This window comes from Streptomyces violascens, from assembly GCF_014649955.1.
Taxonomy (GTDB): Bacteria; Actinomycetota; Actinomycetes; order Streptomycetales; family Streptomycetaceae; genus Streptomyces; species Streptomyces violascens.
The window spans coordinates 171,396-278,250 of record NZ_BMUA01000009.1 but is presented as its reverse complement, the minus strand read 5'-3'; the positions used below and the strand labels follow the sequence as shown (position 1 = coordinate 278,250).

Below are 106,855 nucleotides of genomic sequence, written 5' to 3'. Positions count from 1 at the left end.
CGATCCGCTCACGCGCAGTCAGCTTGCCCTTCGCATGCTGCGCCTCGGTCGCACGCTCGCTCGGCCCACGACGGGCCTCCTCACGCAGGGCGTGAAGTTCTGCCACGCGTCCACGCGTGTCGCTCGGCTCGCCCGGGGTCTCGTCCACAACGGTCATGTATCGACCCTACGAAAGCGACCAAGGATTTCCTCCGTCGACTCCACACAGTCTCCGGACCGCTTTCCTAGTGGAGGCTGACAGTAGACCTGCACCAAACGCCCGACTCGACAGCTCAGGGGCCCCGTCCTCTGTAGGGTCCCGACAACGAACGCCGACCCGGGGACCGCGTCGCGTCAGCGTGCCGTCAGCCCGGTGTCAGCGGTGTCAGCGCCGTGTCAGCCAAGGACGACGTCCGTACGGACCGTGCCACAGGCGGTGTCCGGGGTGATGCGGAGCCGCAGCGACCGGCCGGTGGCGAGCACCTCCACCCTCGGGTCGCGCGAGGCCACCGAGCGTACCGGCCGGTCCCAGATCAGCTCGACCGGAGCTCCGGTGCGCTCGGGCGCGGCGAGCGACAGCGTCGCCGTGCGGCGGGCGGTGCGGACCAGGGCGCTCGCCGGGCCGTTCACGGCCAGCTCGCCGGCCGCGCCCGCCGTCCAGAAGTTCGCGGCGAGCAGGCCGAGCCGATGGGACGAAATGGCTTGTACGGAGGGCGAGTTGGCCAGGACGCGCACCTTGTCGTGGTCGGCGGCGCGGACCGCGGTCTCCAGTTGGCGGGCGCCGGGCAGCAGGACGTAGGCGTAGGTGGCGTCGGCGGGGTCGGTGCCGTGGGCGAACCAGAGGGTGAGGTAGCGGCGGGTGACCGGGTCGGCGGTGCCGCCGGTGTTGATGGCCCTCCAGGTGCCGGTGCGCTCCTCGCGCAGGGACTGGACGGCGGCCCCGCCGGGGAAGACGTAGCCGCCGTGGCCGGCGAGGTGCGCCCAGCGGGCCCAGGGGAAGGTGTCGTGCCGGCCGAGGGTGGTGGGCAGCCGGCGGCCGTCGACGGTGAGGGCGTTGGTGCCGGTGGCTCCGAGGTTGCGGTGGTCGACGACCGACTCGACGGGCATCCCGTCGGCGGCGGTGATCCCGGCGCCGAGGCAGACGATCTCGTCGCCCACGAAGAACCACGACTTGCGGGCGGTCAGGGTGGAGGAGAGCCCCTTGAGGTGCTGGCCGACGGCCGCGTACGTACCGTCGCCGGCGCCGCCGACCCAGGTCACGGCGGGTCTTGCCGCGCCCCACGCGCCGCCCTCGCCGTCGGCGAGCGGCTTGCGCGAGACGGTGGTGCCGGGCATGCGGTAGGGGTCGGCGGTGGGCCAGAAGCCGTCGCTGTACTGGTCGCCCGCGAAGCCGTCGCCCCACCAGGCGAGCATGCCGGAGCCGGTGTGCCAGCCGCGCAGGTTCTCGCCGTTGCCGTTCTCGTAGTACGCGATCCGGCTGGAGGACATGCTCAGCGAGGCGGCGAAGCGGGAGCCGCGATGGACCGCGCGGTCCATCGCGGGAAAGAGATGCGGGCCGACCGGGGCGGGGGCCGCGGTGGGGGCGGCGTCGACGGCGGCGCGCAGCAGGGCGAGGTTGGCGACGGAGAGGCGCTGGTCGGCGAGGACGGGGGTGGTCTGGGCGCGGTCGGTCCAGCCCTTGATCAGTGCGCGCCAGCGGTCGCGTTCGGCGGGTGACGCGCCGAGGGCCAGCATGGCGATGTGGGCCATGATCGTGCGGCCCATGAGCTGGTCGTCGGTGGTCTGGCGGGAGATGGCGCGGCCGTTGACGCAGTCCATCATCAGGCCGTCGTGGATGAGCGGTGCATAGCTGCGCTCGACGGAGTCGAGGATGATCTGCCGGTTCGGGTCGGTGACCGCCCAGGTGGAGCCGGCGAGCAGTGCGAAGAGTCTGGACAGGCCGTCGATCTGGACCTCGCCGTACGAGCCGGTGTAGGCGATCCAGGTGTGCTGGATGAACGACCCGTCGGCGTACAGGCCGTCTCCCGCGGTGACGTACGGGAAGACGGGCGAGAGGGCGTCGCGGGCCAGGGCGATCTTCGCGGCGTTTTTGCCGAGCACTCCGCGGGTGGCGAGCACGCGGCACAGGTCGGTGCGGTTGGCGCCGGTGGAGGTGCCGCTGTAGACGGCGACCGCGCTGTCCGGAACGAAGTGGTCGATGGCGGCGGTGTAGTGGCCGAGCCGGTCGGCGGTGAGGGTGTCGTAGACGATGACGGCGGTGTCCATGAGCAGCCGGGAGCTGCCGATCTGCCAGTCCCACCAGTTGCCGAACGGCTTGGTGTTCTCGTTGTAGATCTGGGTGTAGAGGTGGTCGAGGCCCTTGCCGACGGCGGCGATCAGCGTGGCGTCGCCGGTGGATCCGGTGCCGGGCTGGGCCCAGGCCTGCGCCATGGTGTTGAGCCGTCCGTAGCTGGTGCTCATGCCGGCGGAGCCGGTGGCGGCGTCGGTCAGCGGCAGGTCGGGCCAGAGCGAGCCGGACGCGGGAGCCATGGTCGCGAGTGCGGTACGGGCCGAAGTGCCCAGCGCGGCGAGCTTGGTGGCGTACGGCTCGGCGGTCGCGTCGAACCCGGAGCCGAGCATGAGCTCGCGCCACCTCAGTCGCAGGGTGTCGAACTCATCGGCAGCCGGGGCGAGTTGGGACGCTGCGGCCTGCTGGGCGGGCAGCGTCAGGCCGAGCGCGACGGCGGCGGCGCCGGTGCCGGAAGCGGCGAGGAAGGTACGGCGTGAACTGCCCTGAGCGGATGGCATGGTGGCGGGACCTCCGGAGCGTGGGCGAACGAGGAGGGGCACGGGGTGGGCGCGGGGGCCCGGGACGAGCGAGGTGGTAGGCGGGCCGGGGGCCCGGGGTGAACGAGGCTCGATTGAGCGGTTTCTCTCATAACGTCGAAAGAACGCGCAAGACTTCGCACATTCATCAAGGAAATTGATCGTTCGCGCAGAATCGTGCACGAACGATCTAACGAGGGTTACGCTCCTGGTCAGCGGTTGACGACGGTCGGCGGGAGCCGGCGGGGAGGGGCGGAACCACGTGCACGCCGAGGACAGGCACCGGGCGATACTGCGGCGGCTGCGCGAGCGCGGCTCGCTCCGGGTGACCGACTTCGCCGAGGAGTTGAAGGTCTCCGCGGTGACCGTGCGGCGGGACGTGGAGGCGCTCGCCGAGCGCGGTCTGGTGGCCCGGGTGCACGGCGGGGCGCTGCTTCCCGAGACGGCGACGGCCCCCTCGCCTCCGCCGCCCGCCGCACCCGGCCCGGGTCTGGTCTTCGGCCTCGTCGTGCCCGCCGCCGACTACTACTACCCCGAGGTCATCAAGGGGGCCAGGGAGGCGGCCGCCGCCCGGGGCATCCGGCTCGTGCTCGGCATCTCGCAGTACCGGCCCGCCGAAGAGCGGGCGCAGGTACGGCAGTTGATCGGGCACGGGATCGACGGGCTGCTCATCGCCCCGTGCGGCCCGGCCGGCGACCAGGACTGGCTGGCGGCGCTCGGCGTGCCGTTCGCGCTGGTCGAGCGGCGTTCCGGGGACGACGTGCCGGGCGCGGAGCGGGTGGTGACCGACCACGCGTACGGGGCGCGGCTCGCCGTACGCCATCTCGCCCGGTCCGGCCGCGAGCGGATCGGGCTGCTCCTGCGGGCGGACAGCCCGCACAGCGCGCTGGTGGAGGAGGGCTACGAGGCCGGCCTCGCGTCGCAGGGCCTCCCGGCGCCGGATGCGCTGCGCTTCACCATCACGGCCCCGGAGACCGACCCGGTACGCCGCGACACCCAACTGGACGACTTCGTGGCGGCAGTCGGTGCCGGGCTGCTCGACGCGGTCCTGGTCCACAACGACCACGACGCGATCGTGCTGCTCCCCCGGCTGCGGGCCCGCGGGCTTTCCGTGCCGGGCGACCTCGCGATCGTGGCGTACGACGACGAGGTCGCTGCGCTGGCTGACATCCCGCTTACGGCGGTGGCTCCGCCGAAGCGGGCGGTGGGGGTGGCGGCGGTGGATCTTCTGACCCTGCGTGTCGGTGACCCCGGGCGGGCGAGGCACCATGTGTCGATCCTGCCGGAGCTGAAGATCCGGGCATCGAGCAGCTGACCGGGCCCCTCGGGGGCTCCGCCCCCGAACCCCGGCTGCCAAACGCCGCAGGGGCTGTCCGGGTTGTCGATCGTCCGCGGACCGTGGACGGCCGGTCGCGCAGTTCCCCGCGCCCCTGTAGGGCACCCGGCACACCTTGGTGGCGCCCCCATCAGGGTCGGTCCTGGCAGGGGCATCCCCGGCCGTCAGGTGAACTCGGGCATGTGTCAGCCCACTTCAGCCTGTCATGGGGGTCCCCCCTGGCCCTTGAGGCCTTGGGGGAGTTTGAGGACGAGCGCCCTCAAGGCGCGAACGGGGTCCGGGGCGGAGCCCCGGACACACCCCCCGCCACCGGGGTCAGCGGCGGACCGCCCACGTCACCGCGCCCCGCAGCCCCGCCGCGATGCCGGGGTCACGGACCGAGGGGGTCCGGTCCACCACCCGTACCGTCAGGGCGTGGGTGCCCCGCCCGAGGTCGAGCCCCCGTACCGGCACAGCCGTACGGCCCTCGTACCGCCGCAGCTCCCGCCCGTCCAGGTACCAGCGAACCGTCAGCTGCCGGGCGCCCGCGAGGCGCGGCACGACCACCCGCGCCGTGTCGGACGGCCGCAACGTGCTCGCCGTCGAAGTCGCCGGCGTCGCGATCGACGCGTGGCGGTAGAAGCCCGCGATCATCGCCTCCACCCCCGGCAGATTGAACGGCTTGCCCAGGATGCGCATGATCGAGCCGTCGGTGGGCCGGTTGAGGCCGGTGACGTAGTAGCCGCCGCCCTCGTACGCACCGACCGTCCCCCCGTCCGGCGACGTCTCGCCGAGCCAGCGGTACCACTTGGTACGGTCGGCGGCCATCTGATCGGCCGTCAGGACGGAGATGTTGGACTGGCCGGCCTCGGGTCCCGAGTAGTGCTCGTAGCCCGGGGTGCCCGGGTAGAAGTACTCGTCGGCCAGCTTGCCGAGCGAGTGCCCGGTCTCGTGGATGGCGACCTGTCCGGACTTGGCGTTCCCGGCGGACGCGGTGGATATGCCCTCGTATCCGAGCGTCTTGGACGGCTCGTTGTAACCGGCCCCGCCGTACTTGGCGCTGTTGGCCAGGACGATGACCAGGTCGGCCTGGGGTGCCTTCGCCACGTACGAGTCGACCTTGTTCTGGTCGATGCAGAGCAGCCGCTCGATGCCGTCGCACCAGAAGTACGAGCCGAGCGCGGTGTCCTTCACGTCGCCCTGCGCCGGGTCGCCGGAGACGCCGCTCTGGGCGGAGACGGCGTCCACCGTCCAGACGTTGAAGAGGTTCTGGTACGTGGCGTACGGCTCGACGCCGGTGATCTCGCCCCACTTCTCCTTGGCGTCGGCGTGGAACTGGTCCAGCTGGTCGGCCGTGTAGCCGTCGCCCACCATGACGATGTCGAGGCGGTCCGCGGTCGAGCCGTTGTCGATCATCTTGCCGACCTCGCCGTCGGCGGCGGCCGAGGGTGCCGAGAGGTGCGGCGCGGGTCTGCCCTGCCCGTTGGCGGGTACGAGGGTGTGGCCGGAGCCCGCGAGGGTCTGCCCCGAGGCGGCTTCGGGGCCGGGTATCTCGACCTGGACCTTCGGATGCGGCGGCGGTGGGTCGGCGGCGGCCGCGGTGCCGGGTCCGGCGGCGAGCGCGGCCATGACGGCGGTGGCGGCGAGCGCGGCCGTCACGATGCCTCTGCGCAGGGGTGGGCGCATGAAGTACTCCCTCTGTAACGGAAGTTAAGCAGTCGGGTAAATGCGTTGAACGGCCTGCTTAAATTAGGGGGCGCACGGGGCGTGCGCAATGCCCTGGGGCCAAGGGGATGCCATGGATGAACCTGCAGTGATCGGCCGCCGAGTTCAGCGACTGCGCGCCCAACTGGGCCTGACCCAGCGCCAGTTGGCGGAGCCCGCCTATACGCCCGCCTATGTCTCGACCCTGGAGTCCGGCAAGGTCCGCCCCTCCGAGGCGGCCCTGCGCCATCTCGCCGGGCGGCTCGGCACGACGTACGAGGAACTCGCCACGGGCCGCCCGGCCCGCCTCGTCACGGAGCTGCGGCTCGGCCTCACCGATGCGCAGCGGGCACTGGCGACCGGCGAGGCCGACGAGGCGGCGGTCCACTACCGCCAACTGCTCACCGAGGCCGAGCTGCACGGTCTCGACGAGGAGCGCGCCGAGGCGCTGCTCGGGCTAGGCGACTGCGCGCTCGAAACCGGCGAACTCGAGGACGCCGTACGCCACTTCGAGGCGTGCGAGCGGATCCTGGCCGCCGAGCCTCTGCCGCGCCGGGCACGGGCGGTCCGGGGCCGGGCGGTCGCCCACATCCTGGCGGGCGAGCTGCGCTACGCCTGCTACCTCCTGGAGTCGGCCATCGACGAGCTCGGCACCAGCGGGCTCGCCGACCCCGAGGCGCTGGTCCTCCTGTACGCGGCGGTCATCGGCCCGTATCTGGACATGGGCGCCCAGGCCCGCGCGGCGCGCGCCGCCGAGCTGGCCCTCGCGCTCGCACCGCAGGTCTCGGACCCGGCGCTGGTCGCCGGCATGCACCGCCAGGTCGCGCGGACGTTCCTCGCGGAAGGCCGCCTGGCCGACGCGGACGCCTCGCTCGCCAAGGCCCAGTCGATCTACCGCCAGTTGCGATTGCGTACGGATCTGGCGCACTGCCACTGGATGCGCGGCTATGTGTACGCCCAGGAGGGCGAACTCGATGCCGCGGAGCAGGAGTTGCGTACCGCGCGGGACATGCTCGCGGCCAAGCGGGCCGCGCTGTTCACCGCGCAGGTCGAGGTGGAGCTGGCGGACGTACTGCGGCGCCTCGGGCGGCACGCGGAGGCGATGGAGCTCCTCACCCCGCTCACCGAGCTCGGCGACCAGCACGGCGCGGTGCACGCGGGCGGCGCGCACCGGCTGCTCGGCCTGATCTGCGAGGAGCGGGGCGAGACGGAGTCGGCGGAGGAGCACTACGTCACCGCGCTCGGGCTCCTCGAGCGCAGCGGCGCGAGCGGCGACATGGCCGACCTGTGCCGGCTGCTGGGCGACCTGCTGCGCCGCACCGGCCGCGTCGAAGCGGCCCTGGACGCCTATCGCACCGGCCTCGGCCACCGCGCCGCCCCGGGCACGACCACCCTGGGCCCGGCCCCGCTGCCGCCCCGCATTTAGCGCCGCCCCCAGCCCCCAGCCCCCAGCCCTCCGCTGCCGCCCCGCGTCCGAGGCCGACCGGCCCCCTACGTCCGGCCCCGCCGAAGCGCCGCGCGCCCGAACGAGTGAAGTAGTTGAAAACCGAACGGAATCGTCCTACAGTGAATCTCGTTGAAACTTAAACCGCTTCGGCGCAAGGCCGCGGCGCGTCCCCAAGGAGCAGGTCATGGGTCTCTTCGGCCGTAAGAACAGCAGCACCGCCACCCTCGACACCGCGGCCCCCGTCGAGGTCGACCCGGCGCTCGCCGCGCTGAGCGGTACGTACACGATCGACCCGGCGCACAGCAGCATCGGCTTCACCGTGCGGCACGCCATGGTCACCAACGTCCGCGGATCCTTCACCGACCACGAGGGCACCCTGACCCTCGACGGCTCGAACCCGGGTGCCTCCTCCGCCTCCATCGACGTCAAGATCGCCAGCATCGACACCGGCATCGCCGACCGCGACGGCCACCTGCGCAGTGGCGACTTCTTCGACGCCGAGCAGTTCCCGCTGATGAGCTTCCGCTCGACCGGGGCCAAGGAACTCGGCGGCGACAAGTACCGGATCATCGGCGACCTGACGATCAAGGACGTCACCCGGCCGCTCTCCATCGACCTGGAGTTCAACGGCTCGGCCACCGACCCCTACGGCAACCAGCGCATCGGCTTCGAGGGCAGCGCCGAGATCCTGCGCTCCGACTGGGGCCTGACCTGGAACGCGGCCCTGGAGACCGGTGGCGTCATGGTCAGCGACAAGGTGAAGCTGACCTTCGACATCTCCGCGATCAAGTCCGCCTGACACCCGCCGGGGCCCTCGCCGCAAAATACGTTGCCCGCGAAAGCCCTGGTGAGCGAGGCTGCCCGGCATGTCCGAGAACGCGGCCACCGGCCCCCGAGCAGTCACCGCCCTCTTCCCGGGGGGCCGCCTGACCGCGATCCCCCGCAAGACCGCCCGCCGCGAGCAGGTGCTCGTCCACCTCTCCGAGACGCTCTTCGAGCGCGACCGGGACTACAGCGAGCGCGAGGTGAACGACGCGCTGCTCACCGTGCACGACGACTTCTCGGCGCTGCGGCGCCACCTGGTGATCGGCGGCCACCTCAGCCGCACCCGGGACGGCAGCAGCTACCGGCGCGGCAAGTAGGACACGAATGACACGAGCGCGAGGGCGACCAGGCCGAGGACCACGGCCGCGGTCGCCTTTTCGCGGGTCGTGTACGGCGGGACCTGCGGCAGCGTGGGAAACGCGTCGTAGGGGGACGGCACCGCGAGCGCGGCCGGAGTACGGCCGAGCGCCCGGCGGCGGGCCCCGCGCAGCACCCCGTACAGCAGCGGGAACAGCACGGGACCGAGCAGAGCGGCCACCGCCACCCCCACGGGCAGGTGCAGGGCGGCCACGGCGAGCAGCCAGCCCGCGAACCACACCCAGCACGCGGACCCGGCCGTCAGCGGCGCCCGCACCAGGAGCCTCAGCGGGGCCCGGCCGGGCCGGGCGAGCGCGGTGAGGGTCTCGGCGAGGACGGCGACCCGGTCGTCGGCGGGGTGCGCCTGGGTCTGGGCCCACGCCTGCTGGGCGGCGCCGGCCGGGTGCCCCACGACGGCGAGCACGAGGCGCGCGTCGTGCCGCTGCACCCTCGCCGACGGCTCCGACCCGCCCTGATTCGAGGCGGGTCGAGGGCTGAACGAGGCAGCGTACGCCGCGAGCAGAACCGGGTCGTCGGGGAAGGTGTCGAGGCCCTCGCGGAAGACGGCTTCGGCGCGGTCGGCGTGTTCGGGACCGCCCTCGGCGGCGTGCGCGCGGCCGAGCACCGCGTACAGGCAGGGGTCGGGCCCGTCCGTGTACAGCGCGGCCCGCGCGGCCTTGCGGGCCTCGCTGGTGCGGCCTGCCCGCAGCAGCGCCTCCGCGTCGGCGCAGGCCGCCATGACGTCTTTGTGCCCGGCTTGCAATGTGTCCCCAACCCTGGATGTGCGGCTCGCAACTATCACCCGCTGGAACGGGGCGGGTCAACAGCTGAGCGGCAGGTCAGGCGGGGTTACCAGTCCCCGCCGCCGAAGCCTCCGCCGTCGCTGCCGCCCCCGTCGCCCCAGCCGCCGCTGAAGTCCGAGGAGTTGAAGTCGGCGCCCGACACGTCGCCGCCGTCGAAGCCGGAGCCCGCGTCGTAGGACCCGGCGCCGTAGTCGGCCGCGTACGCCGGGCTCGACAGCATCGAGCCGAGCATGGTGCCCATCAGGAGGCCCGGCAGCATGCCGCCGCCGAAGTAGCCGCCCGCCCAGGGTCCGTAGGCCGGGCCCGCGTCGTAGTACGGGCGGCGGCCCTGGTCGGTGTCGACCTCGCGGACCATCGGGTCCTGGCCGTCGCGCAGCCGGGTCGCGTCGGCCTGGCACACCGGGACCTGGCGCGGGGCGCCGCCGGCCGGGGTCCAGGCGGCGTCCTCGACGGAGGGGCCGTGGCGCGGGTCGAAGAAGCAGGGGGCGCGGCGCTCGGGCAGCGGCTTGTGCTCGCGGCGGGCGGCGAGGGTGGCGAGCGAGAACCGGCCGTCCTCCAGGGCCTGTGTCACGCCCGTCACGTCTGCGGGCCGCTCGGCCTTCGCCATCAGCGTCTTGGAGGTCTCGTACGAGTCGAGAGCGCGCTCGTAGTCGGCGCGCATCGCGTCGTCGGCGCCGGCCTCCGCGGGGTGGAAGTCGAGCCGGTCGAGTTCCTCGCCGAACGCGGTGATGTCCTCGTCGACGACGACCTGGAGGCGCTGGAGGGCGGCCCGCTCCTCCTCGGCCTTCTTCCTGCGGCTGCGGCGGACCAGCGCGTACGCGCCCGCGCCGCCCGCGACGATCACCGCGCCGACGCCGACGAGCGCGCCGGTGTCCACCCCGCCGCCGGAGCTTGAACCACCGCCCCACGAAGCGGGGGCGTGGCCCTTCATCTGCGGGAGCGCCTTGTCGACGAAGGCGTTGAGCTGGGTGGCGGCGTCGGTGTTGGTGCCGGGAGCGCGGACGGCGTCGTTCAGGTTCTTGACGGACTGACTGGACAGGACCTTGCGGTCGGCGCCGGAGGTGAAGGCGTCGCCGAGCCGGATCGCGTACAGACCGGTGACTCCGGTGTCCGTGCGCAGGTTCTTCAGGATCGTGCCCTTGGGGAACGCGGCGCTGTTCGGCAGGACCGCCACGAACAGCGGCTTGTCCGCGTCCTTGATCTTCTTGGCCAGTGCGTCGGCCTGGGCCGGACTGAGCTGGCCGGCGGCTCCGGGATCCACGTAGACCGGGCTCTTCTTGAGCTGGTCGGCCACGTCGGACGCGCCGGTGGCGGCCATGGCGGGGCCCGCCATGGCCAGTGCGGCGAGCGCTACGCCGGAGAGTGCGGTCAAAACCCTGAGCCTCATGGCCCCGACGCTACCCGAGGCCGCACGAAAACGGACATACGGGGTGGAGCGGTCGTGAGTCGGCGTGCTCCACAGTGGACACATCCCGGGGGCACGGGCCCCGTCCCCCGGGTCGCGCGTGTCTACTGCGGCGGCCGGGTCCCGGCCCGCAGCAGGCCGTAGGTGTACGCGTCCTGGAGGGCCTCCCAGGACGCCTCGATGACGTTGGGACCGGCGCCGACCGTCGTCCACTCGCCCGTACCGTCCGTGGTGGTGATCAGGACGCGGGTGGTGGAGGCGGTGCCGTGCTTGCCCTCCAGGGTGCGGACCTTGTAGTCGACCAGCTCGAACTTGGCGACCTGCGGGTAGAACCGCTCCAGGCCCTGGAGCAGCGCCGAGTCCATCGCGTTGACCGGGCCGTTGCCCTCGGCGGTGACGATGATGCGCTCGTCGCCGACCCAGAACTTCACCGTGGCGCCGTTGGCGTGCGTGCCGTCCTTGAGGGTCTCGATGATCGCCCGGTACGACTCGATGCGGAAGTAGTCGCGCGGGCCACCCTCGACCTCGTCCCGGAGGAGCAGCTCGAAGGAGGCGTCGGCGGCCTCGTAGGTGTAGCCCTGGAGCTCGCGCGCCTTGACCCGCTCGACGACGCGGGCGACGACCGCGCGGTCGTCGCCGAGGTCGACGCCGAGCTCCTTGCCCTTGAGCTCGATGGAGGCGCGGCCCGCCATGTCGGAGACCAGCATCCGGATGTGGTTGCCGACGAGCGAGGGGTCGATGTGCTGGTACAGGTCGGGGTCGACCTTGATCGCGGAGGCGTGCAGGCCCGCCTTGTGGGCGAAGGCGGAGACACCGACGTACGGCTGGTGTGTGGAGGGCGCGAGGTTGACCACCTCGGCGATGGCGTGCGAGATCCGGGTCATCTCGGCGAGCGCGCCCTTGGGCAGCACGGTCTTGCCGTACTTGAGCTCCAGGGCGGCGACGACCGGGAACAGGTTGGCGTTGCCGACGCGCTCGCCGTAGCCGTTGGCGGTGCACTGGACGTGGGTGGCGCCCGCGTCGACGGCGGCCAGGGTGTTCGCGACCGCGCATCCCGTGTCGTCCTGGGCGTGGATGCCGAGCCGGGCGCCGGTGTCGGCGAGCACGGTGGCGACGACGGCCTGGATCTGGGCGGGGAGCATGCCGCCGTTGGTGTCGCACAGGATGACGACGTCGGCGCCGGACTCACTGGCGGCCCGTACGACGGCCTTGGCGTACTCCGGGTTCGCCTTGTACCCGTCGAAGAAGTGCTCGCAGTCCACGAAGACCCGGCGGCCCTGCTCGCGCAGGTAGGCCACCGTGTCGCGGACCATCTCCAGGTTCTCGTCCAACGTGGTGCGAAGCGCCAGCTCGACGTGCCGGTCGTGCGACTTGGCGACCAGCGTGATCACCGGGGCGCCGGACTCCAACAGGGCCCGCACCTGCGGGTCCTCGGCGGCCCTGCCGCCCGCGCGGCGGGTCGCGCCGAAGGCCACGAGCTGCGCGTTCCGGAAGCTGATCTCCTGCTGAGCGCGGGCGAAGAACTCCGTGTCGCGGGGGTTGGCGCCGGGCCAGCCGCCCTCGATGAAGCCCACGCCGAACTCGTCCAGGTGCCGGGCGATCGTCAGCTTGTCCGCGACGGTGAGGTTGATGCCCTCGCGCTGGGCGCCGTCGCGCAGCGTCGTGTCGAAGACATGGAAACTGTCGTCGACCCGAAGGCCGGCGAGCAGACTCTCCTCGGCGGCTTCGTTCGCCTCGTTGGTCGTCATGCTGATCTGACTCCTGTCGGGTGAGTGGCTCCGAACTCATGGCTCCACTTGCCCCCGTCGCCGCGCTCCTCGCCCCGGCCGTGGTGGGGCCGGTAAACGAAAAGACCCCTCGCGGGTGCGAGAGGTCTGCGCGCGGGTCTGGGGCACGATGGCCGCTGCCGCGGGTTGTGCCACGGTTCAGCGATCACTGCGGACCGGCGCGCTGCTGTCCATAATCATGCGGGAAGCGAGCACGCTCGCAGTCTGCCATACGGGTCCGGCACCCGGAGGGGGGGTCTCACCATCCGGGCGCCCCCGACCTGCACTAATTCGAAGGAACCGGTTCCGCTTGCGTTCGCCCGGGTTCGTCTTTGACCCGGTTGAGATCGATATCGCGGGTCTCCCGCATGGTCAGGTAGACGACCAGGGACACCGCCGCACATCCCGCCACGTACCAGTAGAAGCCGGACTCGATGCCCGCCTGCTTGAACCAGAGCGCCACGTATTCGGCCGTCCCGCCGAACAGCGCGTTCGCAATCGCGTACGGCAGGGCGACGCCGAGCGCGCGGATGCCGGTCGGGAAGAGCTCGGCCTTCACGCAGGCGTTGATCGAGGTGTAGCCGGTGACGACGACCAGAGCGAGCAGCGCGAGGCCGAAGGCCGGCCAGAAGGTGCCCGCGTGCCTGAGCATGGTCATGATCGGCACGGTCAGGAAGGTGGAGCCGCCGGCGAAGGTGATCAGGAGCGGGCGGCGCCCGATCCGGTCGGAGAGCGCGCCCGCCAGCGGCTGGATGCACATGAACACGAACAGCGCGCAGAAGCTGACGAGTGAGGCGGTCGACTTGTCCATGCCCGCGCTCTTGGACAGGAACTTCGTCAGATACGTCGTGTACGTGTAGTACGCGACGGTGCCGCCCATGGTGAGCGCCATGACGAGCAGCGCCTCGCGCTTGTGCGCCCACAGCGCCTTCAGTGTGCCCCGGTCCGCGTCGTGGGCGGCGCCCGAGTCCTCGTACACCTCGGTCTCCAGCATGGAGCGGCGCAGGTAGAAGACGACGGCCGCGCCGAGCGCGCCGACGATGAAGGGGACGCGCCAGCCCCAGCTGTGCAGGGCCGCGTCCGAGAGGTTGCGCTGCATGACGATCTGGAGGCCGAGGCCGAGGAGCTGGCCCGCGGTCATCGACACGTACTGGAAGCTGGAGGCGAAGCCGCGCTTCTTCGGGTCGGAGGCCTCGGTGAGGTAGGTCGCGCTGGCGGCGTACTCGCCGCCGACCGAAAGGCCCTGGAGGAGCCGGGCGACCAGGAGGACGGCCACTCCCCCGTATCCGGCGACCGCGTACGTCGGCGCGACCGCGATCAGGATCGCGGAGGCCGACATGAGGGTGACGGTCAGGGTGAGCGCCGCCTTGCGGCCCTTGCGGTCGCCGATCCGGCCGAGCAGCCAGCCGCCGACCGGCCGCATGAAGAAGCCGACCGCGAAGATCCCCATGGTGTTCATGAGGTTGGCGGTCTCGTTGCCCTTCGGGAAGAACGCGTCCGCGAAGTACACGGCGAACGTGGCGTACACGAACCAGTCGAACCACTCGACCATGTTGCCGGCCGAACCGACCCAGATCTTCTTCCAGTGCTCTCGTCCCATGGACGCTGACCTTGGCGCAGGCCCGCACGGCCGACAAGGCGTGCGGGCGCAACGATCGGGCCTACTTACGTGCGTTGTGTTCCCCGCATCAGCGACTCGTCCACGAACTCCCTCACGTGGTCGAGGACTTGGGACCGTCCGGTGCCGGGCAGGCCGACCGCGACGTGCACGCTGAACCCGTCGAGCAGGGCGCGCAGGCGGGCCGCGAAGCGGTCGGCGTCCACCCGGCGGAACTCGCCGCGCGAGACGCCCTCGGCGACTATCGCGACCAGGTCGCGGTGCCAGGCGCCCTCGATGGCGGCCTGGCGGGCGCGGGCGGCGTGGTCGGCGTTCTGCGAGCGGTTCCAGACCTCGAGCCACAGGATCCAGTGCGGATCGCGCGGCCCGTCGGGGACGTACAGGTCGATGTAGGCGTCCAGGCGCTCGCGGGCCGTGCCGGGCCGCGCGAGCAGGCCGCGGCGCTCCTCGCCGAGCCGGCCCTCGCTCCACTCCAGGGTCTGGAGCAGCAGCTCGTCCTTGCTGCGGAAGTAGTAGAGGAGGTGCCCGCTGGACATGCCGACCTCGCGGCCGAGCCCGGCCATGGTGAGCCCGTCGAGTCCGCGTTCGGCGATCGTGGCCATGGCGGCGACGAGCACCTCCTCGCGGGGCGGAGCGGTGTTGCGGCGGCGGGGTGCGTTCACCCGTATGTTCTACCCGATCGGCCGGGGCGCCTTGGCCATGCGGGGCGCGCTGGGGGCCGGTTCCGCCCGGCTTTCCGGGGCCGCGGGGGCGGGGCGGGGCGGAGGCCTCCGCACTACGAGCGGGGTCCGGCCCCCGCCTCAACCGCATCCAGCGCGATCCGCCACGGATAGCCCCCGGGGCTTCGCTCGCCCGGCTGATTCGGTACGAAACCGCCGTCGCCGTACAGCACCGTCACCCCGGCCGAGCGCAGCACCTCCAGGGACTGCTCGAACTGCGGATGCCGGACATAGGCAGCGTTCACGCACGGCATGTCTCCTTCGCCTGATGATTGAGCGCATTCCAGAAGGGGCCCGAGTAGAGCATGTGGCGAGTGGCGAGAATGCCGGAGGCGGCGCAGTGGGGCCTGCCATCTGAGGGTGTACTCGGGATACCGGGAGCCGCCGGAAGCAGTGGCCCGGATCGACCTGAAGCCAGGTGATCCTGTCTACCTGAGACCGGACGGCATGATCGACACGAGTCTGCCGGATCTCGCACGGTCCAGAGAATTCCGGAATCCGGAACGGGAATCGGAGCGTAATTAAATCAGGGACATCCGAATGCTTCTTGAGTCTTTGTCGTCGCGTGGGTGCTGTGGCGGGAGGCAACTGAGCAGGATTTGGCAGACTTCCGTGACCGGCGGTGCCGAGCCCTGGAGAACCCGCAGCGGATCAGCGGGACGAAGTGGAACTATGACGCGGCGGCGTTCACGAAGCTGTTCAAACAGGGGAAGGTCTACCCGCTGCCGGTAGATATTTCCCGGTGAGATTACCGGGCCCCGGACTCCGTCAATTCGTGGGGACATGCCCGGGCGGGCACAGCAGCACCGGGGTGGGAGGCACGCACGGAGATCCACGGTTCCAAGGTCTTTTGGCGCCAGCTCGAATCTGCGGTCGGGGACCCACCTGGGCTCCCGACGTCCTATTCCCCGCCGCTGAGCCGCTTGAAGCAGGTCACCGTCGACTCCGATCGAACGACTGTCGGAGCCAAGAGAACTTGATACGGCGATACCAACGAACCTGCGCACGGACAAGGTGCGTGCCGCGTCGACGTGAAGGGCAGCTGAGCTACCATTGGAAAGCCGATGGAGCCTCCACCTTGAGAGGCGGAGGCTCCATGATGGCAGTTGTTCAACGACGCGAACTCGCGAACGGACCAGCGCCCATTCGACGTTTCGGTACGGAAAGAACCGGCGAAGAGCTACCCCTCAGATTCCTGGTGAATCCCCATGAAGGGCCTTCAGGTCCCGCACATCCGCAGTATCGCCCCAACCTCTACGTAGGCACGAGGTAAGAATTGCAGCGGAATACGACCTTATAGCCGCTACCACATCACCGGAAGGCAGTACGACGTTCCGGGGGCTGCCCCCTCCGACAGATACCTCAACCTTTCCCTCACCCACCCTCTCGAATTCCACCCAAAACGGACCATCGAAAAAGTGGACTCGATGGGACTTGAATTCGGCGCGCCGGATCCTGTCACTCACTCGCAAAAATTCGCAAGCCAGCGCCACCGGCAGGTCGTTCCAGTCAGCTTCGGGAAACCCGCACCCGTCCAGGTTTACCCAAACCCCGCCCCACACTGTTGCGGCTGCTGAAATTTCCATGGACTCTTCGGTGTGGCAGATTTCGAATCTCACGGTCACCGCCAAATCGGATATGCCGTCTCGATCAAATTTGTGGCCCTGTCGAACCACATTTCGATCATCAGACCGTCGGTCATGCCTTGAAGTTGGATTCGCGACCCTTGGGTCTTTACGCTGCGGCCGAACCGGTAGGCGTTGAGGACTGCCTTTTCGATCTTTGCCGGAGACCACGAATCGGGGAACTTCGTCTTTATCCCGCTCTGCTTGTATATCTTCCCGTTCGCGGTGTGCCTCTCCAAGACATGCACCATATCAACAGCGACTGCCTTCCATGAGGGTAGGTTGACCCTTGCGGCTGCCCACAGTCCACCTTCCGTCGCCGCCCTGGGCCCGCCGCTCAAAGGGAAGGGCACCATGGAGCCGTACAGACCATAGTTGTAGCCATCAGTTTGGCTGAGGCATGCCGCATACGGATCCATGTAGCTGAATGCCCCGAAGGACATTCCGTCCACTATTCCGGTTCCTGCGCCGCCGAACTGCTGGATGAGATCCTTACTCAGGGCGTCGGCGGATCCCTTTGCTACGGCGCCTGTGCCGCCCTGCTGGGCGTTCTTGTGGTCTTCCTTGCTGCAGTCGCTTTTGGTTCCGACTCTTCCGTTGAAGAAGTCCTTGACGTCTGCCCAGACGCTGCACATGCCGCTGGGGTCGGTCCGGTTGGTCGGGGCGTTTTCAACGTATCCGTAGGGCGTGCCGTAGGGAGTTTCCTGGCTCGGGTTGTAGGGGTCCTGGCTGGTGAAGCGGCCAGTGTCGGGGCTGTAGTTGCGGGCGCGGAGGTAGTAGCCGGCGGCGCTGGTGGTCGGTTCGCGGTATTCGCCGGTGTAGGTGAAGGGGTTTGCCGGCGGGGCAACGGCTGTATTGGCCTGGGTGACTTCACCGAAGGCGGTGTAGCTGTAGCTGGTCTGGAGAGCGCCGTTCGTGTCGGTGAGGTCGGTGACCGAGCCGATCAGGTCGCGGTGGTGGTAGTAGGTCCCGGCGTCGGTGGTCTGAGCCTGGATCTGGCCGAGCGGGTTGTACTGGTATTGGGCGCTCAGGGCGCCGCTGCTGTTGTAGTCGGCGGCCGCGAGGGGCAGGGAGTGGTTGATGTCCCAGACCGTGCTGCGCTGGAGACCGCTGCCGTCCTTGGAGGCTGTGGCCCGGTTGCCGTCCGCGTCGTACGTGTACGAGTAGCTGGCGCCGTTTGAAGCGGCGGCGGTGAGGCGGTTGTTGGCGTCGTAGGCGAACGTGTCGCCCCCGGCGCCGGTCTGGTTGCCGTCGGCGTCGTAGGTGAATGCGCGGGTGGTGGAGCCGGTGACCGTCTGCGTCAGCTGGTCGGCGTTGTCGTAGGTGTAGGTGGTGGTGGCGCCGGCCTTGTTCTGGGTCTTGCGGTTGCCGACGGGGTCATAGCTGAACGTCATGGCCGAACCGGCGTCCGGGCACGTGTCCGCCTTCGTGACGGACGAGCAGTCGGTGAGGAGCCGGCCTGCCGGGTCATAGGTGTAGTACTGGTAGCTGGCGGGCTTCCCGGCGCGGGTGACGTCGATCCGGGCTGGCTGCCCCGCACCATCGAATACCTGCGACCAGCTGGCCAGCGTCGACATTCCCTTGACACTGCTGATGGCGGCAAGGCGGCCGGCATTGTCGTAGGAGCGCTGCTCCGTATAGCCATTGGTGGCGGGGAGCTGGGTCGTGGTCAGGTTGCCGGCCGGGTCGTAGCTGTAGTTGATGGTGCCCGTAGCGGTTGTCTCGGAGATGCGCTGGCCGTCGTCGTTATAGGCATAGCTGGTCTTCGAGCCGCCAGCGGGAGTGGTGGCGACGGCGGCACCGGTCAGGTGGCCCTGGCCGTCGCCCTTCCAGATGCGGAGCTTGCCGCTGGTGTCGGCGGCGGCGATGTCGAGGTTCTTGTCGCCGTCGAATTTGCCGGGCGCCGGGTCGCCGTAGGGGGTCCAGTCGTCGGTCTGCTGGATGGGGTCCTTGAAGCCGCCGTTGCCGGCTCCCGGGTAGACGTACAGGCGGTGTGAGCTGGTGTTGAGGGCGAGGAGGTCGGGCTGGCTGTCGTTGTTGAACTCGCCGGACACCAGGCGCATGGCGCCCCAGCCGCCGCCGAGGTCCTTGCGGTCACCGAATCCGCCGGCGCCGGTACCGGGGTACAGGTAGAAGTGGCCGGTGGAGGGGTCGATGGCCAGGACGTCGGGCTTGTTGTCGGCATTGACATCGATCAGGGTGAGCCGGAAGGAGCCCCAGCCGTTACCGAGGTCCTTGCGGTCGCCGAATCCGCCGGCGCCGTTGCCAGGGTAGAAGAACAGGTGGTTGCCGACGGTGTCGACGGCCATGAGGTCCGGCTTGCCGTCGTTGTTGAAGTCTCCCGGGCTCAGGGAGAAGGAGCCCCACCCGGCACCCAGGTTCGAGGGGGCGGCAAAGCCTCCCTTGCCGTCACCGCTGAAGCGCAGTAGGCGCCCCGCCTTGTCGAGAGCCAGAAGGTCGGGCTTGCCGTCCGAGGTGTACTCACCGACGAACAGTTGCTGGAACCCGGTTCCGGATCCAGCCAGGGTCGAGCCTTCAGTGAAGGTGCCGTCGGGGCGCCCCAGGAAGGTCCGCAACCCCCCCTTCGCGTCGGTGCGGATCACGTCGGTGATGCCGTCACCGTTGAGATCCCCAGAAGCCGTCTGGGCAGCCCCGCTCCAGTCCAGCGCTGCCGGCGTGACGGGATCCATGGTGGTGGAAGTCAAGCGCCCGGCGTCGTCATAGGTGTAGCCGAAGGAGCCCTTGCCCTTGGCCGGCGTAACGGCGGTCAGCCGGCCTGCCTTGTCGTAGTCCAGGGTGCGGCTGCCAGTGGCATCAGTGATCGAACGCCGCTGCCCGATCGCGTCGTAAGCCTCCGACACGGACGGGGTGTTGTCGCTGTACTTCGTGCCCGCCGGAAGATTCCGGGCGTCGAACGTGGTGGTGACGGTGATCCCGCGCGCGTTGGTGCGGGTGATGGGGTTGCCGTCCGGGTCGTAGCCGATGGTCTGCTTACGGCCGAGCGGGTCGGTGACAGCGGCTTGTCGGCCGGCGTCGTCGTAGTCGTAGGTGGTGGTGTGTCCGTTGGGGTCCTTGCGGGTGGCGACTTCGCCTGTGGCGTTGTAGCTGTAGCTGGTCACTCCGCCATCCGGCGCGGTGACCTTCGCGATGCGCCCGAGTTCGTCGTAGCCGGTCGCGGTGACCTGGCCGAGCGGATTGGTGACGGATACAGCCTGGTTCAGTGCGTTGTACGCGGTGGTGGTGCGCTCGCCGAGCGGGTTAGTGACAGTGGTCTGGTTACCAGCCGCGTCAAAGCCGTAGGTAGTGGTGAACTTGGCCGGATCGGCACCGGTGGCGTTGCCACGTGCCTCGGTCTGCGACTTCAAACGTCCGTTGGCATCGAACGACCAGGTGCTCTTGGCTCCACTGGGGCTGGTGACGCTGGTGCGGTGGCCGTCACCGTCGTAGCCGTACCGCGTGGTCTTTCCCAGCGGATTGGTCACCGTCTCCTGCAGGTTGGACGTGGTGTACGTGTAGGCCGTGGTCTTGCCGAGCGGGTCGGTGGACCGGAGGAGGTTGCCGGCGGCGTCGTACTCGCTTTTCGTGGCCTGCCCGAGAGCGTCCGTGACCAGGGTGGGCCGGTTGAACGCGTCGTAGGCAGTCGAGGTGACGGCACCCGTCGGGTCCACCGTCTGGGTCAGGTTGCCATTCTTGTCGTAGCCGTACGTGGTAGTGAACTTGCCGGCATCGGTCCCCGGCACATTGCCGCGCGGCGAGGTCTGGGAAGCGAGCCGATTGGCTGCGTCATAGACGTACGTCGTCTTCGCACCGGCCGGATCAGTGGTCGAAGCCACGTTGCCGCGGTCGTCGTACGTGGTGACCGTGGTCCGTCCACCAGGAGCCGTCACCTTGGTGACGCGGTTGAAAGCGTCGTACTCGTAGGCCACGACTTGCTTCAGGGCGTCAGTGACCGTCTTCGTGTTGCCGTTGGCGTCATACGTGTACGCCGTGACATAACCAAGCGGATCGGTGACCGTCTTCAGCTGGCCCGAGGGCCAGTAGTCGTACGTCGTGGTGTACTGGGCCGGAGTGGCACCGCTGACGTTGCCCCGCGGGTCCGTCTGAGTCTTCAGTCGGCTCTGCGCGTCATAGGTGTACGTGGTCTTGTCACCCGTGGCATTGGTTGCCGAGGTCAAATGCCCCGCTGCGTCGTACGCGTAGGTGACGATACGGCCATCGGGGGACGTCACCTTCTCTGGCTGGCCGCTGGAGGTGTAGGCCGCCCGGGTCTCTCCGGCAGGCGACTTGGCTGAGGTGACACGGCTGGAGGCGCCGTCGTACTCGTACGACGTGGTGCCGCCCCTGCCATCAGTATGCGACGTCAGCCGATCATTGCCGTCAAACGACCACTTCTCGGTGACTCCGTCCAAAACGGAGGAAGCTACGTTGCCCCGAGCGTCATATGCACTGGTCGTCTTCTTGCCGTTGCCATCTGTCATGGTCACCGGGTTGAGTTGCTGGTCGTAGCCACGGCTTGGCCGGTTACCCACCGGGTCGTAGTGCCCTGTGAGCACCCCGGCCTCATAGACGTCGGTCCAGACGCCGCCTGAGGGGTCGGTCATGTCGGACTGACCGGAGCCAGCCGGTGCGCTCTCCTCGGGAGTCCAGGCGAAGGTGTACTTCTTACCCGCTGCATCGAGCTGCTGGGTGATGCGCCCGGACGCGGCATCATAGGTGTTTCGGGCGACCGTGTTTCCGTTCGGATCCACGATCGTGGCCAGTCGGCCACCTGCGTCGTAGGTGTACTTGGTGACACCCCCGTCCACACCGGTCGCGGTCTCCAACTGGCCGTTCGCATAGGTGTAGACGACCTTGCGGCCATCGTCCAAGGTCACTTGCGACAGCCGTCCGGTCACACCGTCGATTGTGAACTTCGCGGGGTGCCCCGCCGCGTCCACAACGGTGCCCAGGCGAGAGCCGTCGTAAGTGAGCGCGAGGCCACGACCATCGCTGTCGCGCACAGAGGTGAGGCGCCCTGAACCGTCGAAGCCGCGGCTACTGCCGTCCAGTGCCGTCACGGTGTAACCGCCGGATGACGACGCCAGGGTGAATCGAACCGGCTTCGGCGCTGTGAACGACCCATCAGCGTTCTTGGCGAAGACGATCTGCGCACCGTCACTGTCGACCAGTGTCGCCTTGCTGCTCTCCACGCTGAGCCGGGATTCAAATGACAGCGCCCAGCCCTTACCTAGCAGACCGCCCGCCCCACTGGAATTCGACCGGTATGAACGCAAGAGTGTGAACGGCAGACCCAGGCCCGGCACGCTGGCATCCGTGGCCGACTCGGTCACAGCACCTGATGCTGTATTGACGGGATCAGCTGCATAGTTCTGGTACGAGCACGTACAAGAACCGCCCATGTCATCCGGGACGCCGGGGGTGTACAGGGCTTCGGTCGCGGCGGTGGTAGCCGAAGCGCTCCACGCTGTCGGCAGCCAGTACTCCCGGTAGGTGCGCTCCGTTCCCGGCACCTTGTACCAGTGGTTCGTCATCTGCGTGGCGTAGGACACTTTGGCGTAGTAACGCGTGCCGGCCTGCAGCCCGCCGTCGTGCATCGCCCAGTAACACAGGTGCGGGAACTCCGGGAGTCCCGGCAGCTTCGGTAGCCATTGCAGGCACATCCCACCGGTCCCACCTGGTCCCACCGAGTCCTTGCTGCTAAGCCTGGTGATGGCCAATTGATTGTCCGAGGCCCGATACAACTCGATCCGCGTCATCATCGGATCGGACTGATTGGGCCCAGCCCAACCCGCCGAAACCGCAAATGTCGTCCGCCCGGGACGCACGTACGGCATCGTCAACTGCGGGTCCGTCGGCGGATTGGCTGTAATCGCCTGGGCCACCCCATCCGGCCGCAGATTCGTACCTGGATCAGGGGTGATGTCGATGGTGCTCCAGACTGCCCCTTCGAACTGGGGCCCTGTCGCGCCAACGGGTGGAGCAGCCATCGCCGAGGGCGCAGCACCACGAGATGGCAGCGACTGAAATCCGGGTTGTGTGAGCTGCTGTGATTTGAGTAGGTCCTTGGCATCCGCTCCCGGGGCCGAAGGATGCCCACTGGCTTTCGCAGCTTTCGCAGCCGCTTCTCGTGCTGCTTGTGACTGCCGCACGCTGGTTGGCGACCCTGCCAGCAATCGGTCTCCCGCCACCTGTTCTTGCCGCTCAGCGCGCGTCGCGGGCTTGGCCGGCACCAGCGGCTTAGACGTCCGGGACTTTCCAGACCATGTAGCTGGAGCCCCGAGCGAGGCCTCACCATCACGCCCCGGAACCGCCCCTACGGCGACACCACCGCCCAGCAGGGACAGCGTTACCGCCCCCACCACAGCCGTCGAGTTGATCTGCGCATAGACCAGCGCATGACAAAACCCTCCCCAAGAAGTGGGGCGCCTCCCCGACGCCCCATCCAACGATCATGTCAGCCGAGATAAAGTCCATGTCAAGCCGAGTATTCCGGCCTGTCAGGCTCGGTTTAGCAGGCCATCCGATGAGGCTTCGGCAGGACCGGGGCATTGTTTGCCGCCGGGCGCCCCGTGAATTCCCCAACAGCTGCCGTACACAGCCCTGTTCACAATGCGGCCTCCTGCCGCGTGGCCCATCGGCCTGTTGGGTTACGAGCCCACGCCAATCAACCCGTCGCCCAAGCTTCGAAGCCGGTGCCGGAGCCACTGAGTCGAGGTGAGCCGGGCTGACGGCTGGAGTGATCTGGCCCTGCAGGCATGCGCGGAACAGCCTTCGATCACGATCCGCACGTCGCGCGGAATGACCTGCCGACAGTCGCAGCAGACCCCCTCACCTTGAGACCGCGGCACGCCCGGCAGATGTCTCCCCGACACGCTCCGCCAGCGACCACCCGTTCTTCCACTCGACCGGCGAAATCAACCTCGCCACATGAGTCGACACCCACCCGCGCGGATCCGCCCCAGCGAAACGTGATGCGAAGCTCGCATGCAGCCCGGCCAGCACGTCCTGCCATGCCGCGACCTGCTCCAATCTAAGATCCACAAACACGGCAAAACCCAGCTACATCTACTCACGCGCCCCACGGCGGTCAGTACGTTAATGGGCAGCTGAGCACCCGGACACTCCTTGCCAGCGACACACCGCTCTCCCCTCCCCACGACCGAGCCGTCGCCTTCACCCCATGGCCACGGCATGGCGACGGACACGGCGGGCCGTCAGGCGAGGGAATCGAAGTGGAAGTGGAGCCAAAGCTCCCGTGGGGGCGGGCACGGGAGCGGCCCTGCTACGAGTCGACACCCATGACCAACTTCCACCAGCCGCTCCGTGTCGCGCAGATCGGACAGGACCGCGAACGGCCCGGCAGCGTGCAGTTCGGCCTCGCTGCTCCGGCCCGAGGCGACAGCAACGACCCGGACCCCGTTCGCAAGCCCCGCCTCGACATCTTCAGCTGCTCTTGGGCCTACGAGCGGGAGCCTGCCGCCGCCTCGACCGCGGTCAGGGCGAGATGCCAGGGAAACGCGGTGGGGTTCCCCTGCTTGGGCGGGTGCGACGCGTACCCGTCGGCCTCGCCGTCGAGGTAGACCACGCCCTGCGCCCGCAGGTCCGCGATGCTACGGGCCACCGCCGGTTGCGCGGCTTGCGCCTGGTTGAAGTACGGCATCGCCACCACCGGCACGCCGAGGTGGACGCCCTCGGAGACCAGGCCGAGCGCGAGCGTATCGGCGATCCCTGCGCCCCATTCGTTGAGGCTCGTGCAGCTCAGCGGGGCCACCAGCATGGCGTCGGCTTTGGGCAACGCGTCTGCCTCGCCGGGGAGTTTGTACTGCGAGCGCACGCGGTCGCCCGTCAGCTGCTCCAGTTCGCCGAGACGCGGCTCCCACCATCTCGCCGCCGACGGAGTGAGCACGAGGCACGTGTCCCAACCCCTCCCTTGGGCTTGCCGCACGGCCTCGTCGACGCATTCGGCGGGTCCGGCGGCGCAGGCGATCAGATAGAGGACTCGTGTCATGTCCGGAGTCCACAGCGTTCGGCCGTCGTCACGGCTGCCATCAGGGCCCGACAGCCGCCTCGACCGCGTCCAGCGCGATCTGCCACGGATACCCCCCGGGCCTTCGCTCGCCCGGCCGATTCGGTACGAAACCGCCGTCGCCGTACAGCACCGTCACCCCGGCCGAGCGCAGGACCTCCAGGGACTGCTCGAACTGCGGATGCCGGACATAGGCGGCGTTCACGCACGGCATGACCACGGTGGGAATCTGCTTGCCGATCGCCTCTGCGGCCACACCGATCACGAGGGCCGAAGTCAGCCCCAACGCCCATGAGTTGACCGAGTTGAAAGTGGCCGGCGCGAACAGGATGGCGGCTGCGGGCGGCCACACGTCCGGATCGCCCGGCCTCTTGTACTGCGAGCGCACCGGATGCCCGGTCAAGGTGGCCAGCCCCGGCAGAGACTCCTCCAGCCAGGAAGCCGCGGCCGGCGTCAGCCCCAGACACACGTCCCAGCCCCGCGCCTGCAGCGACTCGATCACGGCGGCGACCTCGAAGACGGGCGGGGCCGCCGAGCAGAACACGTACACGGTCCTTGAAGTCATGCCGCCAGTCGATCACATGACGTCCAACCGCCCTCGAACCGGCGGAAATCGGGGGGGCGATCGTCCGTACGCTGGTGCTCGGAAACCGTCAAGCCCCGAGGACATCCATCAAGTGGTCGTCAAGGTCGGCCACCCAGTGCTCCTGGCGCCACGGCCGCAGCTCCTGCCGAGCACGCCGCAACCTGATCGCCGGGACTCTGCCGCCCGTTGTCGCGGCGGCTCGCACACACTCGTGCAGCAGACCGGCCGCCGACTGCGGATCGCCCATGCGGATCCGGGCCAGCGCCTGGTCCGTCGTCACGATCGCACGCTGCACCTGTTCCCGTGGCGCCACCAGCACGCTCGCGGACGCGGCAAACCGGTCATGAGCCAACTGCGCGTCACCGACGTACAGTTCACACACACCCTCGAAGCCACGCAGATGCCCCGCCGTGAAGGAGCTGCTCGACGGGTCGCCGCCATGGCTGCGCTCCATGTCGAACCAGGCCAGGTCAAGGGCCGCCTGTGCCTGTCGGCCCGCACCGGCGCGGGCGGCGATCTCCGCCTGCAGCGCGTGGGCTCGCGCACGCACCACGATGCTGTCACCGGTCTGGGCGTCCCGCACCGCCGCGTCCCCCAACGCCCGCGCCCCGGTCAGACCGTGCGTCGAGTACAGGGTCACCAGAGCGTGGCTCATGTGGACGGTTGCGCGACGCCATGGATCCGGCAGCAGACCGGCCTCTCGCGTCGCTGTGGCATACAGGGCCTGGGAGGCGACATCGTCACGGGTCTCGAACGCCAGGCGGCCCGCCAGGGTATGGGCTGCCACGGACACTCCGCGCAGCCGGGCGAGGAGCGGTTCCGGCACGGGGCCGGCGATCAGCTGACGGCAGGCCTCCACCGCCGGAGTCAGCATCAACTGCAGGCGCACGAACGGCAACGAGCCCACCCGGGCATTCACGTCGGACACAACCGCCGCGAGCCCAGCCACGAGGTTCTCGTCAGTGTGTGACGGGTCCGCCAAGGCTGCGGCCAGCCCCGCACGCGTGCTCGGCGACAACAGCGTGAGCATGCCGCCGCCCTGATCCGTGGCGGTCCGGGCCAGTTGGGCACCCAGCTCCGCCAATTGCGCGGCGCTTTCGCCGAGATGAGCGAGAGCATCGATGAGCGCCGCGAAGTCCGAGCCCATCCCGAGAGCGACGGCTCCCCCTGGCGTCCGGCCGTAGAGGTGCGCGAGGAGCAGTTGATGGCGGGCGTCCGGGCGAGTCGGGCTGGCCGCTTCCCAACGGGCCACGGACCGCTGCAGCCCGGTGGCGGTGGGCAGGGAATTGCAGGGCTGCCCAAGTTCCCTCGCAATCGCGATCAGGGCACGGGCGGCGTCAGCCAGCGACAGGCCGCGGCGCTTCCGCAGGGCCTTGAGCATCGCCGCACCGATCGTCCTGTCGTCCATGACGCCATCGTGACGCAACCCGCGTCTACACGGGCACGATTAGGCGCGGTTTCCCCTTCTCCGCCGTGTAGTTGAGGGTCTGCCACGTGCCGGTCGAGGGTTCGGTGGCGTGCGGGAATCCGATGGTCATCGAGGCGTGATCGACCATCCACCGGTTCCTCGCGTGGTAGGCCGGGGTGCCCAGTTCTGCCGCACCTAGCTCGACGATGTCCTTGATGCGGCCCCTCGTGCGGGTGATGGCCTGGCGCGCCTCGGCCGGCTGCTGATCGACGGTGCCGGGCGCCACGACGGTGATGTGCGCATCGGTGTTCCTGGCCAGCCAGACCAGGGCCAGGCTGTCGATGCCCTTGGCGCCGCCGAGGTAAAAGTGCCCGTCGGCGAAGGGGGCGAGGTACGCCGCGAAGAGTGCGGCGTAGTCGTCCAGCGGGCGATGTCCGGTCGCGCGGGTCCCCGTAATCGCCACCGCCCGCATGATCAACTCCGTGTCATAGGTTGTCATATCCCGCCCAGCCCCCCGCGTTGAGATCGTCTCTGCATGGACACCGAGCTACGGAAACTCGCCGACCACCTGCGGAAGCGCGGACTCCACGTCGATCTCGACGACACGGGATCCCTGAGGGCGACCAACTCCGTCAACGACCTCGCCGAGCACATTGCCATGAACGGCAACCACTACGTCACCCCCTTCGGCTACGAGATCGGCGAACGCGGCCACGAAGCAAGCTGCGCCGAACGCATCGCCCACATGCTCGCCGCCCCCGTACAGACCGGTCTCAGGGAGGACGCCCCATGACACCCACAAGCCCCATCAAGTTCTGCCTCCACTGCGACCGCCCCATCGAGGGCGCGGCCATCAAAGTCACCGGCGCGGATCAGCTGGCCGCACCCAGCGGTGCCCGGGGGGGACGACTACCGGCACGTCAAGGGCGATCCCGCATGCCGGTCGCGGCGATGACGGGCGGGGCCGTGGCCGGTAGGCGGCGGGTGGCGCACGGCCTCGCCGGAAATCGCGGGCCCGCGGAGTCGACCGGGGTCACACCCTCGGCTGCTGCTGCGTGATGCAGTGGATGCCGCCGCCGCCCGCGAAGATCGTCCGGGCGTCGACGAGGGTCACCGTGCGCTCGGGGAAGAGCCGGCGGAAGATGCCGGCCGCGTTCTCGTCGCGCGGGTCGTCGAAGGCGCACAGGACCACGCCGCCGTTGCAGAGGTAGTGGTTGATGTACGAGTAGTCGACCCAGCCGTGGTCGTCCTTGAGGACGGTCGGCGCGGGGATCTCGACGACTTCGAGCGAGCGGCCGCGGGCGTCGGTCTGCGAGCGGAGCAGCGCCACGTTCTCCTTGCAGAGCTCGTGGTCGGGGTGGGCCGGGTCGGGCTGGGTGTGGGCGACCACGACGCCGGGCCGGGCGAACGCGGCGACGATGTCGACATGGCCGAGGGTGCCGTAGCCGTGCGGCGGGTAGTCGCCGGTGAGGCCGCGGCGCAGCCAGATGGCCTTGCGGGTGCCGAGCATGGCGTGGATCTCCGTCTCGACCTCCTCGCGGGTCCAGTCCGGGTTGCGCTCGGGGCCGAGCTGGACGGTCTCGGTGAGCAGCACCGTGCCCTCGCCGTCGACGTGGATCGCGCCGCCCTCGTTGACGAGGCGCGAGGTGTACGTACGCGCCCCGGCGAGGTCCGAGACATGGGCGCCGATCTTCGCGTCGTGCTCCCAGGTCGCCCAGTCCTGGGCACCCCAGCCGTTGAACGTCCAGTCCACGGCGGCCAGTTGTCCCTTGCCGTCGGTGAGGAAGGTGGGGCCGATGTCCCGCATCCAGGCGTCGTCGAGTTCGCGCTCGACGAGCTCGATGTCGGGGCCGAGCAGGGCGCGGGCGCTGTCGGCCTGGCCCGGGCCGACGACCATGGTGACCGGCTCGAAGCGGCGTACCGCGCGGGCGACCGAGGCCCAGGCGGCGCGGGACTCGGCGAGCTCGGCGTCGTTCGGGAACGTCACGTTGGGGCCCGGCCATGCCATCCAGGTCCGCTCGTGCGGGGTCCACTCGGCAGGCATGCGGAAGCCGTCGGCGGCAGCAGACATCAGGGTGGTCCTTACAGGAAGTAGAGGCGGTTGAGGGAGACGGAGTCGGCCGGTTCGGAGCGCAGCGGGTCGCCGTCGAGGGTGACGAGCCCGGTGCGGCCGTCCACGCCGACGGCTCCGGTACGGGAGTTGAGCAGCAGGTCGGCGGGGCCGATGCCGCGCGTGCCGCGCACCGCGACCCGGCGGCGTCGGGTGGGCAGCTGGTCGCCGCCCTGGTCGAGGGCGGCCTTCGCCACGAAGGCGACGGACAGCTCGGCCGCAGTGCCGCCGTGGGCGCCGAACAGCGGGCCGAGCACGAGCGGTTCGCAGGTGTCGGTGGCCGCGTTGGGATCGCCGGTGACGCCCCAGGCGGGGAAGCCGGACTTGAGGACCATCTGCGGCTTGGCGCCGAAGTAGGCCGGGCGCCACAGCACGATGTCGGCCATCTTGCCGGCCTCGATGGACCCGATCTCGTGCGAGAGGCCGTGCGCGATGGCCGGGTTGATGGTCAGCTTCGCCATGTAGCGCAGGACGCGCGCGTTGTCGTCACCGGGCCCGTCGCCCTCCAGGGGGCCGAGCTCGGCCTTCATCTTCCCGGCCATGGCGAAGGTGCGGCGTACGGTCTCGCCCGCGCGGCCCATGCCCTGCGCGTCGGAGGAGGTGATGCCGATCGCGCCCAGGTCGTGGAGCACGTCCTCGGCGCCCATCGTCCCGGCACGGATGCGGTCGCGGGCCATCGCCGCGTCGCCCGGCAGGTCGGTCTTGAGGTCGTGGACCGAGACGATCATGCCGTAGTGCTCGGCGACCGCGTCCCGCCCGAAGGGCAGGGTCGGATTGGTGGACGAGCCGATGACGTTCGGGACGCCCGCCATCTTCAGCACATTGGGTACGTGTCCGCCGCCGCAGCCCTCGATGTGGAAGGCGTGGATGGTGCGGCCTTCGAGCACCTTGAGGGTGTCCTCGACGGTGAGGCACTCGTTCAACCCGTCGCTGTGCAGGGCGACTTGGACGTCATGGTCCTCGGCGACGCGCAGCGCGGTGTCGAGCGCGCGGGTGTGCGCGCCCATGTCCTCGTGGACCTTGAACCCGCAGGCGCCGCCCTCGGCGAGCGCCTCCACCAGCGGGGCCCCGTTCGAGGACGATCCCCGCCCCAGGAAGCCGATGTTGACGGGCCAGGCGTCGAAGGCCGCGAAGGCGTTGCGCAGCGCCCAGGGCGAGTTGACGCCGACGCCCCAGACCGGGCCGAACTCCTGGCCGATGATCGTGGTGACACCGGAGGCGAGCGAGGCCTCCATGATGCGCGGCGACAGCAGATGGACGTGGGGGTCGACGGCTCCGGCGGTGGCGATGAGCCCCTCGCCGGAGACGATCGAGGTGCCGGTGCCGACGACCACATCGACGCCGTCGAGGGTGTTGGGATTTCCGGCCCGCCCGATGGAGCAGATCCGTCCCTCGCGGATGCCGATGGACACCTTGCGGATGCCCTGCACCGCGTCGATCACGACGACGTTGCTGATCACGACGTCGCAGGTCTCGCGGACAGCGGCGGCCTTCAGATGCAGCCCGTCGCGGGCGGTCTTGCCGAACCCCGCCAGGAACTCGTCGCCGGGAGCCTGCGCGTCGGATTCGACTCGGACGGTCAGGCCCGAGTCGCCGAGCCGGATCCGGTCGCCGGTGCGGGGGCCGTGCACGGAGGCGTACTCGTACGGGTCCATCACTTGTCTCCCTCGCGCGCGGCGGTTCCCAGGTAGCCGCAGGCAGAGGCCCTGCGCAGGGCCTCTGCCTTCGCGCCGGGTGCGTCGAGCGGTCCGTCGACCAGGCCCGCGAAACCGATCGCGACGCGGTCGCCACCGATCGGGACGAGGCCGACCTCCTCGCTCTCGCCGGGCCCGAACCGCACCGAGGACCCGGCGGGCACGCAGAGCCGCATGCCGTAGGCGGCCGCGCGGTCGAAGTCGAGCCGCGGGTTGGCCTCGAAGAAGTGGAAGTGCGAGGTGACGCTGATCGGCACCGAAGCGGTGTTGGTCACGGCGAGCCGGACCTCGGGAGCCGCCTCCGGGTAGCCGTCGCCGGGCAGCAGGGCGCCGGGGGCGGCCTCGCCGGCCGTGCCGCCGATGGGGTCGGACACCACGGCGAGCCGGGAGCCGTCGTCGAAGACGGCCTCGACGTGGACCTCGGTGACCACGTCGGACACGCCGGGCAGCACGTCGTCGGGCCCGAGCACCGCGCGGGCCGCCTCGATGGCCTCGGCGAGCCGCCGGCCGTCGCGGGCCGCCTCGCAGACGGTGTCCGCGATCAGGGCGGTCGCCTCGGGCACGTTCAAGCGGAGCCCGCGGGCCCTGCGGGCCCGGGCCAGTTCCGCGGCGCCGAACAGCAGCAGCCGGTCACGCTCCGTCGGGGTCAGTCGCACGCCACCACACCTCCTGTTTGAACGTCACTCTAACCAGAGATTTCATGGAGTGGAAGCATTGACGGCACTGCTTGGCATGAGTCACATTGAGCGCCACTCAAACCCCCCGAGAGTGAGAGGCGTCGGCATGCCCATAGAACAGCGCGGAGTCGATACGGTCCCGGAAGCGGAACGCACCAGTGGGCCGCGCGATCTCGTGTCGATCCTGCTCGGCTCGAACCTGTGCCTCGGGGTGATCGTCTTCGGCTGGCTGCCGGTCTCCTTCGGCCTCGGCTGGTGGGCCTCCGTCAGCGCGGTGATCGCCGGCACGGTGGTCGGCACCCTCCTGACGGCCCCGCTCGCGCTCGTCTCACTGCGTACGGCCACGAACCTCTCCACATCCTCCGGCGCCCAATTCGGCGTACGGGGACGGCTGGTGGGCTCAGTGGTGGGCCTGCTGCTCTCGCTCGGCTACACAGCGCTGACCGTGTGGATCGGCGGGGACGCGATGACGGGCGTCCTGCACCGCCTGCTCGGCCTGCCGACCGGCGGGATCTCGTACGGCATCGTGTACGCGCTGCTCGCCGCGGCCACCGTCATCGGCGCGGTGTACGGCTACCGGGTGCTGCTTCGCCTGTCGCGCATCCTGGCGGTGGGCATGACGGCGCTGCTGATCCTCGGAGTCGTCGCCTACGCACCCCACTTCACCACCTCGGCGCTGCCGGACGCGGGCGGCTATCTGCTGGGCTCGTTCTGGCCGACCTGGCTGCTCGCGCTCGTCGCGGCGGGGCTGAGCGGCCCGATCGCGTTCATCACGCTGCTCGGCGACTACACGCGCTACATCTCGCCGGCCCGGCACCGCCCGCGCCGCGTCCTGCACGCGACCTGGCTCGGCCTGACGGCGGGCCTCCTGGTGCCTCAGCTCTTCGGTACGTTCACGGCGTACGCGGCCCGTGCGGCCACCGACTACGCGGGCCCGCTGGTCGCCGCCTCCCCCGGCTGGTACCTGGTACCACTGCTGCTCGCGGCATCGGCCGGCTCGGTGGGCAACGCGGGTCTGATGCTCTACTCGATGGGCCTCGACCTGGACGCGATTCTGCCGCGCGCCTCGCGCACCCAGGCGACGTTCGCGGTGGCAGGCGTGGCCACGGTGTGCGTATTCGCCGGTCACTTCGCTTGGGACGCGCAGGCCGCGATGACCTCGTTCGTCCTGCTGCTCACGGCGATCGGCACACCCTGGGCGGTGATCACCCTGATCGGCTTCGTCCGCTGCCGGGGCGCATACGACGCGGACGCCCTCCAGGTCTTCAACCGCCGCTCGCGGGGCGGCATTTACTGGTACCGCGCCGGCTGGAACCTCCGCGCGGTGACCTCCTGGGCTCTGGGCGCGGCCACGGGCCTCCTCTCGGTCTCCCTCCCCAACTACCAGGGCCCCCTGCTGAGTTGGACGGGCGGAGTGGACTGCAGCTTCCTGCTGTCGGGGTTGGTGGGCGGCGTGACGTACGCGGCCTTGACAGCCCGCTCCCGGGCAACGGAAAGGGCCGCCGCGGACACGAGGTCCGAGACGGCCCTGGCCGAGAACTAGCCGAAGCCGTACCGCATGCCACCCCCCTGCCGCCAAGGGGCACGGGGAACTGCGCGACCGGCCCGAGCCGGCCCGCGGCCGAAGAACAACCAGCCCGTCACTCAGCCCAGCTGGTGCATCCAGCCATGGGGATCCGGGGCCTGCCCGGTCTGCAGCTCGAGCAGAGCCTTACGAAGCTTCATCGTGACCTCGCCGGGCTCACCGTCACCCTGCGTCCAGTTGGCCCGGGCGGACTTCACCGAGCCCACGGGGGTAATGACGGCCGCCGTGCCGCAGGCGAAGACCTCGGTGAGCGAGCCGTTCTCGTTGTCCCGCTTCCAGTCCTCCGTGGAGATCCGCCCCTCGACAGCCTCGTACCCCAGATCGCGGGCGATCTTCAGGAGGGAGTCCCGGGTGATGCCCGGAAGCAGCGACCCCGTCAGCTCAGGAGTGACGATCCGCTGCGTTCCATCTTTCTGGCCGTACACGAAGTACAGGTTCATGCCGCCCATTTCCTCGATCCAGCGGTGCTCGACCGCGTCGAGCCAGACGACCTGGTCGCAGCCGTGCTGGGCGGCCTCGGCCTGGGCGACCAGGGAGGCCGCGTAGTTGCCGCCGGTCTTGGCCGCGCCGGTGCCGCCCTTGACGGCACGGACGTACTCCTCGGACAGCCACACCGAGACGGGCTTCACGCCGCCCGGGAAGTAGGCGCCGGCCGGGGAGGCGATCACGATGAACAGGTACTCGTTGGCCGGCTTCACACCGAGGCCGACCTCGGTCGCGATCATGAAGGGGCGCAGGTAGAGGGAGGCCTCACCGGTGGCCGGGACCCACGCCTTGTCCTGCTGGATCAGCGCGTCGCAGGCCGCGATGAAGAGGTCGACGGGCACCTCGGGCATCGCGATGCGGCGGGCCGAGGCCTGGAAGCGCTCGGCGTTGGCCTCGGGCCGGAACGTGGCGACCGTGCCGTCGGGCTGGCGGTACGCCTTGAGGCCCTCGAAGATCGTCTGCGCGTAGTGCAGCGTCATGTTCGCCGGGTCCATGGACAGCGGGGCGTAGGGCACGAGCTGGGCGTCGTGCCAGCCGCGGCCCTCGGTCCAGCGGACCGTCACCATGTTGTCGGTGAAGTGGCGGCCGAAACCGGGGCTGGCCAGAATCGCCTCGCGCTCCGCGTCGGACAGCGGATGCGAGGTGGGCTTGAGCTCGATCGTGGGCGTCGTCATGAGTGCTGTGTCCTTCACCGGTGGATAGTGACGGACCGCGCTCACGCCGCTGCTGCTGCCTGGACGTCCGAGCTGCTCCGCATGTCGCGGCCCACGTCCGATTATCGCTCTTGGTGGGGCCTTGGACACAACGGTGTGATGTGCGGTCCGGGGTTGATGGTGTCACCCGGTGGCCGCATGCGAAAAGCCGCCGGGTGCGAAAGGCGACCCGGCGGCTGTTGCGTAGCTGTGCCGCGGGGTCAGCCGGCTACCCGTACGGCGAGCGCGTCGCCGATCTCGTCCGTGGTGCGGACCGAGTCGCCGCGGGCCGCGAGGTCTTCGGAGACGGCGGCCTCGATGCGGGCCGCCTCTGCGTCGTAACCGAGGTGGCGCAGCAGCAGGGCGACCGAGAGGATCGTGGCCGAGGGGTCGGCCTTGCCCTGGCCCGCGATGTCCGGGGCGGAGCCGTGCACCGGCTCGAACATCGACGGGAACGCGCCGCTCGGGTTGATGTTGCCCGAGGCCGCGACGCCGATGCCGCCCGAGACGGCCGCGGCGAGGTCGGTGATGATGTCGCCGAAGAGGTTGTCGGTGACGATCACGTCGAACCGCGCCGGGTCGGTGACGAGGAAGATCGTCGCCGCGTCCACGTGCAGGTAGTCGGTGGTGACGTCGGGGAACTCCTTGGCCACCTTGTTGAAGATGTTGGTCCACAGGTGCCCGGCGTAAGCCAGGACGTTGTTCTTGTGGACCAGGGTCAGCTTCTTGCGCGGGCGGGCCTGGGCGCGGGCGAAGGCGTCCCGGACCACTCGCTCGACACCGAAGGCGGTGTTGACCGAGACCTCGGTGGCGACCTCGTGCGGCGTGCCGGTACGGATCGAGCCGCCGTTGCCGGTGTACGGGCCCTCGGTGCCCTCGCGCACGACGATGAAGTCGATCTCGGGCTGGCCGGCGAGCGGGGTGGCGACGCCGGGGAGCAGCCTGCTGGGGCGGAGGTTGACGTAGTGGTCGAAGAGGAAGCGGAGCTTCAGCAGGAAGCCGCGCTCCAGGACGCCGGACGGGACCGAGGGGTCGCCGATCGCGCCGAGCAGGATCGCGTCGTGCTGCTTGAGGGCCTCGACGTCGGCGTCGGTGAGGGTCTCACCGGTGGCGTGGTAACGCCGGGCGCCGAAGTCGAACTCCCTGGTCTCCAGCTTCACATCCTGCGGAAGGACGGCACGGAGAACCTTCAGGCCCTGGGCCACGACCTCCTGGCCGATGCCGTCACCGGGAATCACTGCGAGATTGATGCTGCGAGAACTTGCCGACATGGGGGAACCCTACTCGCCGTCCCAGCCATTGACACCCGATGTCCAGAGTGTGGACTGATGGAGATCTTCCGCGAAAACGCGTGTCCGGGCGTATGCCCGGGGTTCATCTCCCGGTGAGAATCGCGTCGACTCGAAGGAGGACGTTTCTGCCATGGACATCCCGAGATTCGGCATCCCCGACCGGCTCGCCGCGCGCATGAGCATGGCCGAGCAGCACGAGTACCTGCGCAGCAAGCTGACCCGTCGTGGGGTGCTGCGCACCACGGTGGCGACCGCCGCGGTCGCCGGGGCCGGCGTCGCGACGGCCGGAGCGGCCTCGCCCGCGTACGCGGCTCCCACCGCACTCGCCTCCAACTCCCGCACCAGGGTTGACGGTTCACTGGCCGCGCCGTTCGGCCGCCACCTCGCGTACGGCGCCGACCCCAAGACGCAGATGCGGGTCTCCTGGCAGGTCCCGTTCGCGGTGAAGAAGCCGTACATCCGCATCGGTACGAGCCCGTGGTCGCTGAGCCGGAAGATCGACGCCGAGGTGCGCCACCTGACGACGCCGGCCCTGAACGGCGGGAAGATCGCCGCGGCCGAGCAGTTCTACGTGCACGCGGGCCTGGACCGGCTGCGGCCGGGCCAGACGTACTACTACGGGGTCGGTCACGACGGCTTCGACCCGGCGGACCGCCGCAACCTCGGCACGCTCGGCACCTTCACCACCGCTCCGGCGCACTGCGAGAACTTCACGTTCACGGCCTTCGGCGACCAGGGCGTCAGCTACCACGCACTGGGCAACGACCAGGTGATCCTGGGCCAGAACCCGGCCTTCCACCTGCACGCGGGCGACATCTGCTACGCCGACCCGTCGGGCTCGGGCCAGTCCTCTGACCAGTACGACGCGCGCACCTGGGACCAGTTCCTGGCGCAGACCGAGTCGGTCGCCAAGACGGTGCCGTGGATGGTGACGACCGGCAACCACGACATGGAGGCCTGGTACTCGCCGCAGGGCTACGGCGGCCAGAACGCCCGCTGGTCGCTGCCGGCCAACGGCCCGGACCCGGTGAACCAGCCCGGCGTCTACTCCTTCGTGCACGGCAACGTGGGCGTGGTGGCGCTGGACGCGAACGACGTCTCGTACGAGATCCCCGCCAACTTCGGGATCAGCGGCGGCAGGCAGACCCAGTGGCTGGACAAGCGGCTCGGTGAGCTGCGCGCCGACCACGCGGTCGACTTCATCGTGGTCTTCTTCCACCACTGCGCGTTCTCGACGACCAGCTCGCACGCCTCGGAGGGGGGCGTGCGGGACGCGTGGGTGCCGCTGTTCGAGAAGCACCAGGTGGACCTGGTGATCAACGGGCACAACCACGTGTACGAGCGCACGGACGCCATCAAGGGCAACAAGGTGGGCCGCAAGGTCGCGATCGGCGAGCGCACCGACCCGACCCGCGACGGCATCGTGTACGTCACGGCCGGTGCGGCGGGCCGCTCCCTGTACAGCTTCCCGGTGCCCGACTCGTACGAGGGCCATGTCGCGGACCGCGACAGCGTGGACACCTACCACTGGGCCAAGGGCGGCGCGAAGGTCACCGAGACCGTGGAGTGGTCCCGGGTCCGCTACACCAACTACTCGTTCCTCGCGGTGGAGGTCGAGACCGGCCGCCACCCGAGGATGAAGGTCAGCGCGCTCGCCGAGACGGGCGAGCGCATCGACCACTTCGAGATCCAGCGCGGGCGTTAGCCAGCAAGGGGCTCAGTGCCCCGTGGCGCCGCCGTTGTCCCTGCGGTCCAGCGCACGCTGGAGGGCGGCGGCGGCGTTCTTGCGGTCGGACTCGCTGCTGCGCGAAGAGTGACGGACGCGACGGGTGGGCTGCTTGACCATGGGGATTCGACTCCTCTGCTGGGAGGTCCGGGGCAGGCCCCGGCGGATGCAGTGAGGTGCCGGAAGGGGCGGGGAGCGCGGCCGCAGGGGTTGCCTGCCAAGGGGCACTGCGCTCACGACCGCCATTCGCTGGATCAGCGAGACGTTCGGCTTCTACAAAGCTAAGCCTTGCGCTGGAGTCTGTCTCCACAATTACTCGGACTTCCTACTATCTGAGACGGGCCCCTCTCTACGAGGTCCGGCCGGACGGGTGCGCGAGCTTCGTACGCACCGCGTCCTCCGGGCGAGCACCTTGGGGCCGTTGGGACGGCTGCGGGGCGCAGGGCCCGCAGTTCTCTGATCAGGCCCCGTACGGCGACCGATCCGGCGAGTTCGGGGGTGGTCACATAGCCGACAGAACGCGTCGGGCGCTCCGGACCGAGATCAGTGATCTCGATGGTGGGCGGTGCTCCGACCAGCGACAGCTCCGGCATGATCGCCATTCCGAAACCACTGCTCACCATCGAGAGCACTGCTCCGTCGTCCTCGGCGCGGACCGTAGCGGCCGGGATCCACTTCTGCTCGGACCACCAACGCCGGGTGTACGACGTGCAGTTCTCGGTCCAGTCGACCAGCGGAAGCGAGCGCGGCGCGGCATGCCCGGCCGGGTGCACCAGCGCATACCCCTCCTCCAGGAGTACGTCGCCGACGAGCCCGGGCGGGATCGGCGAGGTGGTGCCGATCGTCGCGATGCCGAGGTCCGCGCGCCCCGCCGCCACCTCCCCGGCCGTCCCCGCCCCCACCTCCCGCACCAGGCTGACCTCCGGCACGATCCCGGGATGCCGGGCCGTGAGCCGTTCCAGCGCGGCGGGCAGCAGCTGGAGTGCGGCGCTGCGGAACGCGGCGATCCGCAGCGGCCCCGCCACGGTGTCGTCGGCCGGGTCGGGCGCGGCCCCGCGCGCCTCGGCCGCCAAGGTGTCGAGAAGCCGCAGCACCCGGCGGGCGTGGGCGGCAGCCCGGCTCCCGGCGGGCGTCGGGGTCGCACCCCGCCTGCCCCGCTCGAAGAGAACGGCACCTATCTTGGCCTCGCTGGAGCGCACCGAGTGCGAGACGGCGGACTGGCTCATGCCGAGCTTCTCGGCAGCGGCGGAGAAGCCGCGCTCGCGCTCCACGGCCACCAGGACGCGTAGTTCGTGCGGGGCGAGGTCGCTGGGCATCGGGGCTCCCACCTGTACGTATGAGGAGAGTTGATGGATCACTCGGTTCCATCGACGCAACCCCCTGCCGGGCCCGCGCATTCCTTTCTAACGTCCTGGGCCATGACGACTTCGATCACCGTTCAGCAGACCGCCCGCCCCGACGGGCTCCCCACCCCGGCCGACTTCGAGCTGGTCCGGGCCGACGCCCCCGACCCCGCCCCCGGCACCGCGCTCGTCGAGAACCTCTACCTGTCCGTGGATCCGTACCACCGCGAGGTGATGGACGAGGGCCCGCTGCACACCCCGCTGGAGGGCCGCGCGCTCGGCCGGGTGCTCGCCTCGCGCGATCCCGGCCTCGCGGAGGGCGACCTCGTCTTCCACCGGCAGGGCTGGCGCACCCACGCCCTGGTCACCCTGGGCGTCGACGGGGTGCGCAGGATCAAGGCGTACGACGGTGTCCCGCTCTCCGCCCACCTCGGAATCCTCGGCGGCACCGGGCTCACCGCGTATGTGGCGCTCACCCGGACCCTGCGCCTCAAGCCCGGTGAGGACCTGTTCGTCACGGCGGCCGCCGGAGGCGTCGGCACGGCGGCCGGACGCATCGCGCGGCTGCTCGGCGCGGGCCGGATCACCGGCAGCGCGGGGTCGGCGGAGAAGGTCGACTACCTGACGGGGACGGTCGGTTACGACGCCGCCTTCGACTACCACGACGGCCCGGTCGGCGAACTGCTCGCCAAGGCCGCCCCCGCCGGGGTGGACGCGGTCGTCGAGAACGTGGGCGGCACCCACCTGGAGGGCGCGATCGCGGGCCTGCGCGAGGGCGGCCGGATCGCCTGGGTGGGCGCGGTGGCCCAGTACAACTCCCTCGCCGAGCCGCCCGCCGCGCCCCGCAACCTCTACGACGTGGTCAGCAAGAGCCTCCGCCTGGAGGGTGTCCTGGTCCGCAACTACCGTGATGTACAAGGCGAGTTGGAGGATTTCCTCGTCCCGCACCTGCGGTCCGGCCGGGTGGCGTCGGACGAGACGGTGGTGGACGGGTTCGAGGGGATCCTGGACGGGTTCATCGGGATGCTGGGCGGTTCCAACACGGGGAAGCTCCTCATCCACGTAACCGACTGAACACGCACCCCCTGGGCGCGACATGCCCCAAGCACGGCACCCCCCTGCACACGACATCGCGATCTAGATTGCATTCCTACCTAGGTGGTGGTGGAATACACGCATGGCCGCAGACCGCAGATCCAGCTGGCTCAAGGGAGTCCTCGACCTCCTCGTCCTGTCCTGTCTCACCGGGGGTGAGAGCTACGGGTACGAGATCTCCAAGGCGCTCACCGCCGCCGGGCTCGGCGAGATCAAGGGCGGGACGCTCTATCCCGTGCTCAACCGCCTGGAGGAAGCCGGCCTCGCCGTCGGCGAGTTCCGGGCCGCCGAGCGCGGGCCGGGCCGTCGCTACTACCGGCTGACCGACGAAGGCCGCCGGGCGCTCGCCGAACAGGGCGCTTCCTGGCGGGAGTTCCACTCGGCCGTCACCACCATGCTCACCAGCACCGCTCCAGGGGGACCAGCGTGAACACCGAATACTTCGCCGAGCTCGGCCGGCTGCTCGCGGCACGCGGCATGCCGGAGCAGGAGGTGTCGGCGACCGTCGCCGACCTGACCGGCTACCTCGCGGAGTCCGGATCGGCCGACGCCCGCGAGGAGTTCGGCGCACCGGACGTCTTCGCGGACCGGCTCACCCAGGGGCGTACCGCCGAGCCGCCCGAGGCCGGGGCCGAGACCTGGAAGTGGACCGCCGACATCTACACCGACCGGCTGCTCCTCAACCAGTACGGGGCCGAGGGCTGGGAGGTCGAGGGGATCGACTTCGTCGGCCGCTTCGTGTGCCGCCGGCCGGACGCCGCGATGCGCTGGGAGTACCGCCGCGAGACCGCGCAGGGCGCGAAGGGCCGCGAGGCGCTGCTCGCCGAGCTCGAACCGGACGGCTGGGAGCCGTGCGGCCGCTGGCTGCACATGACGTACTTCAAGCGCCCGGCCGCCGCCACCGCGGGCCCGGCCGCCGAACTGACCGCGACCCCGGCGCCGCCGGCGCGGCATGTGTTCTTCAGCGCCAAGTTCTGGGGGCTGATGGCGGTGTTCGGCGTCTCGATGACGCTGCTGGTGCTCGGCAACGGCTTCGGCCTGTTCGACCTCAACCGGCCCGCCGTCTACTTCGGCATGCTGGTCGCGGCCCCCGTGGGCGTGCTGCTCGGGTGGTTCGGGGTGAAGCGGGACATCGCCAGGGGCGTCGAGAGCCGTTGACGGTGGGGCCGGTGGGGGTGCGGCCCGCCCCGGCCGACGGGGGGGAAAGGCACCTCCGCCATCGGCCCTGCGATGCCTCACCGGACCTTAAGAAACCCCGCCGTTGACCGAGTGTTCATAAATCCCTCCCTGTAGAGGTCTAGCTTCAGACCATTGGCTGACGCCACTCTTGCGCTCGATGTGCCGCTGGGGCACATGCGACCGAAGAGGCGGGCGGATGACACCGATCAGTCGTAGAGGATTCGTGGCACTCGGCGCGGGCGTGGCGGCCGGTGCCGTGCTGCCCTCGGGGGTGGCCGAGGCCGTCGGTACGGCGGTCACGAGCACGGCGGCCGCCTCGGCGACCGGCACCATCCAGGACGTGAAGCACGTGGTGATCCTGATGCAGGAGAACCGCAGCTTCGACCACTACTTCGGCCGCCTCAAGGGCGTCCGGGGCTTCGGCGACAGGAGCGGCATCCTGCTCTCGGGCGGGCAGCCCGTCTTCAACCAGCCGAGCGGCCTCGGCCGCCAGTACCCGTGGAAGCTCAGCTCGACCCCGGCCTCGGGCGGCGCCGACGGCGAGACCCTCGCCCAGTGCAACGGCGACCTGCCGCACAGCTGGACCTCGCAGCACGCCGCGTGGAACAAGGGCCGGATGGACAGCTGGGTCTCGGGCGTCGGCAACGTGCGTTCGCTCGGCTACCTCGACCGGGACGACATCCCGTTCCACTACGCGCTGGCCGACAACTACACGATCTGTGACGCGTACTTCAGCGCGACGCTCAGCGCCACCGGGCCGAACCGCACCTTCCTGTGGAGCGGCAAGGTCGACGGCTCCAGCTACGACGGCGGCGACGAGTCGGGCCTGACCTGGGAGACGTACGCCGAGGCCCTCCAGCGCGCCGGGGTCAGCTGGAAGGTGTACCAGAACGCCAACGACAACTACGGCGACAACGGGCTCGCGTACTTCTCCAAGTTCACCTCCGCGCCCGCCGGCGACCCGCTGCACGACCGCGGCATGGGCTCGGTGCCGGCGGCCACCGGCTCCACCCCCGACGACATCGCCGCCGCGATCAAGGCGGACGCGCTCGCCGGGACGCTCCCCCAGGTGTCCTGGGTGGTCGCCAACCAGGCCTTCTCCGAGCACCCGTACGCCCCGCCCGGCGACGGAGCGCACTTCGTCGACCTGGTCTACCGCGCGCTCGCCGCGGCCCCCGACGTCTTCGACTCGACCGTCCTGTTCCTCAACTACGACGAGAACGACGGCTTCTTCGACCACGTGCCCCCGCCGTCGCCGCCCGCCGGCACCGCGGGCGAATTCCTCAACGGTGTCCCGTACGGCCTCGGCTTCCGGGTACCCATGCTCGTCATGTCCCCCTGGACCCGCGGGGGTTGGGTCTCCTCCGAGGTCTTCGACCACACGTCGGTGCTGCGCTTCATGGAGAAGTGGACAGCCGCCCTCGGCACCCCGGCCGCCTGTCCGAACATCAGCGCCTGGCGCCGCAAGGTCACCGGTGACCTGACGGGCGTCTTCGACTTCTCCGCGCCGGTGTACGGCATGCCGTCCGGGCTCCCGGCCACCAAGGTGATCGGCATCAGCACGTGCGCCCCGCTGCCCAACCCCGCGCCGCAGAACAACGCGCTCCCCACGCAGGAGTCCGGCACCCGCCCGGCCCGCGCGCTGCCGTACCAGCCGAACGGCAACCTCGACCGGTTCGAGTTCAAGGCCGCCGGGCAGATCGTGGCCTGGTTCTCCATGGCCAACCAGGGCTCCCCCGCCACCAGCGCCGCGCACTTCTCCCTGCACCCGGGCGCCTACCGCGACACCACGCCGTGGCAGTACACGGTCGACCCGGGTGGCACGGCCACCGACTTCTTCCAGATCGGTACGGGCGCGGGCGCGGGCAAGTACGACTTCACCATGGTCGGCCCGAACCGCTTCCAGCGCCGGTTCGTCGGCGACGCGACGAAGGCGGGCAAGTCCATCGAGGTGGCGTCGCGCTACGCGGTGGAGACCGGCACGGGCAAGATGGCGGTGTGGTTCAAGATGACCAACTCCTCTGCCGCGGCGGTGAAGTTCACGATCACCTCGAACCAGTACCGGACCGGCACATGGACGTACAACGTCCCGGCGGGCGGCTCGACGGAGGACTTCTTCAACGCGGTGGCGTACCAGAACGGCTGGTACGACTTCACGATCACGGCCGACTCGGACGCGACGTGGTCGCGCCGGTACACGGGGCACATCGAGACGGGGGCGCCTTCGGTCAGCGGGTGACGTTCGCGGTGCGGGCTCGGTGAGCTGCGCGACCGGACACCACCGACCCGCACCCATCCCCCCTCGAAGCGCTAGAGCACGTCCCCGTCCCGCCAGTCGAAGGTCAACGGGTGGGCAGCACAGGGGACTTGACCCCACACATACGTGCTGCCCTCCTCGTCCGGAAGCCGCACCACCCCCTCCGGCGCGAGCACCTCGATCGGCCCCTGCCACGCCTGCCAGCCCCGCGCCCGGTACAGCGGGGCGCCCGCATCGCTCGCCGACAGCGCCCCGAAGGCGTACGCGCGCTGGATCACCTGCTCCAGGTCGGCCATGACAAGACCGCCGAGCCCCCGCCTCCGCAGATCGGCGCGGACGGCGACGGCTTCCACGTAGCCGATCCGATACGAGCGCCCCGCATGCAGCACCCGCCGCATGACGACGCTTCCGTGGGCGGCGAGTTCGCCGTCGTGGTGGACGAGGGCGTGCAGGCCGCCGAGCCCGTGGTCCCAGTCCTCGTCGTTGAAGTCCCCGTCGAAGGCGGCGTCGAGGAGGGCGCGGGTCCCGGCCAGTTCGGCGGGGCTCAACTCACAGGTGTGCACCGTGCGTCGCATCACATCCATGCGCACCATTCTCCCAGGCCCCACCCGCCCACGAACTCAGGCTACTTATGAGTACGTGCGCTCATGTGGCCCCGGTCACGCGGCAGCAGAGTGGAGGTCATGAACGGCCTCTACGCACTCAAGCCCTGGTACGCGGACCGCCTCTCGGGCATCCGCGGGGCGCTCGCCCGCCGCGGGGTGTCGCCCGACACGCTGACCGCGGCGGGCGTGGTGTCCGCCGCCGGGGCGGCCACGGCGCTCGCCCTGCTGCCCGCCCCGCTCGCCGCCCTGCCGGTCGCGGTCCTGCTCGCGGCGCGGCTCGCCTTCGCGAACCTGGACGGGGCGCTGGCCCGCGACACGGGCCGTACGACGAGGCGCGGCGCGCTCCTGAACGAACTGGGCGACCGCGCGGCCGACCTGATCGCGCTCGCGGGCTTCCTGCCGCTGGCCCCGCTGTGGCTGGTGGCCACCGCCGCGCTCGCCGCGACGCTGCCGTCGTGGATCTCGCTGGCGGGCGCGGCGGCCGGTGCCCCGCGCCGCAACGGCGGCCCGGTGGGCAAGACCGAGCGCTGCCTGCTGGTGGCCGTGGCGGCGGCTTCGGGATGGGTGTCCCCGGTGCTGATGGTGATCGCGATCGGCTCCGTACTGACGGCAGCGGTCCGATGCGGCCGGCTGTGGCGGGAGCTGGCGGCATGAACACGTACCGGACGCGGCCTCAACCGGCCACTGTGGAGCCGGAGTTGACGACATGAGCACCTACGGTCGTACGGCCCTGGTGACCGCCGGGGTGCTCGGCGTGAGCGGGCTCGCGGTGGCGGCGCTTCCGGCCCGGATGCGGATGCGGGCCGAGCTGCGCGAGCGGTGGCGGACCTGGGCGCTGGCGGCGCCGGTCTATCTCGGGACGCTGTTCCTGGGCGGCGGCGGGGCGTTCGCGCTTGCGGCGGCGCTGGGCGTGGTCGCGGTGACGGAGTACGTACGGATGGCGGGCCTGGGCCGGGCGGAGCACGCGGTGCTGGGCGCGGCGGCGGTGGCACTCCCGGCCCTTGCGTGGATGTCCCCGTCCCTCCCGGACCTGCGCACGGCGGGCCTCCTGCTCCTGGCGGCGGCCCTCCCCTCCCTGCTCGGCGGCAACGCGGAAGCCGGCTTCACCGCCGCCGCCCGCACGGTCTTCGGACTGCTGTGGATCGCGGTCCCGCTGACCGGCCTGGTGACGCTCGGGGACACGGCGGTCGCGGTGGGTCTGGCGGTGGCGCTCGGCGACGTGGGCGCGTGGTGCGGCGGTACGTTCCTGGGCCGCCGGGGGGCGCTGTCCCGCCCGCTCTCACCGCTCTCCCCGAACAAGACATGGGCGGGAGTGCTGGGCGCGGTGACAGCAACTGCCGTGGCGTTGACGGCAGTTGGGGCCTGGACACCGCTCCTCTGGACCGGAGTCGCCCTCGGCTGCGTCCTGGGCGATCTGCTCGAATCCATGGTGAAGCGGGAGGCCGGGGTGAAGGACGCGGGGAGCTGGCTGCCCGGGTTCGGCGGCCTGCTCGACCGCATCGACTCCCTTCTGCTCGCTCTGCTGCTCGCGACGGTGGTGACCCGATGACGACGACCCTGATACCGGCGACCGGGACCCGGCCGCGTGTGGCCGCGCTGCTGAGGCGCGCTCTGTGGTGGTGCGCGCTGACGCTGTCCGGCGGAGTGGAACGCCGGGGGCATCTGCCGCGCGGCGGCTGCGTGGTGGTCGCCAACCACTCCTCGCACGCCGACACCGCGGCGCTGCTCGCCGCTCTGGACGCACGGCACACCCCCGCGATCGGGGCGGCCGCCGACTACTGGTTCGCCTCGCCGTGGCGGCGCCGGATCTGCAGTCGGCTCGCGGGCGGCTTCCCGGTGCGGCGCTCCGGCGGCGGCATGGACGACCTGCTCGCCATGGCGGACGGGCTGCGGGCGGGCCGCGCGGTGGTCCTGTTCCCGGAGGGCACCCGGGGCCGGGACGGCGAGGTCGGCTCGTTCCACCGGGGCGCGCTGGTCCTCGCGGAGCACGCGGGAGTGCCGGTGGTGCCGGTCGGCATCGCGGGCACAGACCGGCTGCTCCCCAAGCACGGCCGGTTCCGGCACGCGCTGATCCGGGTGCGCATCGGTACGCCGCTGCCGCCGTCGGCCACGCCGCAGGAGGCGCGGGAGGCGGTGGCGGCGCTGCACGCCCGCACCAACGCGGAGGCCCTGCGCGACTCGCCGCTGCGCCGCAGGGTGGCCGGACTTGCAGCCTCGCGGCTGGGGGTGGCGCTTGCCTTCGCCTGGGCGTTCGCGGAGGCCCTGAGCTGGCCGCTGATGCCGGAACTGCTCCTGGCCGTGCTGTGTGCGGCGGCCCCGCGCAGGGCGGTGGTCCTGTCCCTCACGGCGCTGGCGGGCAGCCTGGCAGGCAGCGTACTGGCCCTCCAACTGGCTTTGTCCGGCGTGCACTTGCCCGCCCCGCTGACGACGGACCGGATGCGCGCGGAGGTCCGCCACGAGCTCTCGACGGAGGGCGCCCCGGCGGTCCGCCACCAGCCGTGGAACGGCATCCCGTTCAAGGTGTACGCGGCGGAGGCGGGCCGGGCCGACGTCCCCACGGGCCCGTGGCTGGCCGCGGCCGCCCTGTCCCGCGGCTCCCGCACCCTGACGGTGGGCGTCGCCTTCGGCGGAGCGGCGTTGCTGCTACGGCGGTGGCGGCGCTGGTACGGGGTGTATGTGGGGGCGCTGGGTGTGGGGTTCGCGGTGGGGCTTGGGGTGATTGTGGGGTCGTGGGCGTGAGCGCCCATGCTTCCGGGGGTGCCGTCGCGTCCGGCGGCAACCGGCCGGGGACCGGCCCGGTCGCGGATGCGCCGATTCCGGTCCCCGGCCCTGCTCGAACAGCCGCCGGCGGGCCGCCCCGTCGGCTCAGAACAGCCTGTCGCCGTCCTCCACGTAGTTGACGGTCTCGCCCTCGCCGAGCCGGCCGCCCTGGAGGCCGCGGTAGACGCGGACGACGGTGCCGACGGCGAGCAGGTCGGGGTGGCCGTCCTGGTCGTAGTCGCCGATGCCGATCAGGGTGTCGTAGGCGGCCCAGCCACCCGTGCCGATCATGACACGGTCGCCGAATCCGCCCCTGCCGTTGCCCGGGTAGAGCCACAGCTTGCCGTTGTTCTCGCTGACGACGAGGTCGTTCCTGCCGTCGCCGTTCAGGTCGCCGGGCCCGGCGAAGGACTTCATGGCGTTCCAGCCGCCGCCGAGCAGCAGACGGTCGCCGAACGAGCCCTTGCCGTTGCCGGGGTACATGTAGAGGTTCCCGGCGGTGTCCCGGGCCAGCAGGTCACCCTTGCCGTCGCCGTTGAGGTCGCCCGTGGCCTGGATCCGGCTCATGCCGTTCCAGCCGCCGCCGAGCAGCAGACGGTCGCCGAACGAGCCCTTGCCGTTGCCGGGGTACATGTAGAGGTTCCCGGCGGTGTCCCTGACCAGCAGGTCCTCGTCGAGGTCGCCGTTGAGGTCGCCGTGCCGGGTCAGCGCCGTCATGGAGTTCCAGCCGGCGCCGAGCAGGGTCCCGGTGGAGCCGCCGCCCAGGAACCACAACCGGCCCTCGTAGCTGCGGTGGAGCAGGTCCGGCGCGCCGTCGCGGTTGAGGTCGCCGAACGGCTGGGCCGGGCCCGAGCCGGGCCCGTGCGGGGTCGACCAGTCGAGGCTCTCGGTGCCGCCCTGGCACTCCCGCGAGGTGTGCGCCCAGCGGGCGGAGCCGAGGTTGTTGTCCAGGTGGCTGTTGGCGTCCTGGAAGTCGGACAGATTGATGCCGTAGCTTCCAGCCCCGCCCGCCACGATGTCGTGCACGGAGTCGAGGTACTGGTAGTTGGTCCGGCTGTACAGGCAGAGCCATGTGTAGGCGGTGCGGTTGATGACCGAGGACGCCTTGTAGCGCCAGGCGCCGAGGTCGGGCTGCGGAGTCGAGTACGACGCCATCGCGCCCTGGCCGTCGGCGCCGTCGAAGACGCAGAACTTGCCCTGAGGGCAGCGGTCGAAGCCGGTCGCAGCCTGGGCCGGAACGACAGAGGTCGCGACAAGCCCCAGGGCGGCGGCAGCCGTCACCAGGGCAGCGCGAAGCTTGGTGCGCATGGAAGGTTCCCCCCAAAGGAACAACTCATCCGCACATGCGTGCGGAGAGAGAGCTGCATAGTAATGACTTCCCCAACACCGCACTGCGCCGGTGGCGGTCAGGCTCCCCGACGCGGCCCTGCGGGCCGAGGCGGCGGCCACCCCTGAACGATTCAAGTCACTTACGTCCCACGCCACTTGGACCAGACCACGCCCCGCCGCCAGACTCCCCCCATGCCCACACCTACCGAGCACCACTGGACCCCGATCCACGGCGAGCCGTACCGCCCCGTCCCCTACCGGCCGGACCGGATGGCCAGCACCGAGACCCTCGCGCGGGCCGCCGAATTGCGTGAGCGCATGGACGAGCGCCGCACCGTGCGCCGGTTCTCGCCCGACCCCATTCCCGAGCAGGCCGTCCGCGACGCGGTCGCCTGCGCCGCGACCGCACCCTCCGGCGCGCACCAGCAGCCGTGGACGTTCGTCCTGGTCAAGGACGCGGACGTACGGCGCAGGATCCGCGAGGCCGCCGAGGAGGAGGAGCGGATCTCCTACGACGGGCGGCTCGGCGAGGAGTGGCTCGCGGCGCTGCGGCCGATCGGCACGGACGCGGTGAAGACCCACCTCACCGACGCCCCGGCCCTGCTCGTCGTCTTCCAGCAGCGCTACTGGCTGGCCGAGGACGGCACCAAGCACAAGCACTACTACGTCGACGAGTCGGTCGGCATCGCGGTGGGCATGCTGCTCTCCGCCCTCCACCTGTCCGGACTCGCCGCCCTCGTCCACACGCCGAGCCCGATGCGTTTCCTGTCCGAGGTCCTGGAACGGCCCGCGAACGAGAAGGCGTTCGCCGTCATCCCGGTCGGCTATCCCGCCGACGACTGCGAAGTACCCGATCTGGTCCGCAAGTCGCTCGACCAAGTGCTGGTGGAGGTCTGAGGGCCGGGCTCAACTCCTGGCAATTCACAGGGAACCTCTGCCCCGCCGCGCGCCTCCTGGCCCGCTGACCGCGCGCACCCACCCGTAGAACACCGGCGGAATGGAAACCGCCCCCGTCCTCGGTTGGGGGACCAAGGACGGGGGCGGGGTTCGGTGCGACTACGACGTCAGCCCATGTGGGGGTACGTGTAGTCGGTCGGCGGGACCAGCGTCTCCTTGATGGCGCGGGTCAGCGTCCAGCGCATCAGGTTCTGCGGGGCGCCCGCCTTGTCGTTGGTGCCGGAGGCGCGGCCGCCGCCGAAGGGCTGCTGGCCGACGACGGCGCCGGTCGACTTGTCGTTGATGTAGAAGTTGCCCGCCGCGTAGCGGAGCTTCTCCATCGTGTGGGCGGCCGCGGCGCGGTCGTTGGAGATGACGGCGCCGGTCAGGGCGTAGTCGGAGGCCGACTCCATCTGCTCCAGCATCTCGTCGTACTTGGCGTCGTCGTAGACGTGGATCGCCAGGATCGGGCCGAAGTACTCGGTCGTGAAGACCTCGTTCGCCGGGTCGGTGCACTCGATGACGGTCGGGCGGACGAAGTAGCCCACCGAGTCGTCGTAGGTGCCGCCCGCGACGATCGTGCAGGAGGCATCGGCCTTCGCGCGGTCGATCGCGGCCTTGTTCTTGGCGAACGAGCGCTCGTCGATGACGGCGCCGATGAAGTTCGACAGGTCGGTGACGTCACCCATGGAGATGCCGTCGACCTCGGCCGCGAACTCCTCCTTGAAGCCGTCGTTCCAGATCGAGGCCGGGATGTACGCACGCGAGGACGCGGAGCACTTCTGGCCCTGGAACTCGAAGGAGCCGCGGGTCAGCGCGGTCTTCAGGACGGCGCGGTCGGCGCTGGGGTGCGCGACGACGAAGTCCTTGCCGCCCGTCTCGCCGACCAGGCGCGGGTAGGTGCGGTACTTCTCGATGTTCGTGCCGACGGTCTTCCACAGGTGCTGGAAGGTCTTGGTCGAACCCGTGAAGTGGATGCCCGCCAGGTCGCGGTGGTTCAGGGCGACCTCGGAGACGGCCAGGCCGTCACCGGTGACGAGGTTGATGACGCCCTTGGGCAGGCCCGCCTCCTCCAGGAGCTCCATGAGCAGCACGGCGGCGTGGGTCTGCGTCGGCGACGGCTTCCACACGACGACGTTGCCCATCAGGGCCGGGGCGGTCGGCAGGTTGCCCGCGATGGCCGTGAAGTTGAACGGCGTGATCGCGTAGACGAAGCCCTCCAGCGGGCGGTGGTCCATGCGGTTCCACACGCCCGGGGAGTTCGCCGGGGGCTGCTCGGCGAGCAGGTTGCGGGCGTAGTGGACGTTGAAGCGCCAGAAGTCGACGAGCTCGCACGGGGTGTCGATCTCGGCCTGCTGGGCGGTCTTCGACTGGCCGAGCATCGTGGAGGCGGCCAGCGTCTCGCGCCAGGGGCCGGCGAGCAGCTCGGCGGCGCGCAGGATGATCGCGGCGCGGTCGTCGAACGACATCGCGCGCCAGGCCGGAGCTGCGGCGAGCGCGGCGTCGACCGCGTCCTGGGCGTCCTGCTCGGTGGCGTTGGCGTAGGTGCCGATGACGGCGCGGTGGTTGTGCGGCTGCACGACGTCGAAGCGCTCGCCGCCGCCCATCCGCTTCTCACCGTTGATGGTCATCGGCAGGTCGACGGGGTTCTCCGCCAGTTCCTTGAGCTTGGCTTCCAGACGGGCGCGCTCCGGGGAACCAGGGGCGTAGCCGTGCACCGGCTCGTTGACCGGGGCGGGGACCTGGGTCACAGCGTCCATGATTCCTTGACTCCTTTGTGAGGGGTGTTCGGTTGAACGGAGGCTCGGGGCCTGTCCGAAATCTAGTTCTTGGTGATCATCGAGCGGACGAAGAACAGCAGGTTGGCCGGCTTCTCCGCGAGGCGCCGCATGAAGTAGCCGTACCAGTCGGTGCCGTACGCCGTGTAGACGCGCATCCGGTGGCCCTCGGCGGCGAGCCGCAGGTGCTCCTCGCTGCGGATCCCGTACAGCATCTGGAACTCGTACTCGTCCAGCTTGCGCCCTGCGCGCCGGGCGAGCTCCTGGCCGATGGCTATCAGGCGCGGGTCGTGGGACCCGATCATCGGGTAGCCCTCGCCCTCCATCAGGATCTTCAGGATGCGGACGTACGCCTTGTCGATCTCGCTCTTGTCCTGGTAGGCGACCTCGGCGGGCTCCTTGTAGGCGCCCTTCACGATACGCACACGGCTGCCGTTCGCGGCGAGGCGGCGGGCGTCGGCCTCGGTGCGGAAGAGGTAGGCCTGGATGACGCAGCCGGTCTGCGGGAAGTCCTTCCGCAACTCCTCGTGGATGGCGAACATCGAGTCGAGGGTGGTGTGGTCCTCGGCGTCCAGGGTGACCGTGGTGCCGATCGCGGCGGCGGCCTCGACGACCGGGCGGACGTTGGCGAGGGCCAGCTCGTGGCCGCCCTCCAGCGCCTGGCCGAACATCGACAGCTTCACCGACATCTCGGCCTTGGTGCCGTGGCCGAGGTCCCCCAGCCGCTCGATGAGTTCGAGGTAGGCGTCGCGGGCGTGAGCGGCCTGCTCGGGGGTGGTGATGTCCTCGCCGACCACGTCGAGGGTGAGCTCCAGGCCCTTGCCGACCGCCTCCTCGACGATCGGGACGACCTGGTCGACGGTCTCGCCGGGGATGAAACGGTTCACCACGGGCTTGGTCACCGGGGCGGCCGAAACAAGCTTGCGCATCTTGTCGCTGCGCGACGCGGCGAGGATCACGGGACCCAGCACGGGGCACCTCCACGGAAAGAACTAGACGAGGGCCGTGACCAGGACCTTGGGGACGATGGACGTCTTTGGGGCGAACCGGGGACGGCACGGAGAACCACCGTGAAACCTAAGGATCTCCCCGATCCTCTGCCATCGACAGCTGTCACGCATCCGTGTCCCCGATCTCATACACATGTCTGAAGCGCCTCCCGGGATGAGCGAGAATGGCTCTTGTGAAGGGCGACTACCAGGATCTGGTCGATGAAATCTCGGCGCTGCTCGGCGCCCCCGCGACGCTGGAGAACCGGGATTTCGGGCTGATCGCCTTCGGTGCGCACGACTCCGAGGACGACCTCGCGATGGACCCCGTCCGCACCCGTTCGATCCTGACCAGGAAGTCGACGCCCGCCGTCCGCGCCTGGTTCGAGGGCTTCGGCATCACCCGCGCCACCGGCCCCGTCCGCATCCCGGCGGCCCCCGACGCCGGGGTCTTCCGCAGCCGCGTCTGCCTTCCGGTACGCCACCGGGGCGTCGCCCTCGGATACGTCTGGCTGCTCGACGCCGAGCCGGGACCGGCCGAGGACAAGCTGGCCGCGGCCATGGAGGTGGCGGCCAGGATCGGCGTGCTGCTCGCCGACGAGGCGCAGGCGGGCGCCGACCTCTCGCGCGAGTTCCGGGCGGCGCTCACCGCCGAGCGCGACTGGCAGCGCGACACGGCGACGGCCGCGTTGCAGGCGGCGCTCGGCCCGGACGCGGAGGGCCTGCACGCGCTGGTGTGTGTGGCCCCGTGGCCGAGCGAGGACGCCCCTTCGGCCCGTACGGTGCCGGGGGCCGCGGCGGTGTGCACGGTGCCGTGGCCGTCTTCCGGGGCGAGCGGGGCGCTGAGCCTTGCCGCCCTCGTGCGGCTGCGGTCGGCGGACGCGCTCGCGCCGGCCCGGACCGCGGCGGAACGGCTGCGCGGGGATGCCGGGAACGGTGCGGCGGCGGGGGTGGCGGTGGCCCGCCGCGGTCTCGCCGAGCTCGCTCTCGCCCACCACGAGGCAACCTCCGCCGTGCGTGCGGCACTTGCGGAACCCCGGCTCGGCCCGGTCGCCCAGTGGTCGGACATCGGCCCGTACCGCATGCTGACCGCGCTGCCCGCCGTACGGGACCAGGACCCGGCGGTGCGGGCCCTGTTGACCCCGGCCCACCGCGAACTCGCCCGCACCGCCGAGGTGTTCCTCGACCACGCGGGCCAGGCGGGGCGCGCGGCGGCCGCTCTGGGCATCCACCGCCAGACGCTCTACTACCGGCTCTCCCGCGTCGAGCACCTCACCGGCCTCGACCTGGACCAGGGCGAGGACCGGCTGCTCCTGCACATGGCGTTGAAGGCGGAACGGCTGTGACCCTCGACTGCCGTACCGGAAACGGGATTTGACCTCAGCTCCCGTCTGCGCCTCCGTCGAGCCCCATCATGATCTTCAGGCCCTCGGTCAGGTCCTTCGCCGAGGGGGCCGTCTCCGGGTCGACCATCCACTGGACCATCACCCCGACGAGCAGCGCCTGGTAGAAGGTTCCGGCGAGCCGCGCCCGCTCGGGTTCGGCGTTCTCGTCGATGCCGAGGAAGCCCTCCGCGAGGCCCTTGCGCCCCTCCAGCTGCGGCCCGGCGAGGGCTTTGCGGAGCTCGGGGTCGCTGTCGATCCGGGAGACGATCTCCATCTGGAGCTTCCAGACCGGGCGGCTCTGCTCGTACGAGTCGATGACGCCCGCCCAGCCGCGCTCGAAGCGCTCCAACGGGGGCAGGTCCCCGATCGCGGCACCCTTCTCCCGGCTCGCGGCGACCGCCTCGCCCCACTCCCCGGTCAGCTCCACGAAGGCCAGGTTGAGCAGGGCCTCCTTGGAGCCGTAGTGGTAGCCGATGGAGGCCAGGTTGGTGCCGGACTCGGCGACGATGTCGCGGGCGGTGGTGCGGGCGTAGCCCTTTTCCAGCAGGCAGCGCTTGGCGCCTTCGAGCAAATCCTCACGGTGTCCCATGACAGCAGCGTACCCGGCGCACAGACATCCGTCTAAGACAAGCGTCTAGGTCGGATGCTGCGGACCGGGTACGGGGCCGCGGGACCAGAGAGAGGTTCAGTCGGTCAGGTTCACCGAGCGGGCCGACTTGGCGCCGATCTCCTCGGCGACCTCGGTCAGCACGTTCTGCGGGATGGTGTCGTCCACGGTCAGCACGGCGAGCGCGTCGCCGCCCTCCTCCGCGCGGGAGACCTGCATGCCGGCGATGTTGAGCCCCGCCTCGCCGAGCACCCGGCCGACGGCGCCGACGATGCCCGGACGGTCCTCGTAACGCAGCACGATCATGTGGTCCGCGAGCGCCAGGTCCACGTCGAACTCGCCGATCGCGACGACCTTCTGGAGATGCTTGGGGCCGGCCAGGGTGCCGGACACCGAGACCTCCTCGCCGTCCGACAGGGTGCCGCGCACGGTCACCACGTTGCGGTGGTTGGGCGACTCGCTGGACGTGGTGAGGCGGACCTCGACGCCGCGCTCCTGCGCGAACAGGGGCGCGTTGACATAGGAGACCGTCTCGTCCACCACGTCCTCGAACACGCCCTTGAGCGCGCTGAGTTCGAGCACCTTGACGTCGTGCTGGGTGAGCTCGCCGTACACCTCGACGTCGAGGCGGACCGCGACCTCGCCCGCGAGCGCGGTGAAGATGCGGCCGAGGCGCTCGGCGAGCGGCAGGCCGGGCTTGACGTCCTCGGCGATCACGCCGCCCTGGACGTTGACCGCGTCCGGCACCAGTTCGCCGGCCAGGGCGAGGCGTACGGACTTGGCGACGGCGATGCCGGCCTTCTCCTGGGCCTCGTCGGTGGAGGCGCCCAGGTGCGGGGTGCAGACGACCTGGTCGAGCTCGAACAGCGGGGAGTCCGTGCAGGGCTCCTTCGCGTACACGTCCAGACCGGCGCCGGCGACACGGCCCTCCTTGAGGGCGGAGTACAGCGCGGCCTCGTCCACGATGCCGCCGCGCGCCGCGTTCACGATCCGCACGTGCGGCTGCACCTTGTGCAGCGCCTCGTCGCCGATCAGGCCGAGCGTCTCGGGGGTCTTGGGCAGGTGCACGGTGATGAAGTCGGAGGCTTCGAGCAGCTCGTCGAGGGTGAGGAGCTTGACGCCCATCTGGGCGGCGCGCGCGGGCTGCACATAGGGGTCGTACGCGACGATCTTCATGCCGAAGGCCGACATGCGCTGGGCGACCAGGACGCCGATGCGGCCGAGGCCGACGACGCCGAGGGTCTTCTCGCTCAGCTCGACGCCGGTGTACTTGTTCCGCTTCCACTCGCCGTTCTTGAGCGCGGTGTTGGCCTGCGGGATGTTGCGCGCGGTGGCGACGAGGAGGCCGCAGGCGAGCTCGGCGGCGGTGACGATGTTGGAGGTCGGTGCGTTCACGACCATCACGCCGGCCTTGGTGGCGGCCGACACGTCGACGTTGTCGAGGCCGACTCCGGCGCGCGCGACGACCTTCAGCTTCTTGGCGGCGGCGATCGCCTCGGCGTCGACCTTGGTGGCCGAGCGGATCAGGATCGCGTCGACACCGGCGATGGCGGGCAGCAGTTCCGCACGGTCGGCCCCGTTGCAGTGCCGGATCTCGAAGTCCGGCCCGAGGGCGTCGACGGTGGCGGGCGACAGCTCTTCAGCGATGAGTACGACAGGTTTCGAGCTCACGTGGGTCCTCACTGAATCCTTTGCGGACGGCCGTCCCGACGGCCGCAGGCGGTGGAGGGGCTAGACCGCGTGGAAGACGCACGACGCTGTGGGCCTGACGCGTTTGTGTTGCTGAGCAGTGTAGTGCTGCTCCCCCGGAGGTTTTCCGCCTCGAAGGCAGGATCACCCGATGGGGGTTGGACTGGTTGTCCATGGTCGTGCGGCAGCCAGCGGGGCCGGACACCGATACCGTGCCCGACCCCGCTGACATCAGGCTTACGCCTCGTCGTTCTGCACCCAGCTCATGAGCTTGCGCAGCTCCTTGCCGGTGGTCTCCAGGAGGTGCTCGGAGTCCTGGGTCTTGTACTCGTTGTACTTCTTCAGACCGCCGTGGTACTCGTCCATCCAGTTCTTGGCGAACGTGCCGTCCTGGATCTCGGCGAGGACCTTCTTCATCTCGGCCTTGGTGTCGGCGGTGATGATGCGGGGGCCGGTGACGTAGTCGCCCCACTCGGCGGTCTCCGAGATCGACCAGCGCATCTTCTCCAGGCCGCCCTCGTACATGAGGTCCACGATCAGCTTGAGCTCGTGGAGGCACTCGAAGTACGCGATCTCCGGCTGGTAACCGGCCTCGGTCAGCGTCTCGAAACCGGCCTTGACCAGCGCGGCCGTGCCACCGCAGAGGACGGCCTGCTCACCGAACAGGTCGGTCTCGGTCTCCTCGGTGAACGTCGTCTTGATGACGCCGGCACGGGTGCCGCCGATGCCCTTGGCGTACGACAGGGCAAGCGCCAGGCCGTTGCCCTGGGGGTCCTGCTCGACGGCCACGATGCACGGAACGCCGCGGCCCTCCTCGTACTGACGGCGTACCAGGTGGCCCGGGCCCTTCGGGGCGACCATCGCGACGGTCACGTTCGCCGGGGGCTTGATGAAGCCGAAGCGGATGTTCAGGCCGTGGCCGAAGAACAGCGCGTCGCCGTCCTTCAGGTTGTCCTTGATGGACTCCTCGTAGACCTGGGCCTGGATCGGGTCCGGGACCAGGATCATGATGACGTCGGCCTCGGCCGCCGCCTCGGACGGCGTCACCACGCGCAGGCCCTGCTCCTCGGCCTTCGCCTTGGACTTGGAGCCCTCGTGCAGACCGACGCGGACGTCGACACCCGAGTCACGGAGCGACAGCGCGTGGGCGTGGCCCTGGCTGCCGTAACCGATCACCGCGACCTTGCGGCCCTGGATGATGGACAGGTCGGCATCGTCGTCGTAGAACAGCTCGGCCACTGGGATATCTCCTTGGTGTGCTGGTGTTGCGTCCACCGTATCGGTGGGGGTGAGTAAGGAAGGGGTGGGTCCGCGATACGGGCGGGTCAGAGCCCGTATCGGGAGCCTCAGGCGCTGCGGTCCAGGGCGCGCAGCGAGCGGTCCGTGATGGACCGGGCGCCGCGCCCTATGGCGATCGTGCCGGACTGGACGAGTTCCTTGATGCCGAACTGCTCCAGCATCTTCAGCATTGCCTCCAGCTTGTCCGCGCCGCCGGTCGCCTCGATGGTCACGGCCTCCGGGGAGACGTCGACGGTCTTGGCGCGGAACAGCTGGACGATCTCGACGATCTGGGAGCGCGTCTCGTTGTCGGCACGCACCTTCACCAGGACGAGCTCGCGCTGGATCGCAGCGCCGGGCTCGAGTTCGACGATCTTGAGGACGTTGACGAGCTTGTTGAGCTGCTTGGTCACCTGCTCCAGGGGCAGGTCCTCGACATTGACCACGATGGTGATGCGGGAGATGTCGGGATGTTCGGTGACACCGACCGCGAGCGAGTCGATGTTGAAGCCGCGGCGGGAGAACAGGGCAGCGATCCGGGCGAGAATGCCGGGGGTGTTCTCGACCAGGACCGAGAGCGTGTGCTTGGTGGACATGAGCCTCTTACCTCTTCCTACAGCTCTCAGTCGTCTTCGTTGTCGCCGAAGTCGGGGCGGACTCCGCGGGCGGCCATGACCTCGTCGTTGGAGGTCCCGGCGGCGACCATCGGCCACACTTGGGCGTCCTCGTGGACGATGAAGTCGATCACGACCGGGCGGTCGTTGATCGAGTTGGCCTCCTGGATCGCCTTGTCCAGGTCCTCGGGGCGCTCGCAGCGGATCGCGTAACAGCCCATCGCCTCCGACAGCTTGACGAAGTCGGGGACGCGGGTGCCGCCGCTGGGCCGGCCCTCCTCGGCGATGCCGTCCTCCGGGCCGGAGTGCAGGACCGTGTTGGAGTAGCGCTGGTTGTAGAACAGCGTCTGCCACTGGCGGACCATGCCGAGGGCGCCGTTGTTGATGATGGCGACCTTGATCGGGATGTTGTTCAGCGCACAGGTCGTCAGTTCCTGATTGGTCATCTGGAAGCAGCCGTCGCCGTCGATCGCCCAGACCATGCGGTCGGGCTGGCCGGCCTTGGCACCCATGGCGGCGGGGACCGCGTAGCCCATGGTTCCGGCGCCGCCCGAGTTCAGCCAGGTGGCGGGCAGTTCGTAGTTCACGAAGTGCGCGGCCCACATCTGGTGCTGGCCGACACCGGCCGCGTAGATGGTGTCCGCATCTGCCAGCTCACCGATGCGCTGGATGACGCGCTGGGGCGACAGCGTGCCGTCGTTCGGCTCGTCGTAACCCAGGGGGTACGTCTCGCGCCAGCGGCTGAGGTCCTTCCACCAGGCGGTGTAGTCGCCCTTGTGGCCCTCGGAGTACTCGGCCTGGACGGCCTGGACCAGATCGGCGATGACCTCGCGGGCATCGCCCACGATCGGGACGTCGACCTCGCGGTTCTTGCCGATCTCGGCCGGGTCGATGTCCGCGTGGATGACCTTGGCGAACGGCGCGAAGCTGTCCAGCTTGCCGGTGACGCGGTCGTCGAAGCGGGTGCCGAGCGCGATGAGCAGGTCCGACTTCTGCAGAGCGGTGACGGCGGTGACCGCACCGTGCATGCCGGGCATTCCCACGTGCAGCGGGTGGCTGTCGGGGAAGGCGCCGAGCGCCATCAGGGTGGTGGTGACGGGCGCTCCGGTGAGCTCCGCGAGGACCTTCAGCTCGGCGGTCGCGCCGGCCTTCAGGACGCCGCCGCCGACGTACAGGACCGGGCGCTTGGCCGCCACGATCAGCTTGGCGGCCTCGCGGATCTGCTTCGCGTGCGGCTTGGTGACCGGCCGGTAGCCCGGCAGGTCGGTCGTGGGCGGCCACGAGAAGGTGGTCTGCGCCTGCAGCGCGTCCTTGGCGATGTCGACCAGGACCGGGCCCGGGCGGCCGGTCGAGGCGATGTGGAACGCCTCGGCGATCGTGCGCGGGATGTCCTCGGCCTTGGTGACCAGGAAGTTGTGCTTGGTGATCGGCATCGTGATGCCGACGATGTCCGCCTCCTGGAAGGCGTCCGTGCCGATCGCCTTGGAGGAGACCTGGCCCGTGATCGCGACCAGCGGCACCGAGTCCATGTGGGCGTCGGCGATCGGGGTGACCAGGTTGGTGGCGCCGGGACCCGACGTCGCCATGCACACGCCGACCTTGCCGGTGGCCTGGGCGTACCCGGTGGCGGCGTGGCCCGCGCCCTGCTCGTGGCGGACCAGGACGTGACGGACCCGGGTGGAGTCCATCATCGGGTCGTAGGCCGGGAGGATGGCGCCGCCGGGGATCCCGAACACGACCTCCGCCCCGACTTCCTCGAGAGAACGGATGAGGGACTTCGCGCCCGTGACGTGCTCAACGGTCGCGGACTGGTGTCCGCCGTTACGGGGCCGCGGCTGCGGATGGTGGGCCCCGGTGGCCTGCTCGGTCATCGGCATTCTCTTCTCGAAGCTGAGGGTGTTTTGCGGTGGTTTAATCGAGATCGCGGTAGTGCTTGAGGGGTGCCAGTGCAACAAAAAACCCCTCGTGCCGTGAGGCAAGCGAGGGGAGCGCGTCGGGTGCGGTCTGCGGAGCCTGCTGGGGCTCCGCTTCAGCCGACGCGCTTTCCAAGTACGAGAATTCGGGTGCGCATGGCATTGACCCTCCCCCCGGCGCGCAGGTGGTGTCAAGTAGGTGGGACGGGCGTCTCATTATTTGAGCTCAGCATGGGCCGGCTCCGGCCACTGAGCACGGGGAGCGCGGCCCCGCCGGGCACCGGGTATTCGCCGCGCACCAGGGCACGCCGCAGCCGGTACTCGTCGAGCGGTCCGGAGAACGCCATGCCCTGCCCATGCGTACACCCCATGGCGCGCAGTGCCAAGACCTGTTCGGGTACGTCCACGCCGTCGGCCACCGACTGCATGCCGAGATCGCAGGCGATCCGGAGCAGCCCCGCGGTGATCTTGTGAAGGCGGGCCGATTCGACGACGCCCTCGACGAGGCCCCTGTCCAGTTTCAGCAGGTCGATGGGGAGCCGGCGCAGCGCGTTGATCGCCGCGTAGCCGCTGCCGAACCCGTCGAGCGCGATCCTTACGCCGAGTCTGCGCAGGCCCACCAGGCGCCGCTCCAGCTCGTCGAAGGAGATCCTGGGGTCACTGTCGGCGAGCTCGATGATCAGGGCGCCCGAGGGCAGCCCGTGCCTGGTCAGGAGGGCTTCGAGGGAGCCGAGCGGCATCGACTTGTCGAGCAGGCGGCGGGCCGAGAGGCGTACCGAGACGGGTGCGTCGTGGCCTGCCCGCATCCGCTCGGCGGCCAGCTCCACGGCTTCTTCGAGCAGCCAGCGGCCGAGCTCGGCGGCGCGCTCGCTCTCGTCGGCGACCCGTAGGAATTCGGCCGGGGTGAACAGGATGCCCTGGGCTGATCTCCACCTGGCCTGGGCGGCGACCGCGGAGACCTCGCCGGTGGTGAGGTCGACGACGGGCTGGTGCAGGACCGCGAATTCGCCCTCGTTCAGCGCGGTACGCATCCGGGCCGCGAGCTCCGACTTGCGGACGACCTCGGCCTGCATCTGCGGGGCGTACAGCTCGACCCGGTTCTTGCCGCCCTTCTTGGCCCGGTACATCGCGAGGTCGGCGTTGCGCAGCAGCTCTCCCGCGCCGACGCCGGGCTCGGCGAAGGCGACGCCGATGGAGGCGGCGACCCGGACATCGTTGCCGTCGATCTGGTAGGGCTGCGAGAGGGTGAGGCGCAGCCTGTCGGCGATCTCCCTGACGTGGTACTCGCGGGCCGAGCGGTCGCGGGTGCCGTCGCCCAGGATGAGGGCCGCGAACTCGTCGCCGCCGAGCCGGGCCGCGGTGTCGCCGGCCCGGACCGAGTCCTGGAGCCTGCGGGCGGCCTGGATGAGGAGTTCGTCGCCGGCCTGGTGGCCGATGGTGTCGTTGACCTGCTTGAAGCCGTCGAGGTCGATGAAGAGCACGGCGGTGCCGGGGTCGGAGTTGCGCCGCCCGCCGAGCGCCTTGCGCACCCGCTTGGTGAACAGGGCGCGGTTGGGCAGGTCGGTGAGCGGGTCGTGCTCGGCGTTGTGCTCCAACTGCGCCTGCAGACGCACCCGTTCGGTCACGTCGCGGCTGTTGAGAATGAGGCCGCCCTGGTGGCGGTTGACGGTCGACTCCACGTTGAGCCACTCGCCGGTCCCCGACTTGAAGCGGCATTCGATCCGCGTCGTGGGCTCCTCGGCGGGCGGCGCCGCCAGAAACCGGCGCACCTCGTGCACCACCCGGCCCAGGTCCTCGGGATGGATGAGCGAGGCCAGCTCGGAGCCCACCAGCTCCTCCGCGTCCCGCCCGTAGACGCCCGCGGCGGCGGGGCTGACGTACCGCAGTATTCCGGTGGGGGCGGCGATCATGATGACGTCGCTCGAGCCCTGCACCAGGGAGCGGAAGTGGTTCTCCTTCTGGGCCAGTTCGTGGGTGAGCGCGATGTTGTCGAGCAGCATGATCCCCTGGCGGACCACCAGGGCGAGTACGACGGTGCAGCCGGTGAGGACGACCATCCGGTCGACCCGGTGCCCTTCGATGACGTTGTAGAGGATCCCCAGGGTGCACACGGCGGCCGCGAGGTACGGCGTGAGCGCGGCCAGCGAGCTGGCGAGCGGCCGCGTCACCGGCAGCGCGTTCGGGCGTACGCGGCCGGCCGCCGGGCGGGCGTCGCGCGGGGCGGCCGTCTGCACCCGGGGCTGCGGGCCGGACGTCCTGCGGGCGCCCCAGGGGGCGTATGCGAGCAGCAGGGAGCCGGCGAACCAGCCGGCGTCCAGGAGCTGCCCGGAGCGGTAGTGCTCGCGCAGCAGCGGCGAGGTGAACAGGGCGTCGCACAGCACGGTCAGGGCGAGCGCCGCGATCGCGGTGTTCACCGCGGACCGGTTGGCCGACGAGCGCCGGAAGTGCAGCGCGAGCACCATGCTGACAAGGACGATGTCGAGCAGCGGATAGGCGAGCGTGAGGGTGGCGTGGGCGACGCCCTCACCTTCGCCCTCGCGGGCCGTGCGCGCGAGCGCGAGGCTCCAGGACAGGGTGAGCAGGGAGCCGCCGATGAGCCAGGAGTCCAGCGCGAGGCAGACCCAACCCGCCTTGGTGACGGGGCGCTTGGCTAGCACGAGCAGGCCCACGATGGCGGGCGGCGCGAAGCAGAGGAAGAAGAAGTCGGCGGGCGAGGGGGTGGGCACGCCGCGCTGGAGCACCACCTCGTACCAGCCCCAGACGCCGTTGCCGCAGGCGGCCATGGCGGAGGAGAAGGAGAAGAGCAGCCAGGCCGGCCGAAAGCTGTTCTCGCCCTCCGTCGCGCCGCTCCGCGCGTAGCGGAAGCACGAGACCGCGGCGACCAGGGCCGCGGCGGAGAGGCCGAAGTCGCCCATGATCAGGGCGAGTTCCTCGGATCCCCAGCCCAGGAATGCGCCGGTGGCATATCCGGCGCAGACCACTGCGAGCACCAGCTGGGAGACCATGCCGGTCCCGCCGCCTCCGGCCATGGGCGGCCGGGTCAGAACCGCTCCGGGGGCGCTCACCGGACGACTCCTCGCCAGCGGGGCCGCCTCGGGGTACCGGCCGGCCGGGGCCGGGAGCCGGTATCGCCGCGCCACGAGCCGTGCTCCTGGGCGCCGTTGGTCGTTGTGCCGTTCGGCGGTGTGCCGTTTGCCGCCTCGGCGCTCGCCGCTCCACCGCGGTGCATCGTTGCGCGATGCGCGCGGCGGGGCTGCCGCAGCCGGCTCCGCCGCGTCGGATCGTTCGTCCATTGGCCGTGCATCGCCCGTCGCCCCCCTCGCAGTGATCGCTCCCCGCGCCGTAGACGCACGGCGCCGGCCCCCGGTCGGGACGATACACCAGTCTCGTCACTCAGGGACATAGCCCTTATACGCTCAGTGACAGCCTGGAGTCATGTAGGCACCGGGTGCACCCGAACCGCTGCGGAGAGTTACTGATCCGTCGTCAGAACGACGTTGGCGAGTGGTTCTTCGGCCACGAAGCGGGCGAGCTGAGCGGCGAGCAGACGCTTGGCGCGGGGCAGGAACGCGGAGCTCGAACCGCCTACATGCGGACTGATGAGGACATTCGGCGCATGCCACAGCGGGTGTCCCTTGGGCAACGGTTCGGGATCGGTGACATCCAGTGCCGCGTGGATGCGCCCCGACTCCAATTCGGCAAGGAGCGCCTTGGTGTCCACCACGGGTCCGCGCGAGACGTTCACCAGGAGCGCACCGTCCTTGAGGCGGGCCAGGAACTCGGCGTCCACCAGGCCCGACGTCTGCTCGGTCAGCGGCGTGGAGACGATGACGACGTCCGCTTCCGGGAGCAGTGCGGGCAGATCTGTCAATGCGTGCACTTCACCGCGCCCCGTTGTGCGCCATGAGCGCGCGACGCGCGCCACCCGCGCGCACTCAAAGGGAGCGAGCCGGTCCTCGATGGCGGCCCCGATCGACCCGTACCCCACGATCAGAACCGACTTGTCGGCCAGCGCGGGATAGAACCCGGCCCGCCATTCCTGCCTCTCCTGTCCCTGGACGAAACCGGGAATCCCGCGCAGCGAGGCGAGCACGAGGGCCAGGGTCAGCTCGGCCGTGGACGCCTCGTGGACACCGCGCGCGTTGCACAGGCGTACACCGGGCGGCAGCAGGCCGATGCCGGGCTGTACGTGGTCGATGCCGGCGGTCAGCGTCTGCACGACCCGGATGCCGGTCATGGCGGCAAGCGGGCGGATCGCGGTCTCGGACGGCTTCATGTACGGGACCACGTAGAAGGCGCAGTCGGCGGGGTCGGCCGGGAAGTCGGGGCCGCCGTCCCAGAACCGGTAGTCGAGGGAGGCGGGCAGGCCCGGGACATCCGCCGGGTCGAAGGGGATCCATACGTCTGCGGTCATGGTCAGGAGGCTATGCGAAGGGCTCCGGGGGCCAGAGGTTAGTTTGGGGAGCGACGAGGGAGGGATCCGGCCAGGTGGAGCGCAGGACAATCGGGGCGGGGGCCCTGCGGGCGGGTGCGATCGGACTCGGCTGCATGCCGATGAGCTGGGGCTACACCCGCTCGCAGCAGGACCTGGAGCGCTCGCTGCGGGCGGTTCACGCGGCCCTCGACACCGGCTCGAACCTCCTGGACACCGCCGACATGTACGGCCCGTTCACCAACGAGCTGCTCATCGGGCGGGTCCTGAAGGAGCGGCGTGACGAGGCGTTCGTCGCCACCAAGTGCGGGCTGCTCGTGGGCGTCGACCAGCATGTGGTCGCCAACGGCCGCCCCGGGTACGTGCGCCGGGCCTGCGACGCCTCGCTGCGCCGCCTCCAGACCGACGTCATCGACCTCTATCTGCTGCACCGAGCCGACCCGGAGGTCCCCGTCGAGGAGACGTGGGGGGCGATGGCGGAGCTGGTGACGGCGGGGAAGGTACGGGCGCTCGGGCTCAGTGCCATGGGTGCGCGGGCGGTGCGCCGGACCGCGCCGGTGGCCGGGGTGCACGGGCTGCACGTGGGCCGGTACGAGGAGACGGTGCACCTGCTCGACCGGGTCCAGCAGGTGTTCCCGGTCGCGGCCGTGCAGGCGGAGCTGTCGTTCTGGTCACGGGAGGCGCTGGACACGCTGCTGCCGTGGTGCACGACGCGGGGCGTCGGCCTCCTCGCCGCGATGCCGCTCGGCAACGGGTTCCTGACGGGCACCCTCACCCCGGGCCAGGGATTCGAGCCCGACGACATCCGGGCCCGCCACCCGCGTTTCACGGCGGAGATGATGGCGGCGAACCAGCCCGTGGTGGCGGGCCTGCGCCGGGTCGCCGCGCGGCACGGGGCGACGCCGGGGCAGGTGGCGCTGGCCTGGCTGCTGCGGCTCGGGCACCAGGTGATACCCGTGCCGGGGGCCAAGCGGGAGGAGTGGGTGCGCGAGAACGCGCGCGCGGCGGGCCTGTCCCTGACCCCGCGGGACCTGGCGGAACTGGCCGCGCTGCCGCCGGCCCGGGACTGAGCATCGCTGTCTCTGCGGGTGAGGGCCACCCGGGCTCCTGTGGAAGGGAGTTGGACGCCCCGGCCGAAGTCGCTGCCCGCAGAATGAACCCAGCGCATCGACCCCGTCGAAGGGAACCTCAACCGTGCGACGAACCACCGTGGCCACCGCCCTGGCCGCAGCCGCGCTCGTGCTCGCGGCGGGCTGCTCCTCCCCGGACACGGGGCCGCGCGGCCAGGGCGCCCCGTCCGGCCCCAAGGCCTCCCCATCGGCGACGCCGCGCGCCCAGCTCCCGCCCGCCAAGGGCTCGGTGAAGGTCACCAGGACCGTCACGGAGGATCTGAAGTCGCCCTGGGGCATCGCGCCGCTGCCCGAGGGCGGGCTCCTCGTCGGCTCCCGTGACGACGGCTCGGTCCTGCTCGTCGACGCGGCGACCGGCAAGAAGACCGCCGTGGGCAGCGTGCCCGGCGTCGACCACCAGGGCGAGGGCGGGCTGCTCGGACTCGCCCTGTCGCCCTCGTACGCCTCGGACCATCTCCTCTACGCGTACTTCACCACCGAGTCCGACAACCGCATCGCCCGGATGATCTACGACCCGCAGCGGCCGGCGGGCCAGCAATTGGGGGCGCCGGACACCATCCTGCGCGGGATCCCCAAGGGCAACAACCACAACGGCGGGCGGATCGCGTTCGGCCCCGACCGGATGCTGTACGCGGGGACCGGCGAGACCGGCGAGCGGGGGCTCGCCCAGGACAAGAAGTCGCTCGGCGGGAAGATCCTGCGGATGACGCCCGACGGGCAGCCCGCGTACGGCAATCCGGAGGCGGACTCGCTCGTCTACTCCTACGGCCACCGCAATGTGCAGGGCCTGGCCTGGGACGACGAGAACCGGCTGTGGGCCTCGGAGTTCGGGCAGGACACCTGGGACGAGCTCAACCTCATCGAGCCCGGCAAGAACTACGGCTGGCCCGTGGTGGAGGGCAAGGGGAACAAGCCGGGGTACGTCGATCCCGTCGTCCAGTGGAAGACGTCGGAGGCCTCGCCCAGCGGGATCGCGTTCGCGGCCGGCTCCGTGTGGATCGCCTCGCTCAAGGGCGAGCGGCTGTGGCGCGTCCCGCTGGACGGCGCCTTGCCGCTCGCCGACCCCGAGGCCTTCCTGACCGGCCAGTACGGGCGGCTGCGCACCGTCCTGCCGGCCGCGAGCAGCGGCAAGCTCTGGCTGCTCACGAACAACACCGATTCGCGCGGCAAGCCGAAGCCGGCCGACGACCGCATTCTGGAGCTGGACGTCACGTAGGCGACGACCGTCACGCAGGGACCTCGGCGGATCACGGCTCATGGGGACATGGGGCTCGACATCACCTGGGCGTCAGGAGGCCGGGCTGATCGCCTCCGGGAAGAGGTTGAGGCGGTGGGCCAGGGCCGCCGCCTCGCCCCGGCCCGAAACCCCGAGCTTGGCAAGGATGTTGGAGACGTGCACGCTCGCCGTCTTCGGGGATATGTAGAGCTCCTCGGCGATCTGGCGGTTGCTGTGGCCGGCCGCGACCAGGCGCAGGACGTCCTGTTCGCGGCTGGTCAGGCCGAGCGCCTCCACCGGCTCCGCCCGGTCGTCGGACTCCACGGGGTCCGGGGCGGTCAGCGAGAGGCGGGCCCGACGGGCCAGGAGCTCCAGCTGTTCACGCAGGGGGCGGGCGCCCAGGCGTACGGACTCGGCGTGGGCCTGGCGGAGCAGCGCGGCCATGGTCTCGCGGTCGCCGCCCTCGGCTAGGAGGGCCGCGGCCCAGCGGTGGCAGACCAGGGCCAGGTCGTGGGGCCGTTCGAGAGGCCTGAGGGCACGGGCGGCCGCTTCCCACGCGGTGGCCCGGTCGCGGCCCTCGGCGCGGTCCAGTTCGGCGGCGACGACCAGCGCGAGCGCCTCGCACACGGGGACACTGGTCGGGAGCCGTTTGGCCGCGGTACGGATCAGGTCGAGGGCGGCGGCCCTGCCGGGCCCGGCCGAGGGAAGGCCTCCTACGTCGGCCTCCATGGAGGCGGCCGCGGCGAGCAGCGGCCAGGCGTAGCGCTGGGTGCCGGGCGGGAAGCCCGGTTCGGCGGTGCGGGCCAGCTCGTCGCGGGCCTCGTCGATGCGGCCCTGGGCGGCCGCGATGCCGAGCGCGATGCGGGCGAGCGGGATGGCGTGCTGGGCCATCGGGTCGTACTTGCCGAAGGCCGCGTGGGCCTCGGCGAGGGCGGCCGTCGCGGGCTCCAGCTCGCCCCGGAGCAGGGCGAGATCGGCGCGGCGCATGAGGGCGTTGCCGAGTGGCTTGGTGCTCACCGCGATCCGCTGGACCCGCTCGACGCAGGCGGCGGCCTCCTCCCAGCGGCCGAGGTGGAACAGGGACTCGGCACGGTTGGCCTGCACCCAGGCCTCGTTGTCGAGGAGGCCGTACTTCTGGGCGAGGCGCACCCCGTCGTCGGCCAGGCGCACGGCGTCCGCCGAGCGGCCGACGCCTTCCAGGCCGGAGCAGAGGTTCACATGGCCGCGCGTCGCCTCGCCGACGAGGCCCAGCTCAAGGGAGCGGTCGATCACCGTACGCATCGTGGCGAGGCCTTCCTCGACCGATCCGGAGTCGACCAGGAGGCTGCCGAGGGTGAGCTTGACGTTGAGCTCGATCTCCTCCGTCTTCACCAACTGGGCGTATTCCACTGCCTGTTCGGCCGCGGCGAGGGATTCGGCGCCGGGCTTGTGCAGCATGCGCCAGCCGGCCGCGGTGGCGAGGACCTCGGCGTGCACGGCGGACGGCGCGAGCCCGCGCACCAGCTCCTGGGCGGTGGTGATCTCGGCCCAGCCGTCGCCGCGCCCCAGGTTCTGCATCAGGCGGGAGAGCTGGATCCAGAACCAGGCGGCGCGCAGCGGGTCGCCCCCGGAGGGCTGGTCGCTTTCGGCCTCGATGAGCCGGAGCGCCTTCTTGGCGAGCTTCAGGGCGCGTTCGCGCTCGCCGCACAGCCGGGCCGCCTCGACGGATTCGGCGAGCAGGTCGAGGTAGCGCAGCGACGCCGGGGTCTCGGGGGCGCAGCCGCAGGCCGGGTAGGAGCCCGCGTGGTCCAGGGGCCGCAGCCCGGCGCGGATCTCCTCGGGGACGGCGTCCCAGAGCTCCATCGCCCTCGACAGGAGCTTGAGTTGCTCGGAATAGGCGTGTCGGCGGCGGGCCTCGACGGCGGCGTCAAGGACCACGGGCAGCGCCTTGGCGGCGTCGTGCGCGTGGTACCAGTAGGTGGCGAGCCGGGTGGTCCGCTCGTCGGGCCGCACCAGCGAGGGGTCGGCCTCCAGGGCTTCGGCGTAGCGGCGGTTGAGGCGCGAGCACTCGCCGGGCAGCAGGTCGTCGCTGACGGCCTCGCGGACCAGGGAGTGGCGGAAGCGGTAGCCGTCGCCGTCCCACGCGGGCAGCAGGATGTTCGCGCCTACGGCCGCCCTCAGGGCCTCGATGAGCTTGTCCTCGGGGAGCCGGGCGACGGCCGCGAGCAGCGGGTATTCGACGGTGGAGCCACCCTCGGCGGCGATCCGCACCACCCTCTGCGCGTCCTCCGGCAGGCCCTCGACGCGGACCAGCAGGAGGTCGCGCAGCGAGTCGCTGAGGTCGGGGCAGGTGCCGTTGGGGTCGCGGCCGACGACGAGTTCCTCGACGAAGAAGGCGTTGCCGTCGGAGCGCTCGAACACCTCGTCCGCCAGGCGCTGTTCGGGCTCGGCGGCGAGGATGCCGGTCAGCTGGTGGCGGACCTCGGACCGGGTGAAGCGGGGCAGTTCGATGCGCCGCACGCTGCGCAGCCGGTCGAGCTCGGCGAGCAGCGGGCGCAGGGGGTGGCGGCGGTGGATGTCGTCGGCGCGGTAGGTGGCGACGACGACGAGCCGGCCGCTCCGCAGGGTGCGGAAGAGGTAGGCGAGCAGATGGCGGGTGGAGGCGTCCGCCCAGTGCAGGTCTTCGAGGACGAGGACGACGGTGTGCTCGGCGGCGACCCGTTCCAGCATCCGTACGGTGAGCTCGAAGAGGCGGGCGGTGCCGTCCTCGCGCGAGGTGGGGCGGCCCGTCCTGGCGAGCTCGGGCAGGAGCAGGGCCAGCTCTTCCTCCTGGCCGTCGGCCGCGGCGGCGAGCTCGTCGGGCAGCCGGCGGCGCAGGGCGCGCAGCGCGGCCGAGAAGGGGGCGAAGGGCAGTCCGTCGGCGCCGACCTCGACGCAGCCGCCGATCGCGATCACCGCGCCGGCCGCGCGGGCGGCATCGGTGAACTCCTCGACGAGCCGGCTCTTGCCGACGCCGGCCTCGCCGCCGACGAGCAGCGCCTGCGGCTCTCCGCCGGCCGCGGCGCGGGCGAGTGCTTCGTTCAATACCGCCAGTTCGCCGGCGCGGCCGACGAACACGGGGCTGACTGACCTGGTCTCCACGCTGCCGAGCATCGCACAGACGTCTGACAACGCGGGACCGGACGGTCCGTCCCCGGCTGGGGAGGCGGCCCCGGAGGAGGTCGGGGCCACGGCCGGGGACGGCGTCCGGGCGGTGGTGGCGGGGCGGGTCGGGGTGGTCGTCATCGCGGGCGGCCGGGGCTCAGGCGGCCCGTACGAACCGGTTCCGCGGTGAACTCACCCGCCCCTCCGGCCCGTTGTCGCCAGTGCGGCGGCCGAAGCGGCGTCCGGCCCGGCGGGCCCGGCCCACCAGGCGCTCCTGGTCGGCGCGGCGAAGGAGTTCGGCCTCGTGGACCTTGTGCATCTCGTACTCGAACATCTCGGTACTCCTGGGTTGACTCGGTTGAGGTTGCCTCGCCCGGTCCCGGTGTTGTTCCGGTTCCTTGCGATGTCTCAACTCTCGTCTCCCAGGGGCCTCTCCCGCATCGGTCGAGTGCCGCATCTGTGAGGAGGTGCTGCCTTAGACGGGCCGGGTGTGTCCCGGATACCGGACCGATCCGTCTAAGGCGGGGTGGCGGGCGCCTTAGACGCGCCCTGCGAAACCTCAGCCCTTGGTGCTGGGCAGGGCCGCGAACAGGTCGAGGTACATGCCCGCGGAGATCAGCAGGCCGATCACGCCGAGGACGACTCCGGCGAGGGCGACGGCCTTGACCCACACCGGCTGCTCGGCACGGCCCGGCGTCCCGAAGGCGGGGCGGGCGAGCACGAACGCGCCGACGACCAGGGCGAGCAGCGCGAAGACGCCGTTGACCAGGGCGGTGGTGTGCCAGGAGTTGCCGTAGATCTCCTGGATCTGCTGGGCGGCGGTGCCGTTCTGGGAGGTCTTGATCTGGCCTACCAGGGTGGCCCGTTCGGAGAGCGTCTTGCCCATCCAGGTGCCGCTGAGCGACACGGCGCCGAGCGCACTGGCGACGACGGCCGCGGCGCCCGTGCCGAAGGCCGGCCGGGGGGCCGGCTCGTCGGCGGGCTCGTCGGCGTCGCCCTCGTCGTCGAGGCCGTCTTCGAGCGCGGCCTTCTCGGGATCCTGCGTGTCGGAAACGCCGGTGGCCCGGGTGGCTTCGGGGGCCGCTTCGACGGTCTCTCCCCCGGTGGCGGACGTGGCCTCGGTCTCGGCGTCCGTCTTGGGCTCGGTCTCGGCGTCGGTCTTCGTCGTGGCGGGAGTGGCGTTCATGCCGGGCACGCTAGGTGCCGTTTCTGAGAGCCCGCTGAGAGCTTCCTTAACGCGCGGCCCGTGCGTAGACCCGGGGTCCGCCCCGCACCGTCCTCAACTCCCGCGCCTTCAACGGCCCGCCTGCCTCAGCGCGAGCCCCGCGCCGGCCTCAGCGCCCCACCCGCGCCGCCCGCCACTCGTCCGCGAGGACCGCCCAGATCTCGCTGTCGTGCCGCACCCCTCGGTAGAGGTAGCTCTCGCGGAGCACCCCGTCCCTGGTCATGCCGAGCCGCCTGGCGACGTTGGTGCTCGCGGTGTTCTCGGCGGACGCCACCCACTCGACGCGGTGCATCCCGCGTACGTCCACGGCCCAGTCGATCAGCATCGTGATGGCCCGGGTGATCAGGCCGCGCCCGACCGCCGCCTCCTCCAGCCAGCAGCCGACCTCGCAGTTGCCCTGCGCCGGCTCGAAGGTCCGGAAGATGACGGCTCCGACCAGCGTGTCGTCGAGCCAGATGCCGTAGATGCGCCCGGCGTCGGCGGCCGTCTTGTCCGCGTAGCCCTGGAGGAAGGCGCGCGCGGAGGTCAGGTCGGTCGCGAAGTCGGGCAGGGCGATGTGGGTGCCGATGTACTCGCGGCCCCGGTCCATGTGGGCGAGGAACTCCTCGGCCTGCCAGGGCTCCAGAGGGCGCAGCTCCGCCCCGTCGTCCCCCAGCGATACTGCGAACATCCCCGCTCCTCCTGCTGAGTGATTGCTAGGGCACGAGCTGGTCGGCCCGGTCGGCCGCCGGCTGCTCCGTGATCTTCGCACGGCGGCATTCGGGGGCTTCGATACTGATCCGGGGAAGCCGCCGCTCCAGCCAGCCGGGCAGCCACCAGTTGGCGCCGCCGAGCAGGTGCATGAGGGCGGGCACCAGGAGGGTGCGCAGCACGAACGCGTCCAGGGCGACGGCCGCCGCGAGGGCGATGCCGAACATGGCGATCACGCGGTCGCCGCTGAGCACGAACGCGAGGAAGACCGAAATCATGATCACGGCAGCTGAGTTGATCACCCGGCTGGTCTCGGCGAGGCCGACCCGGACCGCCCTCCGGTTGTCACCGGTCTCCAGCCACTCCTCGTACATGCGGCTGACCAGGAACACCTGGTAGTCCATGGAGAGGCCGAAGAGGACGGAGACCATGATCACCGGCAGGAACGGTTCGATCGGGCCCGACCGGCCGAGCCCCATGAGTTCGCTGCCCCAGCCCCACTGGAAGACCGCGACGACGATGCCGAACGCGGAGGCCACCGCCGCCACGTTCATCGCGGCCGCCTTGAGCGGGATCCCGATCGAGCGGAAGGCGAGCAGCAGCAGGACGCAGCCGAGCGCGATCACCACACCGACGAACAGCGGGAGTTTGCCGACGATGATCGCCGCGAAGTCGTCGTAGCTCGCGGTCACGCCGCCCACGTACGCCTGGAGCGAGCTGCCCCGCTCGGCGGCCGGGAGCACCTCGTGCCGCAGCCGGTCGACGAGGTCGCTGGTGCGCTGCGACTGCGGCGCCGAGTCCGGTACGACGGTCAGGACGGCGGTGCTGCCGCTGCCGTTGTACGTCACCGGGCTCACCGAGGCGACGCCGCCGGTGGCGCGCAGCGCGTCGGGCAGCCGCTCCATGGCGAGCCGGTCGCCGGGGCCTTCGAGTTCGGCCACGACGGTGAGCGGGCCGTTCACGCCGGGCCCGAAGCCGTCGGCCAGGAGGTCGTACGCCTGGCGCGTGGTCGTCTTGGCGGGGTTGTTGCCCTGGTCGGAGGTGCCGAGGTGGAGAAAGAGCGCGGGCAGCGCGAGCACCAGCATGGCCACGGTGGCGACCACGCCGAGCAGCTTGGGATGGCGCTCCACGAAGCCGGCCCAGCGGGCGGCGAACCCGGTGGGCAGCTCGGGCCGTGGCCCGTGGTCGGCGAGCCTGCGCCGCTCGCGGCGGCCGAGCGCCCGCATCCCGATGAACGAGAGCAGCGCGGGCAGCAGCGTGACGGAGGCGGCCACGGTCAGGACGACGGTGAGGGAGGCGGCGACGGCGACGCCGTTGAGGAAATCCAGACGCAGGATGAGCATGCCGAGCAGGGCGATGCAGACGGTCGCGCCCGCGAAGACGACGGCCCGGCCGGTGGTCGCGACGGCCGTGCGGGCCGCCTCCTCGACGCCCATGCCCTGGCGCAGTCCGCGCCGGTGTCTGGTGACGATGAACAGGGCGTAGTCGATGCCGACGCCGAGCCCGATGAGCATGCCCAGCATGGGCGCGAAGTCGGCGACGGTCATGACGTGGCCGAGCAGTGCGATGCCCGCGTACGCGGTGCCGACACCGACCAGGGCGGTGGCGATCGGGAGCAGGCTGGCGGCGAACGAGCCGAACGCGAGGAACAGCACGACGGCCGCGACGACCACGCCGACGACCTCGCTGAGGTGCGCGGACGGCGCTTCGGTGAGGGCGACCGCGCTGCCGCCGAGCTCGACGTCGAGGGAGTCGGAGGCGGCGGCCTTCGCCGTGTCGACGACGGCCTTGGCCTGCGCCTTGGGGATGTCGTCGGCCTGCTTGTCGAAGGTGACCGTCGCATACGCGGTGCGTCCGTCGGCGCTGGTCCGGGCCGCGCCCTCGGCTCCGTAGGGGCCGGCCACGGAGGCGACGCCGGGGAGCTGCGCGACCTGCGCGAGCGTGTGCTGCATCTTCTGCCGTACGCCGCGCTCGCGTACCGAGCCGGACTCGGTGTGCCAGACGATCGAGTCGGTGTCGCCGCCCCGGCCGTGGAAGGCGGCGTCGAGCAGGGTGCTCGCGCGGCCGGACTCGGTGCCGGGGGCCTCGTAGTCGTTCGAGTAGGCGGAACCGGCGACGGCCGCAGCGGTGGTGGTGGCGCCGAGCGCGAGGAGCCAGAGCAGTACGGCGACGAGGCGGTGCCTGACACACCAGCGCGCGAGGGCGGCCAACAGAGTGCTCCCGGATGATTTTGTGGCTCTTTGACCGGGAACAGCCCGCAAAGAACGGCGGTGCGCAGGATGCGCGTCAGCCACTCTCGCAGTCAATAGAGATCGTTTGCCCCTTTCGTGGCCTTCCTCACAGGGTCCCTCCCTCCATGGGGGTAGAAGGACCCGGACTCAGCGCCGAAGGGCCTCCGCGGGTTCGATCCTGGCGGCGCGCAGCGCGGGGTACGCGCCGGCGAGCAGGCCGGTGAGGGTGCCGATCAGCGGGGCGGGCAGCGTGGTCCAGGGGTCGAGGATGGCCGTCCAGTTGTGGGCGAGCGCGACCGACAGGGTGACCACGATGCTGACGGCGGTGCCGAGCAGCCCGCCGAGGGTGCCGAGCACCGCGGACTCGGTGAGGAACTGGGCGGCGATGTGCCGGGGCCGCGCACCCAGCGAGCGGCGCAGTCCGATCTCGCCGGTGCGTTCCAGGACGGAGACCAGGGTGGTGTTGGCGATGCCGACGGTGCCGATGACCAGGGTGATGCCAGCGAGCAGCAGGAACAGCGAGTCGAGGCTGCCGGTGACGCTGTCCTGGAGCGCGTGCGGTGCGGGCGGCGGCACGGCCTGGAGGTGGTCGGGACGGTCCGGCCGCAGCGCGAGCGGGGCCTGCTGCGCGATGAGCCGGGCGGCGCCGACGCGGGTCTGGATGAGCATGGTGGCCGCGTAGTCGGGCGCCGGGTCGCCGTAGTCGGCGCGGGCCGTGCGGCCGGGGATCATCACCGAGAGCAGCAGGTTGGGCAGCCGCTCGACGTTCTGCAGGATGCCGACCACGGTGTACGGGGTGCCGTTGACGAAGACGGCGGGCTGGGCCGCCAGATTGCTGATGCCGAGGCGGCGGGCGACGGCCGAGCCGATCACGGCGACGTGCATGCGCCTGCTGTCGTGGAAGGTGTTGTAGAGGGTGCCACTGCTGAGCGTGGGGCCGACGGCCTGGAGCAGCCCCGGGCTCGCCGCGTACACCGTGAGGCCCTCGGCGCCCTGCGAGCCCGCGGCCGCTCCGGTGGCGGGTCCCGAGCGGGTGGAGACGGCGGGCGGGGTCTTGAACACCTGCCAGTACGTGCCCGCGTGGACGGCGCCGCCCAGCCGCTCGGCACGCTGGTCGGCGTCGTCGGGGAAGTCGTAGCGGGTGGCCGCGCCGGTCTGCTGTGCCGGGTCGGGCGCTCCGACGTCCTTCACGGTGACCTGGGTGGCGGCGAGCACTGTGAAGTCCGAGCTGATCTGGCCGCGCGCGGTGGCCGTGAGCCCGAGGATGGCCACGAACGCGCCGACGCCGAGCAGCGTGCCGAGGACGGTCAGGGCGGTGCGGGCCGGGCGTTGCAGGATGCCCGCCACGGATTCGGCCGCGAGGTCCCTGAGGACCATGCGGGTACGGGGGATGCCCGGGTGGCGCGGGCGCCGGGCGGGCCTCCTCATGCCGGACTCCCGACGCTCGGCTGCCCGCTGTCCTCGGCGAGTTGGCCGTCGCGGATGGTGATAATGCGCCGCGCGCGGGCGGCGACGGCCGGGTCGTGGGTGATGACGACGAGGGTGATGCCACTGTCGTTGAGGGCGTCGAGCGTGTTCATGACCCGCCCCGCCGACCCGGAGTCCAGGTTGCCGGTGGGCTCGTCGCACAGCAGCAGGCTGGGCCGGTTGACGAGTGCGCGGGCGATGGCCACGCGCTGGCGTTCGCCGCCGGACATGGCGGAGGGCAGCGCGTCGAGCCGGTGCCCGAGGCCGACGGCGAGCAGCGCGTCCACCGCCTCGGTACGGCGTCGGGCGCGCGGGGTGCCGAGGTAGACCTGGGCGAGCATGACGTTCTCGGTGGCGGTGCGGTACGGCAGCAGGTGGAAGGCCTGGAAGACGAGCCCGATGCGGTGCCCGCGCAGGGCGGTGCGGTCGGCCTCGGGCAGGCGGCCGGTGTCGATGCCGTCGAGCCGGTAGTGCCCCCCGGTGGGCCGGTCGACGAGCCCGATCACGTTGAGCAGCGTCGACTTCCCGGACCCGGAGGGCCCGACCACGGCGATGTACTCGGCGCGGCGGACGGTGAGATCGGTGGGCCGCAGCGCGTGCACCGGGGGCGGCCCGGGGTAGGTGCGGGCGGCGGCGACGAGGTCGATGACGGCGGGGGTGCCGGTGGGCGCGGCGGTGACTGTGGCCTCGCCCCGGGCCTCCTGGACAGGCATGGCGGGGTCCTCGGCAGGAGCCGCCACCTCCGCCTCCGGGCCATCCGGGGTCTCCCCCGCCGCCCCGCTTCGCCTCCGCCACCTCCTCACTGGCCCACCACCACCGCGTCCCCCGCCGCGAGCCGGAAGCCCGGGGCGGCCGTCACGGCCACGTACCCGTCGGCGTCCATGCCCGCGGTGACCGGGATGCGGTTCTGGGCACCGGAGGCGGCGCGTACGGACACCGAGGTGCGGCCGTCGGCGCCCGCGCTCACGGCGGTGGCGGGCACGACGAGGACCGGACCGTTGCTGGACGCCGCGGTCACGGTCACCCGCACGTCGAGGCCGAGCCACGGCGCGGGGAGTTCGGTGTCCGGGGTGACGGTCAGCGGGTAGCCGGCCCGGGCCTGCGGAGTGTCGCCCCCGCTGTTCTGGCCGCCTCCGGACGAGCCGCTCTGTCCCCCACTGCCCGAACTGCCGTTGCGCTGGCCGGTGTTGGAGGAGCCGGTGGTGTACGCGCCGAGCGCGGTGATGGCGCCCTTGGCCTCCTGGCCGAGCACCTCGGCGGAGAGCTGGACCTTCATGCCCTCGCGCAGCGACGACTTCTGGTCCTGGGTGAGGACGGTGGTCACCACGGGCCGCCCCGAGTCGATGGTGAGCAGCGGCGCGGCGACCGTGGAGCCGACGGCTCCGTTGACGGCCGAGAGCCGGGCGGGGAAGGCGGGTACGAAGGTGAACTCGGCGAGCGGGAGCATGACCCCGGTGTGCGCGACGAGGTCGTCGAGGGCCTTCTGCGCGGTCGCCAGGTCCTGTTCCGCGTAACCGAGCTGGGTCGCCGCGGCCGAGATCGCGGCGGCTCCCTTCGCGCCGTCGCGGGTCGCGCGGGCCGCGGTGACGGCGCGCTGCGCGGTGGTGACGGCCTGGCGGGCCGCGGTGAGCTGCTGCTGGTCCAAGGCGCCGTGCGGGCCGCCGGTGTTGGGCGGGTCGTAGCCGCGGTCGGCGTAGAGCGCGGCGACGGCGGTCTTGGTGCGCGGCCCGAAGGTGCCCGCCGGGTCGCTGTCGGCGTACCCGAGGCGGCGAAGGGCGTCCTGGAGTTCGCCGACGTCCTTGCCGGTGTCGCCCGGCTTGAGGTCCCGGTAGGCGGGGACCGGCCCGGACAGCGCGATGACGGGCCGCCCGGAGACTTCGACCAGGACGTCGCCCGGCGCCACCGCGCTGCCGGCCTTCTTGCGGATCCCGGTCAGGAGCAGCGCACCGGCCGCCGCCCCTTGGGACTGGCCTTGTACGGGCGTGAAGTTGACGGTGCCGCCCGCGGTGACGGTGCCGCGCAGGATCACCGACTTGGTGAGGACGCGCTGCTGCACCGGGGCGGTGAGCACGGTGGGGTCGGGGGCCCGGCGCCCGGCGGCGTCCTGGGCGGGGGAACGGACGAAGACCGAGGCGACGAGTCCGCCGACGGACAGCAGCGCGGCGCCCGCGGTGACGATCAGGAGGATGCGCTGGCGCCTGATCAGAGCCGATGCCGCGGGCGGGAGTCGAGGTTCCGGGGCACGCGGTGCCGGCACACCCGGCGGCAGGGCGTCCTTGTCCGGCCTATCGGCGTCCAGGGCAGTCGGAATACCCGATTCGGGCGTGGAACTGTCTGCCATTCGGTCCGCCTGCCAGGTAGCCGCCCGGTCCGCTTGCGGGATCGGGCGCCAGCTTGATGTGCGGGACCGGCCGCGTCAAGAGGGAATTTCCGGGGCGTCCGAGCACCAGTGTGGCCGAATCGCGGCGGTCACCGACGCGTATCACAGAGCATGCCGGAAAGCATGCGATCTTTTCCAACCCTTTTCAACTGGCCTTCTCCATCATGGAATTCACCGCTCCGGGAGTATTCGTTCATGCGGGCCTTCACGGGATCCGGCCATGATTTCCTGGCCGCCACCGCCACTGTCGTTCCTCTAATCCCATGGAGGCCCAGAGTCCGCAAACTCTCCATTGACCGGACGAACCGCACCACTTACGGTTCTCCTGCCCTGGGAGACATCCCGGGACACAGCGGTCTCCGGCCGGAACCGTGCACCACATGAGCACGAAAGATCGGCCTCACGTCATTTCTCAGGAAACTGAAGGAGATTCGTTGTGAGATCCAGATACGCGTTGGCCGTCGCCGGTGTCGCAGTCGCCGCCCTGACCGGCCTCGCCACCCCCGCATCGGCCGCGAGCACCCCGGCCGCCACCACGCTCGGCCCGGCCGCCACCGTCATCGGCATCGAGTTCGTCAACGCCAACTACCAGGGCGCGACGTACACCGTGACGGGCGGCACCTGCACCGCGACCACCTCGGACGTCGACTTCTACGTCAACTCCATGCCGAGCGGCTGGAACGATGTCATCTCCTCGTTCCGCAGCTACGCGAACTGCTACACCAAGCTGTACGAGAACAGCAACCGCTGGGGCTCGACCTACGGGTTCGTCGGTGACTCCAGCTATGTCGGGGACGCCATGAACGACCGCGCCAGCTCCATCGAGTGGAGCTGACCGGATCCACTCGGCTGCCGCCGCGGACCAGGGCACGGTCCGCGGCGGCGGCCGGCCGGCGAACCGGCTGCTCCGCACCCCAAGCCCTGCGGGCACGAAGTCTGAAAGGTGGCCATGGACGCGCGAGTTCCACAGGGAGGGCGCCCGGGCGCGGCGACGCCGGCCAGGGTCCCCAGGGTATCGGGCCCGCCCCTCGCGGTGGCGACGGCCGTGGCGCTGCTGCTCGCCGCGGGCTGTTCGAGCCCCTCGCAGAAGGCGGAACAGCCGAAGACCGGCGCCATTCCCAAGATCACCGATGCCTCGCAGATCAAGCCGCTGCCGCTGGACGCGTACACCCTCAATCAGCAGCAGTATCTGGACACGCTCAATGCCCAGCGCGTACTCGCCCGGCGCTGCATGACGCAATACGGAATCGACTGGCACGGCAGCGATGTGATCGACCCGGCGCCCGTCGGCCAGAAACTCGACACCCTGTTTCTGATCATCGACGAGAACCGTGCGTCGCAGTACGGATACCACTCGCCCGACGATCATTCCAAGGACGGCTCGCAGGGCGGAAAGAAATCCGGCACGGGCCCTGATCCGACCCCGGTCGAGAAGTCGGTCTTCATCGGCACCTACAAAGGGCCGGACATCAATGGCCATTCCGTCCCCAAAGGCGGCTGCAATGCCGTGGTGGAAGCCGAGTTGACCAAGGGCGGCGCACCGGGAGTGGGGATCTTGGACGCCGCGAACGTCATGATGGGCCCGTATCAGCAATCGAAGTCGGACAGCCGGGTCCAGGACGCGTTCGCTGCCTGGAGTACGTGCATGAAAGGCAAGGGGTACACGTACAAGAGCCCCGACGACGCCGTGAACGACCCGGCGTGGCACTCCCCCCGGCCGAGTCCGACGGAGATCGCGACGGCCCGCGCGGATGTCGCCTGCAAACAGCAGACCAATGTCGTCGGCATCTGGTACGCGGTCCTCACCGCCTACGAGAACCGGTACATCGAGTCCCACGCCGAGGACCTGGCCAAGGTGAAGCAGCAGATGGACGCCACACTGCGCAATTCGGCGACGATCCTCGCGACGGGAAGCTGACATGAAGTCAACCAAACGCCGGCACCTGGCGATCGCGTCAGCACTCGCGGTGCTTCTCTCGATGGCCGGGCTCGCGGGCTGCAACGACGACTCGTCGCCGCAGCCCGCCCCGACCACCCAGGGCGCTTCCCCCGGATGACAGCCGGTCCCGGTCAGCCGGAGATGCTCGGGCGGCCGTTCTCGATGTGGCCCATCAGGCGCCTGCGGAACGAGCCGCCGCCGTCCGCGGTCACTTCGAGGTCGTACCAGCCGTGCGCGTCGGCGGCGGAGTGGACCACGGTGCGGCTGCGCCCCGGCTTGACCGTGACGGTCCGCTTCCAGTCCCGCAGATCGGCCTCGTCGGCGTAACCGAGCGGCCGGACGACGAAGGTCACGGGCCTGTTGCCGCGGTTGCGGAGCGTCAGATGGACGTCGCGGTCGTTGTGGTCGAGGTACGTGGTCACCTCGGCGGAGTCCGCGGCTCCGGCGCCCTCGAATTCCCGCCGGAACCCGTTTGGCCCGGTAATCGTGAACCTATAGGCGCCGTTCGCCCCACCGGTAAGGGGCACGGTCCATTGCGCCTTGCCCCTTACGTCCTTGTGCTGGGGCGCGGCGAACTCCTTGGCGTACGGGTAGAGCGCGAAATGCGCGCTGGCCCGGCCGTTGTTGCTGAGCTGCACCTGGAGGGCGCCGTCGGCGATCCGTGCGTAGGCGTCCGGCTGGTACGGCAGCGGCCGGGCGGGCCGGGTGCCCTCTTCCTGCACGGGCATGTGCTGCTGGGCGGGCGGCTCGGGGCGCCAGCGTCCGCTCAGCGGCGGGATGGGGCCGGGGTGGGTCACGGCGGGCTGCGGCCTGCCCCGCTTGAAGTCGAAGGCGGAGGTGAGGTCGCCGGTGACGGTACGCCGCCACCTGCTGATGTTGGGCTCGCGCACCCCGGTCCACTGTTCCAGGAAGCGGATCACGGAGGTGTGGTCGAAGACCTCGGAGCAGACGTAGCCGCCCACGCTCCACGGCGAGACGACGAGCAGCGGCACCCGCGCGCCGAGCCCGGTGGGCTTGCCCTCCCACTGCTCGTCGGCCACCTCGGGCGGGGCGACGGGCGGCGGGACGTGGTCGAAGAAGCCGTCGTTCTCGTCGTAGTTGATGAGGACGACGGTGTGCCGCCAGACGTCGGGGTGCTTGCCGAGCGCGTCGAGCACCTTGTAGACGATGGTGGCGCTGTGCACGGGCGAGGAGACGCTGGGGTGCTCGGAGTCGAGCGCCGAGGGCACCAGGTAGGAGACCTCGGGCAGGGTGCCGGCGGCCACGTCCTTACCGAAGGCGTCGGCGAGCGTGCCGGTGGGAACCCGCCTCAGCCCCCGCTCGAACAGGCTGCGCTCGGCCTTGGTGAGCGTGGCGACCCCTTGGTCGAGCAGCCCGAAGAGCCGGTCGCGCTCGGCGTTGTCGGTGGCATCCCGTACAACGGAGTAGAAGGACTCCATGAAGGTGTGCCCACCGGTCTTGGCGAGCGCCTTGCGGGCAATGGCTTTGAAGGTGGTGAAGAACTCGATCTGGTTGTCGGTGAAGTTCTCCCACTCGGTGTACGTCTTCCAGCTGCGCCCGGCCTTCTCCAGCCGCTCGGCGTAGGTCCCCCAGCCGTACCCGGGATGGGTCCCCTCGTCGTAGGCGTCGTTGCCGACAGCCCGCTGGCCGTTCGCCTCGAACCCGGTCTTCCCACTCCACAGATGATTGCGATTGGGGCTGGTGGAGCTGTGGATGGAGGAGTGGTAGGCGTCGCAGACGGTGAAGGTGTCGGCGAGCTCGTAGTGCAGGGGGATGTCCTGGCGGTCGTAGTAGGCCATGGTCGCCGAGGTCTTGACGGAGACCCAGTTGTCCATCCAGCCGCCGTTCCAGGCCTTGGCGCCGCCGTTCCAGGAGTGGTCGAGGGCGCCTATGTACTGGAGGTCCTTGTGCTGGGTGGCGGCGGCGCCACGCACGGGGAAGGGCAGGACGGTGCTGCCGAGCGGCCCGGGCTGCTCGAACACGGGCCGTCCACCCGGCAGTTGGAGGGCATTGCGGTCACCGAAACCGCGTACACCTCTCAGGGTGCCGAAGTAGTGGTCGAAGGACCGGTTCTCCTGCATGAGGATCACGACGTGCTTGACCGCGCTCAGCCCACCGGCGGGCGGCCCGGCGGCCATCGCCGACTGCAGCGAGGGCGGCAGCAGCGACCCGGCCGCGGATGCGCCGAGCGCGCCGCCGCCGAGTGCGAGCAGGCGGCGCCGTGAGATGTCCGTGGCCAAGTGGTCCTCCCGGGTTGTACGTGGTGAGGTGCGTCGGGGGGAACGGTAGTGACCCCGGGTGTCCCCCAGAAGGCCCACCCCCGGCCCCCCGATGAACGTCCAAACGCCCCCACCGAAAGTCCAACCCCCCTTGCCCTCCTGGGGGCTCGGCTCCCAGGCCCCCCGGCACAGAGGTCGAACGGTGCGGCCTCCCCGGGGGGCTGCACCCCCGCCCCCCATGCTGGATGGCTGGCAACTCAACTGCGACCCCCTGTACCTGCTCGCGCAGTTCCCCGCGCCCCTCAACCCGTCTCCGGCCGCGGACCGTGCATGGTTGCTCGCGCAGTTCCCCGCGCCCCTGGCGGCGTCGGCCTTGGCAGCGCGCCCCTGCGGGATACCCACGCGATCCGGCGACTTGCGTGCTGCCCATGCGGGCACGCCGGCCCGTCATGGGGTCCCCCCTGGCCCTTGAGGCCTTGGGGGAGTTTGAGGACGAGCGCCTTAAGGCGCGGTACGGGGTCTGGGGCGGAGCCCCAGGAAGACGGCCCGCACACTTCACCACCCCCGGCGGGTCTCGGGAAGGGGCGGGGTGGGGAAATGCAAAGGGCGGCCCACCCCGGTCAAGTCACCGGAACGGGCCGCCCCTTGGGGACGCCAGGCGTGAGGGCTAGCCCTCGACGCCCAGCCTCTCCAGGATCAGCTCCTTGACGCGCGCCGCGTCGGCCTGACCACGCGTGGTCTTCATGACCGCCCCGACCAGCGCGCCAACCGCCGCAACCTTGCCACCCCGGATCTTGTCCGCGATCGCAGCGTTGGAAGCGATCGCCTCGTCCACGGCGGAGCCCAGCGCCCCCTCGTCCGAGACGACCTTCAGACCGCGCTTCTCGACGACCGCATCCGGGTCGCCCTCACCCGCGAGGACGCCCTCGATGACCTGGCGAGCCAGCTTGTCGTTGAGGGAACCCTCGGAGACCAGCGCCACGACCCGCGCGACCTGGGCCGGCGTGACGGGCAGCTCGTCCAGGGCGACACCCTGCTCGTTGGCGTTACGGGCGAGTTCGCCCATCCACCACTTACGGGCACCCGCGGCGTCCGCCCCCGCCTCGATCGTCGCGACGATCGGGTCGACCGCGCCCGCGTTCAGCATCGACTGCATGTCGTGCTCGCTGACGCCCCACTCCTCGCGGAGCCGGTTGCGTCGCACCCGGGGCATCTCGGGGAGCCCGGAACGCAGTTCCTCGACCCACGCGCGCGCGGGAGCCACCGGCACCAGGTCCGGCTCGGGGAAGTAGCGGTAGTCCTCGGCGTTGTCCTTGATGCGCCCCGAGGTGGTGGAGCCGTCGTCCTCGTGGAAGTGACGGGTCTCCTGCACGATGGTGCCGCCCGAGGACAGCACGGCCGCGTGCCGCTGGATCTCGAAGCGGGCGGCCCGCTCCACGGAACGCAGCGAGTTGACGTTCTTGGTCTCCGAACGCGTGCCGAACTTCTCGACGCCGTGCGGGCGCAGTGACAGGTTCACGTCGCAGCGCATCTGGCCCTTGTCCATCCGGGCCTCGGAGACATTGAGCGCCTTGATGACCTCGCGCAGCTCGGCCACGTACGCCTTGGCGACCTCGGGGGCCCGCTCGCCCGCGCCCTCGATCGGCTTGGTGACGATCTCGATGAGCGGGATGCCGGCCCGGTTGTAGTCCAGGAGCGAGTGCGAGGCACCGTGGATGCGGCCCGTCGCGCCACCGACGTGCGTGGACTTGCCGGTGTCCTCCTCCATGTGGGCGCGCTCGATCTCCACGCGGAAGATCTCGCCGTCCTCCAGCTGGACGTCCAGGTAGCCGTTGAAGGCGATCGGCTCGTCGTACTGCGAGGTCTGGAAGTTCTTCGGCATGTCCGGATAGAAGTAGTTCTTCCGGGCGAAACGGCACCACTCGGCGATCTCGCAGTTCAGCGCGAGACCGATCTTGACGGCCGACTCGACGCCGATCGCGTTGACGACCGGGAGCGAGCCGGGCAGGCCGAGGCAGGTGGGGCAGGTCTGCGAGTTGGGCTCGGCGCCCAGCTCGGTGGAGCAGCCGCAGAACATCTTGGTCCTGGTGCCGAGTTCGACATGGACCTCGAGGCCCATGACGGGGTCGTACGACGCCAACGCGTCCTCGTACGACAGGAGTTCGCTAGTCACGGTGAAACTTTCCCTCTCAGCCCAGCAGGACGTCGTCGTCGCCGAGGCGCTTCAGCTCGCGGTACAGCAGGGCGATACCGGTGGCGATGGCGGCGGCGGAGACGATCGCGTCGACGAGCTTCAGCGTGTCGTGCTCCAGGCGGGCCTTCTTGACCTGCTTCGCCACGCTGATCGCGCCGAAGGCGGTGGTGCCCATGGACAGGTACGTGCCGGCCTTGGACTTCTTGAAACCCTTGGCCTTGGTCAGTGCACTCACAGCGACGGAGCCTCCTCAAGCAGCGGGTGACCCCACTTTTCCACGAAGGCGGCCTCGACAGCGGCTCCCACCTTGTACAGGCGGTCGTCCTTCATGGCGGGGGCGATGATCTGCAGCCCGACCGGAAGACCGTCCTCCGGCGCGAGGCCGCAGGGCAGCGACATGGCGGCGTTGCCCGCCATGTTGGTCGGGATGGTGCACAGGTCGGCGAGGTACATCGCCATCGGGTCGTCGGCGCGCTCGCCGATCGGGAAGGCGGTGGTGGGCGTGGTCGGCGAGACGATCACGTCGACCTGCTCGAAGGCCTTCTCGAAGTCACGGGTGATGAGGGTGCGGACCTTCTGGGCCGAGCCGTAGTACGCGTCGTAGTAGCCGGAGCTCAGCGCGTACGTACCGAGGATGATGCGGCGCTTGACCTCGTCGCCGAAGCCGGCCTCGCGGGTGAGCGCGGTGACGTCCTCGGCGGACCTCGTGCCGTCGTCGCCGACCCGCAGGCCGTAGCGCATGGCGTCGAAGCGGGCCAGGTTCGAGGAGCACTCGGACGGCGCGATCAGGTAGTACGCGGAGAGCGCCAGGTCGAAGGACGGGCAGTCCAGCTCGACGATCTCGGCGCCGAGCGACTTGAGCAGCTCGACCGACTCGTTGAAGCGCTGGACGACACCGGCCTGGTAGCCCTCGCCCGCGAACTGCTTGACGACGCCGACGCGCATCCCGGCGACGGAACCGTTCTTCGCGGCCTCGACGACCGGCGGGACCGGCGCGTCGATGGACGTCGAGTCGAGCGGGTCGTGCCCGGCGATGACCTCGTGCAGGAGCGCCGCGTCCAGGACCGTACGGGCGCAGGGCCCGCCCTGGTCGAGGGAGGAAGAGAAGGCGACCATGCCGTAGCGGGAGACCGCGCCGTAGGTCGGCTTGACGCCGACGGTGCCGGTGACGGCGGCGGGCTGGCGGATCGAGCCGCCGGTGTCCGTGCCGATGGCCAGCGGGGCCTCGTAGGAGGCGAGCGCGGCGCTCGAACCGCCGCCGGAGCCGCCCGGGATGCGGGTCAGGTCCCACGGGTTGCCGGTCGGACCGTACGCGCTGTTCTCGGTGGAGGACCCCATGGCGAACTCGTCCATGTTGGTCTTGCCGAGGATGACGACGTCGGCGTCCTTGAGGCGCTTGGTGAGCGTCGCGTCGTACGGCGGGATCCAGCCTTCGAGGATCTTCGAGCCGACGGTGGTCGGGATGCCCTCGGTGGTGAAGATGTCCTTCAGCGCGAGGGGCACACCGGCCAGCGGGCCGAGCTTCTCGCCGGCCGCGCGCTTGGCGTCGACGGCGCGGGCCTGCGCGAGCGCGCCCTCGCGGTCGACGTGCAGGAAGGCGTGGACCTTCTCGTCCACGGCTTCGATGCGGGCCAGGTGGGCCTCGGTGACCTCGACGGCGGTGAGCTCGCCGGACGCGATCTTCGACGCGATCTCGGCGGCGGTGAGCTTGATGATGTCCGTCATGTGATTAGTCCTCCCCCAGGATCTGCGGCACCTTGAAACGCTGCTGCTCCTGGGCCGGGGCGCCGGAGAGCGCCTGCGCGGGGGTGAGCGACGGACGGACCTCGTCCGCGCGCATGACATTGGTCAGCGGCAGCGGGTGGGAGGTCGGGGGTACGTCTTGGTCGGCGACCTCGGAGACGCGGGCGACCGCGCCGATGATGTCGTCGAGCTGTCCGGCGAAGTGGTCGAGCTCTTCGCCCTTCAGCTCCAGACGCGCCAGCCGGGCGAGGTGGGCGACCTCCTCGCGCGTAATGCCAGGCATGCAGCGATCCTCAGGGGTGAGTGAGTGTGGTTTGGGCCCAATCCTATGGGGCGCGGCACCCTCACCACGAAACGGATTACCCGCTCACCCTCGGTGACCGCCCCCGGCCCTCGTCGCCGGGCTCTTCCCGGGCCGTCCGAGAATCTCCCACATCTGGTCATGCTCCGTTCACATCGCGTGTGCGGACGACTGGCTGACTTGGCGAAGTTGTCCAGCCAACTCGCCTCACCACGTCGTCCATAGAGAGGACCAGACCCGCCGTGTCCCCCCTCAGTACGGTCCGGCTCGTCGCGCCGGCCAGCCCGCGCGAGGGCGACAAGCTCGCCTTCCACTGGACCACCGACGCCCCCGACCCCAAGAACTGGATCGGCGTCTACGACGGCGACCGCAAGCCCGGCACCGGCTCCTCGCTGGTCTGGTCGTACGTCGCGGCCGCCTCCGGAGACCTCACGCTCGACACCTCGGGCCTCGGCGAAGGCGTGTACACCGCCTACCTCCTGGCCAAGGACGGCTACGGGATCCTCGCGCAGACCCCGCCGATCACGATCACCGCGAAGCCGCCGGTGGTGCCGCCGCACGCCGTCGTCGACTCCTTCACGACCGGGGAGTACGCGGCCGGGTCGCCCGTGTCGATTCCGCTCGGCCCCCTGTGGGTGCGGCCTGCGGGCAACCCCTCCGGGACCCCGTCCTTCCGGCGGCTGTCCGGCGACTCCTGGCTGGGCGTCGGCGCCGACGGCACGGTGACCGGGACGGCGCCCGCGCGGCCGGGCGCGCACCCGGGCCGGATCGCGGTCGCGGCCAAGGACAGTGCGGGCACGAGCGACGTCGTCACCGTCCAGGTGCCGGTGTGCGCCGCCGGTGCGCGGCCGCGTCTGACGATCGCCTCGCTGAACCTCTGGGACGCCGGCACGCACATCGACGGCGTATCCGAGAAGCTGCTGCGCCTCGTCCTCGGGCAGGGCCTCGACGTCCTCGCGCTCCAGGAGACGGGCGGCACCTCGGCCAAGCCGCTGGCCGACGCGCTGGGATGGCATGCCTATGACACCCAGGCCGGGGCCGGCATCGTCAGCCGCTTCCCGCTCACGGACACGGCCGCGCCGCTGCCCGGCACGGCGGCCGCGACCCTCCAACTCGTCGGCGGGCGGCGGCTGCGCCTGTGGACGGCCCAGCTGGACGAGGCCGCGTACGGGCCCTATGCGCTACGGGACGGGCGCACCCCCGCCGAGGTCGAGGCGGCCGAGCTCGCGAGCGTGCGGTACCGGCAGGCGACCGCGCTGCTCGCCGCGATGAAGGGCGACCTGGCCGCACGGAACACGCCGGTCGTCCTTGCGGCCGGGCTCGCCTCGCCCTCGCACCTGGACCGGGCCACCAAGGTGCGCTGGCCGGTGACGGTGGCGCTCGGCGCGTCCGGCCTGCACGACGCCTTCCGCGAGGCGCACCCGAACCCGTCCCGGGAGCCCGGCACGACGTGGTCGCCGGTGCGGCCCGGGGAGCCGCAGGACCGCATCGACCAGATCCAGTACGCCGGGCCGCTGCACGTGGAGGCCGCGTACGCGCTGGTCACGGGCTGGCCGAAGCCGGTGCCGGACACCGCCGGAAACGGCTGGCCGTCGGACCACGCGGCGCCGGCGGTCACCTTCACGGTGCGCTGAGCCCGCCACACCTCCCTTTCACCTTCCGCCGGGCCACCTTGCTCCGAGCCCGCGGTAAGTGCCGTTCATCCTCCGCCGAGCCCTCGGCGCGTCCCGTTCCACCGTGCGCCGGGCCACCTTGCTCCGAGCCCGAGGCGCGTCCCTTCTCCGCCCGCCGAGTCCACGCCTGTCCCGCAGCCGATCGATCCTGACCCGAAGGGTTCCTCCGTCATGACTCCGCTCAGCCGTCGCGCCTTCGTGGGCGCGTCCGCCGCGACCGCCGCCGCTGCCGCCGTCGGCCTGCCCGAACCCGCCACCGCGGCCCCGCGCCCGAAGGGCAGCATCGAGGACGTCAAGCACGTCGTCGTCCTGATGCAGGAGAACCGCAGCTTCGACCACTACTTCGGTGCCCTCGGCGGCGTCCGGGGCTTCGACGACCGCCAGGCGCTGACGTTCCCGAACGGCGACTCCGTCTTCCGCCAGCCCGACGCGGGCCGCTCGGACGGCTTCATGCTGCCGTTCCGGATGGACACGACGAAGTACAACGCCCAGAACGCGGGCGGCCTCCCGCACGACTGGGGCACCGGCCACACCGCGATCAACGGCGGCGCGATGAACAAGTGGGTGGCCGCCAAGGGCGAGCGCACCATGGGCTACTTCACCCGCGAGGACATCCCCTACCAGTACGCCCTCGCCGACGCGTTCACCCTCTGCGACGGCTACTTCTGCTCGCAGGCGGGCCCCACCGACCCCAACCGTCTCTACCTGTGGACGGGCACCTGCGGCCCCGGCAAGGACGGCACGACCGGGCCCTGGACGGACAACACCCCGGTCACCGACAACCCGGTCGCGGACTGGACGACGTACGCCGAGCGCCTGGAGGCGGCCAAGGTCAGCTGGCGGGTCTACCACAACCCGTCCAAGGACGACCGGTACGGCGACTACGACGACAACGCGCTCTCGTACTTCAAGCAGTTCCACAACTTCCCGAAGGACGACCCGCGTTACGTCAACGCGATGACCAAGTTCGACCCGGCGGCCTTCGACAAGGACTGCAAGGACGGCACGCTGCCGACGGTGTCCTGGCTGGTGGCCCCGTATCTGTTCAGCGAGCACCCCTCGGCGGGGCCCGACTACGGCGCGCACTGGGTCGACCAGGCGCTCCAGTCGCTGTTCTCGAACCCGGAGGTGTGGAAGCACACGGTCTTCCTGGTGATGTACGACGAGAACGACGGCTACTTCGACCACGTACTGCCGCCGTCCCCCGAGCCGGGCACGCCGGACGAGTTCGCGGCGGGCCGTCCGATAGGCCTCGGCAACCGCGTACCCCTGTGGGCGATCTCCCCGTGGTCACGCGGCGGCTACGTCAACTCCCAAGTCTTCGACCACACTTCGGTACTCCGCTTCCTGGAGCTGGTGACGGGGGTGCGGGAGCCGAACATCTCGGACTGGCGCCGGGCCGTGTGCGGCGACCTGACGACCTGCTTCGACTTCACGAAGCCGGACTATTCGATCCCCAAGCTCCCGGACACGGTGGCCCTGATGGCGAAGGCGGACGCGGGCAACGCCCTGCCCGCCGTCAAACTGCCCCCGAACGGGGCCCAGTCGATGCCCACCCAGGAGCCGGGCACCCGCCCGCACCGCCCCCTGCCGTACCGCCCCTGGGCGGACGTCACGGTGAACCGCACGACGGGCCGGGTCACCTGCACCCTGGCCAACCACGGGAAGGCCGCCTTCCACTTCACGGTGCTGGCGAACGCGGTGAAGCCTTTCACCGGCACCCCGTTCACGGTCGCCCCGGGCGCGTCGAAGACATACATCTGGGAGACCTCGGAAACCGACGGGCGCTACGACTTCACGGTCCACGGCGCCGACGGCTTCGTCCGCCGCTTCTCGGGCACGCTCACCCGCCACGACGCCCCGGCCCCGCTCCCCTCGGCGACCGCCACCCTGCGCGGCAGGACCCTGGACCTCGGCCTCCGCAACGAGGGCCCGTCGGAGGTCTCGTTCACGGTGGCGGACGACCGCGCCTCGCGCGTGGTGTGGGTCCCGGCGAGGAGCCACGCCTCGGTCAACTGGCCGGTACGGGAGGGGAGTTACGACGTCACGGTGACAGCAGCGAGCGGAACGCGCTTCGCACAGCGGTACGCGGGCACGGTCCACGGGTCCTAGGCGCGTCCCCGTGAGCGCGGGGAGCAACCGCTCGCCCAGTTCCCCGCGCCCCCTAACCCCGCCTTCGACCGCGGACCGTGAGCGGACTCGCGCAGTTCCCCGCGCCCCTGACCCGCCTTCGACCGCGGACCGCACGTGCCGCTCGCGCAGTTCCCCGCGCCCCCTAAACCCGCTCTCGGCTGCGGGCCGTACATGGCTGGTCGCGCAGTTCCCCGCGCCCCTGGCGGGGTCGGCCTTGGCTGATGCTCATGCGGGCACCTTGGCCCCTCCCGGGAACACGGACGTCAGGCCACTGCCTGCCCTCTTGGGAATACGACGTGCGCCCACTATCCAGCCCGTCCGGCGTTTGAGGACGAGCGCCCTTGAGGCGCGAACGGGGTCTGGGGCAGAGCCCCAGGGGCCGGGTCACTGGACGGGCTGGCCAGAACCCTGCGCCTCCGCCTCCGCCCGCGCAGCCGCGGCAGCCGCCGCGATCTCGGCAGGCCGATGCCACCCGGAGTCCCCCCGGGCAAGCAGCCAGGCCGTCGCCTCGGCGGGCGGCATCGCCGCAGCCACCAGCCACCCCTGCACCGCATCGCACCCCAGATCCCGCAACCGCTCCCACGTCTCGTCGTCCTCGACACCCTCCGCGACCACCAACAGCCCCAGCGAGTGGGCGAGATCGACGGTGCAGCGGACGATCTCGGCATCCTCGTTGTCGATGGCGAGCCGGGCCACGAACGACCGGTCGATCTTCAACTCGCTGACTGGCAGCCGCCGCAGATGCACCAGCGACGAATAGCCCGTACCGAAGTCGTCGAGGGACATCTTGACGCCGTGCCCGGTCAGCCCGGCCAGGGTGTCGGCGGCCCGCTGCGGGTCCTCCAGGAGGACGTGTTCCGTTATTTCCAGCTGGAGCGCGCCGGCCGGGACGCCGTGCCGGGCAAGGCGGGCGGCGACGGCCCCCGCGAAGCCGGGCGTGTGAACGTCGCGCGGGGACACATTGACGGCGACGGGGACCTTGAGACCCTGGGCCCGCCACCGCGCCACCTGGGCGAGCGCGGTCTCCAGGACGTACTCGGTGAGGTGCGGCATCAGCCCGCTGGACTCGGCGATCGCGATGAACTCGTCCGGAGAGACCCGCCCGCGCTCGGGGTGCACCCAGCGCACCAGCGCCTCAAGTCCCGCCACCTGGCCGTCGAACTGGACCTTCGGCTGATAGTGCAGCTCCACGTCCCCGGCATCCAGCGCGCGCCGCAGATCGCCCAACAGGCCGAGACGGTCAGGAGTGTTGGAGTCCCGCTTGGACTCGTAGACCTCGACGCCCGTACGGTCCCGCTTGGCCTGGTACATCGCGACGTCGGCCCGGCGGAGCAGCCCCTCGGCGTCCAGCGCGTGGTCGGGGAAGAGCGCGACGCCGGCGCTGGCCTCCAGGACGAGGGTCAGCCCGTCCAGGTCGAGCGGCGAGGACAGCTCGGCGACCAGGCCGCGGGCCGTCCGCATGGCGCTGGTCGCGGAGTCGCAGACGGGCAGTAGCACGGCGAACTCGTCGCCGCCCAGCCTGGCCGCTTCCGCGCCCCGCGGCAGAGCCGTCCTGAGCCGTTCGGCTATCTGGAGGAGGAGGCGGTCTCCGGCGAGGTGCCCGAGGGTGTCGTTCACCGACCGGAAGCGGTCGAGGTCGATCAGTACGAGGGCTGAGCGGGTGCCGCTGCTCTCCGCCTCCTCCAGGGCCGACCAGGTGCGCTCCAGGAGCCACTGGCGGTTGGGGAGGCCGGTGAGCGGGTCGCGCAGCTGCTCCTCGGCACGGGCCCGGGCGATCCAGAGCGTCGAGTCGAGGGCGACGAGCGGCACCGCGAACAGCGGGAGCAGCACGGGCACCGACATGGCGACGACGCAGATCAGCGGGGCGATCCCGAGCAGCGCGACGGCCACCAGACCCTGCCTGAGCAGGGCCGTGCGGGCGACGGTGGGCAGCCCGCCGCCGCGGGGCGCGAGCGCGTACCAGAGCAGCATCCTGGTGAGCAGCAGATACGCCCCGGCCGCGAGCACGATTTCGGGGGCCGTGGCGATGCTCCACTGGGTGGGCCACCACGGGTGGACCACGCCCGGGGCCACGTCGAACGCGGCCAGGACCAGGCCCGCGGCTCCTATGCCGAGGATGTCCACCGCGCCGTGCAGCACGCCCTGGCGCCAGCGGTTGCGCCGCGCGGCGCCGACCAGGACCACCACGGCCAGGCTGACCAGCGCGGCCGGCAGCCAGCCGTACAGGAGCAGCACGGCGATGGTGAGAGCGGCTCCCGAACCGGTGCCGCCCCACCAGCGCTCACGGCCGAGCGCGACGAGATGGCCGACGATGATGCCGGTGAGGACGGCGAGCGACCAGCCCGTCGTCCCGCCGGGGAACAGGGCGTCGCCGTGCTGGACGGCCCGGTAGAAGCCGGTGGCGAGGACCACGCCCGCGAGGCCTGTGACGACGGCCGTCAGTCTGGACGAAAATCCCGTGAACCCGCGCAGCCTCACGGCCGGGGCGGTGCTCTCGGTCGGTTTCATTCCCGTCCCTCTCACAGCCGGCAGTGCCCGTGCACGCGATGGCCCCGATGTCATGCCACCACGACTGGTGTTGAACCCCAACCGCTCCACCAGCAGGGGCCATCAGCCGTGCACGACAGGCGCACATCTCAACAGTAGGCCGCAGAAGGCTCTGTCGGGCAGCGGTCTACAGCTCTTGCCCGAATGCGACCCAGCCACCCGCATCGGTCTGCTATGCGCCGAACGGGTGACTCCGCGCAGCCTCCAGGCCCCCTGTTACTACCCTCCTTTGTGTCTCATTCCCCCTCTGGAGCGTTGGGCATCGCGGCTTCTCTTGCCGCGTCGGGCCCTTGTTCCAGCAGAATGGCGAAGCCGTCCTCGTCCAGAACCGGAACCTTCAGCTGCATCGCCTTGTCGTATTTGGAACCCGGGCTGTCGCCGACGACGACGAACGAGGTCTTCTTGGAAACGGAACCGGTGACCTTGGCTCCGCGGCTCTGCAGCGCCTCTTTCGCGCCATCTCTGGTGTGCCGCTCAAGAGTTCCGGTCACGACGACGGTGAGGCCCTCCAACGGGCGCGGCCCCTCGTCCTCGCCGGTGCTCTCGTCCTCCATGCGGACCCCGGCGGCCTTCCACTTGCGCAGGATCTCCTGGTGCCACTCCTCGGCGAACCACTGCTTGAGGGAGGCCGCGATGATGCCGCCGACGCCCTCTACCGCGGCGAGTTCCTCCTCGGTGGCCTGCTCGATGCGGTCGATGGAGCGGAATTCGCGGGCCAGCGCCTCGGCGGCGACCGGGCCGACGTGGCGGATGGAGAGCCCGGTGAGAATGCGGGCGAGCGGGCGCTCCTTGGCGGCCGCGATGTTCTCCAGCATCGAGACGGCGTTCTTGCGCGGCTCGCCGTTCATGTTGGCGAAGACGAGCGCGATCTTCTCCTCGCCGGTCTTGGGGTCGCGCTTGGGCAGTCCGCTGTCCTGATCGAGGACGTACGCCTTGATGGGCAGGAGCTGATCCATGGTGAGGTCGAAGAGATCGCCCTCGTCGAGGAGCGGCGGGGTGGCCGGCTCCAGGGGCTTGGTGAGGGCGGCGGCCGCGACGTATCCGAAGTTCTCGATGTCGAGGCTCTTGCGGCCGCCCAGGTAGAACAGCCGCTCCCTCAACTGGGCGGGGCAGGACTGGGCGTTGGGGCAGCGAAGGTCGATGTCGCCCTCCTTCATCGGACGCAGGCCAGTCCCGCATTCCGGGCACTGGGCGGGCATCTCGAAGGGGTACTCGCTGCCATCCCTCAGGTCGGCGACGGGGCCGAGGATCTCCGGGATGACGTCCCCGGCCTTGCGCAGCACCACGGTGTCGCCGATGAGGACGCCCTTGGCCTTGACGACGTCCTGGTTGTGGAGGGTGGCGAACTCGACCTCGGAGCCGGCCACGGTGACCGGTTCGACCTGGGCGTAGGGCGTGACGCGACCTGTGCGGCCCACTCCCACGCGGATGTTGACGAGCTTGGTGTTGACCTCTTCGGGCGCGTACTTCCAGGCGATGGCCCAGCGCGGGGCGCGCGCGGTGGAGCCGAGGCGGCCCTGGAGGGGGATCTCGTCGAGCTTGACGACGACCCCGTCGATCTCGTGCTCCACCACCGAGTGCCGGTTCTCGCCCATGTAGGCGATGAACTGGCGTACTTCTTCGAGGGACTTGACGACCTTGTTGTGCTGGGCGGTCGGCAGACCCCATTCGCGCAGCAGGTCGTACGCCTGCGACAGCCTGTCGATGTCGAAGCCCGCGCGGGCGCCGATGCCGTGCACCACCATGTGCAGCGGTCTGGTGGCGGTGACCTTGGGGTCCTTCTGGCGCAGCGAACCGGCGGCCGCGTTGCGCGGGTTGGCGAACGGCTTGTCGCCCGCTTCCACCAGGCGCGCGTTCAGGCCCTCGAAGGCCTCCATCGGGAAGTAGACCTCGCCCCGGATCTCGACGAGCTCGGGGATGCGGTCGCCCTTGAGGCGGTCCGGGATGTCGGTGATGGTGCGCACGTTGGGCGTGATGTCCTCGCCGGTGCGGCCGTCGCCGCGGGTGGCGGCGCGGGTCAGCCGGCCGTGCTCGTACGTCAGGTTCACGGCGAGGCCGTCGACCTTCAGCTCGCACAGGTAGTGGTAGTCGGCGGTGCCCACGTCCTTGGCGATGCGCTCGGCCCAGGCCGCCAGTTCCTCGTCGTCGAAGGCGTTGTCCAGGGACAGCATCCGCTCGCGGTGCTCGACCGAGGCGAAGTCCGTCTCGTAGGCACCCGCCACCTTCTGGGTCGGCGAGTCGGGTGTGCGCAGCTCGGGGTGCTCGTCCTCCAGGGCTTCGAGCGAGCGGAGCAGCTTGTCGAAGTCCCCGTCGCTGATGACCGGTTGGTCCTTCACGTAGTACCGGAAGCGGTGCGCCTCGATCTGCTCGGCGAGGAGCGCGTGCTTCTCCCGTGCCTCCGCGGGCACCGCTGCGTTCTGTTCGCCAGCCACCGTCATGTCCTCCCGTTTCCCGTCTTCCCCGTCACTCAGGGTTGTTCGCGAGCGATCTCGCCGCCCGGACGCAGTGGGCGAGCGCGGCCCGGGCATAGGCCGGGGACGCACCCGCCATGCCGCATGCCGGGGTGATCACCACGGACTCGCTCAGAGTCCCCGGATTCAGCCCCAGCCTGCGCCACAGCGTCCTGACACCCATGACGCTACCGGCAGGGTCTGACAATGAGCCGTCGATGCCCGGCACCACTCCGGCGAAGAGCTTGATGCCGCTCTCGGCGGCCTCGCCGATCTGTTCGTCATCACGCTCGGTGAGCAGCGAGAAATCGAACGACACTCCGGCTGCGCCGGCCCGGCGCAGCAGGGCGAACGGGACGTCGGGCGCGCAGGAGTGGACGACGACGGGGCCGTCGTGCACGGCGACGACGTCCCGCAGCGCGGCCTCCACGACCTGCCGGTCGACGGCCCGGTGGGTGCGGTATCCGCTGGCGGTACGGATCTGCCCGCGCAGCACGGAGGTGAGGGAGGGCTCGTCCAGCTGGAGCACGAGCTGGGCGCCGGGGACCCGGCGGCGTACGTCGGCGAGGTGGTCGCGCAGGCCCTCGGCGAGCGATCCGGCCAGGTCGCGGCAGGCGCCGGGGTCGCCGAGCGAGAGCTCGCCGCCCCGCAGCTCCAGGGCGGCGGCCAGCGTCCACGGCCCGACGGCCTGCACCTTCAGCGGCCCGGTGTACTCCTGGGTGAACTCCTCCAGGGCGTCGAGGTCCTCGCCGAGCCAGGACCTGGCCCGCCGGGTGTCCCGGCCGGGCCGGTCGCTGACGCGCCAGCCGCTGGGCTCCACATGTCCGTACATCTCGACGAGGAGCCCGATGGTCCGCCCGATCATGTCGGCGCCGGGCCCGCGCGCGGGCAGCTCCGCGAGGTGGGGGAAGTCGCCGCTCGCCCCGTCTGCCCCGATCAGCGATCCGGTGACGGTCTTGGCGGTCTCCCGCGCGTCGCCGCCCGGCATCGAACCGACGCCGGTGGCGGGCCCCCAGGGGAAATTGTTCTGTTCGCTCACCCCGGAAGCGTACGCAACCGGGGGCGGCGCCCGGTCCCGGCTACTTGCCGGGGCGCACGGTGAGGTCGTTGACCTCGGCGTCGGCCGGCAGGTCGATGGCCATCACGATGGTGGTGGCCACCGACTCGGGGTCGATGAAGCGCGACGGGTCGTACTCCTTGCCCTCCTGCGAGTGCACCTTGGCCTGCATGGGGCTCGCGGTGCGGCCCGGGTAGACCGAGGTCACGCGGACGCCGTTGGCGTGCTCCTCGTGGCGCAGGGAGTCGGCGAGCGCCTTGAGGCCGTGTTTGGAGGCGGCGTACGCGCCCCATTCGGCATGCGCGTTGAGGCCGGCGCCGGAGTTCACGAACACCACGTGCCCGCGCGAGGCGCGGAGTTGGGGCAGCAGGTGGCGGGTGATCTCGGCGGGCGCGATCAGGTTGACGTTGAGCTGCTGGTGCCAGGTCTTGGGGCGCAGCTCGCCGACCGGGCCGAGGTCGACGATGCCCGCGATGTGCAGCAGCGAGTCGAGCTGCTCGGGCATCGGCTGCTTGTCGAAGGCCCAGGAGAGGCGGTCGGGGTCGGCGAGGTCGCCGACGAGGGTGCGGGCGCCCGGGTGGCGGGCGGCGAGCTCCTTGGCGCGTCCGGCGTCGCGCGCGAGCAGGATGAGCTCGTCGCCGCGCTCGTGCAGGCGGCGCGCGACGGCCGCGCCGATGCCGGAACCGGCCCCGGTGATCAGATGAGTAGCCATACCCGCCATGCTCCCACTGGTCCTCGCTCTACTGGATGCCGAGGGACTCTTCCAGGTAGGCGAGCGCGGCGACGCCGTCCTCGGCGAAGAAGACCAGCTCGGTGAGGGGTACGGGCAGGAAGCCCTCGTCCTCCATGCGGCGGAACTGCTCCTTGAGGCCGTCGTAGAAGCCCGCGGTGTTCAGCAGGACGACGGGCTTGGTGGTCTTCCCGTGCTTCTTCAGCTCCAGGATCTCGGTGGCCTCGTCCAGGGTGCCGGTGCCGCCCACCATGATCACGACGGCGTCCGACTTGGCGAGCAGCAGGGCCTTGCGCTCGGCGAGGTCCTTGGCGATGACCATCTCGTCGGCGTTCTTACGGGCCTTTTCCGCGAGGAAGTCGACGGAGACGCCGACGAGTTTCCCGCCCGCGCCCTGCACCCCGTCGGCGACGACCTTCATGAGCCCGCTCTCGGAGCCGCCCCATACCAGGGTGTGCCCGCCCTTGCCCAGCAGCTCGGCGAACTCTTTCGCGGGTCGGGTGTAGCGCTCGTCGAGGTCGGCCGCGGAGAGGAAGACGCAAATGTTCATACGGCAACGATACGAAAGAGCGGCGGGGAAGAAGAGGCGCCCGGCGAACGCTGCACTTCTTATGACGACTGGACATCGCATCACCATCGAGCGGGGCACCGAGCACGTGCGGGTCGTTCGCGACGGGCAGGTGCTCGCCGAGAGCAGCCGTCCGCTGCTGCTGCGCGAGACCGGCCTCCCCGTCCGCTACTACCTCCCGCCCGAGGACGTCCGCACCGACCTGCTGACGCCGTCGGACACCCACACGTACTGCCCGTTCAAGGGCACGGCCTCCTATTGGTCGCTGCCTGGAGCGGCCGACCTCGTCTGGTACTACCCCGATCCGAAGCCGGACGTGGCCGAGATCAAGGACCACCTGTGCTTCTACGAAGTGGAGACCGTGTCCGAGTAGCCCGGCCCCGGCTCAGCTCCGCGCGGCGACCTGGAAGGTGCGCCGGTAGGCGACCGGGGAGACGCCCAGGACGGAACGCATGTGCTGGCGCAGCGAGTTGGCCGTGCCGAAGCCGGCCCGGTGGGCGACCAGGTCCACCGGGAGGTCGCTGGACTCCAGGAGCTGGCGGGCCAGTTCGAGGCGCTGGGCGGTCAGCCAGTTGCCGGGTGTCATGCCCGCCTCCTCACGGAAGCGGCGCGTGAACGTGCGCAGGCTCATCCGCGCGTGGGCGGCCATCTCGCCCAGCGAGAGCGGTTCCTGGAGCCGGCCGAGGGCCCACTCACGGGTCGCCGTGGTGCTGGCGAGGGTCGGCTCCGGGACCTGGCGCTCGATGTACTGGGCCTGACCGCCGTCGCGATACGGCGGGACGACGCAGTGCCGGGCGGCCCGGTTGGCGACCGCGCTGCCGTGGTCGCGGCGTACCAGGTGCAGGCACAGGTCGATACCCGCGGCGGCGCCGGCCGAGGTCAGCACGTCGCCGTCGTCGACGAACAGGACGCCCGGGTCCACCTCGACGCGCGGGAAGGTGCGCGCGAAGGCGGCGGCGTCGCACCAGTGCGTGGTGGCGGGCCGCCCGTCGAGCAGCCCGGCGGCGGCCAGGACGTAGGACGCCGTGCAGATGGACACCATGCGGGTGCCGGGCCGGATCCGCTCGAAGGCGCGGACCAGCGGCTCGGGCAGCGGGCCGCCCTGGGCCATCGCGCCGAGGTCGTGGGTGGGCGGGATCACCACGGTGTCGGCCGTGGCGAGCGCCTCGGGGCCGTGGTCGACCGCGACCGAGAACCCGGCCTCGGTGCGCACCGGACGCCCGTCGGCGGTGCAGACGGTCACCTCGTACAGCCGCTCCCCGTCCGGCCCCTGGGCGCTGTCGAAGATCCGGGACGGGATGCCCAGCTCGAAGGAGACCACCCCGTCGAGTGCGAGCACCGCCACCTGGTGGACTTTCCGCCGTACAGCCATGGCCAGATTCTGTCACATCATGGCCAAACGGCCAGCACCACAATGCCCGCCCCGGGTGCAGGCTGGTGCTCCCACCAGCGGAAACACCCCGAAAAGGATCAGACATGCCCCAGACCATGCGCGCCATCAGCCCCCTCAGCTGGGGCGGCCCCGAAGTGCTCGCCGAGATCGAGACCGAGCGGCCCGAACCGGGCCCGGCCGAGATCCTGGTGCGGGTGCACGCGGCCGGCGTCAACCCCGCCGACTGGAAGGTCCGCGCGAGCGGCGGTCTCGCGGTGATGGGCACGCCGCCGATCCTCGGCTGGGACGTCTCCGGCACGGTCGAGGCGGTGGGCTTCGGCGTCACCCTGTACCGGCCCGGCGACGAGGTGTTCGGCATGCCGCGCTTCCCGCACCAGGCGGGCGGGTACGCGGAGTACGTCACCGCCCCGGCCCGGCACTTCACGCGCAAGCCCGCCGGCATCGACCACATCCAGGCCGCGGCGCTGCCGCTGGCCTCCCTCACGGCGTACCAGTCGCTGATCGAGACGGCCCGGCTGACCGCCGGACAGCGGGTGTTGATCCACGCCGCGGCGGGCGGCGTCGGCCATCTCGCGGTGCAGATCGCCAAGGCGCACGGCGCGTACGTCATCGGCACGGCGAGCGCCGCCAAGCACGACTTCGTCCGCGGCCTGGGCGCGGACGAAGTGATCGACTACACCGCGGTCGACTTCACCGAGGCGGTGCGGGACGTGGACGTCGTTCTCGACCCCATCGGCGACGCGTACGGCAGCCGCTCCCTGAAGGTGCTGCGCCGTGGCGGCGTGCTGGTCTCGATCGCGTCCGCGGACGAGGACGGGCTGCTCGCGGAGGCGGCCGACCTGGGCGTCCGGGCGGGCTTCACCCTCGTGGAGGCGGACTACGCGGGCATGCGGGCGATCGCGGCGCTGGTCGAGGAGGGCCGGCTGCGTGCCGAGATCGACTCGGTGTTCGACCTCGCGGACGCGGCGAAGGCGCACGAGTACGGCGAGCGGGGCCGCACCCAGGGCAAGCTCGTGCTGCGGGTCGTCCAGGGATGACCCTCTTTTAGGGGGTGGACTCCTTTGCGGCGGGCGCCCTCTTGGACGCCCGCCGCACGACCGGCGCCTCAGACGCGCGCCGCGGCCCGCTCGGTCGTCGCGATCGTTGCCGAGCCCACCACGCGCGTGCCGTCGTACAGGACGATCGCCTGGCCGGGAGCGACGCCGCGGACCGGCTCGGCGAACGTCACGTTCAGGACGCCGTCGACGAGCTCGGCGGTCACCTCGGTCTCACCGCCGTGGGCGCGCAGCTGCGCGGTGTACGTGCCGGGGCCCACGGGGGCGGTGCCGCACCAGCGGGGCTTGATCGCGCCGAGGGCGGTGACGTCGAGGGCCTCGACGGGGCCGACGGTGACCGTGTTGTTCACCGGGGAGATGTCGAGGACGTAGCGGGGCTTGCCGTCGGCGGCCGGGTGGCCGATGCGCAGGCCCTTGCGCTGGCCGATGGTGAAGCCGAAGGCGCCCTCGTGGCTGCCGATCTTCGCACCGGACTCGTCGACGATGTCGCCCTCCGCCTTGCCGAGGCGGTCGGCGAGGAAACCCTGGGTGTCGCCGTCGGCGATGAAGCAGATGTCGTGACTGTCGGGCTTCTTGGCGACGGCCAGGCCCCGGCGCTCGGCCTCGGCGCGGATCTCGTCCTTGGTGGTGAGGGTGTCGCCGAGCGGGAACATCGCGTGGGCGAGCTGGCGCTCGTCGAGCACGCCGAGGACGTACGACTGGTCCTTGGCCATGTCGGAGGCGCGGTGCAGCTCGCGGGTGCCGTCCTCGTTGAGGACGACGGTCGCGTAGTGGCCGGTGCACACGGCGTCGAAGCCGAGCGCGAGGGCCTTGTCGAGCAGCGCCGCGAACTTGATCTTCTCGTTGCAGCGCAGGCACGGGTTGGGGGTGCGGCCGGCCTCGTACTCGGCGATGAAGTCCTCGACGACGTCCTCGCGGAAGCGTTCCGCCAGGTCCCAGACGTAGAACGGGATACCGATGACGTCCGCTGCGCGACGGGCGTCCCGGGAGTCCTCGATGGTGCAGCAGCCGCGGGCCCCGGTGCGGAAGGACTGGGGGTTCGCGGAGAGCGCCAGGTGCACACCGGTGACGTCGTGGCCGGCTTCGGCGGCCCGGGCGGCCGCGACGGCGGAGTCCACACCGCCGGACATGGCGGCGAGTACGCGCAGGGGGCGCGGGGAGGTCATCGGCGAGGGCTGCGTCGAAGTCTGAGTCATAGCACTCGTAAGGGTACGTGGGATCGGGAACCCGGGGCGCGGGAGTATCCGTTGTGGATCTCAGAGGGGACGGATCCGGGATTCCCCGGGGCCCGAGAGGTGCGGTGGGGCCTCACGGGGAGCGGTGGGCGGTACGGGAGGGACGGGGGCGGGGGCTCATGGCGACCAGCCGCAGGGGGCTGCTGATCGGGGGCGCGGTGGTGGCGCTCGGAACGATCGGATATCTGAACGCGCCGCAGGCGCGGCCGCACAAACCGCGCAAGGCCGGGGCGATCGACTACGCGGGCGCCCAGTGGGTGGCGGCGGCGTCGGCGAACTGGCGGATGGCCGACCGGCCGGACGACTACGCGGTGGACCGGGTGGTGATCCATGTCGTGCAGGGCAGTTTCGACAGCGCCCTGAAGACGTTCGAAGACCCGGAGAACAGGGCCGCCGCCCATTACGTGGTGCGCAAGGACGGGCACATCGCGCAGACGGTGCGGGAGATGGACGTGGCTTTCCACTCGGGAAACCGGAAGTACAACGAGCGCAGCGTCGGCATAGAGCACGAGGGCTTCGTCGAGGAGGCGTCGTCCTTCACCGATGCCATGTACGCGTCGTCGGCACGCCTTACGGCCGCGATCTGCGCCCGCTATCGCATAGCCGTCGACCGGACGCACATCATCGGGCACGTGGAGGTGCCCGGCACCGATCACACCGACCCCGGTCCGTACTGGGACTGGCCGCGCTACCTCTCGCTGGTCGGGGCGGCCGGCCGGGCCTGATCAGCGGGGGCGGCCGCGTTCCGGGGGCGGCGGCTCAGACCAGCCCCGCCGTGCGGGCCCGCTCGACCGCGGGGCCGATCGCGTCGGCGACCGCTTCGACATCGGCCTCGGTGGAGGTGTGGCCCAGCGAGAAGCGCAGGGTGCCGCGGGCCAGGTCGGGGTCGGTGCCGGTGGCGAGCAGCACATGGCTGGGCTGGGCGACGCCGGCGGTGCAGGCGGAGCCGGTGGAGCATTCGATGCCCTGCGCGTCGAGCAGCAGGAGGAGAGAGTCGCCCTCGCAGCCGGGGAAGGTGAAGTGGGCGTTGGCGGGCAGGCGCCCCGCCGGGTTCGGGTCGCCGCCGAGGATCGCGTCGGGCACGGCCTTGCGGACGGCCTCGACGAGCCGGTCGCGCAGTCCCCCGATGTCCCGGGCGAACGCGCCGCGCCGTTCGGCGGCGAGCCGCCCGGCGACCGCGAAGGAGGCGATGGCGGGGACGTCGAGGGTGCCGGAGCGCACATGCCGCTCCTGGCCGCCGCCGTGCAGCACGGGGACGGGGGTGTACTCGCGGCCGAGCAGCAGGGCGCCGATGCCGTACGGGCCGCCGATCTTGTGTCCGGATACGGTCATGGCGGCCAGTCCGGACGCGGCGAAGTCCACGTCGAGCTGTCCGAAGGCCTGGACGGCGTCCGCGTGCATCGGGATGCCGAACTCCCGCGCAACCGCGGCCAGTTCACCGACCGGCAGGACGGTGCCGATCTCATTGTTGGCCCACATGACCGTCACCAGTGCGACGTCGTCGGGGTTGCGCTCGATGGCCTCGCGCAGGGCGTCGGGGTGCACCCGCCCGTACGGGTCGACGGGCAGGTACTCGACGGTGGCGCCCTCGTGTTCGGCGAGCCAGTGCACCGCGTCGAGCACGGCGTGGTGCTCAACGGGGCTGGCGAGCACGCGCACGCGGCGCGGGTCGGCGTCCCTGCGGGCCCAGTACAGGCCCTTGACGGCGAGGTTGTCGGCCTCGGTGCCGCCGGCCGTGAAGACGACCTCGCTGGGGCGGGCGCCGAGCGATTCGGCGAGTTCCTCGCGGGCCTCCTCGGCGGTGCGGCGGGCCCGCCGTCCGGCGGCGTGCAGCGAGGACGCGTTGCCGGTGGCCGTCAGCTGGGCGGTCATCGCCTGGACCGCCTCCGGCAGCATCGGAGTGGTCGCGGCGTGGTCGAGGTAAGCCATGGTGGGCCCGATTCTACGAGCCGCGCCGGGCGGGCCGTGCCGCAGTTCCGGCCAGGGCCCGCAGGGTTCAGCCGCCGAGCCCCCAGGAGACGGTGTGGTCGGCGAGGACCAGGCCGAGCAGGACCGCGAGGTCGGCCACGCCCAGGGCGAGCCCGAGCAGGGCCCGGCCGCGGCGCTTGGTCCCGTACAGGAGGGAGAGCGAGGCCAGGACGATGGCGATGGGGCCGAGGACGACGTTCATGACGAGCAGCCCGAGCAGGCCGAGGACGAAGGCCGCGATGGCCATCCCGTCGGTGTCACGGGACCGGGGTACCCCCTGCTCCTTGAGAGCCTGGGGGCGGGTGCGGCGTCGGATCGCTGCGAGTTCCATGGTCAGCCCTTCCGGTGCGAGAGGCGTTCGCGGGCGGCGAAGACGATGAGCCAGACGCCGATGACGCCGGCGACGGCGAGGGTGACCGGGAGCGGGAGGTGCGCCGCTGAGCCCAGCACGACCCCCAGCAGGAGGAGGGCTGCGACGAGGAAAAGCATGGGGTCCCTTTCTGTGTGCGGCGGGGCGACGGGACCGGACGGCCCCCAACGACCCTTGGGAGTACGACTGTTCACTGACTACTGAGTCTAGTCTTCCCAACTTCAGCAAACAGCTGTTTACTGAGTGGCATGAGCCACACTCTCGGAATCCGGCAGGCCCAGAAGCAGAAGACCCGGCAGGCCCTCATGGACTCGGCGCTCCAGCTCCTGGAGCACCAGAGCCTGAGCAGCCTCGGGCTCCGCGAGGTCACCCGGGCCGTGGGGGTCGCGCCGGCCGCGTTCTACCGCCATTTCACGGACACGGCCGACCTCGGGGTGGCCCTGGTCGAGCAGGCGCTGGGCAGCCTCCACGACACGATCCGGGCGGCGATCGTGACGACCGGGGCGAGTGAGGAACGCATCCACCGGGCGGTGGCCCTGATCGCCGCGCAGGTACGCACGCACCCGGCGCACGTCCGCTTCATCGCCCGCGAACGGCACGGCGGGGTGGCTCCGGTCCGCGAGGCCATCGGTGTCCAGCTGCGGCGCTTCGCGGACGAGGTCGCTGAGGCGCTCGGCGCGGATCCGCAGTCGACGGGGTGGACTTCGGCGGATCTGCGCATGCTGGCGGGGGTGTACGTCGACCACATGGTGATGACGGCGTCGGCCCTGCTCGAGGGCGACGAGTCCGACGAGGAGTCGATCCTCACGACCGCCCGCGCGCAGCTCCGCCTGGTGACACTGGGCCGCCGGCACTGGCTGGACTAGGGGTTCGGCCCCAGCCCCCTGGAGTCCCCCCACCCCACCCCACCCCTTCCCGAAACCCTCCGGGGGTGTGTCGATTGAGCCCCGGTAGGCGGCACTGGGCGCACCGCCCCCAGACCCCCGCTCCTCAAACGCCGGAGAGGCTGGGACTGACGCCGGGCGGGGTGGGGTCCGGCGCCGAGACCTGGCCCCCCTGAGCCGGAGCCATCCCGGCGGGGCGCGGGGGGACTAGGGGCCGGGGCCTCCGAGGCAAGGCAGGGGGGCGGAGCCCGCGGAGGGAGGCAAGGGCAGGGCCCCGCCCTTCGTCGGGCTGGAACTGCGAGATCCCGCGGAGGGGACAGGGGCGGAGCCTCCGCGGGGGTCCAGGGCGCGGAGGGGCAGGGCCCCTCGTGGGGGTTCTAGAGGGCGAAGCCCCAGGGCTCAACCCAACCAACCCCCGTAACTGGCGGGGCGGGTGGGCCGACGCCCCACAGAGTCCGGGGCGGAGCCCCGAAGCGGGGCCAAGGGCGCAGCCCCCGGGGCCGAGCCAACCAGCTCCCCGTCACGGGCGGGCGGGTGGGCAAACCCCCGAGGTCTGGGGCGGAGCCCCAGGAGCTCGGCCCAACCAACCCCGTCACAGGCGGCCAGGTAGGCAAACTCCCCAGGGTCCGGGGCGGAGCCCCAGGAGCTCGGCCCAACCAACCCCGTCACGGGCGGCCAAGTAGGCAAACTCCCCGGGGTCCGGGGCGGAGCCCCAGGTGGGTCGGGCCATTCGACGCCGAGTCATGGGCGGGTGGGTGGGCTAACTCCACCCTCAATCCCGCGGCGCCCGCGCCAGTTGCCGGGACTGGGCCACCAACCGGTCCGCCGAGTCCCAGACTTCCGCGTCCTCCTCCAGGAATCCCCCCGCCAGGTTCCGCGTGGTGATGGACACCCGCAGCGGACCCGGCGCCGGGCGGCAGCGGATGTGCGTGGTGAGCTCCACCGTCGGGGTCCAGCCCTTCAGGCCCAGCTCGAACGAGGTCGGCGGCAGCGCGTCGACGGTGAGCAGCAGCGAGATGGGGTCGGCGTCGCGCCCGTCGGCGAGCCCGAACCACGCCCGCATCTCGCCCTTGCCGGACGGCGCGCCCACCGCCCAGCCGAGCGTGGTCGGGTCGAGCTTGAGCATCAGCCGGTCGGTGATCGCGGAGCTGCCGGGGATGGGCGGCCGGCTGCCGTCGGGGGCGTCCGTCGCGCCGATGCAGTGCGAGAGCGGCGGAATCGCGGGCGGCTTGGCCGTGGTGCGCACGTCGTCGCTCAGCGCGGAGAGGTCCCCGTACGAGGCGAGGACCCGGATGCGTTCGACCTCCGCGCCGCTCTCGTCGTACTGGAAGAGCGAGGCCTGGCCGGTGGAGAGGGTGCGGCCGGTACGCACCACCTGGGTGCGGATGACCGCGGGCCCGGGCACGGACGGCGTGAGGTAGTGCGCGGAGACAGTGAACGGGTCCGGGTGCGGCAGCGCGTCGCCGAGCGCACGGCCGAGCAGGGCGAGCAGATAGCCGCCGTTGACGGCGTGGATGATGGTCCAGCCCGCCGAGAGTTCCGCGTCATAGACCCCTGCTTCGCGCAGGGTGACGGCGGTGTCGCGGTCGAACTCGCTGTCCCCGATCGCGGCGGGGAGTACCTGTGACGATGCCTGTGCCATGCGCAGCACCGTACACCGATAAATTACTGAGCGGTAGCTTTTTCCGCTCCCTCGACCCCGGCCCCAACCCCGCCCCTCAGCGCCCTCACGCCTCCTCCAGGGCCGAACTCCGCCGGTTCCAGGCCCGCGGTGCCCGCCAGTGGTACTTCAGGGCCGCGATGCGCAGCAGGAACGCCGTGACCACCGCCAGGCCGCTCGTCGTCGCGTTCAGGAGGTCGAAGCGGATGAAGAGCACGATCATCGTGGAGCCGACGATCGCTGGGACCGCGTACAGGTCGCGGTCCCAGCGGAGCAGCGAGGGGACCTCGTTGGCCAGAACGTCGCGCAGTACGCCGCCGCCCACCGCCGTCGCGAGGCCCAGGGCCGCCGAGGGGGTGAGGCCGAGCCCGTAGTCGTACGCCTTGGTCGTGCCCGTCACGCAGAACAGGCCGAGGCCCGCCGCGTCGAAGACGTTGACCGCGGTCTGGGTCCGCTCGACCTCGGGGTGGAGGAAGAAGACGAGCACCGCGGCCAGCAGCGGGGTCACGAAGTACCCGAGGTCCGAGAAGGCGGCCGGCGGGACCGCTCCGATGATGAGGTCGCGGAACAGTCCTCCGCCCAGTGCGGTGACCTCGGCGAGCACCGCGATGCCGAACACGTCGAAGTTCTTTCGCACGGCGAGCAGGGCGCCGGAGATCGCGAAGACGAAGATTCCGACGAGGTCCAGCGCATGCTGGACGGAGGGACTGAACAGTTCGTGAAGCACCCCGCATTTTTACGCATACGGAGGTGCCCCTCGGCACACGCCGGGCCTAGAGCGCGGGCTTGCCGGTGTCGTAGATCCACTTCTGGAACAGGCCGTCGAGCGACTTGCCCGAGATGTGCTCGGCCAGGTCGATGAAGTCCTCGGTGTCGGCGTTCTGATAGCGGTGCTGCTTCGTCCAGGCCGGGAGGAGCTTGAAGAAGGCCTGGTCACCGATGCGTTCGCGCAGTTCCTGAAGCATCATCGCGCCCCGCTGGTAGACCGCGGAGGCGAACATCGTGTCGCGCTGCGGGTCGGCCACCTCGATCTTCCAGAAGTCGGCGTCGGCCGGGCGCGAGTTGTAGGCGGCAAGGAAGGAGTCGTGGGCCGTCGCCGTCCCGCGGTGTTCGGCCCACAGCCACTGCGCGTACGTCGCGAAGCCCTCGTTGAGCCAGATGTCGTCCCAGTGCGCGACCGACACCGAGTCGCCGAACCACTGGTGGGCGAGCTCGTGGACGATGGTCGACTCGGAACGTACCGCCGAATAGCTCGGCTTGGACTGGGTCTCCAGGGAGAACCCGGCCTCGGGCATGTCGTCCACGACCGCGCCGGTCTCCTCGAACGGGTACGGGCCGAACAGCTTGGACCAGTAGTCGGTGGCCTCGGCGGTCACCGCGTACACGTCGACCTTGTTCTGGTTGGCCAGGACCGGGTCGATCGCGACGTAAATGGGCGTACCCGCAGGCGTCTTGCCCGTCTTCACGTCGAACTTGCCTATGGACGCGGTCGCGAGATACGTCGCCATCGGCTTGGTCTCGCGCCAGTGGAAGTACGAACGGCCGCCCTTGTCATAGGAGTCCACCAGGCGCCCGTTGGACACGCCCGTCAGGCCCTTGGGCGCGTCGATGCGGATGTCGTACGTCGCCTTGTCGCCGGGGTGGTCGCTGGACGGGAACCAGGTGGAGGCGGCGTTCGGCTCGCACGCGACGAACACGCCGTCCTTGGTCTTCATCCACCCGTAGTCGGAGCCGAAGACGATGGGCCCGTTCAGGGCCTGCGGCACCCCGCCGTAGGCGACCGTGACCTCGAACTCCTCGCCCTTGCGCAGCCGGTGGCGCGGAGTGATGACGATCTCGTCGCCGGTTCTGCTGAAGTCGGCAGGCTTGCCGTTCACCCGGATCGAGTCGACGGTGAGCTTCTGGAGGTCGAGGTCGAAGCTGGAGAGGTTCTGGGTGGCCCGGGCGGTCAGGGTGGTGCGCCCGTCCAGGCGCCCGGAATCGGGGTTGTAGCTCACCCCGAGGTCGTAATGGAGGGCGTCGAAGCCGCCGTTGCCCAGATTGGGGAAGTACGGGTCGCCGATGCCCGGGGCACCCGGTGAGGCGGCGGGCGCGGCGGCGATGGTCAACCCGGCGGCCACCGCGGTGGCGAGGGCGAGCAGCCGGGAGGAGGTACGACGTGCCGAACGGGAGAGTGCCATGAGTCTGCCCTTCGTACGCATGCCGTTGGTACGGACACGCAGACTCTGCACTCTCCCGCTTCGGCATGAACATGACTTTGCCGAACTGTCATGCCCTACTTGTCGGTTGACTCCTGAACGGTGTCGTCCGGTCCGGATTCGCCCTCGGCACCCGCCGCCCCGGAGGACGCGTCGGACGCTTCGGACGCTTCGGACGTCTCGGAGGCCTGGGAGGCCTCTGCCGCCTCTGCCGCCTCTGCCGCCTCTGCCGCCTCT

The 106,855-nt window shown here is 70.8% G+C and carries 87 protein-coding genes (1 of these 87 running past the window's edge); 28 read left to right on the top strand and 59 right to left on the bottom strand.

The features are described 5' to 3' along the window. Positions 1-375 precede the first annotated feature (375 nt). Entirely contained in the window at positions 376-2,766 is a 2,391-nt protein-coding gene (locus IE206_RS20615; protein WP_189964048.1) for a polysaccharide lyase 8 family protein, read from the bottom strand. Between the two features lie 280 nt (positions 2,767-3,046). Here IE206_RS20615 and IE206_RS20610 point away from each other — a divergent pair, with 280 nt between their 5' ends. Next, positions 3,047-4,099, top strand: a complete 1,053-nt coding sequence (locus IE206_RS20610) for a substrate-binding domain-containing protein (RefSeq protein WP_189964046.1) — start codon at positions 3,047-3,049, stop codon at positions 4,097-4,099. A gap of 336 nt (positions 4,100-4,435) precedes the next feature. Here IE206_RS20610 and IE206_RS20605 read toward each other — a convergent pair whose 3' ends face one another. Beyond that, the gene (locus IE206_RS20605; protein ID WP_189964044.1) at positions 4,436-5,785 is read right to left on the bottom strand and encodes a M64 family metallopeptidase; all 1,350 of its coding nucleotides are present in this window, start codon (positions 5,783-5,785) and stop codon (positions 4,436-4,438) included. Between the two features lie 112 nt (positions 5,786-5,897). On the opposite strand from IE206_RS20605, the gene IE206_RS20600 reads away from it, so the two are divergent. The 3 genes from IE206_RS20600 (at position 5,898) to IE206_RS20590 (ending at position 8,392) form a co-directional block, all read left to right on the top strand. Further along, a complete protein-coding gene (locus tag IE206_RS20600; RefSeq protein WP_189964041.1) occupies positions 5,898-7,229 on the top strand; it encodes a helix-turn-helix domain-containing protein in 1,332 nt (443 codons plus the stop codon). Between the two features lie 205 nt (positions 7,230-7,434). Beyond that, positions 7,435-8,049, top strand: coding sequence for a YceI family protein (locus IE206_RS20595; protein WP_189964039.1), 615 nt, complete (start codon positions 7,435-7,437; stop codon positions 8,047-8,049). A gap of 67 nt (positions 8,050-8,116) precedes the next feature. Further along, positions 8,117-8,392, top strand: a complete 276-nt coding sequence (locus tag IE206_RS20590) for a DUF2087 domain-containing protein (RefSeq protein ID WP_189964037.1) — start codon at positions 8,117-8,119, stop codon at positions 8,390-8,392. On the opposite strand, the gene IE206_RS20585 is transcribed toward IE206_RS20590, so the two are convergent. The 6 genes from IE206_RS20585 to IE206_RS20560 all read right to left on the bottom strand — a co-directional run bounded on the left by IE206_RS20585 (position 8,374) and on the right by IE206_RS20560 (position 14,988). After that, positions 8,374-9,171 (bottom strand): tetratricopeptide repeat protein, encoded by a 798-nt coding sequence (locus IE206_RS20585; protein ID WP_189964035.1) that lies wholly within the window; start codon positions 9,169-9,171, stop codon positions 8,374-8,376. The genes IE206_RS20590 and IE206_RS20585 overlap by 19 nt on opposite strands. A 110-nt stretch (positions 9,172-9,281) precedes the next feature. Next, positions 9,282-10,622, bottom strand: coding sequence for a hypothetical protein (locus tag IE206_RS20580; RefSeq protein ID WP_189964033.1), 1,341 nt, complete (start codon positions 10,620-10,622; stop codon positions 9,282-9,284). A 122-nt stretch (positions 10,623-10,744) separates the two neighbouring features. Next, positions 10,745-12,388, bottom strand: a complete 1,644-nt coding sequence (gene cimA, locus IE206_RS20575; RefSeq protein ID WP_189964031.1) for a citramalate synthase — start codon at positions 12,386-12,388, stop codon at positions 10,745-10,747. A gap of 304 nt (positions 12,389-12,692) precedes the next feature. Further along, complete coding sequence (locus tag IE206_RS20570; RefSeq protein WP_189964029.1) at positions 12,693-14,006, bottom strand: MFS transporter; 1,314 nt, start codon at positions 14,004-14,006, stop codon at positions 12,693-12,695. A 65-nt stretch (positions 14,007-14,071) separates the two neighbouring features. Next, a complete protein-coding gene (locus tag IE206_RS20565) occupies positions 14,072-14,626 on the bottom strand; it encodes a TetR/AcrR family transcriptional regulator (RefSeq protein ID WP_189964078.1) in 555 nt (184 codons plus the stop codon). Positions 14,627-14,799: 173 nt separating this feature from the next. Further along, positions 14,800-14,988 carry a hypothetical protein gene (locus IE206_RS20560; RefSeq protein ID WP_308433939.1) on the bottom strand — a complete coding sequence of 63 codons (189 nt, stop codon included), beginning with the start codon at positions 14,986-14,988 and terminating at the stop codon, positions 14,800-14,802. A gap of 354 nt (positions 14,989-15,342) precedes the next feature. On the opposite strand from IE206_RS20560, the gene IE206_RS20555 reads away from it, so the two are divergent. Beyond that, positions 15,343-15,489, top strand: coding sequence for a hypothetical protein (locus IE206_RS20555; protein ID WP_189964027.1), 147 nt, complete (start codon positions 15,343-15,345; stop codon positions 15,487-15,489). A gap of 875 nt (positions 15,490-16,364) precedes the next feature. Here IE206_RS20555 and IE206_RS20550 read toward each other — a convergent pair. From IE206_RS20550 to IE206_RS20525, 6 genes are all read right to left on the bottom strand, one after another. Continuing rightward, positions 16,365-22,124 (bottom strand): FG-GAP-like repeat-containing protein, encoded by a 5,760-nt coding sequence (locus IE206_RS20550; RefSeq protein WP_189964025.1) that lies wholly within the window; start codon positions 22,122-22,124, stop codon positions 16,365-16,367. Positions 22,125-23,582: 1,458 nt separating this feature from the next. Next, entirely contained in the window at positions 23,583-23,879 is a 297-nt protein-coding gene (locus IE206_RS20545) for an HAD hydrolase-like protein (RefSeq protein WP_189964076.1), read from the bottom strand. Beyond that, positions 23,828-24,376 carry a flavoprotein gene (locus tag IE206_RS20540; RefSeq protein WP_189964023.1) on the bottom strand — a complete coding sequence of 183 codons (549 nt, stop codon included), beginning with the start codon at positions 24,374-24,376 and terminating at the stop codon, positions 23,828-23,830. The genes IE206_RS20545 and IE206_RS20540 overlap by 52 nt, the downstream gene beginning before the upstream one ends. A 40-nt stretch (positions 24,377-24,416) precedes the next feature. After that, complete coding sequence (locus IE206_RS20535) at positions 24,417-24,959, bottom strand: flavoprotein (protein ID WP_189964021.1); 543 nt, start codon at positions 24,957-24,959, stop codon at positions 24,417-24,419. Positions 24,960-25,047: 88 nt separating this feature from the next. Further along, complete coding sequence (locus IE206_RS20530; protein WP_189964020.1) at positions 25,048-26,388, bottom strand: NsdA family TPR-like regulatory protein; 1,341 nt, start codon at positions 26,386-26,388, stop codon at positions 25,048-25,050. Positions 26,389-26,413: 25 nt separating this feature from the next. Next, the gene (locus tag IE206_RS20525) at positions 26,414-26,887 is read right to left on the bottom strand and encodes a hypothetical protein (protein ID WP_226599820.1); all 474 of its coding nucleotides are present in this window, start codon (positions 26,885-26,887) and stop codon (positions 26,414-26,416) included. Positions 26,888-26,923: 36 nt separating this feature from the next. Between IE206_RS20525 and IE206_RS20520 the strand changes: the two genes are divergently transcribed. Further along, entirely contained in the window at positions 26,924-27,181 is a 258-nt protein-coding gene (locus tag IE206_RS20520; protein WP_189964018.1) for a hypothetical protein, read from the top strand. A gap of 240 nt (positions 27,182-27,421) precedes the next feature. Here the strand turns inward: IE206_RS20520 and IE206_RS20515 are convergent, their stop codons facing one another. Genes IE206_RS20515 through ureA form a run of 3 tightly spaced genes read right to left on the bottom strand, consistent with a single transcriptional unit; the run spans position 27,422 to position 30,848 of the window. Then, positions 27,422-28,459: an agmatine deiminase family protein gene (locus IE206_RS20515; protein ID WP_189964017.1), complete on the bottom strand. Its 1,038-nt coding sequence runs from the start codon at positions 28,457-28,459 to the stop codon at positions 27,422-27,424. An 11-nt stretch (positions 28,460-28,470) separates the two neighbouring features. Further along, positions 28,471-30,153, bottom strand: a complete 1,683-nt coding sequence (locus IE206_RS20510; RefSeq protein ID WP_189964014.1) for an urease subunit alpha — start codon at positions 30,151-30,153, stop codon at positions 28,471-28,473. Then, entirely contained in the window at positions 30,153-30,848 is a 696-nt protein-coding gene (gene ureA / locus IE206_RS20505; RefSeq protein ID WP_189964012.1) for an urease subunit gamma, read from the bottom strand. The genes IE206_RS20510 and ureA overlap by 1 nt, the downstream gene beginning before the upstream one ends. 127 nt (positions 30,849-30,975) lie before the next feature. Between ureA and IE206_RS20500 the strand changes: the two genes are divergently transcribed. After that, on the top strand, positions 30,976-32,412 hold the full coding sequence (locus IE206_RS20500; RefSeq protein WP_189964009.1) for a cytosine permease: 1,437 nt from the start codon (positions 30,976-30,978) through the stop codon (positions 32,410-32,412). Positions 32,413-32,513: 101 nt separating this feature from the next. Here IE206_RS20500 and IE206_RS20495 read toward each other — a convergent pair whose 3' ends face one another. Further along, positions 32,514-33,614 (bottom strand): branched-chain amino acid aminotransferase, encoded by a 1,101-nt coding sequence (locus IE206_RS20495; RefSeq protein ID WP_189964007.1) that lies wholly within the window; start codon positions 33,612-33,614, stop codon positions 32,514-32,516. Positions 33,615-33,853: 239 nt separating this feature from the next. Further along, a complete protein-coding gene (locus tag IE206_RS20490) occupies positions 33,854-34,903 on the bottom strand; it encodes a 3-isopropylmalate dehydrogenase (RefSeq protein ID WP_189964005.1) in 1,050 nt (349 codons plus the stop codon). A 151-nt stretch (positions 34,904-35,054) separates the two neighbouring features. Between IE206_RS20490 and IE206_RS20485 the strand changes: the two genes are divergently transcribed. Beyond that, positions 35,055-36,629 (top strand): purple acid phosphatase family protein, encoded by a 1,575-nt coding sequence (locus IE206_RS20485; protein ID WP_189964003.1) that lies wholly within the window; start codon positions 35,055-35,057, stop codon positions 36,627-36,629. 12 nt (positions 36,630-36,641) lie between these two features. On the opposite strand, the gene IE206_RS43185 is transcribed toward IE206_RS20485, so the two are convergent. Together IE206_RS43185 and IE206_RS20480 are read right to left on the bottom strand one after the other, a co-directional pair. Beyond that, positions 36,642-36,770: a hypothetical protein gene (locus IE206_RS43185; protein WP_107090443.1), complete on the bottom strand. Its 129-nt coding sequence runs from the start codon at positions 36,768-36,770 to the stop codon at positions 36,642-36,644. Between the two features lie 161 nt (positions 36,771-36,931). After that, positions 36,932-37,966: a LysR family transcriptional regulator gene (locus IE206_RS20480; RefSeq protein ID WP_189964001.1), complete on the bottom strand. Its 1,035-nt coding sequence runs from the start codon at positions 37,964-37,966 to the stop codon at positions 36,932-36,934. A 102-nt stretch (positions 37,967-38,068) separates the two neighbouring features. Here IE206_RS20480 and IE206_RS20475 point away from each other — a divergent pair, with 102 nt between their 5' ends. The 4 genes from IE206_RS20475 (at position 38,069) to IE206_RS20460 (ending at position 42,506) form a co-directional block, all read left to right on the top strand. After that, positions 38,069-39,067 carry an MDR family NADP-dependent oxidoreductase gene (locus IE206_RS20475; RefSeq protein ID WP_189963999.1) on the top strand — a complete coding sequence of 333 codons (999 nt, stop codon included), beginning with the start codon at positions 38,069-38,071 and terminating at the stop codon, positions 39,065-39,067. A gap of 103 nt (positions 39,068-39,170) precedes the next feature. Then, positions 39,171-39,518, top strand: coding sequence for a PadR family transcriptional regulator (locus tag IE206_RS20470; RefSeq protein ID WP_189963997.1), 348 nt, complete (start codon positions 39,171-39,173; stop codon positions 39,516-39,518). Further along, positions 39,515-40,246 (top strand): hypothetical protein, encoded by a 732-nt coding sequence (locus IE206_RS20465; RefSeq protein WP_189963995.1) that lies wholly within the window; start codon positions 39,515-39,517, stop codon positions 40,244-40,246. The genes IE206_RS20470 and IE206_RS20465 overlap by 4 nt, the downstream gene beginning before the upstream one ends. A 217-nt stretch (positions 40,247-40,463) precedes the next feature. Beyond that, entirely contained in the window at positions 40,464-42,506 is a 2,043-nt protein-coding gene (locus IE206_RS20460; protein WP_189963993.1) for a phosphocholine-specific phospholipase C, read from the top strand. Between the two features lie 71 nt (positions 42,507-42,577). Here the strand turns inward: IE206_RS20460 and IE206_RS20455 are convergent, their stop codons facing one another. Next, positions 42,578-43,108 carry a GNAT family N-acetyltransferase gene (locus IE206_RS20455; RefSeq protein ID WP_189963991.1) on the bottom strand — a complete coding sequence of 177 codons (531 nt, stop codon included), beginning with the start codon at positions 43,106-43,108 and terminating at the stop codon, positions 42,578-42,580. Between the two features lie 99 nt (positions 43,109-43,207). Here IE206_RS20455 and IE206_RS20450 point away from each other — a divergent pair, with 99 nt between their 5' ends. From IE206_RS20450 to IE206_RS20445, 3 genes are read left to right on the top strand one after another with little or no spacing between them, the layout of a single operon-like run. Beyond that, positions 43,208-43,783 (top strand): CDP-alcohol phosphatidyltransferase family protein, encoded by a 576-nt coding sequence (locus IE206_RS20450; RefSeq protein WP_189963989.1) that lies wholly within the window; start codon positions 43,208-43,210, stop codon positions 43,781-43,783. Between the two features lie 52 nt (positions 43,784-43,835). Further along, positions 43,836-44,678 (top strand): phosphatidate cytidylyltransferase, encoded by an 843-nt coding sequence (locus IE206_RS42500; RefSeq protein WP_226599822.1) that lies wholly within the window; start codon positions 43,836-43,838, stop codon positions 44,676-44,678. Next, a complete protein-coding gene (locus IE206_RS20445) occupies positions 44,675-45,868 on the top strand; it encodes a lysophospholipid acyltransferase family protein (protein ID WP_226599824.1) in 1,194 nt (397 codons plus the stop codon). The genes IE206_RS42500 and IE206_RS20445 overlap by 4 nt, the downstream gene beginning before the upstream one ends. Before the next feature lie 126 nt (positions 45,869-45,994). On the opposite strand, the gene IE206_RS20440 is transcribed toward IE206_RS20445, so the two are convergent. After that, positions 45,995-47,197, bottom strand: coding sequence for an FG-GAP-like repeat-containing protein (locus tag IE206_RS20440; protein WP_189963985.1), 1,203 nt, complete (start codon positions 47,195-47,197; stop codon positions 45,995-45,997). A gap of 213 nt (positions 47,198-47,410) precedes the next feature. On the opposite strand from IE206_RS20440, the gene IE206_RS20435 reads away from it, so the two are divergent. After that, positions 47,411-48,115 (top strand): nitroreductase family protein, encoded by a 705-nt coding sequence (locus tag IE206_RS20435; RefSeq protein ID WP_189963983.1) that lies wholly within the window; start codon positions 47,411-47,413, stop codon positions 48,113-48,115. A gap of 167 nt (positions 48,116-48,282) precedes the next feature. Here IE206_RS20435 and pruA read toward each other — a convergent pair whose 3' ends face one another. Next, complete coding sequence (pruA, locus tag IE206_RS20430) at positions 48,283-49,914, bottom strand: L-glutamate gamma-semialdehyde dehydrogenase (protein ID WP_189963980.1); 1,632 nt, start codon at positions 49,912-49,914, stop codon at positions 48,283-48,285. A 62-nt stretch (positions 49,915-49,976) separates the two neighbouring features. After that, the gene (locus tag IE206_RS20425; protein WP_189963979.1) at positions 49,977-50,903 is read right to left on the bottom strand and encodes a proline dehydrogenase family protein; all 927 of its coding nucleotides are present in this window, start codon (positions 50,901-50,903) and stop codon (positions 49,977-49,979) included. Between the two features lie 203 nt (positions 50,904-51,106). On the opposite strand from IE206_RS20425, the gene IE206_RS20420 reads away from it, so the two are divergent. Continuing rightward, a complete protein-coding gene (locus IE206_RS20420) occupies positions 51,107-52,267 on the top strand; it encodes a PucR family transcriptional regulator (protein WP_189963977.1) in 1,161 nt (386 codons plus the stop codon). Between the two features lie 34 nt (positions 52,268-52,301). On the opposite strand, the gene IE206_RS20415 is transcribed toward IE206_RS20420, so the two are convergent. From IE206_RS20415 to IE206_RS20385, 7 genes are all read right to left on the bottom strand, one after another. After that, on the bottom strand, positions 52,302-52,895 hold the full coding sequence (locus tag IE206_RS20415) for a TetR/AcrR family transcriptional regulator (RefSeq protein ID WP_189963975.1): 594 nt from the start codon (positions 52,893-52,895) through the stop codon (positions 52,302-52,304). Between the two features lie 96 nt (positions 52,896-52,991). After that, positions 52,992-54,584: a phosphoglycerate dehydrogenase gene (gene serA, locus IE206_RS20410; protein ID WP_189963973.1), complete on the bottom strand. Its 1,593-nt coding sequence runs from the start codon at positions 54,582-54,584 to the stop codon at positions 52,992-52,994. A gap of 255 nt (positions 54,585-54,839) precedes the next feature. Next, positions 54,840-55,841, bottom strand: coding sequence for a ketol-acid reductoisomerase (gene ilvC, locus IE206_RS20405; RefSeq protein ID WP_100577585.1), 1,002 nt, complete (start codon positions 55,839-55,841; stop codon positions 54,840-54,842). Positions 55,842-55,948: 107 nt separating this feature from the next. After that, positions 55,949-56,476, bottom strand: coding sequence for an acetolactate synthase small subunit (gene ilvN / locus IE206_RS20400; protein ID WP_053726090.1), 528 nt, complete (start codon positions 56,474-56,476; stop codon positions 55,949-55,951). Between the two features lie 26 nt (positions 56,477-56,502). After that, positions 56,503-58,371 carry an acetolactate synthase large subunit gene (locus IE206_RS20395; protein ID WP_189963971.1) on the bottom strand — a complete coding sequence of 623 codons (1,869 nt, stop codon included), beginning with the start codon at positions 58,369-58,371 and terminating at the stop codon, positions 56,503-56,505. 227 nt (positions 58,372-58,598) lie between these two features. Next, positions 58,599-61,472, bottom strand: coding sequence for a putative bifunctional diguanylate cyclase/phosphodiesterase (locus tag IE206_RS20390; RefSeq protein WP_189963968.1), 2,874 nt, complete (start codon positions 61,470-61,472; stop codon positions 58,599-58,601). 407 nt (positions 61,473-61,879) lie between these two features. Then, positions 61,880-62,821: a 2-hydroxyacid dehydrogenase gene (locus tag IE206_RS20385; RefSeq protein ID WP_189963966.1), complete on the bottom strand. Its 942-nt coding sequence runs from the start codon at positions 62,819-62,821 to the stop codon at positions 61,880-61,882. A 74-nt stretch (positions 62,822-62,895) separates the two neighbouring features. Here IE206_RS20385 and IE206_RS20380 point away from each other — a divergent pair, with 74 nt between their 5' ends. Both IE206_RS20380 and IE206_RS20375 read left to right on the top strand, forming a co-directional pair. Next, a complete protein-coding gene (locus IE206_RS20380) occupies positions 62,896-63,909 on the top strand; it encodes an aldo/keto reductase (protein ID WP_189963964.1) in 1,014 nt (337 codons plus the stop codon). A gap of 124 nt (positions 63,910-64,033) precedes the next feature. After that, positions 64,034-65,185: a PQQ-dependent sugar dehydrogenase gene (locus IE206_RS20375; RefSeq protein ID WP_373300951.1), complete on the top strand. Its 1,152-nt coding sequence runs from the start codon at positions 64,034-64,036 to the stop codon at positions 65,183-65,185. A gap of 72 nt (positions 65,186-65,257) precedes the next feature. Here the strand turns inward: IE206_RS20375 and IE206_RS20370 are convergent, their stop codons facing one another. The 8 genes from IE206_RS20370 to IE206_RS20335 form a co-directional block, all read right to left on the bottom strand. After that, positions 65,258-68,317 (bottom strand): helix-turn-helix transcriptional regulator, encoded by a 3,060-nt coding sequence (locus IE206_RS20370; protein ID WP_189964071.1) that lies wholly within the window; start codon positions 68,315-68,317, stop codon positions 65,258-65,260. 148 nt (positions 68,318-68,465) lie between these two features. After that, positions 68,466-68,642, bottom strand: coding sequence for a hypothetical protein (locus IE206_RS20365; protein ID WP_189963962.1), 177 nt, complete (start codon positions 68,640-68,642; stop codon positions 68,466-68,468). A 225-nt stretch (positions 68,643-68,867) separates the two neighbouring features. Then, complete coding sequence (locus IE206_RS20360; RefSeq protein ID WP_189963961.1) at positions 68,868-69,494, bottom strand: hypothetical protein; 627 nt, start codon at positions 69,492-69,494, stop codon at positions 68,868-68,870. 148 nt (positions 69,495-69,642) lie between these two features. After that, a complete protein-coding gene (locus IE206_RS20355; RefSeq protein ID WP_189963958.1) occupies positions 69,643-70,203 on the bottom strand; it encodes a GNAT family N-acetyltransferase in 561 nt (186 codons plus the stop codon). A gap of 25 nt (positions 70,204-70,228) precedes the next feature. Further along, entirely contained in the window at positions 70,229-72,433 is a 2,205-nt protein-coding gene (locus IE206_RS20350; RefSeq protein ID WP_189963950.1) for an MMPL family transporter, read from the bottom strand. A gap of 168 nt (positions 72,434-72,601) precedes the next feature. Continuing rightward, positions 72,602-73,882 carry an ABC transporter permease gene (locus tag IE206_RS20345; protein WP_189963949.1) on the bottom strand — a complete coding sequence of 427 codons (1,281 nt, stop codon included), beginning with the start codon at positions 73,880-73,882 and terminating at the stop codon, positions 72,602-72,604. Beyond that, complete coding sequence (locus IE206_RS20340; protein ID WP_189963947.1) at positions 73,879-74,634, bottom strand: ABC transporter ATP-binding protein; 756 nt, start codon at positions 74,632-74,634, stop codon at positions 73,879-73,881. Before IE206_RS20340 ends, IE206_RS20345 begins: the two co-directional genes overlap by 4 nt. 86 nt (positions 74,635-74,720) lie before the next feature. Next, a complete protein-coding gene (locus IE206_RS20335) occupies positions 74,721-76,262 on the bottom strand; it encodes a peptidoglycan-binding domain-containing protein (RefSeq protein ID WP_189963945.1) in 1,542 nt (513 codons plus the stop codon). A 475-nt stretch (positions 76,263-76,737) separates the two neighbouring features. Between IE206_RS20335 and IE206_RS20330 the strand changes: the two genes are divergently transcribed. The 3 genes from IE206_RS20330 to IE206_RS20320 all read left to right on the top strand — a co-directional run bounded on the left by IE206_RS20330 (position 76,738) and on the right by IE206_RS20320 (position 78,358). After that, complete coding sequence (locus IE206_RS20330; protein ID WP_189963942.1) at positions 76,738-77,136, top strand: hypothetical protein; 399 nt, start codon at positions 76,738-76,740, stop codon at positions 77,134-77,136. 198 nt (positions 77,137-77,334) lie between these two features. Then, positions 77,335-78,219 carry a hypothetical protein gene (locus IE206_RS20325; protein WP_189963939.1) on the top strand — a complete coding sequence of 295 codons (885 nt, stop codon included), beginning with the start codon at positions 77,335-77,337 and terminating at the stop codon, positions 78,217-78,219. A 1-nt stretch (position 78,220) separates the two neighbouring features. Next, the gene (locus tag IE206_RS20320) at positions 78,221-78,358 is read left to right on the top strand and encodes a hypothetical protein (protein ID WP_189963937.1); all 138 of its coding nucleotides are present in this window, start codon (positions 78,221-78,223) and stop codon (positions 78,356-78,358) included. Between the two features lie 13 nt (positions 78,359-78,371). Here IE206_RS20320 and IE206_RS20315 read toward each other — a convergent pair whose 3' ends face one another. The 5 genes from IE206_RS20315 to gatC form a co-directional block, all read right to left on the bottom strand. Beyond that, positions 78,372-80,480, bottom strand: coding sequence for a phosphocholine-specific phospholipase C (locus IE206_RS20315; RefSeq protein ID WP_189963935.1), 2,109 nt, complete (start codon positions 80,478-80,480; stop codon positions 78,372-78,374). A 646-nt stretch (positions 80,481-81,126) separates the two neighbouring features. After that, positions 81,127-82,632 (bottom strand): Asp-tRNA(Asn)/Glu-tRNA(Gln) amidotransferase subunit GatB, encoded by a 1,506-nt coding sequence (gatB, locus tag IE206_RS20310; protein ID WP_189963933.1) that lies wholly within the window; start codon positions 82,630-82,632, stop codon positions 81,127-81,129. Positions 82,633-82,648: 16 nt separating this feature from the next. Further along, a complete protein-coding gene (locus IE206_RS20305; RefSeq protein ID WP_189963931.1) occupies positions 82,649-82,888 on the bottom strand; it encodes a hypothetical protein in 240 nt (79 codons plus the stop codon). Next, positions 82,885-84,378, bottom strand: a complete 1,494-nt coding sequence (gene gatA, locus IE206_RS20300; protein ID WP_189963929.1) for an Asp-tRNA(Asn)/Glu-tRNA(Gln) amidotransferase subunit GatA — start codon at positions 84,376-84,378, stop codon at positions 82,885-82,887. The genes IE206_RS20305 and gatA overlap by 4 nt, the downstream gene beginning before the upstream one ends. A 4-nt stretch (positions 84,379-84,382) precedes the next feature. After that, positions 84,383-84,679, bottom strand: coding sequence for an Asp-tRNA(Asn)/Glu-tRNA(Gln) amidotransferase subunit GatC (gene gatC, locus IE206_RS20295; RefSeq protein WP_003966094.1), 297 nt, complete (start codon positions 84,677-84,679; stop codon positions 84,383-84,385). A gap of 260 nt (positions 84,680-84,939) precedes the next feature. Between gatC and IE206_RS20290 the strand changes: the two genes are divergently transcribed. Both IE206_RS20290 and IE206_RS20285 read left to right on the top strand, forming a co-directional pair. After that, the gene (locus IE206_RS20290) at positions 84,940-86,331 is read left to right on the top strand and encodes an exonuclease/endonuclease/phosphatase family protein (protein WP_189963927.1); all 1,392 of its coding nucleotides are present in this window, start codon (positions 84,940-84,942) and stop codon (positions 86,329-86,331) included. A 210-nt stretch (positions 86,332-86,541) separates the two neighbouring features. Then, on the top strand, positions 86,542-88,482 hold the full coding sequence (locus tag IE206_RS20285; RefSeq protein ID WP_189963925.1) for a phosphocholine-specific phospholipase C: 1,941 nt from the start codon (positions 86,542-86,544) through the stop codon (positions 88,480-88,482). Between the two features lie 405 nt (positions 88,483-88,887). Here IE206_RS20285 and IE206_RS20280 read toward each other — a convergent pair whose 3' ends face one another. From IE206_RS20280 to IE206_RS20260, 5 genes are all read right to left on the bottom strand, one after another. Beyond that, positions 88,888-91,011: a putative bifunctional diguanylate cyclase/phosphodiesterase gene (locus IE206_RS20280; RefSeq protein WP_189963923.1), complete on the bottom strand. Its 2,124-nt coding sequence runs from the start codon at positions 91,009-91,011 to the stop codon at positions 88,888-88,890. A gap of 275 nt (positions 91,012-91,286) precedes the next feature. Beyond that, entirely contained in the window at positions 91,287-93,488 is a 2,202-nt protein-coding gene (ligA, locus tag IE206_RS20275) for an NAD-dependent DNA ligase LigA (protein ID WP_373300950.1), read from the bottom strand. A 25-nt stretch (positions 93,489-93,513) separates the two neighbouring features. Next, positions 93,514-94,539 carry a methionine synthase gene (locus IE206_RS20270; RefSeq protein ID WP_189963920.1) on the bottom strand — a complete coding sequence of 342 codons (1,026 nt, stop codon included), beginning with the start codon at positions 94,537-94,539 and terminating at the stop codon, positions 93,514-93,516. Between the two features lie 40 nt (positions 94,540-94,579). Next, positions 94,580-95,269, bottom strand: a complete 690-nt coding sequence (locus IE206_RS20265; RefSeq protein WP_189963919.1) for an SDR family oxidoreductase — start codon at positions 95,267-95,269, stop codon at positions 94,580-94,582. 28 nt (positions 95,270-95,297) lie between these two features. Beyond that, entirely contained in the window at positions 95,298-95,837 is a 540-nt protein-coding gene (locus tag IE206_RS20260; protein WP_189963917.1) for an LOG family protein, read from the bottom strand. A gap of 61 nt (positions 95,838-95,898) precedes the next feature. Here IE206_RS20260 and IE206_RS20255 point away from each other — a divergent pair, with 61 nt between their 5' ends. After that, positions 95,899-96,228: a DUF427 domain-containing protein gene (locus tag IE206_RS20255; RefSeq protein WP_189963915.1), complete on the top strand. Its 330-nt coding sequence runs from the start codon at positions 95,899-95,901 to the stop codon at positions 96,226-96,228. A 12-nt stretch (positions 96,229-96,240) separates the two neighbouring features. Here the strand turns inward: IE206_RS20255 and IE206_RS20250 are convergent, their stop codons facing one another. Further along, entirely contained in the window at positions 96,241-97,227 is a 987-nt protein-coding gene (locus tag IE206_RS20250; protein ID WP_189963913.1) for a GlxA family transcriptional regulator, read from the bottom strand. Between the two features lie 104 nt (positions 97,228-97,331). Between IE206_RS20250 and IE206_RS20245 the strand changes: the two genes are divergently transcribed. Further along, positions 97,332-98,285, top strand: a complete 954-nt coding sequence (locus IE206_RS20245) for an NADP-dependent oxidoreductase (protein WP_226599828.1) — start codon at positions 97,332-97,334, stop codon at positions 98,283-98,285. A gap of 68 nt (positions 98,286-98,353) precedes the next feature. Here the strand turns inward: IE206_RS20245 and mnmA are convergent, their stop codons facing one another. Continuing rightward, positions 98,354-99,499 (bottom strand): tRNA 2-thiouridine(34) synthase MnmA, encoded by a 1,146-nt coding sequence (mnmA, locus tag IE206_RS20240; RefSeq protein WP_189963911.1) that lies wholly within the window; start codon positions 99,497-99,499, stop codon positions 98,354-98,356. Positions 99,500-99,657: 158 nt separating this feature from the next. Here mnmA and IE206_RS20235 point away from each other — a divergent pair, with 158 nt between their 5' ends. Then, on the top strand, positions 99,658-100,263 hold the full coding sequence (locus tag IE206_RS20235; protein ID WP_189963909.1) for an N-acetylmuramoyl-L-alanine amidase: 606 nt from the start codon (positions 99,658-99,660) through the stop codon (positions 100,261-100,263). A 34-nt stretch (positions 100,264-100,297) separates the two neighbouring features. Here the strand turns inward: IE206_RS20235 and IE206_RS20230 are convergent, their stop codons facing one another. The 3 genes from IE206_RS20230 to IE206_RS20220 all read right to left on the bottom strand — a co-directional run bounded on the left by IE206_RS20230 (position 100,298) and on the right by IE206_RS20220 (position 101,995). Beyond that, a complete protein-coding gene (locus IE206_RS20230) occupies positions 100,298-101,467 on the bottom strand; it encodes a cysteine desulfurase family protein (RefSeq protein ID WP_189963907.1) in 1,170 nt (389 codons plus the stop codon). Between the two features lie 67 nt (positions 101,468-101,534). Further along, a complete protein-coding gene (locus tag IE206_RS20225) occupies positions 101,535-101,837 on the bottom strand; it encodes a DUF4190 domain-containing protein (RefSeq protein WP_189963905.1) in 303 nt (100 codons plus the stop codon). Between the two features lie 2 nt (positions 101,838-101,839). After that, a complete protein-coding gene (locus IE206_RS20220) occupies positions 101,840-101,995 on the bottom strand; it encodes a hypothetical protein (RefSeq protein WP_189963903.1) in 156 nt (51 codons plus the stop codon). Positions 101,996-102,124: 129 nt separating this feature from the next. Here IE206_RS20220 and IE206_RS20215 point away from each other — a divergent pair, with 129 nt between their 5' ends. Then, a complete protein-coding gene (locus tag IE206_RS20215; RefSeq protein WP_189963901.1) occupies positions 102,125-102,742 on the top strand; it encodes a TetR family transcriptional regulator in 618 nt (205 codons plus the stop codon). 790 nt (positions 102,743-103,532) lie between these two features. Here the strand turns inward: IE206_RS20215 and IE206_RS20210 are convergent. The 4 genes from IE206_RS20210 to IE206_RS20195 form a co-directional block, all read right to left on the bottom strand. After that, positions 103,533-104,402: a thioesterase family protein gene (locus IE206_RS20210; RefSeq protein WP_189963900.1), complete on the bottom strand. Its 870-nt coding sequence runs from the start codon at positions 104,400-104,402 to the stop codon at positions 103,533-103,535. 85 nt (positions 104,403-104,487) lie between these two features. Then, positions 104,488-105,147: a trimeric intracellular cation channel family protein gene (locus tag IE206_RS20205; protein WP_189963898.1), complete on the bottom strand. Its 660-nt coding sequence runs from the start codon at positions 105,145-105,147 to the stop codon at positions 104,488-104,490. 46 nt (positions 105,148-105,193) lie between these two features. Continuing rightward, positions 105,194-106,600 carry a M1 family metallopeptidase gene (locus IE206_RS20200; protein ID WP_189963896.1) on the bottom strand — a complete coding sequence of 469 codons (1,407 nt, stop codon included), beginning with the start codon at positions 106,598-106,600 and terminating at the stop codon, positions 105,194-105,196. Between the two features lie 95 nt (positions 106,601-106,695). Continuing rightward, positions 106,696-106,855, bottom strand: the 3' portion of a protein-coding gene (locus IE206_RS20195; RefSeq protein ID WP_373300953.1) for an ABC transporter ATP-binding protein. It continues 1,169 nt past the right edge of the window; only the last 160 of its 1,329 coding nucleotides appear in the window; the start codon falls outside the window, past its right edge — the gene reads right to left on this strand; its stop codon occupies positions 106,696-106,698.

Excerpts from the sequence above, each read along its gene's own strand:
- IE206_RS20615 (WP_189964048.1), bottom strand. The coding sequence starts at position 2,766 with ATGCCATCCGCTCAGGGCAGTTCACGCCGTACCTTCCTCGCCGCTTCC.
- IE206_RS20605 (WP_189964044.1), bottom strand. The coding sequence starts at position 5,785 with ATGCGCCCACCCCTGCGCAGAGGCATCGTGACGGCCGCGCTCGCCGCC.
- IE206_RS20600 (WP_189964041.1), top strand. The coding sequence starts at position 5,898 with ATGGATGAACCTGCAGTGATCGGCCGCCGAGTTCAGCGACTGCGCGCC.
- IE206_RS20595 (WP_189964039.1), top strand. The coding sequence starts at position 7,435 with ATGGGTCTCTTCGGCCGTAAGAACAGCAGCACCGCCACCCTCGACACC.
- IE206_RS20590 (WP_189964037.1), top strand. The coding sequence starts at position 8,117 with ATGTCCGAGAACGCGGCCACCGGCCCCCGAGCAGTCACCGCCCTCTTC.
- IE206_RS20585 (WP_189964035.1), bottom strand. The coding sequence starts at position 9,171 with ATGGCGGCCTGCGCCGACGCGGAGGCGCTGCTGCGGGCAGGCCGCACC.
- IE206_RS20580 (WP_189964033.1), bottom strand. The coding sequence starts at position 10,622 with ATGAGGCTCAGGGTTTTGACCGCACTCTCCGGCGTAGCGCTCGCCGCA.
- cimA (WP_189964031.1), bottom strand. The coding sequence starts at position 12,388 with ATGACGACCAACGAGGCGAACGAAGCCGCCGAGGAGAGTCTGCTCGCC.
- IE206_RS20570 (WP_189964029.1), bottom strand. The coding sequence starts at position 14,006 with ATGGGACGAGAGCACTGGAAGAAGATCTGGGTCGGTTCGGCCGGCAAC.
- IE206_RS20565 (WP_189964078.1), bottom strand. The coding sequence starts at position 14,626 with ATGGCCACGATCGCCGAACGCGGACTCGACGGGCTCACCATGGCCGGG.
- IE206_RS20550 (WP_189964025.1), bottom strand. The coding sequence starts at position 22,124 with ATGACGCGGATCGAGTTGTATCGGGCCTCGGACAATCAATTGGCCATC.
- IE206_RS20540 (WP_189964023.1), bottom strand. The coding sequence starts at position 24,376 with ATGACACGAGTCCTCTATCTGATCGCCTGCGCCGCCGGACCCGCCGAA.
- IE206_RS20535 (WP_189964021.1), bottom strand. The coding sequence starts at position 24,959 with ATGACTTCAAGGACCGTGTACGTGTTCTGCTCGGCGGCCCCGCCCGTC.
- IE206_RS20530 (WP_189964020.1), bottom strand. The coding sequence starts at position 26,388 with ATGGACGACAGGACGATCGGTGCGGCGATGCTCAAGGCCCTGCGGAAG.
- IE206_RS20525 (WP_226599820.1), bottom strand. The coding sequence starts at position 26,887 with ATGACAACCTATGACACGGAGTTGATCATGCGGGCGGTGGCGATTACG.
- IE206_RS20520 (WP_189964018.1), top strand. The coding sequence starts at position 26,924 with ATGGACACCGAGCTACGGAAACTCGCCGACCACCTGCGGAAGCGCGGA.
- IE206_RS20515 (WP_189964017.1), bottom strand. The coding sequence starts at position 28,459 with ATGTCTGCTGCCGCCGACGGCTTCCGCATGCCTGCCGAGTGGACCCCG.
- IE206_RS20510 (WP_189964014.1), bottom strand. The coding sequence starts at position 30,153 with ATGGACCCGTACGAGTACGCCTCCGTGCACGGCCCCCGCACCGGCGAC.
- IE206_RS20500 (WP_189964009.1), top strand. The coding sequence starts at position 30,976 with ATGCCCATAGAACAGCGCGGAGTCGATACGGTCCCGGAAGCGGAACGC.
- IE206_RS20495 (WP_189964007.1), bottom strand. The coding sequence starts at position 33,614 with ATGACGACGCCCACGATCGAGCTCAAGCCCACCTCGCATCCGCTGTCC.
- IE206_RS20490 (WP_189964005.1), bottom strand. The coding sequence starts at position 34,903 with ATGTCGGCAAGTTCTCGCAGCATCAATCTCGCAGTGATTCCCGGTGAC.
- IE206_RS20485 (WP_189964003.1), top strand. The coding sequence starts at position 35,055 with ATGGACATCCCGAGATTCGGCATCCCCGACCGGCTCGCCGCGCGCATG.
- IE206_RS43185 (WP_107090443.1), bottom strand. The coding sequence starts at position 36,770 with ATGGTCAAGCAGCCCACCCGTCGCGTCCGTCACTCTTCGCGCAGCAGC.
- IE206_RS20480 (WP_189964001.1), bottom strand. The coding sequence starts at position 37,966 with ATGCCCAGCGACCTCGCCCCGCACGAACTACGCGTCCTGGTGGCCGTG.
- IE206_RS20475 (WP_189963999.1), top strand. The coding sequence starts at position 38,069 with ATGACGACTTCGATCACCGTTCAGCAGACCGCCCGCCCCGACGGGCTC.
- IE206_RS20470 (WP_189963997.1), top strand. The coding sequence starts at position 39,171 with ATGGCCGCAGACCGCAGATCCAGCTGGCTCAAGGGAGTCCTCGACCTC.
- IE206_RS20460 (WP_189963993.1), top strand. The coding sequence starts at position 40,464 with ATGACACCGATCAGTCGTAGAGGATTCGTGGCACTCGGCGCGGGCGTG.
- IE206_RS20455 (WP_189963991.1), bottom strand. The coding sequence starts at position 43,108 with ATGGATGTGATGCGACGCACGGTGCACACCTGTGAGTTGAGCCCCGCC.
- IE206_RS20450 (WP_189963989.1), top strand. The coding sequence starts at position 43,208 with ATGAACGGCCTCTACGCACTCAAGCCCTGGTACGCGGACCGCCTCTCG.
- IE206_RS42500 (WP_226599822.1), top strand. The coding sequence starts at position 43,836 with ATGAGCACCTACGGTCGTACGGCCCTGGTGACCGCCGGGGTGCTCGGC.
- IE206_RS20445 (WP_226599824.1), top strand. The coding sequence starts at position 44,675 with ATGACGACGACCCTGATACCGGCGACCGGGACCCGGCCGCGTGTGGCC.
- IE206_RS20440 (WP_189963985.1), bottom strand. The coding sequence starts at position 47,197 with ATGCGCACCAAGCTTCGCGCTGCCCTGGTGACGGCTGCCGCCGCCCTG.
- IE206_RS20435 (WP_189963983.1), top strand. The coding sequence starts at position 47,411 with ATGCCCACACCTACCGAGCACCACTGGACCCCGATCCACGGCGAGCCG.
- pruA (WP_189963980.1), bottom strand. The coding sequence starts at position 49,914 with ATGGACGCTGTGACCCAGGTCCCCGCCCCGGTCAACGAGCCGGTGCAC.
- IE206_RS20420 (WP_189963977.1), top strand. The coding sequence starts at position 51,107 with ATGGCTCTTGTGAAGGGCGACTACCAGGATCTGGTCGATGAAATCTCG.
- IE206_RS20415 (WP_189963975.1), bottom strand. The coding sequence starts at position 52,895 with ATGGGACACCGTGAGGATTTGCTCGAAGGCGCCAAGCGCTGCCTGCTG.
- ilvN (WP_053726090.1), bottom strand. The coding sequence starts at position 56,476 with ATGTCCACCAAGCACACGCTCTCGGTCCTGGTCGAGAACACCCCCGGC.
- IE206_RS20395 (WP_189963971.1), bottom strand. The coding sequence starts at position 58,371 with ATGCCGATGACCGAGCAGGCCACCGGGGCCCACCATCCGCAGCCGCGG.
- IE206_RS20385 (WP_189963966.1), bottom strand. The coding sequence starts at position 62,821 with ATGACCGCAGACGTATGGATCCCCTTCGACCCGGCGGATGTCCCGGGC.
- IE206_RS20370 (WP_189964071.1), bottom strand. The coding sequence starts at position 68,317 with ATGCTCGGCAGCGTGGAGACCAGGTCAGTCAGCCCCGTGTTCGTCGGC.
- IE206_RS20365 (WP_189963962.1), bottom strand. The coding sequence starts at position 68,642 with ATGTTCGAGTACGAGATGCACAAGGTCCACGAGGCCGAACTCCTTCGC.
- IE206_RS20360 (WP_189963961.1), bottom strand. The coding sequence starts at position 69,494 with ATGAACGCCACTCCCGCCACGACGAAGACCGACGCCGAGACCGAGCCC.
- IE206_RS20355 (WP_189963958.1), bottom strand. The coding sequence starts at position 70,203 with ATGTTCGCAGTATCGCTGGGGGACGACGGGGCGGAGCTGCGCCCTCTG.
- IE206_RS20345 (WP_189963949.1), bottom strand. The coding sequence starts at position 73,882 with ATGAGGAGGCCCGCCCGGCGCCCGCGCCACCCGGGCATCCCCCGTACC.
- IE206_RS20340 (WP_189963947.1), bottom strand. The coding sequence starts at position 74,634 with ATGCCTGTCCAGGAGGCCCGGGGCGAGGCCACAGTCACCGCCGCGCCC.
- IE206_RS20335 (WP_189963945.1), bottom strand. The coding sequence starts at position 76,262 with ATGGCAGACAGTTCCACGCCCGAATCGGGTATTCCGACTGCCCTGGAC.
- IE206_RS20320 (WP_189963937.1), top strand. The coding sequence starts at position 78,221 with ATGAAGTCAACCAAACGCCGGCACCTGGCGATCGCGTCAGCACTCGCG.
- gatA (WP_189963929.1), bottom strand. The coding sequence starts at position 84,378 with ATGACGGACATCATCAAGCTCACCGCCGCCGAGATCGCGTCGAAGATC.
- gatC (WP_003966094.1), bottom strand. The coding sequence starts at position 84,679 with ATGCCTGGCATTACGCGCGAGGAGGTCGCCCACCTCGCCCGGCTGGCG.
- IE206_RS20285 (WP_189963925.1), top strand. The coding sequence starts at position 86,542 with ATGACTCCGCTCAGCCGTCGCGCCTTCGTGGGCGCGTCCGCCGCGACC.
- IE206_RS20280 (WP_189963923.1), bottom strand. The coding sequence starts at position 91,011 with ATGAAACCGACCGAGAGCACCGCCCCGGCCGTGAGGCTGCGCGGGTTC.
- ligA (WP_373300950.1), bottom strand. The coding sequence starts at position 93,488 with ATGACGGTGGCTGGCGAACAGAACGCAGCGGTGCCCGCGGAGGCACGG.
- IE206_RS20265 (WP_189963919.1), bottom strand. The coding sequence starts at position 95,269 with ATGGCTACTCATCTGATCACCGGGGCCGGTTCCGGCATCGGCGCGGCC.
- IE206_RS20260 (WP_189963917.1), bottom strand. The coding sequence starts at position 95,837 with ATGAACATTTGCGTCTTCCTCTCCGCGGCCGACCTCGACGAGCGCTAC.
- IE206_RS20255 (WP_189963915.1), top strand. The coding sequence starts at position 95,899 with ATGACGACTGGACATCGCATCACCATCGAGCGGGGCACCGAGCACGTG.
- IE206_RS20250 (WP_189963913.1), bottom strand. The coding sequence starts at position 97,227 with ATGGCTGTACGGCGGAAAGTCCACCAGGTGGCGGTGCTCGCACTCGAC.
- IE206_RS20245 (WP_226599828.1), top strand. The coding sequence starts at position 97,332 with ATGCCCCAGACCATGCGCGCCATCAGCCCCCTCAGCTGGGGCGGCCCC.
- mnmA (WP_189963911.1), bottom strand. The coding sequence starts at position 99,499 with ATGACTCAGACTTCGACGCAGCCCTCGCCGATGACCTCCCCGCGCCCC.
- IE206_RS20235 (WP_189963909.1), top strand. The coding sequence starts at position 99,658 with ATGGCGACCAGCCGCAGGGGGCTGCTGATCGGGGGCGCGGTGGTGGCG.
- IE206_RS20230 (WP_189963907.1), bottom strand. The coding sequence starts at position 101,467 with ATGGCTTACCTCGACCACGCCGCGACCACTCCGATGCTGCCGGAGGCG.
- IE206_RS20225 (WP_189963905.1), bottom strand. The coding sequence starts at position 101,837 with ATGGAACTCGCAGCGATCCGACGCCGCACCCGCCCCCAGGCTCTCAAG.
- IE206_RS20220 (WP_189963903.1), bottom strand. The coding sequence starts at position 101,995 with ATGCTTTTCCTCGTCGCAGCCCTCCTCCTGCTGGGGGTCGTGCTGGGC.
- IE206_RS20215 (WP_189963901.1), top strand. The coding sequence starts at position 102,125 with ATGAGCCACACTCTCGGAATCCGGCAGGCCCAGAAGCAGAAGACCCGG.
- IE206_RS20210 (WP_189963900.1), bottom strand. The coding sequence starts at position 104,402 with ATGGCACAGGCATCGTCACAGGTACTCCCCGCCGCGATCGGGGACAGC.
- IE206_RS20200 (WP_189963896.1), bottom strand. The coding sequence starts at position 106,600 with ATGGCACTCTCCCGTTCGGCACGTCGTACCTCCTCCCGGCTGCTCGCC.